The 114,446-nt window shown below is 71.7% G+C and carries 105 protein-coding genes and 2 tRNA genes (2 of these 107 cut by a window edge); 45 read left to right on the top strand and 62 right to left on the bottom strand.

Annotated features, from left to right (window positions below; translation table 11 throughout):
* The 7 genes from FR742_RS03695 to FR742_RS03665 all read left to right on the top strand — a co-directional run.
* On the top strand, positions 1–377 hold the end of the coding sequence (locus tag FR742_RS03695; RefSeq protein WP_148029604.1) for an SseB family protein. 511 nt of this gene lie to the left of the window's left edge; the window shows 377 of its 888 coding nt (coding positions 512–888); the start codon falls outside the window, past its left edge; the stop codon is at positions 375–377.
* On the top strand, positions 374–781 hold the full coding sequence (locus FR742_RS03690) for a hypothetical protein (protein WP_261808344.1): 408 nt from the start codon (positions 374–376) through the stop codon (positions 779–781). Before FR742_RS03695 ends, FR742_RS03690 begins: the two co-directional genes overlap by 4 nt.
* Before the next feature lie 90 nt (positions 782–871).
* Positions 872–1,270, top strand: coding sequence for a YbaB/EbfC family nucleoid-associated protein (locus tag FR742_RS03685; protein WP_261808343.1), 399 nt, complete (start codon positions 872–874; stop codon positions 1,268–1,270).
* A complete protein-coding gene (locus FR742_RS03680) occupies positions 1,267–1,608 on the top strand; it encodes a hypothetical protein (protein ID WP_148029601.1) in 342 nt (113 codons plus the stop codon). The genes FR742_RS03685 and FR742_RS03680 overlap by 4 nt, the downstream gene beginning before the upstream one ends.
* A gap of 10 nt (positions 1,609–1,618) precedes the next feature.
* Positions 1,619–11,065 carry a hypothetical protein gene (locus FR742_RS03675; protein WP_148029600.1) on the top strand — a complete coding sequence of 3,149 codons (9,447 nt, stop codon included), beginning with the start codon at positions 1,619–1,621 and terminating at the stop codon, positions 11,063–11,065.
* 52 nt (positions 11,066–11,117) lie between these two features.
* On the top strand, positions 11,118–11,642 hold the full coding sequence (locus FR742_RS03670; RefSeq protein ID WP_148029599.1) for a hypothetical protein: 525 nt from the start codon (positions 11,118–11,120) through the stop codon (positions 11,640–11,642).
* Positions 11,635–12,165: a hypothetical protein gene (locus tag FR742_RS03665; protein ID WP_148029598.1), complete on the top strand. Its 531-nt coding sequence runs from the start codon at positions 11,635–11,637 to the stop codon at positions 12,163–12,165. Before FR742_RS03670 ends, FR742_RS03665 begins: the two co-directional genes overlap by 8 nt.
* 58 nt (positions 12,166–12,223) lie before the next feature.
* Here the strand turns inward: FR742_RS03665 and FR742_RS03660 are convergent.
* Positions 12,224–12,297, bottom strand: a tRNA-Lys gene (locus FR742_RS03660).
* A 100-nt stretch (positions 12,298–12,397) separates the two neighbouring features.
* Here FR742_RS03660 and FR742_RS03655 point away from each other — a divergent pair.
* Positions 12,398–13,231, top strand: a complete 834-nt coding sequence (locus FR742_RS03655; protein ID WP_148029597.1) for a MoxR family ATPase — start codon at positions 12,398–12,400, stop codon at positions 13,229–13,231.
* Positions 13,231–14,583: a VWA domain-containing protein gene (locus FR742_RS03650; RefSeq protein WP_148029596.1), complete on the top strand. Its 1,353-nt coding sequence runs from the start codon at positions 13,231–13,233 to the stop codon at positions 14,581–14,583. Before FR742_RS03655 ends, FR742_RS03650 begins: the two co-directional genes overlap by 1 nt.
* A gap of 18 nt (positions 14,584–14,601) precedes the next feature.
* Here the strand turns inward: FR742_RS03650 and FR742_RS03645 are convergent, their stop codons facing one another.
* The gene (locus tag FR742_RS03645; RefSeq protein ID WP_148029595.1) at positions 14,602–15,366 is read right to left on the bottom strand and encodes a nuclease-related domain-containing protein; all 765 of its coding nucleotides are present in this window, start codon (positions 15,364–15,366) and stop codon (positions 14,602–14,604) included.
* A gap of 172 nt (positions 15,367–15,538) precedes the next feature.
* Between FR742_RS03645 and FR742_RS03640 the strand changes: the two genes are divergently transcribed.
* Positions 15,539–16,129, top strand: a complete 591-nt coding sequence (locus FR742_RS03640; protein ID WP_148029594.1) for a TetR/AcrR family transcriptional regulator — start codon at positions 15,539–15,541, stop codon at positions 16,127–16,129.
* Here the strand turns inward: FR742_RS03640 and FR742_RS03635 are convergent.
* The 3 genes from FR742_RS03635 to FR742_RS03625 are packed head-to-tail and all read right to left on the bottom strand — an operon-like array spanning position 16,100 to position 19,531.
* Entirely contained in the window at positions 16,100–17,146 is a 1,047-nt protein-coding gene (locus FR742_RS03635; protein ID WP_148029593.1) for an acyl-CoA dehydrogenase family protein, read from the bottom strand. The two genes, FR742_RS03640 and FR742_RS03635, sit on opposite strands and share 30 nt — an antisense overlap.
* Positions 17,143–18,306, bottom strand: coding sequence for an acyl-CoA dehydrogenase family protein (locus tag FR742_RS03630; protein WP_148029592.1), 1,164 nt, complete (start codon positions 18,304–18,306; stop codon positions 17,143–17,145). Before FR742_RS03630 ends, FR742_RS03635 begins: the two co-directional genes overlap by 4 nt.
* A gap of 22 nt (positions 18,307–18,328) precedes the next feature.
* Entirely contained in the window at positions 18,329–19,531 is a 1,203-nt protein-coding gene (locus tag FR742_RS03625; protein WP_148029591.1) for an acyl-CoA dehydrogenase family protein, read from the bottom strand.
* 106 nt (positions 19,532–19,637) lie between these two features.
* On the opposite strand from FR742_RS03625, the gene FR742_RS03620 reads away from it, so the two are divergent.
* Entirely contained in the window at positions 19,638–20,216 is a 579-nt protein-coding gene (locus FR742_RS03620) for a GNAT family N-acetyltransferase (protein ID WP_148029590.1), read from the top strand.
* 25 nt (positions 20,217–20,241) lie between these two features.
* Here FR742_RS03620 and FR742_RS03615 read toward each other — a convergent pair whose 3' ends face one another.
* A complete protein-coding gene (locus FR742_RS03615; protein WP_261808342.1) occupies positions 20,242–20,844 on the bottom strand; it encodes a TetR/AcrR family transcriptional regulator in 603 nt (200 codons plus the stop codon).
* Positions 20,845–20,921: 77 nt separating this feature from the next.
* Here FR742_RS03615 and FR742_RS03610 point away from each other — a divergent pair, with 77 nt between their 5' ends.
* Positions 20,922–22,082 (top strand): FAD-dependent monooxygenase, encoded by a 1,161-nt coding sequence (locus FR742_RS03610; protein WP_148029589.1) that lies wholly within the window; start codon positions 20,922–20,924, stop codon positions 22,080–22,082.
* Here FR742_RS03610 and FR742_RS03605 read toward each other — a convergent pair.
* From FR742_RS03605 to FR742_RS03585, 5 genes are all read right to left on the bottom strand, one after another.
* Positions 21,985–22,869: a DMT family transporter gene (locus FR742_RS03605; RefSeq protein ID WP_148029588.1), complete on the bottom strand. Its 885-nt coding sequence runs from the start codon at positions 22,867–22,869 to the stop codon at positions 21,985–21,987. The genes FR742_RS03610 and FR742_RS03605 overlap by 98 nt on opposite strands.
* Before the next feature lie 123 nt (positions 22,870–22,992).
* The gene (locus FR742_RS03600; RefSeq protein ID WP_148029587.1) at positions 22,993–23,367 is read right to left on the bottom strand and encodes a VOC family protein; all 375 of its coding nucleotides are present in this window, start codon (positions 23,365–23,367) and stop codon (positions 22,993–22,995) included.
* A 36-nt stretch (positions 23,368–23,403) separates the two neighbouring features.
* Positions 23,404–25,605 carry an accessory Sec system translocase SecA2 gene (gene secA2 / locus FR742_RS03595; protein WP_396989215.1) on the bottom strand — a complete coding sequence of 734 codons (2,202 nt, stop codon included), beginning with the start codon at positions 25,603–25,605 and terminating at the stop codon, positions 23,404–23,406.
* A 104-nt stretch (positions 25,606–25,709) separates the two neighbouring features.
* A complete protein-coding gene (locus FR742_RS03590) occupies positions 25,710–26,597 on the bottom strand; it encodes a DMT family transporter (protein ID WP_148029586.1) in 888 nt (295 codons plus the stop codon).
* Positions 26,598–26,849: 252 nt separating this feature from the next.
* Positions 26,850–27,446, bottom strand: coding sequence for a nucleotidyltransferase (locus FR742_RS03585; RefSeq protein ID WP_148029585.1), 597 nt, complete (start codon positions 27,444–27,446; stop codon positions 26,850–26,852).
* A 79-nt stretch (positions 27,447–27,525) separates the two neighbouring features.
* On the opposite strand from FR742_RS03585, the gene FR742_RS03580 reads away from it, so the two are divergent.
* Both FR742_RS03580 and FR742_RS44270 read left to right on the top strand, forming a co-directional pair.
* Positions 27,526–28,011 carry a DUF1360 domain-containing protein gene (locus tag FR742_RS03580; protein WP_148029584.1) on the top strand — a complete coding sequence of 162 codons (486 nt, stop codon included), beginning with the start codon at positions 27,526–27,528 and terminating at the stop codon, positions 28,009–28,011.
* A 64-nt stretch (positions 28,012–28,075) separates the two neighbouring features.
* Entirely contained in the window at positions 28,076–28,225 is a 150-nt protein-coding gene (locus FR742_RS44270; protein WP_020543887.1) for a GPGG-motif small membrane protein, read from the top strand.
* A 138-nt stretch (positions 28,226–28,363) separates the two neighbouring features.
* On the opposite strand, the gene FR742_RS03575 is transcribed toward FR742_RS44270, so the two are convergent.
* The 3 genes from FR742_RS03575 to FR742_RS03565 are packed head-to-tail and all read right to left on the bottom strand — an operon-like array spanning position 28,364 to position 30,374.
* Complete coding sequence (locus tag FR742_RS03575; RefSeq protein WP_219543759.1) at positions 28,364–29,086, bottom strand: metallophosphoesterase; 723 nt, start codon at positions 29,084–29,086, stop codon at positions 28,364–28,366.
* Complete coding sequence (locus FR742_RS03570; protein ID WP_148029583.1) at positions 29,079–29,327, bottom strand: BON domain-containing protein; 249 nt, start codon at positions 29,325–29,327, stop codon at positions 29,079–29,081. Before FR742_RS03570 ends, FR742_RS03575 begins: the two co-directional genes overlap by 8 nt.
* Positions 29,328–29,375: 48 nt before the next feature.
* Positions 29,376–30,374 carry a DNA topoisomerase IB gene (locus FR742_RS03565; RefSeq protein ID WP_261808341.1) on the bottom strand — a complete coding sequence of 333 codons (999 nt, stop codon included), beginning with the start codon at positions 30,372–30,374 and terminating at the stop codon, positions 29,376–29,378.
* 56 nt (positions 30,375–30,430) lie between these two features.
* On the opposite strand from FR742_RS03565, the gene FR742_RS03560 reads away from it, so the two are divergent.
* The 3 genes from FR742_RS03560 to FR742_RS03550 all read left to right on the top strand — a co-directional run bounded on the left by FR742_RS03560 (position 30,431) and on the right by FR742_RS03550 (position 33,662).
* The gene (locus FR742_RS03560) at positions 30,431–30,688 is read left to right on the top strand and encodes a hypothetical protein (RefSeq protein WP_148029582.1); all 258 of its coding nucleotides are present in this window, start codon (positions 30,431–30,433) and stop codon (positions 30,686–30,688) included.
* A gap of 7 nt (positions 30,689–30,695) precedes the next feature.
* Positions 30,696–31,721 carry an SDR family oxidoreductase gene (locus FR742_RS03555; protein WP_148029581.1) on the top strand — a complete coding sequence of 342 codons (1,026 nt, stop codon included), beginning with the start codon at positions 30,696–30,698 and terminating at the stop codon, positions 31,719–31,721.
* A gap of 114 nt (positions 31,722–31,835) precedes the next feature.
* Entirely contained in the window at positions 31,836–33,662 is a 1,827-nt protein-coding gene (locus tag FR742_RS03550; protein ID WP_148029580.1) for a transketolase, read from the top strand.
* Positions 33,663–33,768: 106 nt separating this feature from the next.
* Here FR742_RS03550 and FR742_RS03545 read toward each other — a convergent pair whose 3' ends face one another.
* Both FR742_RS03545 and FR742_RS03540 read right to left on the bottom strand, forming a co-directional pair.
* Complete coding sequence (locus FR742_RS03545; protein ID WP_148029579.1) at positions 33,769–34,155, bottom strand: ChaB family protein; 387 nt, start codon at positions 34,153–34,155, stop codon at positions 33,769–33,771.
* Between the two features lie 14 nt (positions 34,156–34,169).
* Positions 34,170–34,451: a DUF6458 family protein gene (locus FR742_RS03540; RefSeq protein ID WP_148029578.1), complete on the bottom strand. Its 282-nt coding sequence runs from the start codon at positions 34,449–34,451 to the stop codon at positions 34,170–34,172.
* 37 nt (positions 34,452–34,488) lie between these two features.
* Here FR742_RS03540 and FR742_RS03535 point away from each other — a divergent pair, with 37 nt between their 5' ends.
* The 4 genes from FR742_RS03535 to FR742_RS03520 all read left to right on the top strand — a co-directional run bounded on the left by FR742_RS03535 (position 34,489) and on the right by FR742_RS03520 (position 38,024).
* Positions 34,489–34,998 carry a shikimate kinase gene (locus FR742_RS03535; RefSeq protein WP_261808340.1) on the top strand — a complete coding sequence of 170 codons (510 nt, stop codon included), beginning with the start codon at positions 34,489–34,491 and terminating at the stop codon, positions 34,996–34,998.
* 12 nt (positions 34,999–35,010) lie between these two features.
* Positions 35,011–35,562 (top strand): GNAT family N-acetyltransferase, encoded by a 552-nt coding sequence (locus tag FR742_RS03530; RefSeq protein ID WP_148029576.1) that lies wholly within the window; start codon positions 35,011–35,013, stop codon positions 35,560–35,562.
* Positions 35,563–35,676: 114 nt separating this feature from the next.
* Positions 35,677–36,942, top strand: coding sequence for a serine/threonine-protein kinase (locus FR742_RS03525; protein ID WP_187280973.1), 1,266 nt, complete (start codon positions 35,677–35,679; stop codon positions 36,940–36,942).
* A gap of 74 nt (positions 36,943–37,016) precedes the next feature.
* The gene (locus FR742_RS03520) at positions 37,017–38,024 is read left to right on the top strand and encodes a sugar kinase (RefSeq protein WP_261808339.1); all 1,008 of its coding nucleotides are present in this window, start codon (positions 37,017–37,019) and stop codon (positions 38,022–38,024) included.
* Positions 38,025–38,048: 24 nt separating this feature from the next.
* Here the strand turns inward: FR742_RS03520 and FR742_RS03515 are convergent, their stop codons facing one another.
* Genes FR742_RS03515 through FR742_RS03470 form a run of 10 tightly spaced genes read right to left on the bottom strand, consistent with a single transcriptional unit; the run spans position 38,049 to position 49,757 of the window.
* Positions 38,049–39,515, bottom strand: coding sequence for a glycerol kinase GlpK (locus FR742_RS03515; RefSeq protein WP_148029574.1), 1,467 nt, complete (start codon positions 39,513–39,515; stop codon positions 38,049–38,051).
* Between the two features lie 52 nt (positions 39,516–39,567).
* Positions 39,568–41,265 (bottom strand): glycerol-3-phosphate dehydrogenase/oxidase, encoded by a 1,698-nt coding sequence (locus FR742_RS03510; protein ID WP_187280972.1) that lies wholly within the window; start codon positions 41,263–41,265, stop codon positions 39,568–39,570.
* Positions 41,266–41,285: 20 nt separating this feature from the next.
* Positions 41,286–42,299 (bottom strand): DUF2804 domain-containing protein, encoded by a 1,014-nt coding sequence (locus tag FR742_RS03505; RefSeq protein ID WP_148029572.1) that lies wholly within the window; start codon positions 42,297–42,299, stop codon positions 41,286–41,288.
* A gap of 11 nt (positions 42,300–42,310) precedes the next feature.
* A complete protein-coding gene (locus FR742_RS03500; protein WP_148029571.1) occupies positions 42,311–43,714 on the bottom strand; it encodes an NAD-dependent succinate-semialdehyde dehydrogenase in 1,404 nt (467 codons plus the stop codon).
* The gene (locus tag FR742_RS03495; RefSeq protein ID WP_148029570.1) at positions 43,707–44,372 is read right to left on the bottom strand and encodes a GntR family transcriptional regulator; all 666 of its coding nucleotides are present in this window, start codon (positions 44,370–44,372) and stop codon (positions 43,707–43,709) included. The genes FR742_RS03500 and FR742_RS03495 overlap by 8 nt, the downstream gene beginning before the upstream one ends.
* Before the next feature lie 15 nt (positions 44,373–44,387).
* Entirely contained in the window at positions 44,388–45,548 is a 1,161-nt protein-coding gene (locus FR742_RS03490; protein ID WP_148029569.1) for a mandelate racemase/muconate lactonizing enzyme family protein, read from the bottom strand.
* Between the two features lie 7 nt (positions 45,549–45,555).
* A complete protein-coding gene (locus FR742_RS03485; RefSeq protein ID WP_148029568.1) occupies positions 45,556–46,374 on the bottom strand; it encodes a carbohydrate ABC transporter permease in 819 nt (272 codons plus the stop codon).
* Positions 46,368–47,252 (bottom strand): carbohydrate ABC transporter permease, encoded by an 885-nt coding sequence (locus FR742_RS03480; protein ID WP_222708826.1) that lies wholly within the window; start codon positions 47,250–47,252, stop codon positions 46,368–46,370. The genes FR742_RS03485 and FR742_RS03480 overlap by 7 nt, the downstream gene beginning before the upstream one ends.
* Entirely contained in the window at positions 47,249–48,610 is a 1,362-nt protein-coding gene (locus FR742_RS03475) for an ABC transporter substrate-binding protein (RefSeq protein ID WP_148029567.1), read from the bottom strand. The genes FR742_RS03480 and FR742_RS03475 overlap by 4 nt, the downstream gene beginning before the upstream one ends.
* 22 nt (positions 48,611–48,632) lie before the next feature.
* Positions 48,633–49,757 (bottom strand): zinc-binding dehydrogenase, encoded by a 1,125-nt coding sequence (locus FR742_RS03470; protein ID WP_222708825.1) that lies wholly within the window; start codon positions 49,755–49,757, stop codon positions 48,633–48,635.
* Positions 49,758–49,868: 111 nt separating this feature from the next.
* Here FR742_RS03470 and FR742_RS03465 point away from each other — a divergent pair, with 111 nt between their 5' ends.
* On the top strand, positions 49,869–50,717 hold the full coding sequence (locus FR742_RS03465; RefSeq protein ID WP_148029565.1) for a DUF4429 domain-containing protein: 849 nt from the start codon (positions 49,869–49,871) through the stop codon (positions 50,715–50,717).
* A gap of 19 nt (positions 50,718–50,736) precedes the next feature.
* On the opposite strand, the gene FR742_RS03460 is transcribed toward FR742_RS03465, so the two are convergent.
* The 4 genes from FR742_RS03460 to FR742_RS03445 all read right to left on the bottom strand — a co-directional run bounded on the left by FR742_RS03460 (position 50,737) and on the right by FR742_RS03445 (position 54,332).
* A complete protein-coding gene (locus FR742_RS03460; RefSeq protein ID WP_148029564.1) occupies positions 50,737–52,398 on the bottom strand; it encodes a catalase in 1,662 nt (553 codons plus the stop codon).
* A 178-nt stretch (positions 52,399–52,576) separates the two neighbouring features.
* Positions 52,577–52,653, bottom strand: a tRNA-Lys gene (locus tag FR742_RS03455).
* A 54-nt stretch (positions 52,654–52,707) separates the two neighbouring features.
* Positions 52,708–53,631: a nucleoside hydrolase gene (locus FR742_RS03450; RefSeq protein WP_222708824.1), complete on the bottom strand. Its 924-nt coding sequence runs from the start codon at positions 53,629–53,631 to the stop codon at positions 52,708–52,710.
* Positions 53,632–53,942: 311 nt separating this feature from the next.
* A complete protein-coding gene (locus FR742_RS03445) occupies positions 53,943–54,332 on the bottom strand; it encodes an OsmC family protein (protein WP_148029562.1) in 390 nt (129 codons plus the stop codon).
* A 51-nt stretch (positions 54,333–54,383) separates the two neighbouring features.
* Between FR742_RS03445 and FR742_RS03440 the strand changes: the two genes are divergently transcribed.
* Positions 54,384–54,890, top strand: coding sequence for a hypothetical protein (locus FR742_RS03440; RefSeq protein WP_148029561.1), 507 nt, complete (start codon positions 54,384–54,386; stop codon positions 54,888–54,890).
* Between the two features lie 80 nt (positions 54,891–54,970).
* Positions 54,971–55,744, top strand: coding sequence for an FAD:protein FMN transferase (locus FR742_RS03435; protein ID WP_148029560.1), 774 nt, complete (start codon positions 54,971–54,973; stop codon positions 55,742–55,744).
* An 8-nt stretch (positions 55,745–55,752) separates the two neighbouring features.
* Here the strand turns inward: FR742_RS03435 and FR742_RS03430 are convergent, their stop codons facing one another.
* Positions 55,753–56,028, bottom strand: coding sequence for a hypothetical protein (locus FR742_RS03430; protein WP_148029559.1), 276 nt, complete (start codon positions 56,026–56,028; stop codon positions 55,753–55,755).
* 109 nt (positions 56,029–56,137) lie between these two features.
* Here FR742_RS03430 and FR742_RS03425 point away from each other — a divergent pair, with 109 nt between their 5' ends.
* Positions 56,138–56,515: a phage holin family protein gene (locus FR742_RS03425; RefSeq protein ID WP_148029558.1), complete on the top strand. Its 378-nt coding sequence runs from the start codon at positions 56,138–56,140 to the stop codon at positions 56,513–56,515.
* Here the strand turns inward: FR742_RS03425 and FR742_RS03420 are convergent.
* From FR742_RS03420 to FR742_RS03410, 3 genes are all read right to left on the bottom strand, one after another.
* On the bottom strand, positions 56,499–57,497 hold the full coding sequence (locus tag FR742_RS03420) for a LacI family DNA-binding transcriptional regulator (RefSeq protein WP_148029557.1): 999 nt from the start codon (positions 57,495–57,497) through the stop codon (positions 56,499–56,501). The two genes, FR742_RS03425 and FR742_RS03420, sit on opposite strands and share 17 nt — an antisense overlap.
* A 128-nt stretch (positions 57,498–57,625) precedes the next feature.
* Positions 57,626–58,282 (bottom strand): (2Fe-2S)-binding protein, encoded by a 657-nt coding sequence (locus FR742_RS03415; RefSeq protein WP_148029556.1) that lies wholly within the window; start codon positions 58,280–58,282, stop codon positions 57,626–57,628.
* Between the two features lie 15 nt (positions 58,283–58,297).
* Entirely contained in the window at positions 58,298–59,470 is a 1,173-nt protein-coding gene (locus FR742_RS03410; protein WP_148029555.1) for an MFS transporter, read from the bottom strand.
* Positions 59,471–59,540: 70 nt separating this feature from the next.
* Here FR742_RS03410 and FR742_RS03405 point away from each other — a divergent pair, with 70 nt between their 5' ends.
* Positions 59,541–60,518 carry a LacI family DNA-binding transcriptional regulator gene (locus tag FR742_RS03405; protein WP_396989214.1) on the top strand — a complete coding sequence of 326 codons (978 nt, stop codon included), beginning with the start codon at positions 59,541–59,543 and terminating at the stop codon, positions 60,516–60,518.
* A gap of 251 nt (positions 60,519–60,769) precedes the next feature.
* Here FR742_RS03405 and FR742_RS03400 read toward each other — a convergent pair whose 3' ends face one another.
* Positions 60,770–62,011: an MFS transporter gene (locus FR742_RS03400; protein WP_261808338.1), complete on the bottom strand. Its 1,242-nt coding sequence runs from the start codon at positions 62,009–62,011 to the stop codon at positions 60,770–60,772.
* Between the two features lie 124 nt (positions 62,012–62,135).
* On the opposite strand from FR742_RS03400, the gene FR742_RS03395 reads away from it, so the two are divergent.
* From FR742_RS03395 to FR742_RS03355, 9 genes are all read left to right on the top strand, one after another.
* Entirely contained in the window at positions 62,136–63,152 is a 1,017-nt protein-coding gene (locus FR742_RS03395; RefSeq protein ID WP_148029554.1) for a helix-turn-helix transcriptional regulator, read from the top strand.
* Between the two features lie 82 nt (positions 63,153–63,234).
* Positions 63,235–64,185 (top strand): sugar-binding transcriptional regulator, encoded by a 951-nt coding sequence (locus tag FR742_RS03390; RefSeq protein ID WP_148029553.1) that lies wholly within the window; start codon positions 63,235–63,237, stop codon positions 64,183–64,185.
* 193 nt (positions 64,186–64,378) lie between these two features.
* Positions 64,379–65,470: a sugar ABC transporter substrate-binding protein gene (locus FR742_RS03385; protein WP_222708823.1), complete on the top strand. Its 1,092-nt coding sequence runs from the start codon at positions 64,379–64,381 to the stop codon at positions 65,468–65,470.
* Between the two features lie 9 nt (positions 65,471–65,479).
* Positions 65,480–66,271, top strand: coding sequence for an ATP-binding cassette domain-containing protein (locus tag FR742_RS03380; RefSeq protein WP_148029552.1), 792 nt, complete (start codon positions 65,480–65,482; stop codon positions 66,269–66,271).
* A gap of 8 nt (positions 66,272–66,279) precedes the next feature.
* A complete protein-coding gene (locus FR742_RS03375) occupies positions 66,280–67,521 on the top strand; it encodes a sugar ABC transporter permease (RefSeq protein ID WP_222708822.1) in 1,242 nt (413 codons plus the stop codon).
* A complete protein-coding gene (locus FR742_RS03370) occupies positions 67,518–68,993 on the top strand; it encodes an FGGY-family carbohydrate kinase (RefSeq protein ID WP_261808337.1) in 1,476 nt (491 codons plus the stop codon). Before FR742_RS03375 ends, FR742_RS03370 begins: the two co-directional genes overlap by 4 nt.
* Entirely contained in the window at positions 68,990–70,672 is a 1,683-nt protein-coding gene (locus FR742_RS45560) for an FGGY-family carbohydrate kinase (protein WP_261808336.1), read from the top strand. The genes FR742_RS03370 and FR742_RS45560 overlap by 4 nt, the downstream gene beginning before the upstream one ends.
* Positions 70,673–70,934: 262 nt before the next feature.
* Positions 70,935–71,570 (top strand): histidine phosphatase family protein, encoded by a 636-nt coding sequence (locus tag FR742_RS03360; RefSeq protein ID WP_219543739.1) that lies wholly within the window; start codon positions 70,935–70,937, stop codon positions 71,568–71,570.
* Positions 71,571–71,572: 2 nt separating this feature from the next.
* On the top strand, positions 71,573–72,610 hold the full coding sequence (locus FR742_RS03355; protein WP_315970643.1) for a 2-hydroxyacid dehydrogenase: 1,038 nt from the start codon (positions 71,573–71,575) through the stop codon (positions 72,608–72,610).
* Here FR742_RS03355 and FR742_RS03350 read toward each other — a convergent pair.
* From FR742_RS03350 to FR742_RS03340, 3 genes are read right to left on the bottom strand one after another with little or no spacing between them, the layout of a single operon-like run.
* Positions 72,573–73,439 carry a carbohydrate ABC transporter permease gene (locus FR742_RS03350; RefSeq protein WP_148029548.1) on the bottom strand — a complete coding sequence of 289 codons (867 nt, stop codon included), beginning with the start codon at positions 73,437–73,439 and terminating at the stop codon, positions 72,573–72,575. The two genes, FR742_RS03355 and FR742_RS03350, sit on opposite strands and share 38 nt — an antisense overlap.
* Positions 73,436–74,317 carry a carbohydrate ABC transporter permease gene (locus FR742_RS03345; protein ID WP_148029547.1) on the bottom strand — a complete coding sequence of 294 codons (882 nt, stop codon included), beginning with the start codon at positions 74,315–74,317 and terminating at the stop codon, positions 73,436–73,438. The genes FR742_RS03350 and FR742_RS03345 overlap by 4 nt, the downstream gene beginning before the upstream one ends.
* A gap of 60 nt (positions 74,318–74,377) precedes the next feature.
* Positions 74,378–75,622: an ABC transporter substrate-binding protein gene (locus FR742_RS03340; protein ID WP_396989213.1), complete on the bottom strand. Its 1,245-nt coding sequence runs from the start codon at positions 75,620–75,622 to the stop codon at positions 74,378–74,380.
* A gap of 230 nt (positions 75,623–75,852) precedes the next feature.
* On the opposite strand from FR742_RS03340, the gene FR742_RS03335 reads away from it, so the two are divergent.
* Positions 75,853–77,715 (top strand): ABC transporter ATP-binding protein, encoded by a 1,863-nt coding sequence (locus FR742_RS03335; protein ID WP_148029545.1) that lies wholly within the window; start codon positions 75,853–75,855, stop codon positions 77,713–77,715.
* A gap of 4 nt (positions 77,716–77,719) precedes the next feature.
* Here FR742_RS03335 and FR742_RS03330 read toward each other — a convergent pair whose 3' ends face one another.
* A complete protein-coding gene (locus FR742_RS03330; RefSeq protein ID WP_261808335.1) occupies positions 77,720–78,583 on the bottom strand; it encodes a hypothetical protein in 864 nt (287 codons plus the stop codon).
* A 110-nt stretch (positions 78,584–78,693) separates the two neighbouring features.
* Complete coding sequence (locus FR742_RS03325; protein ID WP_261808334.1) at positions 78,694–79,053, bottom strand: MerR family transcriptional regulator; 360 nt, start codon at positions 79,051–79,053, stop codon at positions 78,694–78,696.
* A gap of 129 nt (positions 79,054–79,182) precedes the next feature.
* Here FR742_RS03325 and FR742_RS03320 point away from each other — a divergent pair, with 129 nt between their 5' ends.
* Entirely contained in the window at positions 79,183–80,103 is a 921-nt protein-coding gene (locus FR742_RS03320; protein WP_148029543.1) for an aldo/keto reductase, read from the top strand.
* Between the two features lie 37 nt (positions 80,104–80,140).
* Positions 80,141–80,902, top strand: a complete 762-nt coding sequence (locus FR742_RS03315) for an alpha/beta hydrolase (protein WP_261808333.1) — start codon at positions 80,141–80,143, stop codon at positions 80,900–80,902.
* A 222-nt stretch (positions 80,903–81,124) separates the two neighbouring features.
* Here FR742_RS03315 and FR742_RS03310 read toward each other — a convergent pair whose 3' ends face one another.
* Both FR742_RS03310 and FR742_RS03305 read right to left on the bottom strand, forming a co-directional pair.
* Positions 81,125–82,558, bottom strand: coding sequence for an aldehyde dehydrogenase (locus FR742_RS03310; RefSeq protein WP_148029542.1), 1,434 nt, complete (start codon positions 82,556–82,558; stop codon positions 81,125–81,127).
* Positions 82,559–82,671: 113 nt separating this feature from the next.
* Complete coding sequence (locus FR742_RS03305; RefSeq protein ID WP_261808332.1) at positions 82,672–85,656, bottom strand: M14 family metallopeptidase; 2,985 nt, start codon at positions 85,654–85,656, stop codon at positions 82,672–82,674.
* Between the two features lie 231 nt (positions 85,657–85,887).
* Between FR742_RS03305 and FR742_RS03300 the strand changes: the two genes are divergently transcribed.
* Positions 85,888–86,778 (top strand): hypothetical protein, encoded by an 891-nt coding sequence (locus tag FR742_RS03300; RefSeq protein WP_148029541.1) that lies wholly within the window; start codon positions 85,888–85,890, stop codon positions 86,776–86,778.
* Here the strand turns inward: FR742_RS03300 and FR742_RS03295 are convergent.
* Positions 86,767–88,074, bottom strand: a complete 1,308-nt coding sequence (locus FR742_RS03295) for a GH1 family beta-glucosidase (RefSeq protein ID WP_148029540.1) — start codon at positions 88,072–88,074, stop codon at positions 86,767–86,769. The genes FR742_RS03300 and FR742_RS03295 overlap by 12 nt on opposite strands.
* A gap of 79 nt (positions 88,075–88,153) precedes the next feature.
* On the opposite strand from FR742_RS03295, the gene FR742_RS03290 reads away from it, so the two are divergent.
* On the top strand, positions 88,154–88,804 hold the full coding sequence (locus tag FR742_RS03290; RefSeq protein ID WP_148029539.1) for a TetR/AcrR family transcriptional regulator: 651 nt from the start codon (positions 88,154–88,156) through the stop codon (positions 88,802–88,804).
* Between the two features lie 232 nt (positions 88,805–89,036).
* Here FR742_RS03290 and FR742_RS03285 read toward each other — a convergent pair whose 3' ends face one another.
* Complete coding sequence (locus FR742_RS03285; protein WP_148029538.1) at positions 89,037–90,242, bottom strand: hypothetical protein; 1,206 nt, start codon at positions 90,240–90,242, stop codon at positions 89,037–89,039.
* 178 nt (positions 90,243–90,420) lie between these two features.
* Here FR742_RS03285 and typA point away from each other — a divergent pair, with 178 nt between their 5' ends.
* Positions 90,421–92,271, top strand: a complete 1,851-nt coding sequence (typA, locus tag FR742_RS03280) for a translational GTPase TypA (RefSeq protein WP_148029537.1) — start codon at positions 90,421–90,423, stop codon at positions 92,269–92,271.
* Positions 92,272–92,591: 320 nt separating this feature from the next.
* A complete protein-coding gene (locus FR742_RS03275) occupies positions 92,592–95,117 on the top strand; it encodes a hypothetical protein (RefSeq protein ID WP_148029536.1) in 2,526 nt (841 codons plus the stop codon).
* On the opposite strand, the gene FR742_RS03270 is transcribed toward FR742_RS03275, so the two are convergent.
* The 4 genes from FR742_RS03270 to FR742_RS03255 form a co-directional block, all read right to left on the bottom strand.
* Positions 95,118–95,771 (bottom strand): DUF2461 domain-containing protein, encoded by a 654-nt coding sequence (locus tag FR742_RS03270; RefSeq protein ID WP_148029535.1) that lies wholly within the window; start codon positions 95,769–95,771, stop codon positions 95,118–95,120. It lies immediately after the preceding gene.
* 30 nt (positions 95,772–95,801) lie between these two features.
* A complete protein-coding gene (locus FR742_RS03265; RefSeq protein ID WP_148029534.1) occupies positions 95,802–96,593 on the bottom strand; it encodes a polysaccharide deacetylase family protein in 792 nt (263 codons plus the stop codon).
* A gap of 30 nt (positions 96,594–96,623) precedes the next feature.
* On the bottom strand, positions 96,624–96,911 hold the full coding sequence (locus FR742_RS03260) for a hypothetical protein (protein WP_261808331.1): 288 nt from the start codon (positions 96,909–96,911) through the stop codon (positions 96,624–96,626).
* Positions 96,912–97,022: 111 nt separating this feature from the next.
* A complete protein-coding gene (locus tag FR742_RS03255; RefSeq protein WP_148029532.1) occupies positions 97,023–97,598 on the bottom strand; it encodes a helix-turn-helix domain-containing protein in 576 nt (191 codons plus the stop codon).
* 93 nt (positions 97,599–97,691) lie between these two features.
* Here FR742_RS03255 and FR742_RS03250 point away from each other — a divergent pair, with 93 nt between their 5' ends.
* Positions 97,692–98,525, top strand: coding sequence for a DMT family transporter (locus FR742_RS03250; RefSeq protein ID WP_148029531.1), 834 nt, complete (start codon positions 97,692–97,694; stop codon positions 98,523–98,525).
* A 28-nt stretch (positions 98,526–98,553) separates the two neighbouring features.
* Here the strand turns inward: FR742_RS03250 and FR742_RS03245 are convergent, their stop codons facing one another.
* Positions 98,554–99,138: a sigma-70 family RNA polymerase sigma factor gene (locus tag FR742_RS03245; protein ID WP_187280970.1), complete on the bottom strand. Its 585-nt coding sequence runs from the start codon at positions 99,136–99,138 to the stop codon at positions 98,554–98,556.
* A gap of 245 nt (positions 99,139–99,383) precedes the next feature.
* Here FR742_RS03245 and FR742_RS03240 point away from each other — a divergent pair, with 245 nt between their 5' ends.
* Complete coding sequence (locus FR742_RS03240) at positions 99,384–100,457, top strand: PLP-dependent cysteine synthase family protein (RefSeq protein ID WP_148029529.1); 1,074 nt, start codon at positions 99,384–99,386, stop codon at positions 100,455–100,457.
* On the opposite strand, the gene FR742_RS03235 is transcribed toward FR742_RS03240, so the two are convergent.
* The 6 genes from FR742_RS03235 to FR742_RS03210 all read right to left on the bottom strand — a co-directional run bounded on the left by FR742_RS03235 (position 100,454) and on the right by FR742_RS03210 (position 109,263).
* Entirely contained in the window at positions 100,454–102,046 is a 1,593-nt protein-coding gene (locus FR742_RS03235; protein WP_148029528.1) for a tetratricopeptide repeat protein, read from the bottom strand. The two genes, FR742_RS03240 and FR742_RS03235, sit on opposite strands and share 4 nt — an antisense overlap.
* A gap of 368 nt (positions 102,047–102,414) precedes the next feature.
* Entirely contained in the window at positions 102,415–103,584 is a 1,170-nt protein-coding gene (ftsY, locus tag FR742_RS03230; protein ID WP_148029527.1) for a signal recognition particle-docking protein FtsY, read from the bottom strand.
* A gap of 53 nt (positions 103,585–103,637) precedes the next feature.
* Positions 103,638–107,429, bottom strand: coding sequence for an AAA family ATPase (locus tag FR742_RS03225; protein ID WP_148029526.1), 3,792 nt, complete (start codon positions 107,427–107,429; stop codon positions 103,638–103,640).
* A gap of 202 nt (positions 107,430–107,631) precedes the next feature.
* The gene (locus FR742_RS03220) at positions 107,632–107,826 is read right to left on the bottom strand and encodes a hypothetical protein (protein ID WP_055505123.1); all 195 of its coding nucleotides are present in this window, start codon (positions 107,824–107,826) and stop codon (positions 107,632–107,634) included.
* A gap of 192 nt (positions 107,827–108,018) precedes the next feature.
* Entirely contained in the window at positions 108,019–108,294 is a 276-nt protein-coding gene (locus tag FR742_RS03215; RefSeq protein ID WP_148029525.1) for an acylphosphatase, read from the bottom strand.
* A 66-nt stretch (positions 108,295–108,360) separates the two neighbouring features.
* A complete protein-coding gene (locus FR742_RS03210; protein WP_148029524.1) occupies positions 108,361–109,263 on the bottom strand; it encodes a LysR family transcriptional regulator in 903 nt (300 codons plus the stop codon).
* Between the two features lie 91 nt (positions 109,264–109,354).
* Here FR742_RS03210 and FR742_RS03205 point away from each other — a divergent pair, with 91 nt between their 5' ends.
* Positions 109,355–110,545 (top strand): MFS transporter, encoded by a 1,191-nt coding sequence (locus tag FR742_RS03205; protein ID WP_148029523.1) that lies wholly within the window; start codon positions 109,355–109,357, stop codon positions 110,543–110,545.
* Here FR742_RS03205 and mutM read toward each other — a convergent pair.
* The 7 genes from mutM to recG form a co-directional block, all read right to left on the bottom strand.
* The gene (gene mutM, locus FR742_RS03200; protein ID WP_148029522.1) at positions 110,493–111,338 is read right to left on the bottom strand and encodes a bifunctional DNA-formamidopyrimidine glycosylase/DNA-(apurinic or apyrimidinic site) lyase; all 846 of its coding nucleotides are present in this window, start codon (positions 111,336–111,338) and stop codon (positions 110,493–110,495) included. The genes FR742_RS03205 and mutM overlap by 53 nt on opposite strands.
* 1 nt (position 111,339) lies before the next feature.
* A complete protein-coding gene (rnc, locus tag FR742_RS03195) occupies positions 111,340–112,059 on the bottom strand; it encodes a ribonuclease III (protein WP_148034313.1) in 720 nt (239 codons plus the stop codon).
* A 213-nt stretch (positions 112,060–112,272) separates the two neighbouring features.
* Positions 112,273–112,452 carry a 50S ribosomal protein L32 gene (rpmF, locus tag FR742_RS03190; RefSeq protein WP_082535183.1) on the bottom strand — a complete coding sequence of 60 codons (180 nt, stop codon included), beginning with the start codon at positions 112,450–112,452 and terminating at the stop codon, positions 112,273–112,275.
* 1 nt (position 112,453) lies between these two features.
* A complete protein-coding gene (locus FR742_RS03185) occupies positions 112,454–113,005 on the bottom strand; it encodes a DUF177 domain-containing protein (RefSeq protein ID WP_187280968.1) in 552 nt (183 codons plus the stop codon).
* A 68-nt stretch (positions 113,006–113,073) separates the two neighbouring features.
* Positions 113,074–113,550, bottom strand: coding sequence for a pantetheine-phosphate adenylyltransferase (coaD, locus tag FR742_RS03180; RefSeq protein ID WP_148029520.1), 477 nt, complete (start codon positions 113,548–113,550; stop codon positions 113,074–113,076).
* A 28-nt stretch (positions 113,551–113,578) separates the two neighbouring features.
* Positions 113,579–114,142 carry a 16S rRNA (guanine(966)-N(2))-methyltransferase RsmD gene (gene rsmD / locus FR742_RS03175; RefSeq protein WP_148029519.1) on the bottom strand — a complete coding sequence of 188 codons (564 nt, stop codon included), beginning with the start codon at positions 114,140–114,142 and terminating at the stop codon, positions 113,579–113,581.
* A 297-nt stretch (positions 114,143–114,439) separates the two neighbouring features.
* Positions 114,440–114,446, bottom strand: partial view of an ATP-dependent DNA helicase RecG gene (recG, locus tag FR742_RS03170; protein ID WP_148029518.1) — the final stretch only. 2,180 nt of this gene lie beyond the right edge of the window; only the last 7 of its 2,187 coding nucleotides appear in the window; its start codon lies off the right edge, out of view; it ends in the stop codon at positions 114,440–114,442.

Genomic DNA, 114,446 nt, shown 5'->3' with positions numbered 1-114,446 from the left:
CGCTGGACGTCTCGCACATCGCGACGCCCGCGGTGCTCGCCGAGGCCCTGGGGCAGCCCGACATGCTGACCTCCGACGGCTCGCTCAACATCCTGCGCTGGCGCCCCGCCGGCCTCGGCCTCTACCGCACCCCGTACGGCGGGACCGACGAGGAGCGCAGGGCCGCGGTGGCCGGGTGGGTCGTCGAGGAGCCGCCGTTCACCGGGCTCGGCCTGGCGCCGAACGTGGACCAGGTCATCCGCGAGTACAAGGTGTACGGGGTGATCCTGCCGCACGGCGCGGAGATCTGGGAGCTCACCGAGGCCGGGACCGAGCACCGGCGCGCTCTTTACCACGGCGACCTGCGGCGATGGCTGCTGATCGGGGCGCGGACGTGACAAGCCCTGCTTATTACCGTGCCCGCTGGCGGGGCGCCGACTATGTGGCCAGCCCCGAGCCGCACCCCCTGGAACTGTGGGTGCGGCTGCGCAGCCCCGATCCGGCGGACGGCTTCGAGGAGGTCGAGCCCGGCTGTCACGTGCGCACGGTGCCCGTGGCGGAGTGCGAGGCCCTGGACTTCGTGACGACGGTGTGCCACTGGCGGGGCGAGCGGTTCGACGTGCGCGACGAGCGTGACGGGCTGCTGCTGCTCGAGTATCTGGGCGGCTCCGCGCTCACCGCGCGGGAGCTGGGGCTGGAACGGATCGAGCGCGGCGTGTACCGCCTCTGGGTGCCCCGTGAAGAGGTGAACGATCCGCAGGAGCACGCCGTACCACTCAATGGGGAAGATTCACCACTTTGATGCACCTCTTGCCTTCTGATGTTCATGTGACGGAAACTGATCAGTAATACGGGTGTGTGATCAGATTCGCCGGGGATGGGGGAGGTGTCCGTGGAGTCCCTCCCTGACGTGGCGGCGATGCGCGCGTACGCCGACGAACTGCGCGACATGTTCCGCCAGATCCAGGACGCGAGCCTGGAGTTGCACGCGAAGGCGCGAGAGGTCCAGGTCACCGAGAAGTCGCGCGACGGCCTGGTGTCGGTGACGGTCGGGGCGCGCGGGGAGCTGGTCAGGCTCGATCTCGACCCGCGCATCTACCGGCGTCCCGACGCGCGGCACCTGGCCGACACGATCACCGAGACGACGCGGCGGGCGGTGGCCAGGGCCAGGGAACGCGTCACCGAGATCTTCGAGCCGGTGATCCCCCGCGCGGAGTTCGAGGCGCACCTCGACGGTGACCTCGAAGCCGCCATGAACCGGCTCGCCGACCGGATGGAGGGCCGGACGTGAGACTCTGGGACGGTACGGAGATCATGAAGCCGACCGTGGACCGCGGGCTGACCCAGTGGGACACGATGGCCGGGGACCTCGACGAGAAACTGTCCGACCGGGTCGCCAAGGTCAAGGCGGCCCTCGCCGCCGCGCCGTGGGGCACCGGCGCCGAGGGCGTGGCGTTCTGGAACGCCCACTTCCAGGGCAACGGCCCGAACCTCCTGCTCGACCAGTGCGCGCAGCTGTGCCAGGAGATCTCCGGCGAGCCGGGCAGGGTGCGCGCCGCCGTCGGCAACACCCTGCAGGTGAGCACCGCCATGGAAGAGGATCTCTCCGCGATGATGCGGCAGGTCTGAGAGCTCCGGCGTGGCGGTCAACGGCGGCCCGACCAATCCCACCGCACCGGGCGGCGGTGGGCAGCCGAGCGTGTCGGCCCTGGTCACCATCAACAGCGACGTCCAGCCCGTGTGGGAGACCGAGGCACTGCCCGACTGGGTGGTCAACTGGCTGATCCCCATGCTGTCGGCCGGGCAGAAGTGGCCGGAGGCCAGCGAGAGCGGGCTGTCGAAGCTGGCTCACGCGTACGGTGACCTCGGCACGACCGCCGTCGGCAGCACGCAGGACGCGGGCACCGCCGCCCGCACGGTCGCCACCGGCTGGAACTCGCCCTCCACCGCGGAGTTCGTCTCCAGGGCCCAGGTCCTGTACGGAAACGAGGGCGGGCTCGCCGGGGTGTCGGCGAACGCGCACGCGTACGGGCAGCAGGCCAACAACTTCGCCGTCGAGACCCAGTACTCGAAGCTCTCCATCAACGTCGCCTTCTGGGTGACGGTCGTGGCCATCGCCATCGCCCTCGTCGCCGCGTTCTTCAGCGCCGGGTCCACCACCGCCATCATCGGACCGTACGCGGCGGCGGCCCGCGCGGCCATCAGCCGCATCCTCGTCAGGCTGGCCACCGTGGGCGGCAGGTCGCTGACCGCGTCCCGGCTGGCCAGGGTGACCACGCTCAGCGGCGCCACCGGCCGGGGCGTCATCGCCAGGCTGCTGGCCACCTCGCTCGGCCGGGAACTCGTCGAGGAGATCGGCGAGGAGTTCTTCATCGACGCCGTCGCCCAGTACCAGCAGATCCGGATGGGCACCCGGCAGGAGTGGGACTGGAAGAAGTCGCAGGCCGCGGTCATCGGCGCGGGTGCGGGCGCGGTCATCGGCACCCGGCTGTCCGGGCCGGTGTCCCGGGTGACCGGCTCGGTGCCGGGCTTCGCGGGGCGCGCGCTGACCACCGGCGCGACGAACATGATCGCCTCCCCGGTCGGCAGTTTCTTCGCCAACGGCGCCGTCTACGGGCAGTGGCAGAACCCGTTCACGGCCGAGTCCATGATGGGCGGGTTCCTCGGCGGCGCCGGGCGTGCGGGGTCGATCAGCCCGTTCAATCCCGACGTCTACTCCGCGCTGGCCAACCCGGTGTCCACGCTCGCCTCCGCGTACGACTCCGCCGCGCGCACCGACGCCGCCCGCATGGGCGGCGACCCGCCCGCCGGGCCCACGACCGGTGGCAATCCGTCGAACAACGGGCCCTCCTCCGACAACCAGCCCGCCGGGCAGGCGCCCGTGCGCGGGGGCGACCCCGGGTCCGCGCGGACGAGCACCGCGCCGGGCCAGGGCGGGACGACCCGGTCCACCACGTCCACGGCCACCCTGCCGGACACCGACACGACCACGAACCGGCGCGCCTCCGCCCCTTCGAACCCCGACGACCGGCCCGAGCAGCCCGACCGTCCCGCGCGCCCCGACCAGGACACCGACCAGCCGTCCCCGGACACGTCCGAACCTTCCGCGCGCACCACCCGCACGACGGACCAGCCGTCCCAGGACACCGACACGCCGTCCCCGACCGATTCGACCGGGCAACCGTCCCAGGACACGAGTACGGCGGAGCAGCCGTCCCAGAACGCCCGCACGACCGACCAGCCGTCCCAAGACACCGGCACGCCCTCCCCGACGACCGATTCGGACGGGCAACCGTCCCAGGACACCGGCACCGACGGGCGGACCGTTCAGGATCCTTCGGACGGCGCCACGACGACGGCTCAGGCGCCGGACGGCGGCACCACGCAGACCGGCGCCGCCGCCCCGACGTCCCCGGCCACCGGGACCGCTCCCGCCACCGGCCCCGAGCAGGGCACTACCTCCAACGGCGCGGGCGTGTACCAGAGCAAGCCGGGCACGGTCACGTCGCGGCCGGTCAAGGACACCCGGTACGTGCCCAGCGGCCGACAGGGCCCCGACATGACGCTCGACGACGTGCGGGCGGCGACCCAGGAGCTGGCCACCCAGTACTTCCGCGACGGCACCGTGACGGGCTTCACCTGGTCGCAGGACGGCAGCACACTGGCGGTGCACACCACCACGGACGGCACCCAGTACTTCCGCCCGGTCATCGGCCGCCTGTCGAGCGACGGCCTGATGGCCGAGACCGTGGTCAGGAAGCAGTCGAGCAAGAGCAACCCGCACGAGGTCCGCTTCAACCCGAACGTCACGAACGACCAGCTCTCCAGGGTCTGGCTGCACGAGATCACCGACACCCTGCAGAAGCTGCGGTCAGACGGCCGCAAGGGCTTCCTGCGGCGCCGCAAGGCCGAGGCCCGCCGCGACCACTGCGTGACCGCCCGCCTCAACGAGATGGCGCTGCTGTCCGACAAGTGGCACAACGCCCCGACGGCGCAGGAGCAGCGACTGCTCGCCATCGACATCGAGGGCGTGGCCCAGGAGCTGCGGAAACACGGCCAGACCCCGCTCGCCCGGCCGTGGGCGCCCACGCAGGCCACCCGGAAGCGGCACGCGCCGCCGTTACCGCAGGGACGCCTTTCCGACGACGACGTCCGAGAGCTCATCACCACGCTGGCCAAGGCCAAGCAGGAGCTCCAGCTCCAGATCACGGCGAAGGAGACCAGCGCCGCCGAGGCACGCGAGGCGGCGCTCAAGGCCACCGCGGACGCCCGGAAGGCGCTGCGGCAGCACGATTCGGGCCGGTTCGAGCGCGCCCGGCAGGCACGCAAGGAGAGCAGGAACCACCGGGCCACGCAGCGCCGGCACCTCCGGGTCGCCAAAGCGTACGAGCGGGCGCTGAGCCGGGCCGAGCAGGCCGAGCAGACGTACGCGCGGCTCCTGGCGGCGCGGCAGCAGCCGCTCCGGCCCAACCAGCACGGGGTGCCGAGCGTGTCCAGGCGCACCAGGCGGCTCGAGGGCGCGGTGCTGACACGGCACCAGCGCTACCTCGACGCCCTGGCCAGGGCGCTGCCGCAGCCGGCCTCCCTGTCCACCGCGATGCCGGCGGGCACCCTCGCCCACCTGAACGCCCTGACCGACACGGTCAACGACATGCTGGCCCGCAACGGGGCGCGGCACCGGTTCACCCCCGACGAGCTGGAACGCGCCGTACGGGCGGACTTCCACCGGATAGTCTCCCCCGACGGCCTGGTGCTGCGCGTGGGCCGGGGCGGCACGGCGGCGGAGCTCAGGATCAAGCTCACCCTCGCCGACCTGGTCGAGGTGCTCGACCCCGGCGTCAAGGCGTCGGAGATGATGGTGGGCCTGTTCTTCCAGGCTGCCCGGACGGTCTCCGCAACGCAGACGGCCAGCGTCGGCGGCTCCGCCGGGTTCAACACCAAGAGCCTGGCGAAGGCCCTGCCGGAAGGCGATCTGGCGTCGGCGCTCCAGCTGCTGGGCATCGCCCTCGGCAGCTCCGGCGGGCACAGCCAGTCCTCGACCGGCGGCGCCGGCATGTACGCGCAGTGGGGTTCCGTCGCGGACAACCGGAGCGAGTCCCTGCTCTTCGACGCCGAGGCCAAGTGGACCGTCGAGATCCGCACGGCGCGGGAGCGCGGCTGGCGGGAAGCCACCGAGGTGACGTCCGGCGCCCCCGGGGACCCCGCCGCCCAGCGCCTGTGGGTCTCGCACTCCTACACCGACCAGCCGCCGAGAAGGCTGACCCGGATCGACGAGAGCCTGCGCGACCCGAAGGCCCCCAACCTCGTGGTCAGCGACATGCCCGGCCTAGAGGACATGTTCGACAAGATCGCGGAGGAACTCGGCGGCGACTACGCCAAGATCGGTGAGGACACCCGCGCGAGCCTGCACGGCTTCGTCACCGCCGAGCTGCCCCACCGGTTGCGGGACGCGGTCAACGGGGGGATCGAGCGCGTCTTCACCGTCGACGGGCGGCCGCACGCGCGGGTGCGCGCGGAGAGCAAGATCATCCTGGTGGAGAGCGAGGTGCTCGGCGGCTCCACGGCCGAGGAGTGGGAGGAAGAGGTCCTCGTCGACTTCGTCGCCACGTCCGGCGGCGCGACCGCCAGCAGGTCGATCGGCGGAGAGGTCTCGGCCTCGATCGGCCACGAAGGGCTGGAGGACCTCGACGGGCCCGGTGACTACAGCCCGAACCTCGGCCCGAAGGCCAAGGGCTCCGTGGGCGGGTCGCGGTCGTCCTCGTCGACGGCCAACAGGCAGGCGATCCATCCGAGCGTGCACAGGAAGATCAGCCCGAAGCAGGGCTACCGGCTCATGGTGGAGACCACGTTCACCGTGGAGAAGTACGGTGAGGACCCGGTCACGCTGGACCCGATGCGCGGCAAGGTGACCGCGAGCATGCGGGAGTCGGCCGCCTACCGGTACGGCCTGCCGGTCGACCAGGCGGCGCTGGTGCTCCGGAACGGCCGGCCGGTCACCGACGCGAACGGGAACCCGGTGCTGCGGGGCGACCCGAACCAGGACCCGCCTCCCGGCCGGAAGCCCGAGCTGCCCCGCTTCATCGGCCACGGCCCCGGGAAGATGCGCGGCGCGGGGCCCGCCCTCGTCCAGGAGATCGACGGGCTGGACCGGTTCCGGCAGAAGGTCATGGACCAGCTCGCGGAGGAAGGACTCATCCCGAAGATCGTCGACGGCAAGCCGAAGTACGCCTCCGGCAAGCTCGCGCGCGACGCCCAGATCCTCAACCTGCAGGAGGTCACCAAGCAGCTGTCCGACAGCCGGATCAGGGGCGCGTACGACTCGCTCGCGCAGGACGGCATCGTCTTCGACCTGGTGAAGCAGGGCGTCAACAGAGCGCCCGAGCATTTCTCGCTGAAGATCTCCCTGGAGCAGGACTTCGACCGGGGAACCACGTACATCGGGCACACGGAGTCCGAGACGGTGGTCAATCTCGAGATCAGCTCCGACACCGTGGCCCGGGCCCTCTCCCTGGTGAGGAACTGGGGCGTCGGCGCCTCCTTCGGCCTGAGCGACGGCCCCCCGGAGGGGCAGAACGGCATGTTGAACGAGTTCGGCGCCGGATACGACTTCGCGAGGACGCTCGCGCACGGGCTCAGCGTCGGCGGCACGAACAACGAGGTGCTTCTCTACGAGAGCAAGGGCCCTCTCGGGATCTTCCAGCAGGCGGGCGACCTGAAGGCCGAGCTCCTGCACGGCGGCGAGACGACCACGCTGACGTCCGACCGCACCTCGGCCAAGCTGCTGTTCTCGGCCGATCTCATGCCGCCGGACACCGAGACGCCGCCCGCGACGCTCGGCAACGTGTCCCCGGAGGCGCGGGCCAAGATGAGGCTGCTCCACCTGGACGTGCCCGATGTGTGGCGCGCGGCGCGCGAGGTGCTGCCCCGGGGGACGCGCGAGGACTCCCCGGCGTTCCACAAGATCTTCTCGCTGCTGAACGTGCGCCATCTCGTCTCGCACGCCAAGTTCCTGAACGGGCCGATCGTCTCCGACCTCATCGTCCGCGGCCAGGGCATGCCGTCGCGGTCGTCGCTGTCGGTCTCGGGCGAAATGGGCCAGGCCACGGTCGTGGGCATGGTCGACCAGGTGTACGGCGACATCCTCTTCGGGCTCGGCAGCGCCGGCGTGTCCTGGGGCGGGACGTCCGGCCACACCACCGGCAGCTCGTCGAAGGTCGGCGACGTCGATGACGGCGGCAAGAGCAGCGACAGCGGGTCGACCGCGCCCGGCCGCTCCAGCGGCACCTCCGAGTCGACCGCTTTCACCAACATCTGGGGCACGGAGGAACTCCTCATCGAGTTCGGCCGCCAGTACGTCATCCAGGCGCCGGTGGATCTCACGCTCACCGGTTCGGAGACCGCGGCGCCCGGGCTGCCGGGCGCCGACGTCACGCTGCGCACGAACGCCGCCCCGGCCCAGGGCACCGGGCTGTTCACGATCTCCGAGTACGACGCGCTGGTCCTCTACATGGAAGGCAAGCTCGACCTGCCGCCCCGGCTGGTGAGCGACGCCATCGAGCGCCTACGCAACGGCAGCCTGCCGCTGGACGCCGACGTGGCCGTACCTCTGGTGCAGAAGTATCTGCTGGACGTCGCCCGCGCGCGGAGCGCCGGGGAGGACGTCGGCTACGCCGACCGGCACACGCCGACGGCGCTGCTCGACACGATCAACGAGCTGACCGGGCTCGGGGAGAACCCGAACTCCCCGAACGCCGACAAGGAGCAGCAGCTCCAGAATGTGCTGAGCGAGGCGATCGACCTCATCGAACGCTCCCGCGACGTCGTGCTGGCGCCGTCGTTCGACATGGCGACGGGCATGTCACTGGTGGAGTCGATCACTCTGACCGACGAGCAGGGCACGGTGATCTCGTCTCGCGAAGCGGTGGAGGCCGCCATCCTGGCTCAGGAGCCCGAGGCGGGGGACCGTATCCAGAACGAGCAGGATCTGGACACCGACTTCTCCGAGAACTCCATCAGGATCCACCTCGACGACGCGTGGTCCCGCCGCGGCTTCGAGCGGAGTTACGCCCTGCGGGCCGACGATCCGTCGAAGCCGCCGGAGGAGCTGACGGTCAAGTACCGGCTGATCCCCATGGATCCCGCGGATTCGCGGAGGGCCAAAGCTCTCACGCACTCGAAACTCTCGGGGATCATCAAGCAGCTCTACGCCTACATCGACCGCACCTTCTCGCGGTCCCGGACGGTCTCCTACGCCGCGGGCCTGAATTACAACGGCAGCGACGACGGCCAGGGCGACGGCGCCGGCCTCGCGACGGACCGGGGCCATACTTACACGCACTCCGTCAACACGCAGAACACCCGCCTGAACCGGATCGGCCTGTTCTTCGGGAACAACCGGGTCCGCCAGGACGACATGATCGCCGTCGTCCAGGTCTCCCGGCACCGGGTGGGTGACGAGCCGGACTTCGGCCCTGCGGTCGTGCTCGACGCGTCGCTGGTGCGGCGGGTCCCGACCGGCATGATCATGTCCGCTGACCGGGACCCGGGGCCGATCTCCACCGCGCCCGACCCCCGGCAGGCGGAGCTGCGGGCCGGGATGGTCCCGGCGGCGATCTGGGAGGATCCGGCCAAGCCCGACCTGTTCGAAGTGATCACCAAGCAGCTGTCGAAGATGGTGGGCGCCAAGACCGTCCGGGCACAACGGTCGTATCTGGTCAACCGCCTGGCGCGATCGGCCCTGCTGCCCGCCTTCGAGCGGATGTCCGGGCAGGTCGGTGACGTGATAGAGATTCCCGGCAGCCACGCCCGGAACAAGGCCGCACAGGTCACCGTCCACGCCCGCACCTCGGACCTCACCATCGTCGCCGGACCGTTCGACGGGGAGAAGGGCCAGGTCAACAGGCAGGCCGAGTCCCACAACGTCTCCATGTCCCGCAGCCGGGTCATGCCCGTCGGCGCCAACGTCAACGGGAGCAACGAGGATTCCGGCCTGAACGGCGGCATGCGCGGCGGCGAGCAGGTGTCCGAGACCGTGAGCGACCATCACGGCGCCCGGCGCGAGCGCAGCAGCTTCGAGAAGGGCGCCCTGTACATCGTCCGGTTCAGGGTGGACTTCGACCTCACGTTCGAACGGGCCAAGCGGGCTCCGGGCCAGGAGCAGGACACCACCGGCAAGCCCGTCCACATGCCGAGCGCCGCGAACGGCCTGGTGGACGTGGTCCTCACCGGGGAGGAACTGGAGGAGCTCATCCACCGGATGGAGTCGAACGTACGGCTCGCTCCCGCATTCGATCCGGACACCAAGTCGCAGCGATTCGTTCCGGATGACTCCCGCCGTGGGCTGATCCAGGTACTGCAGGCCGCGCGTCTCGCCGCCCGCGACCGGGGCGTTCCGGTTCGCGTGAGGATCCGCGAGCAGGGCACCATGCACGATCACGTGGCCGCCCCCGACGGTTCGGTGCACAGCATGACCCCGGACAAGGCCGAGTTCGCCGCCGCGTTCGCCACCCTGCCTCCCGCCCTGCTGGACGCCGCCGACCAGGCCGGCCTCCAGCTGCACCAGGCGTTCCTGACCTCGCGGCTGCGCGCCCCGTTCGTCCAGCAGGTCAGGGCCGCGTTGAACGAGCGGGGCTTCTTCATGGCGGAGGCCTCGAAGCCGATCTGGCCCGCCGACGTCCGCAAGCCGCAGTCCCCCGTGGGCGGCAGCGTCGCCCAGGGCTGGGCCGGCGGCGCCTCGCCCTCCCCCGCGATCGAGGGCACGGTCTTCGACCGGGCGGCCCGGCCCGACGGGACGCCCGACCTCACCCTGGAGGAGGCGCGCGGGCAGGACCTCACCGTGCACGACCTGGGCGGCGCCGCCGCGTACCTGTCCTGGACGGCCGGCGACCGGCTGACCGTCCAGTTCCCCGCCGCGCCCGACCAGCACGTCCGGGTGGTGATCGAGGACCCGGGCGCGGGGCTCAACGGCTCCACCGAGGTACGCGCGGGCACGCCGGAGGACCCGCACGTGATGCGCCTATGGCAGCGGACGCACCCGGACGTGGTGTCGTCGATCATGGTGCACGAGCTCTCACACGTCGCGCAGGCCGTCACCGCGGCCGCGGCCGGCACGCCGCAGGGCGTGGTCAGGCCGTCGTCGCCGGACCGCGAGGGCGACGACCTGTGCCTGCTCCCCCGCCTGGACGAGCACGTCCACCTGGCGCGCCGGTGGCACGCGGCCACCGACCCGGCCGTCCGCGGGCGGCTGGCCGACGCGATCGACGCCATCGCGGACGACCTCGAACGCCGGGGCCACACGCCGCCCCCGCCGCCCTGGGGCACGGGCCCGCGCGACGCCGCGCCCGAGCAGAACCGGATCGCCAGGCTGCTCAGCGGCGGCCCGGCGGCGGACCCCGCCCTCGCGGCGGCGCATCGGCTGTCGCTCCCGGAGACGGCCGCGGTCGCCGCCGTCCAGCGCGCCGCGGCCGCCATGGACGCCCGGGTCCACGTCCGCGCGCCCGGCCGCCTGGACATCGTCCTCCCCGGCCGCCCGCCCATCCCCGTCGAGATCCATCCTCCGGGGTCCGCCGTGCCCGAGCAGCGCCGCGCGCCCGAGCAGGGGGCGCTCACGTTCCAGGTGGACGCGCGGCTCACGATCGGGGCGAACGAGCGCGCCGCCGCCGCGGCGACCGCGCAGGCGATCGCGCGGGCCAGAGGGCAGGCGGCAGCGGACCAGGCGGCCCTGGCGGAGCTCTACGAGGCCGTACGGCAGGTGCGGGCGGCCACCACGGCGCAGCGGCCCGGCCGGTTGGGCGTGCTGTTCGACCTGGTCAACGCCCACCCGGAGGTGCTGCGGCTGGTACCGGAACCGGTGGCGGCCGAGCTGGCGACGCTCGCGGCGGGCGACCGGCCCCGCGACTGGCCCGCCCACCTGCAGCGCTTGCGCACGCTCGCCAACACCACCGGCTGGCTCCCGCCGGACCAGGCGTGCCAGTGCCCGGACGGCGAGCCGTGCACGTGCGGCCGCGGCGGAGGAACCCAGCCGGACGTGCCCGGCGATACCGTCATCGCTCCGGAGCAGGTGACGGCCGGCACGGTCCGGGCATGAGCCGGACGCCGGAGTTCCGGCATCATGGGGAATCCCGAGCGAGAGGACGGTCATGACGTTCGCGGTGGCGAGGACGAGGGACGAGGCCCACCTCTATCTCGATCTGCACCCGTGCGCCTGCGGGTCGGTGGAAACCTCCTGGCAGAGCGGGCTGGTCAGCGTGGACGGCGGGCTGGTCAACCGCTACCACGGCACGTGCGAGGCGTGCGGGACACCCCGGGAGTACGTGTTCGGCCTGCCGGAGCGGCCCCTGATGCCCGCCGGTTATCCGACGTTCGGCGGGGAGGAGCCGTCGGAGCTGCTCGACGCGGGCGAGTGGATGTGGGTGGCCGACCTGTCGGCGGGCAACGTGCCGACGGACGACCCGGCCGAGGCGGAGCGCACGCTGCGGGTCGCGGCGGCGGCCGTGGCGGAGGTGGTCAAGTTCGTGCCGCCGGGCGCGGACGAGGTGCCCGACGACGGGTTCTGGTCGGAGCGGGGGCAGCGGATGCGGGCGCAGGAGCCGGGCCGGTTCCAGCTCGACCGGCTGCTGGTCGTGCGGGACACCTACCAGGGGCTGGTGGAGCGGTATGCCTGAGCGGAAGCGCGCCCGCACGCTCGTGGAGGCGTACGTGTACCTCGACCTGGCCGGCGGCTCGCGCGACGCGACCACCCAGGAGACGGCGGACGGCTGGGTGGTGCGCCTCGGCGGGGCGGAGGTGCTCGTGCCCCGCGAGTCCGAGGCGCGGGCGAGGGAGCGGGACCTGGTGTTCGGCGCCGGGGTGTCGGAGCTGATCGACCCCGGCCAGTGGGTGCTCATCGCGACCACGTACGCGCGCCGGGCGATGGAGGGCGCGCTGTACTCCGCCGCCGACCCCTCGGACGCCCGCAAGCACGACGAGGTGGCGTCGGGCTGGCGGTTCGCCGCCGAGGCCCTGGAGGAGGCACTGAAGTTCTTCCCCGACGGCGCCGCCGAGCTCGAATCGGAGGAGTTCTGGACGGAGACGGGCAGGTCGCTGCGCGCGTCGGAGCCCGACCGGGTCACCAGGGCCAAGCTGGAGAAGGACCTCGCCTTCTACCACCGGAGCCTGGACGACTTCCTCCGCCTGCACGGCCGCTGAGACGACGACAAGCGGAAAGCCCCGGCCCACCATGGTGAGCCGGGGCTTTCCCGTCGAGTACGCCGCCAGGGACTCGAACCCCGGACCCGCTGATTAAGAGTCAGCTGCTCTGACCAACTGAGCTAGCGGCGCTTGCGGGGATGAATATACCGGCGATTCGCATGCTGGTCGAATCGGTTGGACGCGGACATCTCCGGCTAGAATAAAGTTCGGCCACCAGACAGGAGCATCGATGTTCGCATCCCCCGCCGACGTGACCGAGCGGCTCACCGCCGTCGACTATCTCTCCGACGACGCCATCTCCACCTCGGTGTTCCTGGCCGCCGCACTCGGCAAGCCGCTGCTCGTGGAGGGCCCCGCGGGCGTCGGCAAGACCCAGCTGGCCAAGGCCGTCGCCCAGGCCACCGGGTCCGCCCTGGTCAGGCTCCAGTGCTACGAGGGCCTGGACGAGGCGCGGGCGCTGTACGAGTGGAACTACAAGAAGCAGCTGCTGCGGATCCAGGCCACCAGCGCCGACGACGACATCTTCACCGAGGAGTTCCTGCTGGAGCGGCCGCTGCTCAAGGCCATCAGGGCCGAGGAGCCGACCGTGCTGCTCATCGACGAGATGGACAAGGCCGACGTCGAGGTCGAGGGCCTGCTGCTGGAGCTGCTGTCCGACTTCCAGGTGACGATCCCGGAGCTGGGCACGATCGTCGCCAGGCGCAGGCCGTACGTGGTGCTGACCTCGAACGCCACCCGCGAGCTGTCGGAGGCGCTCAAGCGGCGCTGCCTCTACCTGCACATCGAGTACCCGACACCCGAACGCGAGCGCGACATCGTGCTCGCGCAGGTGCCGTCGCTCCCCGCCGGCGTGGCCGAGCAGCTCGCCCGCACGGTGGCGACGCTGCGCGCGCTGGAGCTGAAGAAGGCGCCGTCGGTGGCCGAGACCGTCGACTGGGCCCACACGCTGCTGGCGCTCGGGCGGGGCGACCTGGACGAGGAGACGGTGGCGGAGACCTTGGGCGTGGTGCTCAAGCACAACTCCGACCACGAGCGTGCCGTCAAGGAACTCGGGCTGGCCTGATGTCGCTCGTCGACAGGCACATCGGATTCGTGCACGCGCTGCGGGACGCCGGGCTGCCCGTGTCGCTGGCCGAAGGGCTGGACGCGGCGCGGGCGCTACAGGTGATCGACCTGGTCGAGAGGGAGTCGCTGCGCGAGGCGTACGCGGCCACGCTGGTGAAGAAGCCGGCCAACCGGCCCGGCTTCGACGTGCTGTTCGACCTGTGGTTCCCGCCGACGACGAGCGGCCTGCGGCAGCGTGAGGACGTCGACCTGGACCAGGCCCCGGTCCCCGAGCTGCGCGAGCACCTGGCCGGGCTGCTGATGGACGGCACGGAGAGCGAACTGCGCGCGTTCGCGCGGGCCATGGTGGGCCGTTTCGGCAGGCAGGAGGCGCGGCCGGGGCGGCAGAACTGGTTCTCCTACAGCGTGCTGCGCGCCCTGTCGCCCGAGACGCTCATGGCCGGCATCCTGCGCGAGGTGCTGGCCGGGCAGGAGCGCGGCGGGCTGGCCGAGAAGACCGCCCGGCAGCGGGTGAACTCGGGCATCAGGCGGTTCGAGGAGGCGGTCTCCGCCGACGTGCGCCGCCGCATCGCCGAGGACTCCGGGATCGAGAAGATCGCCCGCTCGGCCGTGCGGCCGCCGCTCGACCAGCTCGACTTCCTCCGCGTCACCAAGGCCGACCTGGCCCGGCTGCGCCGCGAAATCCATCCGCTGGCCCGCAGGCTGGCCGCGCGGCTGACGATCAAGCACAGGAAGGGCAGGCGCGGGCGGCTGGACTTCCGCCGCACCGTGCGGGCCTCGCTGCAGAGCGGCGGCGTGCCGATGGACACCCATTTCAAGCCGCCCCGGCCGCACAAGCCCGAGCTGGTCATCCTCTGCGACACCAGCGACTCGGTGTCGTCGTTCGCGCACTTCACGCTGCTGCTCACGTACGCGCTGCGGGAGCAGTTCACGAAGGTGCGGGCGTTCGGGTTCGTGGACACCGTGGACGAGATCACCCGGTTCTTCCAGCCCGGCGCCGACGTGCTGGACGCGATGAGCCGGCTGGCGACCGAGGCCGACATGGTGCGCTTCGGCCGCACCAACTACGGTCACGCGCTGGAGACGTTCGCCGAGCGTTACGGCGACGCGATCGGCCCGAAGAGCTCCCTGCTCATCCTGGGCGACGCCCGCTCCAACTACCAGCCGCCCGCCCTGGAGGTGCTGAAGTCGCTGGCCGGCCAGGCCCGCCACGCGTACTGGCTGAACCCGGAGCCGCGCCGCCAGTGGGACACCGGCGACTCGATCGCCACCGACTACGGCACGGTGGTGCCGATGCACGAGTGCAGGAACGTGGCCCAGCTGACCGCGTTCATCGAGGACATCGCCTGACCCGTCGCCGGCGGCGGGTCAGACGCGCTGCAGCTCGCGGGCGGCGGTGCGGGCCAGCAGCTCGATCTGCGCGGCGTCCAGCAGGGCCTTCTGGTTGGCCTTGATGTGCCTGGCCACCAGGCGCGGCTTGAGGAAGGTGACGCCCTCGGCCGTGAGCGAGCCGCCGCGCGGCAGCATGCCGCAGTGGACGGCCATCAGCGGGCTGATGGAGATCTGGATGCCGGTCTCGCGGCCGAGCAGCTCGGCGAACGCCTGCGCGGCGTCGCACAGCGGCTTGGCCGTCTTCGTGCCGTACTTCTCGCCGAAGAACAGCCGCCCGTTGTAGGAGGCGATCTCGGTGTCGGGGCTCCACGACTCGTTGTCGACGATCCACACCCCGCCCGGCCCGATCACCAGGTGGTCGATGGACGCCTGGTCCCTGATGGCGCGGCCGTCGAGCACGCGATAGCCCTGCCTGCCGAGTGAGCGCCGCAGCAGCCGGCCCGTGATGGCCTCGCCGCGCCGCCTGCCCCGCCAGACCGCGGTGGCCCGGAACGCGCGCCAGTCGAGCCACCAGTCGATGCCCGCGACGACGCCGCCGAGCGCGACGGCGTAGAGGACGGGCGCCGGAAGGGCGAACCGGAGCGCGATCGCGAACCCGGCGACGGCTCCCACCGCCGCCTTGACCATGCGGGAGCGGCGCCTGCTCTGGGCTCCCTCCCGCCAGAACTTCTCGTACCACCACTGCGGAGACGATCCTGTGAATTTCTCGTCCTGCTGCACGTAGATAGAGCCACCGGGCACGGCAAACTCCCCGAATGAAGATGTCGTGAAACCACAGGATCTGCTACGCCGAAGATCCCTCGCCGAACTAAGAGATACCCCATGCCGAAGCAAGGCGAGCCTAAGGTGACGTAATTGGTACCTCCAGGGCCACAATCAAGACGCTCAACCGACCAGTCGGTATGCTTGCCCCGTGAAAGATGAACCGGTACGCCAGCGGCTCCTCGGCGAGGCCACCAGGCTCTTCGCCGAGCAGGGCTTCGAGAGCACCTCGGTGCAGGAGATCGTCGTCGCGGCGGGCGTCACCAAGGGCGCCATGTACCACTACTTCGACTCCAAGGACGACCTGCTGCACGAGATCTACGCCAGGGTCCTGCGCATGCAGATGCAGCGCCTGACGCAGATCGCCGACAGCGGCGGCACGGTCGTGGAGCGGCTGCACCGGGCGGCGGCCGACGTGGTGGAGACCACGACGGACAACCTCGACGACTCCAAGATCTTCTTCCGCTCGATGCACCTGCTCGCCCCCGAGACCCGCAAGACCGTGCGGGCCGAGCGCCGCCGCTACCACGAGCGCTTCCGCGACCTGGTGCTGGAGGGCCAGCGCGAGGGCGTGTTCAGCGACCGGGTGCCGGCCGAGCTGGTCGTCGACTACTTCTTCGGCTCGGTGCACCACCTGGGCACCTGGTTCCACGCGGACGGGCCGCTGACCGGTGCCCAGGTGGGCGAGCACTTCGCCGACCTGCTGCTGACCTCACTCGGGGCCGGGCACCCCGGCGAGTGAGGCCAGCGCCTCCCGGTGGTCGCCCGGCGTGCCGAGCGCGACCTCCGCGGACTTGGCGCGCTTGAGATACAGGTGCAGCGGGTGCTCCCAGGTCATGCCGATCCCGCCGTGCAACTGCAGCGCCTCCTCCGCGGCGCGTACGGCCACGCCCGCGTTCCACGCCTGGGCCACGGCGGCCGCGACCGGCGTGTCCTCGGTGACGGCGTTGCGGGCGGCGGCGCGGGCGCGCACCACGTCCAGCCACAGGTCGGCCAGCCGGTGCTTGATCGACTGGAAGGAGCCGACCGGCCGGGCGAACTGGTGACGCTCCTTGACGTAGGCCAGCGTGGTGTCCAGGCACCACTGCGCGACCCCGTACTGCTCGGAGGCCAGCAGCCCGGCGCCGAACCGCAGGACGGCCACCAGGTCCACGTCGCCCACGCGGGTGGCGCCCGCGCCGTCGAACGTGACGGTGGAGACGGGCCGGGTGAGGTCGAACGAGGTCTCCGCCCGCACCTCGGCGCCCTCCACGTGATACAGGTCGCCCTCGACCGGGACGAGCAGCACGTCGGCCACGTCGGCCCCGGCGACGCCGGTGACCGTGCCGGACAGCGTCCCGCCCGAGTGCCGCACCGACGCGCCGCGGTCGGGCCGGTACGGGGACGCGGCGAACGACACCGCCAGCGCGGCCGTCGAGCGCCCGTCGGCCAGCCGTTCGAGCAGCTCGCCCGCCCCCGCCTGGACGAGCGCGCGGGTGGCCAGCACCGAGCTGGTGAAGAACGGCACCGGCGCGATGCCGCGGCCCAGCTCCTCCAGCACGACGGCGGCCTCGCTGGCGGACGCGCCCGCGCCGCCGTACTCCTCGGGGACGATCAGCCCGGCCACGCCGATCTCCCCGGCCAGCGTCTTCCACAGGTCCGGGTCGTACGGCCGCGACTCGGCGCGCTTGAGCACCGCCGACGGCGGGCAGCGGTCGGCGAGCAGGTCGCGCACGGCGGCCCGGAGCTCCTCCTCGACCTCGGAATACAGCAGGCTCATCGCGGCAGGTCCTTCCAGGGCACGTCCTTGTCGATGCGGGGTTCCGAGGGCAGGCCGAGCACCCGTTCGGAGATGATGTTGCGCAGGATCTCCGAGGTGCCGCCCTCGATCGAGTTGCCCTTGGCGCGCAGGTAGCGGTAGCCGGGGCCGCGGCCGTAGAAGTCGACGGTCTCGGAGCGGCGGAAGGCGTAGTCGTCGTAGCCGAGGTCGCGCAGGAACTCCATCTCCAGGCCGGTCAGCGCCTGGTTGAGCTTGGCGAACGACAGCTTCATGCCGGACCCCTCGGGCCCCGGCTGGCCGGCGGCGAGCTGCTCGCGCAGCCTGGCGCCCGACAGGCGGGTCACCTCGGCCTCCACCCAGAGCGACAGCAGCCGCTGGTGCAGGTCGTGGGTGCGCAGCTCGGGGTGCTCCCGCCAGGAGCGCAGCACGCCGCCCACCATGCCGCCGCCGCGGGCGCCACCGCCGCCGCCGATGGCCACCCGCTCGTTCATCAGCGTCGTCTGCGCGACCCGCCAGCCGTCGCCGACCGCGCCCAGCCGCAGGTCGTCGGCGAGCCGGACGCCGGTCAGGAAGACCTCGTTGAACTCGGCCTCGCCGGTGATCTGCCGCAGCGGCCGGACGTCGACGCCGGGCGCCTGCATGTCGCAGACGAAGTACGTCAGGCCGCGGTGCTTGGGCACGCCGGGGTCGGTGCGGGTGACCAGGATGGCCCAGCGGGCGTGGTGGGCGCCCGACGTCCACACCTTCTGCCCGTCGACCACCCACTCGTCGCCGTCCCGGACCGCCCGGGTGGCGAGCGTGGCCAGGTCGGAGCCGGCGCCGGGCTCGCTGAAGAGCTGGCACCAGATCTCCTCGCCGGTCCACAGCGGCCGCAGGAAGCGCCGCTTCTGCTCCTCGGTGCCGAAGGCGAGGATGGTGGGCGCGGCCATGCCCAGGCCGATGCCCTGCACGCCGCCGTCGATCTGCGGGGTGCCGGCCAGCTCCCGCTCCACGACCGCCTGCATGTCACGGGAGAGCCCGAGACCGCCGAGCCCTTCGGGGAACCAGACCCAGGCCAGGCCGGCGTCGAACCTGGCGCGCAGGAACTCCAGCCGGTCGCCTGCCGGGTCGTTCTCACTCAGGAACGCGGCGACGCGTTCCTTGAGCCGTGCTTCGTCCACTCCAGCTCCTGTCGTCGGGGGATCACATGTGCTTCTTGAGCTCGCGGTAGGCCAGCGACCGCTTGTGCACCTCGTCCGGCCCGTCGGCCAGGCGCAGCGACCGGGCCCCGGCCCAGAGCCCGGCCAGCGGGAAGTCCTGGGAGACACCGCCCGCGCCGTGCACCTGGATGGCCTTGTCGAGGATCCACTCCACGGTGATCGGGGTGGAGATCTTGATGGCCTGGATCTCGGTGTGGGCGCCCTGGTTGCCGACGGTGTCCATGAGCCAGGCGGTCTTCAGCACGAGCAGGCGCAGTTGCTCGATCTTGATGCGGGACTCGGCGATCCAGTCCTGCACCACGCCCTGCCGGGCGATCGGCTTGCCGAACGTGGTCCTGGCCAGCGCCCTGCCGCACATCAGCTCGACGGCCCGCTCGGCCATGCCGATCAGGCGCATGCAGTGGTGGATCCGGCCGGGGCCGAGCCTGGCCTGGGCGATGGCGAAGCCGCCGCCCTCCTCCCCGACGAGGTTCTCCGCCGGGACGCGGACGTCCTCGAAGAGGATCTCGGCGTGCCCGCCGTGGTCGGCGTCGTCGTAGCCGAAGACGCTCATGCCGCGCCGGATGTCCATGCCGGGGGTGTCGCGGGGCACCAGGATCATGCTCTGCTGGCGGTGCTTGGGCGCCTCTGGGTCGGTCTTGCCCATCACGATGAAGATCTTGCAGTTGGGGTTCATCGCGCCGGAGGTGAACCACTTGCGGCCGTTGATGACGTACTCGCCGCCGTCACGGACGATCGAGGTGGCGATGTTGGTGGCGTCGGAGGAGGCCACGTCGGGCTCGGTCATCGCGAACGCCGAGCGGATCTCGCCGTCGAGCAGCGGGCGCAGCCACTCCTTGCGCTGCCACTCGCTGCCGAACATGGAGAGCACCTCCATGTTGCCGGTGTCGGGCGCGGCGCAGTTGGTCGCCACAGGCGCCAGCCGCGGGCTGCGGCCCATGATCTCCGCGAGCGGCGCGTACTGGAGGTTGGTCAGCCCGGCGCCGTGGTCACCGGGCAGGAACAGGTTCCACAGGCCACGCTTCCTCGCCTCGTCCTTCAGGTCCTCGACGAGCGGCGGGACGCCCCAGCCGCTGGCCTTGGCCTGCTCCTCGAAGGCGGGCTCGGCCGGGTAGACGCACTCGTCCATGAACTGCAGCAGGCGCCGGCGAAGGTCTTCGGTGACGCTGTCGAAAGCGAAGTCCATGCCGGGAGCCTACCGACCGGCCGGTATGGCTGTCGACAGTGGTCTCCGCCAAAACCCGCCAGGTGGCTCTCTCCCGTACGGACCGGTCCCCCGTAAGGTCACCGCCATGACCGCACACCTTCCCGCACCCGTGACGCTGGAGAACGACGTCGTCCGGCTGGAACCCCTCTCCCCCGGCCACGTGCCGGACCTGTTCGCCGCGGGCGGCGGTGACGACGAGGTGTGGCGGTGGATGCCGATCGCCACCCCGCGCGCCGAGGAGGAGCTGGCGGCGGCCGCCCGGTCGCTGATCGAGGACGACAGGCACGTGCCGCTGGCCGTGCTGCTCAAGGAGACCGGGCGGGCGGTCGGCTGGACCGCCTACTGCGACGTGCCGGGGTTCGACGAGAGCGTCGAGATCGGCTGGACCTGGTACGGCCGCGCCCACTGGCGCTCGGCCGTGAACACCTCCTGCAAGCTCCTGCTCCTCGACCACGCCTTCGACAAGCTCGGCCACAACCGGGTGCTGCTCAAGACCGACGCGCTCAACCTGCGCTCCCAGGCCGCCATCAAGCGGATCGGCGGGCTGCACGAGGGCACGCTCCGCCGCCACCGCCGCAGGCCGGACGGCACCTGGCGCGACACGGCCTGCTTCGGCATCCTCGACGACGAATGGCCGTCCCACCGCGCCCGCCTCACCGGCTGACACCCGCCCCGCCGCCGTCCCGGTGTCAACCCCGCCGCCGGCTCCGGCCGGCGTCGCTCCGGCCGTCGCCCTGGTCGGCGAGCATGCCTCTCAGCAGATCCCGCACGCCGGCCCGCAGGTCGTCCGGCGACGGCTCGGCGCCCGCGCCGGCGATGACGTCGAACATGACGCCCTCGGCGAACGCCACGAGCTGGCGGCCGTGCCGTACCGGATCACGCGAGCCCGCGGCGGCGAGCAGGGCGACGGCGGGATCGCGGAACCGGCGGCCCGCCCGGTCGTAGATCTCCCGCAGCTCCGGCCGCCTGGTCGCCTCCAGCGCCAGCTCGTAGCGGGCCAGCGTGCGCCGCCGGTCGCGCAGCTGGGCCGTCAGCACTCCGGCGAGCAACTCGGTCAGGTCGGCGCCCGGCGGCGGCCCGTCGCCCATCGCCCCGGAGAACAGCCGCTCCTCCAGGTCGGTGAGCCGCGACAGGGTGAGCTCCAGGAGCGCGGCGCGGGTGCGGGCCACGTTGGACGTGGACCCGGGCGGCAGCCCGGCGGCCTCGTCGACCGCCCGATGGGTCAGCCCGCGCATGCCCCGCTCGGCCAGCAGGGTGATCGCCGCCTCCGCCACGGCCTCGGATCGCTTCACGGACCCCGATACTACGCTTGTAGTCCAAACTACGGGCGTAGTATGTTGCCACTACAGAAGTAGTGAGGGGGATGGACATGAAAGCGATCGTCATCGGTGGCGGCATCGGAGGGCTGACCGCGGGTGTCGCCCTGGACCGCAAGGGATGGGACGTCACCGTCCTGGAGCGGACGCCGAAGCTCGAACCGGTCGGCTCCGGGCTGGCCATAGCGGTCAACGCGCTGCGCGCCCTCGACACCGTAGGACTCGGCGACCCGGTGCGGGCGCGCGCCAGGATGCAGGGGCAGATCGGGATCCGCAGGCCCGACGGCCGCTGGCTCACCCACACCAGCGGCAGCGCGGCCGAGGAGCGCTACGGCGACCGGACGGCCGTGGTGCTGCTCCGCGCCCAGCTGGTGGACCTGCTGGCCGAGTCGCTCGGGCCCGACCGGCTACGCCTCGGCACCACGGTCACCGGCGTGGACGCCGCCACGGGCACCGTGCGGACGGACGCCGGCGAGTTCACCGGCGACCTGGTCGTGGCCGCCGACGGCATCCACTCCCCGACCCGCCGGGCGCTCTTCCCCGGCCATCCCGGGCCGGTCTACTCGGGGGTGACGGCCTGGCGCGGCCTGGCGCCCATGCCGGCCGCGACGCCGCGCAACAGCGAGACCTGGGGCCGGGGGCTGGTGTTCGGCGCGCACCCGCTGGACGAGATGACGGTGTACTTCTACGCCACCGACGTCGCGCCCGCAGGCGGCGCCGCCGGTGACGAGAGGGCGGAGCTGGTGCGCAGGTTCGGCGGCTGGCACGAGCCGATCCCCGAGCTGCTGCGCACCGCCGACCCGGCCCACGTCCTGCGCAACGACCTCTACTACCTGCGCGAGCCGCTGCCCGCGATGCACGCGGGGCGGGTGGCGCTGCTGGGCGACGCGGCCCATGCGATGACGCCCCACCTGGGCCAGGGCGCCTGCCAGTCGATCGAGGACGCGGTCGTGCTCGCCCACCTCGCCGGGGGCGACCTGGCCGCCTACACCGAGGCCAGACTGAGCCGCACCGCCGGGATCGTGCGCAAGGCCATGAGCATCTGCCGGACGACCAAGCTGCGCAACCCGCTCGCCGTGGCCCTGCGCGACCTGGGCATGTCGCTGGCCACGCGGGTCACGCCAGATCTGATGCTGCGGCAAATGGACGGGGTTCTGCGGTGGCGGCCACCGGCGCCGGCCGGGAGTGATCGGGTGCGAGACGGCCGAGCGTGATCGTGCCGGCGATGGTCAGCGCCGCCGCGCACACGGCGGGGATCGCGGTGGACGGGCTGGTCGGCAACGACTCGCCGAGCAGCAGCGCGCCGGCCATCACCGACGTGATCGGGTCGACCACCTGCACGCCCGCGTAGGCGATGCCGAAGTAGCCGACCGCGTAGGAGCGCTGCAGCAGCACCACCGCGAAGATCAGCAGCACCGGGATGGCGAGCGTGAACCAGTGGACCAGCCGCCCGAGGTCGCCCTCCAGGCCGCCCCCCACCACCCGGACGAACGTCGAGACGCTGGCCGTGACCGCGCCCGCGCCGATCGCCAGCAGCATCGCCCTGACCGGCCCGCGCACCCGGGCGGCGGCGACCTGCGTGGCCAGCGCGATCAGCGTGATCACGCCGATGAACCCGAGCGCGGCCCCGTCGCTCAGCCGGGGCGTGACGTCCTGGTGGGGCACCAGCATCATCAGCCAGAGCAGGCCCACCGCCACCGCGATAGAGCCGAAGATCTCCGCCTTGTACGGTTTGCGACCGTACATGAAGGCGGCCAGCGGCACCGCGAACACCAGCGTCGCCACGCTGATCGGCTGGACCGCCACCAGCGGCGCGAAGCTCAGCGCGACCGCGTGGAGGCACGCGCCGGTGAACCCGATGACGCCGCCGATCCACCATCGGGGGCGCCGCATCAGCCTGAGCGACGCGCCCTCGGCCACGGCTTCGTACTGCTGCAGCGCCGCCCCCAGCGCGTATCCGAGAGCGCCCGCCAGCGCGATGAGCACGCCGATCCAGGTCATGGGCGTGCTCGGTGGGGAGGAGATCCTTGGAGCATTGCCCCAGCTTAGAGGGTACGCGCCAGCCCCGAATCATCCTTTAGGCCATTCTTCCCCTTAAGGGGGCCGCGATCTGGCCCTCCGGGTTCAGGACTTCTCTGGGCAGACGCAGAACGCGTGGCCCTCCGGGTCCTGCATCACGATCCAGCCCACGCCCTCGTCGGTGACGCCCGGCTGGAACTCCGGCCTGGTGGCGCCCAGCGCGACGTACTCCTCGACGGCCTTCTCCACGTCGGGCACCCGGAAGTCGAAGTGGAACTGCTTGGCGGGGCTGGGCCACGGGACGGGCTCGCGGTCGGGGACCCTGCCGAAGTAGATGTTGGTCGTGCCGTCGCCCACGGCGGCGTACTCGTCCTCCGAGTACTGGATGGGCAGGCCGGTCAGCTGGTGGTAGAACTCCGCCAGCTTCTTCGGCTCCGCGCAGTCGATGGTCGTGGCGAGGAGCTTCGCTTTCGTCGTCATGCTCCGCAGCCTTCCAGGCATACCTGCCATCTGCTGTCAGGTACGGGCGGGGCCGCCCTTGATCCGCTTGAGGATGCGGTCCCACTCGGTGCCGAACGGGTTGTCCTGCACCAGGTAGGTCCAGGTGGCCTCGGGGCGCTTCAGGTCGGGCTCGGGGGCCTGGAACGCCTCCAGCGAGCGCCGCTCGATCTCCGCCTGCAGCGTCTTGTATTCGGCCACCGCCTCCCGCTGGAACTCGTCGATCGGGCTCATCCGGCCCAGCGCCCGCAGGTGGATGCCCTCGCGCAGGTCGTGCAGGAACGCGAGGTGCTCGGTCCAGCAGGTGTCGATGGCGTGCAGCACGATCTGGCGGGCCGTCTCCTCGCGGGTGTCCTCCGGCGCCGCCGCCCACTCCTCGGGGTGGGCCGCGGCCAGCGCGCGGGCCGCCGAGTCGGTGTGGAGCACCTTGTCGCGCCACTCCAGGATGAGCTCGCGCTGCTGTTCGAGCAGCCGGGTGTAACGCCAGGTGTTGCGGTGGATCTGCAGGTTGACGCCCTCGGCGATGCGCTGGGCGTGACCGACGATGTAGTCGGCGCGGCGGTGGCGCACCAGGCCGTCGGGGTCGGCGGCGGGCGGCCGCTCGTCGGGCGCGAACTGGGTGACCAGCTCGTCCTCCAGGCCGACGAAGAACACGGAGCCGCCCGGGTCGCCCTGCCGGCCCGCCCGGCCGCGGAGCTGGTCGTCCAGGCGGCTGCTGGCGTGGCGGCCGGAGCCGATCACGTACAGGCCGCCCAGCTCAGCGACGCCCTCGCCGAGACGGATGTCGGTGCCGCGGCCGGCCATCTGGGTGGACACGGTGATCGCGTCGCGCTCGCCCGCCCTGGCGATGATGGCGGCCTCTTCCGCGTCGTTCTTGGCGTTGAGCACCACCGGTTCGAGGCCGCGGCGGCGCAGCAGGTCGGCGAGGTTCTCCGACTCGGCCACGTCGAGCGTGCCGATGAGGATGGGCCTGCCGGTTTCGTGCACCCGCTGGATCTCCTCGACCAGCGCCGACTCCTTCTCCGGCACCGTCGGGTAGATCCGGTCGGGCTCGTCCTCCCTGACGCACGGCCGGTTCGGCGGGATCACCGCGACCTTCAGCCCGTAGAACTCGCCGAGCTGCTCGTGCACCGCGACGGCGGTGCCGGTCATGCCGCACACCCGCGGGTAGCGCCTGATCAGGCCCTGGATGGTGATCGAGTCGAGGATCTCGCCCTTGTCGCTGGCGGGCAGCGCCTCCTTGGCCTCGACCGCCGCCTGCAGACCGTTCGGCCAGCGCTGCAGCACCGCCACCCGGCCGCGCGACGGGTTGATGAGCTGCACCTTGCCGTCGCGCACGATGTAGTCGACGTCACGGGTGAGCAGGGCGTGGGCGTGCAGGGCGAGGTTGAGCTCGATCAGCGTGCCGGGCTCGTCCTGGTCGTAGAGCTCGACGTCCAGCCGCTTCTCGACGGTCTCGGCGCCTTTGGGCGTCAGGTAGACGTTGCGGGCCTGCTCGTCGATCTCGTAGTGGTAGCCGCGGACGAGTGTGCGGACCAGCACCGCCATCTCGGGCACGGTGTTGCCGGCGTCGGACGAGCCGGCCATCACCAGCGGCACCCTGGCCTCGTCGACCAGGACCGAGTCGGCCTCGTCGACCAGCGCCACCTCCGGCTCCGGCACGATCAGCTCGCTCGCGTCGGTGCGCAGCCGGTCGCGCAGCACGTCGAAGCCGATCTCGCTGACCGGCCCGTAGGTGATGTCCTTCGCGTACGCCTCGCGCCGCTCGGCGGGCGTGGAGTTCTGGTCGAGCCAGCCGACGGTGACCCCCATGGCCTCGTAGAAGGGGGCCATCCACTCGGCGTCGCGCCTGGCGAGGTAGTCGTTGACGGACATGACGTGCACCCGCCTGCCCTTCAGGGCGTAGCCCGCGGCCGCCATGGCGCCGGAGAGCGTCTTGCCCTCGCCGGTGGCCATCTCCGCGACCTTGCCGTCGAGCAGCGCGAGCGTGCCGAGCAACTGCACGTCGTACGGGCGGAGCCCGAGGGTGCGGTCGGCCGCCTCCCTGGCGACGGCGCAGAACGCGGCCAGGTCGCTCATGTCGGGCCGGGGCAGCTCGTCGAGCGTCTTGAGGCGGTCGGCGTGCCCGGCGGCGGCCTTGACGACCTTCCGGTAGGGGCTCAGGTTCGCCCCTCCGGGGCGGTCCAGAAGGTTCCTGACGATTCCTGTTATCGAGGCCACAGTTCCTCCAACGCGCGCTTCGCCGGCGCCGTTCCCTCGCGCCGGGGCGCAGCGGTCCGCCGTACGGACCTTAACCCATACGACGGACCGCACTCGCCCGTCCGCTAGCCCCGTGCCCGCCGGGCCGGGAACACCCCGGCCAGCAGCAGCAACGCGCATCCGGCCCAGCCCGCGGGGCCGGGCCGTTCACCTAGCAACGCCACCCCGATCAGGGCCGCGAAGGCGGCCTCGCCCAGGGAGACGATGGCGACGGTGGTGGCGCTCAGCGCGGTGAGCGCGCGGAAGAACAGCCCGTAGGCCAGCGCGGTGGGCACCGCGCCGAGGAACGCGAGCAGCGCCGCGCTCTCCCAGCTCAGCCGGGGCAGCACCCCGCCGGCCAGCGCGAACGGCAGCACGCACGCGGCCCCCACGAGGAACCCGGCCGCGGCGGTGGCCAGCGGGTCCCCCGGCTCCTCCGCCGTGCCGAGCCGCCGTGACAACAACGTCACCCCGGCGTAACCGAACGCCGACAGCAGCGCGAACCCGGCCCCGCCGAGCGCGCCCCCCGCCCCGGAGCCGCCCGGCGCCTCCGGGGAGCCCGCCATCAGGAGGGCGAGTCCCGTCAGGGCGGCCAGGAGTGCGGCGAGGCCGGACCGGCCGAGCCGCTCGCCGAGGAGAAGACGCCCGCCGAGGGCGGTGAACACGGGCGTCGCGCCCATGGTGATCACGGTGGCCACCGCGACCCCCGAACGCGCGATGGCCGCGAAGTAGGCCGCCTGGTAGACGGCCATGCCCGCGCCGACGACCAGCACGTGGCGGTCCAGCCGCCAGGACGCCCCGCCGAGCAGGGGCAGGAGGAACGCGGCGCCGAGGAGGAAGCGCCAGAAGGTGACGTCGAGGGCGTCGAAGCCGCCCGCGGCGAACAGCAGGGATCCCGCCGCGCCGCCGGTGCCCCACGCAGCCGCGGCCGTGACGACGTACCCGGTGGCACGCCGGATGGACAGTTGGGTCATGACAGATCGCTCCGGATGGGAGTGGTGGAGAAGGGCCCGGATGCGGGCAGCAGCCACCCCCGGATCGGTCAGACCCGGAAAATCAGGAAATGCCGCCCGCTAGCGGGCGGGAGGAGGGGAGCAGATCAATCGCGGCACGGGCTCACCTTAGCCGGGACGGAAAGCAGCGTTCATCCCGAAATCGGCGAGCCCGCCCGGGGACATCGAAAAGGCCGCGCCCGGCGACGCGGCCCACGGCGGTCTCCCCGTGGCTCACGGCCAGGAGGTGTCACCCGCGGGCTCGACCGGCTTCTCCAGCACGGCCAGCCGTTCGAGCAGGGTCAGGAACGTGGCCGCGTACGGGGAGGACCCGGTCACCGCCGCGACCCTGGACCAGTCCACCTGCTCCCGCAGCGCCCTGACCTGGGGCAGCAGCGCGCCGTAGTCGCAGGCGTGCTCCGACAGCGGCATCAGCCAGGAGATCACCAGGTCCGTGGCCTCCAGGACGGGCACGATCACCGCCGACGCCTTCATCGGCTCGGCCCGGTTCAGCAACTCGTCAGTGACCGGGCGGTCGGACACCTTGAAGATCAGATCCACCAGCTTGCCGTCGTCGTACGCCTTGACCAGCCAGTCCTCGGGCGGCTTGGCCGTCCGGAAACCGATGCCCCGCAGCGCTTCCAGAGCCGCGGGCACGTCGTGCTCGGTGACCACGAAGTCCACGTCGTGCAGGGACGGCGCCGCGCCGCGCGCGTACGCGGCGCACCCTCCCGCCAAGGCGAATTTCACGCCCGCGTCCTTCAAACCGGAGCTCGCCCGTTTGAGCGTGTCAAGGATGGCGTCAGTGACCTCATGACTATGACTGCTCATGAGAGCGGGCTACCCTCAGGCCCTTCGAATAGGCCTGTCCCGGCGCGTGAACCGACGGCCGAAGGGTAGCCGCGACCCCATGACGGAGTACCTGGAAAAGACCGGGCAGGAGTACGAAGGCGAGCATGATCGTCCCCTGGGCACCTACGCCCGCATCATCGGCGTGTACGGGACGGTCGTGGCGGCGGCGGCCGTCGCGGCGAAGCTCACCGGCAGGCGGCCGCCGGAGCGGATCGGGCCGATGGACGTGGCCCTGATGGCGGCCTGCACGCACAAGCTCGCCCGCCTCCTGGCCAAGGATCCGGTCACCAGCCCGATCAGGGCGCCGTTCACCCGGTTCGAGGGCGTGAGCGGGCCGTCGGAGCTGAAGGAGGAGCCGCGCAACACGGTCGGCGAGCTGGTGAGCTGCCCGTTCTGCATCGCCCAGTGGGCGGCCACGGGTTACGCCATCGGCCTGGTGTTCGCGCCGCGCGCGACCAGGCTGGTGGGAGCGGCGATGACGGCGGTGGCCGCCTCCGACTGGCTGCAGTTCGCGTACGCCAAGCTCGCCAGGTCCGCCTCATGAAAGAGGAAAATATCGGCGGCACATCGAATGTTAAAGGTCCCGCCACGAGGGCAGTGGCTGTGTCATGGCTACTTTGCTCTGGATCATCGCGGTAATTCTCGTCATCGCCGGCATCTATGTGATTCTGGCCCGTCGCGATCTCCTCTGGGGGATCGTCCTGATCGTTCTCGGGTTCCTGGTCGGCCCCGGTGGGGTCAGCATCTTCAATGTGTAGGGCGTGTTCTGACGCCCCACACGCTCGTTCGTCGGGCCGGTGTTTATCACCGGCCCGATGAATTGCCATAAATGAAGAAGGAGTTGTACGCCGAAGAAGCCCTTCCCGGATGACCGGGAAGGGCTTCACCATGAACGGCTACTCGTCGGCCAGGCAGTAGACCGCGTACGCGGCGCCGAGCACCGGCAGGGCGACGTTGCGCACGCGGATGCCGCCGGAGGTCATGCCCTTCTCGGTGCCCCTGTGCGCGTGGCCGTGCAGGATCAGGTCGGCACCCGCCGTGTCGACCGCCTCGGCGAGCAGGTAACTGCCCAGGAACGGGTAGATCTCCAGCGGCTCGCCCTCCAGCGTCTCCTTGATCGGAGAGTAGTGCGACAGCACCACCCGGCGGTCGGCGTCGATCTCCTTCAGCGCGTGCTGCCAGGACTCCGCGATCAGCCGGGTGTGGCGGACGAAGTTCTTGGTCTCGCGCTCGCCGAACTCGCTCGCGCACTTGCCCGCGAACCCGCCGCCGAAGCCCTTGCCGCCGACCACGCCGAGCCGCGTGCCGTCGCACTCGATGACCGCGCTGTCGTCGTTCAGCACGATGACGCCGGCGTCGCGCAGCTCACTGGCGATCTCGTGCTGCATGTCGGAGTGGTAGTCGTGGTTGCCGAGCACGGCCACGACCGGGATCGGCAGGTCGCGCAGCTCGTCGGCCACCACCCTGCCCTCCTCCAGCGTGCCGTGCCGGGTCAGGTCGCCGGCCACCATGAGGATGTCGGCGCGGTCCCCGATGCCGTCCAGGCTCTTGCGGTACTGGCCGCGCACGTCCTCACCCAGGTGGATGTCTCCCACGGCCGCGATGCGCAGTTCAGTCAAGATGCTCTACCTCCCCTGGCCTGCCGACCTCGACGACGTTGATCTCGTTGTGCACGTGAAGGTCGGGAGCGGCCTCCCTGGCCACCTCGCCGAGCCGTTCACGTTGCTCGGCCCCGCTCACCTGGCCGCGCAGGAAAAGCTGATCGCCTCTCACGTCGACACGGATGCCGAGCTCATGCGTGCGGCGGTCCTCAGCCAGCGCCGCCTGGACGCGGGCCGCGACGTACTGCGGAGCTTCCATCGCTTCCCTCCCTATACTCCCTGCCGCGCATGCCCGGCAAAGAACCGCTCAAACGGTGCGAAGGAGGTTGATGACGGCTCGTTCCACCTTGCCGTGCGTGGCCAGCTTCCCCGGGTCCACGCCGGCTCCCAGCTCGGTCAGCGCCTGACCGATCGTCTTGTCCTCCTCGTACGCGCTGATCACCCGCGGATCCACGTACGATGCCCGCGCCACGGCGGGGGTGTTGCCGAGATACTCGGCGACCTCCCGCATGACCCGGGTGACGGCCCGCTTCCTGGCCGTGTCGCTCTCGGCCATGCGGGAGACGGCCAGCCCGACGGCGGCCAGCACCGTGGCGTGCCAGGTGCGGAAGTCCTTGGCGGTGAACTCGCCGATGGTCTCGCGCAGGTAGTCGTTGATGTCATCGCTGCGCACGTCCACCCAGCCGTTCTCGCCCCGGTAGCGGAGCAGCTCCCCCTCGGCGCTCAGGGACTTCAGCGACCTGACCACCCGGCAGGCGCCGGGGTCGGCCACCTGGATCTCACGCGGCACGTCGCCCTTGGCCGGGTACGAGCAGGTGATCGTGTTGCGCGAGCAGACGACGTGCTCCATCCGGAGCGTGGCCAGGCCGTAGGAGTCGTAGCTCTCGCCGCCGACGCGGAAGAAGCCGATGTCGAGCAGCCGCGCGGCGGCGGCCAGCACCCGTTCCTTGGTCAGCCCGCGGCCCCTGAGCTGCTCGTCGACGCTCTTCCTGAAGGCGGGCAGCCGGTCGGCCAGCTCCAGCACCCGGTCGAACTTGGCCTCGTCCTGCTGCTGCCGCCACAGGTCGTGGTAGCGGTACTGGCGGCGCCCGGCCGCGTCGGTGCCGACCGCCTGCAGGTGCCCGTGGGGCGAGGCGCAGATCCACACGTCGGTCCAGGCCGGCGGGATCGTCAGCGCCCTGATCCTGGCCAGCGTCGCATGGTCGCGGACGGTCTCGCCGCCGGGTCCGTGATAGCTGAACCCGCGGCCTCGACGGCGCCGGGTGATCCCCGGTTCGTTCTGGTCGCTGGGATGCAGCTCGGGCACGTCTGCCGCGCTACCCGGCGTGTTAGGCGGCAAACGGCTCGGGCAGGTGCAGCTACATGAGCGACAACAAGGATTGGGTCGAGACAAGGGACAAGAAGGGCCATGCGATGGTCCCCGCCACGCCGCGGGACGTGGTCCACATCAGGGTGGGCTCGTTCATCCTGGTGTTCCTGTTCGCGATGTGCGTGCTCAGCCTCATCGCGAAGGCCTGGATCATGACCGGGATCACCGTCGTCCTGGCGATTCTCACGGTGATCAACATCTGGCGGGCCGTACGCAAGCAGAAGGACAGTGACGTCGGAGAGATCGGCTGACTCGCCCATGGCTCCCCACATCCTCCAGGACAGGGTGGTCGTCGTCACGGGCGCGAGCGGCGGGGTAGGCAGGGCGGTGGTGCGCGAGCTCGGCGCGAAGGGCGCCAAGGTGGCGCTCATCGCCCGGGGCACCACGGGCCTCGGCGCGGCGGCGGTCGACGTCGGCGCGGCCGGCGGCGTCGGCCAGGTCTACGAGGCGGACGTCGCCGACTACGAGCAGGTCAGGAAGGCCGCCGAGCGGATCGAGGCCGAGCTGGGCCCCATCGACGTATGGATCAACTCGGCGTTCTCCTCGGTGTTCGCCCGGTTCGCCGACATCTCCCCCGAGGAGTACGAGCGCGCGACCGCGGTCACCTACCTGGGCTACGTCTGGGGCACCAAGGTCGCCCTGGACCTGATGCGCCCACGCAACCGGGGCACGATCGTGCAGACGGGCTCGGCCCTGGCGCACCGGGCCGTCCCCCTGCAGTCGGCGTACTGCGGCGCCAAGCACGCCATCAGGGGCTTCACCGAGTCCCTGCGCACCGAGCTGCTCGCGGAAGGGAGCGATGTCCGGGTCACGATGGTCCAGCTCCCGGCGGTGAACACGCCGCAGTTCGACTGGGTGCTGTCCAAGCTGCGCCGCCATCCCCAGCCGGTGCCCCCGATCTACCAGCCCGAGGTGGCCGCCCGGGGCGTCGTGTACGCGGCCGCGCACCCGGAACGCAAGGAGTACTGGGTCGGCGGCACCACCGCGGCCGCCCTCCTGGCCCAGCGCGCCGCCCCCGCGCTGGTGGACCGCTACCTGGCCAGGACCGGCGTCCAGGCGCAGCAGACCGACGGGCAGCCCCCGAGCGGCGCCGCGAACCTGTGGGAGCCGGCCGACGAGCATCAGGACCACGGCCCGCACGGCGGCTTCGACGACCGCAGCCACCACCGCGGCCACCACCGCAGCCCGCAGCTCTGGCTCTCCCAGCACCGCCGGTCGGTCATGCTCACCCTGGCGGCCGCGGCGGCGGCGGGCGCGGCGGCCCTGATGCGGAAATCCCGCTGAGCGGTCCCTTCTCGGCCGTTCCGGATGGGCCGGAACAAGCGGCCCGGCCGGGAATCGCAGCGCGATTCGCCCGATCCCCCACGGGTAGGCGCCCGGAAACGATCGGAGGGAATCATGGCTGAACGAGATCTGCGGTTTCTCGGCGAGCTGGCCGCGCAGCTCCGCGTCGACTCGGTGAGAGCCTCCGCCGAGGCGGGGTCCGGCCACCCCACGTCGTCGATGTCCGCCGCCGATCTGATGGCGGTGCTCTTCGCCCACCATCTGCGTTACGACTTCGAGGACCCGGGCAACCCGGCGAACGACCACCTCATCTTCTCCAAGGGCCACGCGTCGCCCCTGCTGTACTCACTGTTCAAGGCGGCCGGCGCGGTCACCGACAGGGAACTGCTGAGGTTCAGGAAGCGCGGCAGCCGGATGGAGGGCCATCCGACGCCCAGGCTGCCCTGGGTCGACGTCGCCACCGGCTCGCTCGGCCAGGGGCTGCCTGTCGGGGTCGGCGTGGCGATGGCCGGCCGGCTGGAGCGCATGCCGTACCGCGTGTGGGTGTTGTGCGGCGACAGCGAGCTGGCCGAAGGCTCCATCTGGGAGGCGGCCGAGCAGGCCGGCGACACGGGGCTGGACAACCTGACCCTGGTCGTGGACGTCAACCGCCTGGGCCAGCGCGGCCCCACCCGCCACGGCTGGGACACCGGGGCGTACGCGCGCAGGTTCGGCGCGTTCGGCTGGCACACGATCGAGGTCGACGGGCACGACCCCGGCGCGATCGACGACGCGTTCCAGGAGGCGCACGGCGTCCGCGGGCGGCCCACCGCCATCCTGGCCAGGACCCGCAAGGGCGAGGGCGTGCGGGCGGTGGCCGACCGCGAGGGCGCGCACGGCAAGCCGCTGAAGGAGCCGGAGCCCGCCGTCGCGGAGCTCGGCGGCGAACGCGACCTGCGGGTGGAGGTCCGGTCTCCGGACCGCGCGGGCGAGCCGTACCGGTTCGAGGGCGGCGAGCTGGTGCTGCCCGAGTACAAGGTCGGCGACCAGGTGGCGACCAGGAGCGCGTTCGGGGAGGCCCTGGCCGCGCTGGGCGCCGCCCGCGGCGACGTGGTGGCGCTCGACGGCGAGGTGGCCGACTCGACCAAGACCGAGGAGTTCGGCCGGGCGTTCCCCGAGCGGTTCTTCGAGATGTACATCGCCGAGCAGCAGCTCGTCGCCGCCGCCATGGGCCTGGCGGTGCGCGGCTGGGTCCCGTACGCGGCCACCTTCGCCGCCTTCCTCACCAGGGCGTACGACTTCATCCGGATGGCGGGCGTGAGCCGGTCGCCGATCCGGCTGGTCGGCTCGCACGCCGGGGTGTCGATCGGCGAGGACGGCCCGTCCCAGATGGGGCTGGAGGACCTGGCCATGATGCGGGCCGTGTACGACAGCACCGTGCTCTACCCGTGCGACGCCAACCAGGCCGCGGCCCTGACCGTGGAGATGGCGGACCTGACCGGGGTGTCCTACCTGCGCACCACGCGCGGCGCGACGCCGGTCATCCACCAGCGGGGCGAGCGTTTCCCCATCGGCGGCTCGTGCGTGCTGCGCCGTTCGCCGTCGGACCGGGCCACGATCGTGGCCGCCGGGATCACCGTGCACGAGGCGCTGGCCGCCGCCGAGACGCTGGCCGCCGAGGGCGTCCAGGTCGGCGTGGTGGACATGTACTCGATCAAGCCGATCGACACGGCGGTGCTGGTCGAGGCGGCGACCACGACCGGCAACCTCATCACGGTGGAGGACCATCGGCCGGAGGGCGGCCTGGGCGACGCCGTGCTGGACGCGGTGTCCGAGCTGGGGCCGCGGGTGGTGAAGCTGGCCGTGCACGGCATGCCCGGCTCGGCCACGCCCGGGGAGCAGCTCGCCGACGCGCGTATCGACCGCCACGCCATCGTCGCGGCGGTCAACAGACTGGTGTGAGCACCGAGAAGGGCCGGCCGCCGTCTCCCGGGTGACCGGCCTCACGACACGTACGGGCCGGCCGCCGTCTCCGGTGGCCGGCCCGTACCGCCGCGGCGAGCGCGGATCAGCCGCGGGCCTTCGCGGTCGCTTTCCTGTTCGCCTTCTTGATGGCGTCCACGAGCTCCTGCTTGCTCATCTTCGAACGGCCGCTGATGTCCAGGTCGGCGGCCACGCCGCGCAGGTGCTCCTTGCTGGCGTTGGCGTCGACGCCCTCGGCCGTGCGTCCAGAACGGTCCGTCGCGCCCTTGTCCGACGGCCCCTTCTTCGACTTCGGCTCCCAGTGGTCTCCCACCTTCTCGAAGGAGTGCTTCAGCGCGGCGAAGGCCGTCATGTGGGCGCGCCTGCCCTCGCCGTACGTCTCGACGGCCGAGTCGTGCGCCTTCATCCACGTGTCCTGCGCCTTCTTCGGGGAGCGGCGGATGGTGGACGGGAGTTCCTCTCTGGCCGGCATGTCCGGCTCACCTCCTAGAGCGGCGGCTCGTCGTAGTGTCGACGCTCCTCGTACACGGTCGTCCTGCGTGCCTCGGGCTCCTCGTAGATCTCGTGCCGGTGGACCGGCTCCTCGATCGGGCCGACCGCCCTGCGCGTGACGTTGATCCGGTAGAGGGCGAACAGCAATCCGACCAGTCCGCCGAGCATGATGATCACGCCGACGACGTTGATGTCCACACCGGCGAGATCGAATTCGACGGCCCACGTGAGGATCGCACCGAGCATGATGAGGATGATGCTTCCGGCGATGGTCATTTGATTTACCTCCTTGACACGAGGAACCTCTATCCACATGAAGAAAAACAAACCAATCGTGTTAATCGGGCTGATGGGCAGCGGTAAGAGCACGACAGGTCGCCTCGTCGCCGAGGCTCTCGGCCTTCCGTTCAGCGACAGCGACTCCTTTCTGCGGTCGAGATACGGAGGCCCGTCCGCGGAGATCGCCGCCCGCGAGGGAGCCGACGTGCTGCACGAGCGAGAGGCCGAGCACCTGATCGAGGAGCTCGCCGGCGAGCCCAAGGTGATCGCCGCGGCGGCCAGCACGCTCGACGACGAGCGGGCCCGCGAGGCGATGCGCGCCGCCACGGTGATCTGGCTGGACGCCGACGACGAGGTGCTCACCCAGCGGATGCGCACCAGCGACCACCGGCCCGAATTCGCCCCGGCCGCCCTGCGCGCCCGGCGCGAGCCGTACTTCCGTGAAGTTGCGGACCTGAAGTACGACGTGGGCGTGCTCAAACCGGAGGAGGTGCTGGCGGCCGTGCTGCGCGATTCGGGTTTGCCCGCGCCCGGCCGGGACTGATAACCAGGGGCGATGTTCTCCGACAAACCCGTGCTGACCGGCGAGCGGGTGACGCTGCGGCCGGTGGGGGCCGAGCACGCCGACGGCCTGTTCGCGCTGGTCTCCGATCCCGAGGTGCGGCGGCTGACCGGCTCCCACGCCGCCTTCGAGCTGGAGGCGTGCCGGCGCTGGTGCGCCACGCGGGCCGGCCAGGCGGACCGCCTCGACCTGGCCATCGAGGCCGGCGGCGACTACGTGGGCGAGGTCGTGCTCAACGAGCTCGACGAGCCCAACCTGTCGTGCAACCTGCGCATCGCGCTCATCGGCGCCCGGGCCTTCGGCAGGGGCTACGGCACCGAGGCCATCACGCTCGCCCTCGACCACGCCTTCCGCACCACGCCGCTGCACCGGGTGGGCCTGGAGGTGTTCGCGTTCAACGACCGGGCCCGCCACGTCTACGAGAAGCTCGGCTTCGTGGAGGAGGGCCGGCTCCGCGACGCGCTGCGCTGGGACGGCGAGTGGTACGACTCCCTCGTCATGTCCGTGCTGCGGCCCGATTGGCAAGCAAGATCCGGATTGCTGTAATAATGATCTTTACCCACGGGCTCCCCGAGGCGCGCGGGGGGCCTGTGGCGTTCTGGGAGCCGTGCGCAACAAATTCTCGTCGTGGTGCGTCTAAGCCTTTCGATGATGCGCTCGGTGCCTGGTGATCCCGAGAGGCTCGGCGGCTACTGGCTGGCGGGGCGGCTCGGCGCGGGCCGCCACGGCGTGGTCTACGACGCCTACGACGACGAGGGGCGCAGGTTCGCGGTCAGGGTGCCGCGCGGTCCCCTCCCCCGCGTCCGGCCCGTGACCCACCCGCACCTCGCGAGCGTCCTCGAAGTCCGGTCCGGCGGCACGCCCGCCTACGTGGTGAGCGAGTTCGCGAGCGGGCCGTCCCTGCGGGAGGCGATCTCCCTGCACGGCCCGTACGCGGGTGAGGAGCTGGTCGCGCTGGCCACGGCGGTGGCGTCCGCGCTCGCCTGTCTCCACGCCGCCGGGCTCGCCCACGGCGACCTGCGGCCGGGCAAGGTGCTGCTCACCGGCGACGGCCCGAAGGTGATCTGCCCCGGCGTGCCCGGCTCGATCGGCGGCACCCGCACCTACCTCGCCCCCGAGGTCGTCACGGGGCAGCCGGGCGGCGCGGCGGGCGACGTGTTCGCCTGGGGCGCGCTGGTGCTGTTCGCGGCCACGGGCGACGACCCGTTCCGCGGCGGCTCCATGGGCGAGGTCATGCACCGGCTGCTGTCCTGCGACCCCGACCTGACGGCTCTCCCGCCGCGGCTGCGCGACCGGGTGGCGCGCGCCCTGTCCAAGGACCCGTCGTCCCGGCCCCCGGCCTCCGCCCTGCCGCTCCCGACGTCGGCCCGGGTGCCGTCCCTGCCGGGGCCGCCCGCGCTGGGCGAGGTGGCCGAGGAGCTGTACGCGTCCTTGACCGCCGTCGAGCGGGACCGGCTGAGGGACCTCCTGGTCGAGCTGGCCCCCGGCGCGCCACCGGCCGCCGCCCCCTCCCTCGACGAGCCCGTCCTGTCCCGGCTGCTGGAGTCGGGGCTGCTGGTCCGGCCCAGCGTCGCCGTCCCGCCCGCCCGCACCGACGCCGGCACCCTGGTGGCCGTCACCGGCGACCGCCTCGTGCCCGCCACCGCCGCGCTCTTCCACGCCTGGCCGCGCCTGCGCGGCTGGCTCGACCGGCCGCGCGAGGAGACCCGCTCGTGGGCGCTGGCCTGCCTGCCGGCGTCCCGGCCCAGACGGCTCGGGCTCCTGTCTCCCGCGCTGGCGCTGGTCGCCGCCGTCGCCCTGGCCGTCAGCGTGGCCACCGTCGTCAAGGACGCCCGCCGCACCCTCGAATGGCTCGGCGACGCCACCTCCGGAGTCGCCCCCCTCCTATCCGTCCCCGCACCTGAACCACCACCGAGCCGCCGCTGACGGGTCGCCCCCGGCCGGAGCCCTCAGATCCTGACGATTGGCATACGGGCGCGCGCCGAAATAGGTTTTCATGCGTGCCCGAACTCAATCCGATGACAGACCTGGTGACCTTCGGCGAGACGATGGCCCTGTTCGCGGCCCGCCGCACCGGCCCGCTGCGCTTCGCCCGCGACTTCGACCTGGGGCTCGGCGGCGCCGAGTCCAACGTGGCGATCGGCGTCGCCCGGCTGGGCCGCACGGCCTGCTGGGCGGGCCGGGTGGGCGCCGACGACTTCGGCGACCTGATCCGCTCGGCCCTCGCGGGCGAGGGCGTGGACGTGCGTGCCGTCCCCGACCTGGAGGCGCCGACGGGCCTGATGATCAAGGGCCGCCGCACGGCCGACCACATCGACGTCCGCTACTACCGCGCGGGCAGCGCCGGCTCGCGCATCCGTCCGGAGGACCTGGACCCGGACCTGATCAGGGGTGCCCGCGTGCTGCACGTCACCGCGATCACCCCGGCCCTGTCGGATTCCGCCCGCGCGACCGTACGGCACGCCGTCGAGGTGGCGCGGAGCGCGGGAGTCCCGGTGTCCCTGGACGTCAACTACCGCAAGGCCCTGTGGTCCCCGGCGGAGGCGGGCGCCTGGCTGCGCGAGGTGATCGGCCAGGTGGACATGCTGTTCGCCACGGAGGAGGAGGCCCGCCTGCTCCTGCCGGACACCTTCCCGACCCCGCCGCACGAGGACGCGGAAGGAGCCGTCCCGGAGGGGCCGGTCGCGGTGGCGGAGGCGCTGGCCGCGCTGGGCCCGCGCCACGTGCTGGTCAAGCTGGGCTCGCGGGGGGCTGTCGAACTGTCCGACGGCGTCGCGTACCGGGCGTCCGCCTACCAGGTCACCGAGGTGGACCCGGTGGGCGCGGGGGACGCGTTCGCCGCCGGATGGCTGGCCGACTGGCTGGAGGGCGCCGAGCCCGAGCACCGGCTGCGCACCGCCTGCGCCGCGGGGGCGTTCGCGGTCACCTCCCAGGGCGACTGGGAGAGCCTCCCCCGCCGCGCCGACCTGGCGCTCCTCGACCGCACCACCGACGGAGTCAGCCGCTAGGCGAGCGCGGGCGCCCGCACCGCGTCAGGCGGCTGAGCCGAAGTCGCGTACGAGGGCGACCGCCCTGCGCCAGCGCCGGAGCTCGGACTCCGGCGACGGCCGGGGGGTGAACTCGCGGGCCGCCCGCCAGGCCCGGGCGAGCTCGTCCGGGCCGGCCCACACCCCGGTGGCCAGACCGGCGAGGAAGGCGGCGCCGAGCCCGGTCGTCTCGGTCCCGGCCGGCCGGACGACGGGCCGGCCGAGCCGGTCGGCCTGGATCTGGCAGAGCAGGTCGTTGGCCGCGGCGCCGCCGTCGACGGCCAGCCGGGTGATGTCCACCCCGGAGGCGTCCACCACGTCGCGGATCTGGAACGCGATCCCGTCCAGCACCGCGCGGGCGACGTGCGCGGCGGTGGTGCCGCGGCTGACACCGAGGAGCGCTCCCCTGGCGTACGGGTCCCAGTGCGGGGTGCCGAGACCGGTGAGCGCCGGTACGAAGACGGCGCCGCCGGAGTCGGGCACCGAGGCGGCCAGCCGCTCGCTGTCGGCCGTGGCGCCGAGCAGCCCCAGCCCGTCGCGCAGCCACTGCACGGCGGCCCCGGTGACGAACACCGACCCTTCCAGCGCGTACTGGACGGGCCCGTCGCCGAGCCGCCAGGCGACGGTGGAGAGCAGCCCGGAGTCCGGGGACGCGGGCTGGTCGCCGGTGTTGACCAGGAGGAAGCTGCCCGTCCCGTACGTGCATTTGGAGGCGCCCGCGGTGAAGCCGGCCTGCCCGAAGAGCGCGGCCTGCTGGTCGCCCGCGACGCCCGCGATGGGCAGGCGCAGCCCGAGGAAGGCCTCCGGCGACGTCTCGCCGAGCACCGCGCTGGAGGGCACCAGCTCGGGCAGCGCGGCGGCCGGAACCCCGAACAGGTCGGCCATCTCCGCGGACCAGGTGGCGGCGGCCAGGTCGAGCAGCAGCGTGCGGGAGGCGTTGGACACGTCGGTGACGTGCAGCCGTCCGCCGGTGAGCCGGGCCAACAGGTACGAGTCGACGGTGCCGATCGCGAGCCTGCCGGACCGGACGCCCTCCCAGGTGGCGGGGTCGTGGCGGCGCAGCCAGGTGAGCTTCGTGGCGGAGAAGTACGGGTCCAGGCGGAGCCCGGTGACCTTCCGGACCCGGTCCTCGGCACCGGACTCGCGCAGCTCCTCGCAGACGGCGGCGGAGCGGCGGTCCTGCCAGACGATCGCGCGCCGGGCCGGGCGGAGCGTGTCGCGGTCCCAGATGACGACGGTCTCCCGCTGGTTGGTCAGCCCCAGGCACGACACCGGGACCGCCGCCGCGTCCACCGCCTGGCGGCAGGCGTCCAGCACGGCGGCCCAGATGTCGTCCGGATCGTGCTCCACCTCCCCCGGCCTCGGAAAGTGCTGCGGGAACTCACGGCTCCCCCTGGCCAGCACCCGCCCCTCGTCGTCGACGACGAGCGCGGTGACGCCGGTGGTCCCGGCGTCCACGGCGAGGACGGTCACGAGGCCTCCAGGGGCAGGTCGAGGACGAGAAGGCCGGCGCGGCCACGCGAGGTCACGCGGCCTCCCGCAGGCGGGCCAGCAGGGGGACGAGGTCGGCGTCGCGGTCGACGGCGAGGGCCTCCTCGGTCATGCGCGCGGCGGCGACGTACCGTCCGACCTGGTCGGCTTCCCAGGCGGCGTCGCGGCCGAGCGCGGTGGCGAGCAGCGCGGCGACGTGCGGGGCCGCGGCGGCGCCGCCGTCACGCGCCTCCAGCCCGGCCCGGCTGCGCCGGCGCAGCACGTCGTCCACGCCGAGCGCACCCTCGTGCGCCGCCATGAACAGCACCTCGGCGCCCAGCAGCGACGGCGCCCCGGGGATCGGTTCCAGCGGCCCGCCAGGGAGGGAGCCCGGCGTCCCGCCGCCGAGCGGGCCGGAGCCCAGGGTGAGCACCTCGCGGTAGTCGGATCCGTACCGCAGAGCCAGCCGCTCCACCACCGAGACGGGCACCCCGGCGGCGACGGCGGCGGCGTCGCGGCGGGCCCAGGCCTGGGCGAAGCCGCTGGCGCCGGCCAGCGGGAGGGTGGCCGTCGAGGAGCGGCGCGCGCCGAGCCCGCGGACGGCGGCCGAGACCGCGTCGCGCGCCATCACCCGGTAGGTGGTCAGCTTCCCGCCCGCCACGACGAAGCAGCCGGGCGCCACCTCCCGCACCACGTGCTCGCGCGACACCGCCTGGGTGTCGCCGGAGCCGGAGCCGGCGTCGACCAGCGGCCGCAGCCCGGCGTACACGCCGACCACGTCGTCCCCGGTGAGCGGCTCGCGCAGCCACCGGTTGGCCTGGTCGAGCAGGTAGCGCACGTCGGAGCCGGTCGGCAGCACCGGCCCAGGCCCGATCTCCCACGGCGTGTCTGTGGTCCCGACGAGCACCACGTCCCCCGCGGGGATCACGAACAGCACCGAACTCGCCGTCCGCGCGATGAGCGCCGACGACATGGGCAGCCGCGACTTGGGCACCACCAGGTGCACGCCCTTGGAGGCCCGCGTCCGTACGGGGGAGACGCCCAGCATCCGCTGGGTGAGCTCCGACCACGGCCCGGTGGCGAGCACCACGCGCCGCGCCCGGATCGCGAACCGCTCGCCGCTGAGCACGTCCTCGCAGGTGGCGACCGTGTGGCCGGGCCGGGTGGCGAGGCCGGTGACCCGCACGCGGGTGAGCACGGTGGCGCCCTCGCGCACGGCGGTGCGGGCCAGCGTGACCACCAGCCGGGCGTCGTCCACCTGCCCGTCGTCGTAGGCGAGGGCGCCGACCGCGGCGTCGGGCCGCAGCGGCGGGGCGGCGCGCAGGAGCGCCCGCCGGCTGAGGTGGCGGTGCCGCCGGAAGCCGTGCCGGTCGCCGATCCCGGCGAGCCCGTCGTAGAGGGCGAGCCCGGCGCCCACGTAGCCGCGCTCCCACATCCGGTGGGTGAGCGGATACAGGAAGGACAGCCGCCGCACGAGGTGCGGGGCCAGGTCGTGCAGGAGGCCGCGCTCGTGCAGCGCCTCGCGCACCAGCCCGAACCTGAGCTGCTCCAGATAGCGCACGCCGCCGTGCAGCAGCCTGCTGGACTTGCCCGACGTGCCCGACGCCAGGTCGCCGGCCTCGACGAGGGCCACGGTGAGCCCCCGGGAGGCCGCGTCCAGCGCGGCTCCGGCGCCGGTCGCGCCGCCGCCGACGACCAGCACGTCGAGCAGGTTCTCCGACACCTCGTGCAGCAGGGCGTCGCGCTGTCCCATGACCGTTGCCATCCTCATCCTCACCAGCGCCTGTAGACCTCTTCGGCCCAGCCGTACAGATCGGAGATCTCCACGATCTCCCCGTCGTCCGCGACGACCGTGCCCCGGTAGTGACCGAACGCCTGGGCCTCGCGGGTGCGCATGTAGAGCGCCCGCCGCACGTCGGCCTCGCGTACGTGCTCGGGGACGAACTCCAGGTCCACCCGGTCGCCGGTGATCCGCCAGGGCGCGTTCCAGTCGCTCGTGTCGTAGTACCAGACCAGCTCCTCGCTGATCTTGTGGACGCGGCCGTCGAGGATCAGCGCGTTCTCCACGCTGCCGGTGCCGTCGGTCCACTTGCCGCCGATCTGGATAGCCACGTCGCGGCCGCCGGGGCGGCCGGCGGCCGCGCCCCAGTTCCACAGGACCTCCCCCGGCCAGCGGCCGCGGCCGAGGTCGAGCGTGGCCAGCGCGTCCTCGGTGGCGAACTCGTACGTCCTGCCGTTGACGCGGACGGTGCCCTCGGCGGGCCGGCCGACGTCCTTGACCGTGTACTGGAAGCGGCGGGCGCTCCACGGCACCACCAGCGACAGGCTCTCCCTGCCCGGAACCCGGTGCACCAGGATCTCCGCGTCCAGCTCGGCCGACCTCAGCCGGAGCCGGGTGCCGGCCGCGGTCTCGTCGACGCTGATCCGGACGGGACCGGCGCCGATGCGCACGCTGCCCTCGCCGCTGCGCGCGGAGAACGAGACGCCTCTGGCGGGCACGAGCAGGCCCCTGCTCGTCACCTGCTCGCCGGTGCGCCGGTCCAGGAAGAACGCCGCCTCGCCGGCCAGGTAGTCGAGGCTGCTCGCGCTGAAGGCGAACACCTGCTCCGGGCTGGTCACGCACCAGTAGTCCCAGCGCATGGTGCGGCCCCAGCCGCGGATGTTGGCGCGGTGCAGCGGGGTGCGGCTCCACCCGACGGCGGCCGGGTTGAGCCGTCCGCTCGGCAGGCACAGGTCGACCCTGCTGGTGATCTCGCGCTCGGCGACCGCGCGCGGGCTCGTCTTCATCGTGCTCTCCGTCATCGCCCCAGCCCCACGCTGAGGTACTTGTACTCCAGGTAGTCGGCCACCCCGTGGTGGCCGCCCTCGCGGCCGTAGCCGCTGCTCTTCACCCCGCCGAACGGCGCCTGCGGCGGCGCCAGCGGGCCGCCGTTCACGGTGACCATCCCGAACTGCAACTCCTCCGCGATCCGGATGGTCCTGTTCAGGTCGTTCGTCCACACATAAGCGGTCAGTCCGTACGGGGTCGCGTTCGCGCGGGCGACGACCGTGTCGCAGTCGTCGAACTCCAGCACCGGGGCGACCGGCCCGAAGGTCTCCTCGCGGCAGATCAGCATGTCGTCGGTGACCCCGGACAGCACCGTGGCCGGGTAGGACGTGCCCCGTCCGCCGGAGGCCCGGCCGCCGGTCAGCGCCGTGGCGCCGCGGGCCAGCGCGTCCTCGACGTGCCTGGTCACCTTGGCCACGGCCCGCTCGTCGATGAGCGGCCCCAGCTCGGCCGCCTCGGCCCGGCGGACCAGCTCGGCGGTGAAGGCGGCGGCCAGCGAGGAGTGCACGTAGATCCGGTTGGGCGCGGTGCAGGCCTGGCCGGCGTTGAGGAACTTGCTGCGGGCCACGGCCCGGGCGGCGGCGACCGGGTCGGCGTCGGGGAAGACCAGCACCGGCGCGTGCCCGCCCAGCTCGACGCTGAGCCGTTTCACGTCCTGGGCGCTCTGCCTGATCAGCTCCCTGCCGACCTCCGTGGAGCCGGTGAACGACACCTTGCGCACCCGCGGGTCGGCCATGACGACCGCGCCGAACTCCGCCGGGCGGGACGTGGTGACCAGGTTGAACACGCCGGCCGGCAGCCCGGCGGCGACGAACGCCTCGGCGACCGCGATGGCCGACAGCGGGGTCAGCTCGGCCGGCTTGAGCACCACCGTGCAGCCGGCGGCCAGCGCCGGGCCCAGTTTGCGGGTGATCATGGAGACCGGGAAGTTCCACGGCGTGATGCCCGCCACCACGCCCACCGGTTCGGGCAGCAGCCAGATGCGGTTGTCGGCGTGCGCGCCCGGCACGGTCTCACCGTAGAGGCGGCGGGTCTCCTCTGCCGCCCACAGCAGGTGGTCGGCCCCCGACAGCACCTCGCCGGTCGCCTCGGCGAGCGGCTTGCCCTGCTCGGCCGTCATGATCGCGCCGATCGTCTCCGCTCTGGCCGCCAGCTCCCGTGCGGCGGCCCGCATGAGGTCGGCCCGCTCGTGCGCGGGCATGGCACGCCAGGCCGGGAACGCCTCGGCGGCGGCGTCGACCGCCCGCGCCGTCAGCTCGGGGCCGCAGTCGGCGACCTCGCCCAGCGGCTGCCCGGTGGCGGGCGCGTAGACGGTGAACGTGCCGTCCGCCTCCCGCCACTCGGCCCCGATGAGTGCCCTTCCCGTGTCAGCCATCTGTCTCCCGCAATCCGTCGATCAGCGCTTTCATGGCGGCCATCTCGTGTGCGTGCTGCAACTCGCTGGCCAGGGTGATGTCGCCGGCCACCAGGGCGTTCCTGATGGCGACGTGTTCGGTGTGCGATTCGGGCAGCCGCCAGGGCACCAGGCGGAAGCCGCGCTGGGCGGTCTCCGTCCGGGCCCACAGGCTCTGCAGCATGCGGTGGGTGAGCCTGCTGCTCTCGGTGTCGCACAGCAGGGAGTGGAAGCGCCGGTTGAGCCGGGCGAACGCGGCCACGTCCAGCTTCGCGACGGCGACCTCGCACTCGGCGAGGACCGCGTCCACCTCGGCCAGCCGGTCGCCGGCCAGCGGCCGGCCGTCCAGCTTCAGGGCCAGCGAGGTCAGGGCGGCCCGGACGCTGTAGAGCTCGCGGACGTTCTCGACGGTGTACGCGGCCACCACGGCCCCGACGTGCGGGCGCTCGACCAGCCACTCCTCCGAGCAGAGCTGCTTGATGGCCTCGCGCACCGGCGTCTCGCTGATGCCCACGGCCTCGGCGACCATCCGGGTGGTGATCTTCATCCCGGGTGGCGCCTCTCCTGACATGATCAGATTCTTGATGTGGTCCGCTGCCAGATCCGCCTTGGTGCGGAAGGGGGAACGCGATTCGGCCATGGTTGGGGGAGCCCTTCAGACCCGCTGGACAGTGAGCGGCTCGATCGCCGCGTGGTCCAGCTCTACACCGAGTCCCGGTCCTTCCGGAACGCCTACGAGCCCGGAGGAGTCCGGCAGCAGCGGTTTCGTCAGCATCGCGTGGAACACCTCCGGGACGATCACCGGCGGGTCGTACGGGTACTCCAGCCAGTCGCAGTTCGGCAGCGACGCGCAGAGCTGCAGGTTTCCCGCGACGCCGAGGCCGGTGGCCCAGGCGTGCGGGATCACCTTGCGCTGCCGGGCCGCGGCCATGGCGCCGAAGTCGCGCAGCGCGCCGATCTCCTCGCTCTCGTTGGCGTCCGGCTGGAAGATGTCGAAGCACCCGTCCTCCAGCATCCGCACGAGCTGGCCGATGCCGCGGTTGTGCTCGCAGCCGGCGATCGGGATCGGCGCGGCCGCGGTCAGCTCGCACAGCGCGCGGTAGTCGTGCCGGGGCATCGGCTCCTCCAGCCAGGCCACGCCGAGATCGGCCAGCTCCCTGGCGGTGGTCAGGGCGCGGTCGTAGTCCCAGATCAACCGGCTGCCGTCGGGCGCGTACCGCCAGCGGGCGGCGGCCTGGTTGGCGTCCACCATGATCGCGACGTCCGGTCCGACGGCCTCGCGCACGGCGGCCACCTGGGCGACGTCCTCGGCGATCGTCGCGGCGTGGACCCGCAGCTTGATGCCCAGGAACCCCTCCTCGACGACCTTCAGACTGTCCTCCACCCGCTGCTCCGGGCTGCGGACCTCGCCGAAGCTCGCATAGGCGCGAACCGCTCCCGAGTGCCCGCCCCACAGCTTGTACAGCGGCTGACCGCAGGCCTTGCCCACCGCGTCCCACACCGCGACGCCGACGACCCAGGGCCGCGGGAAGACGTACTCGGCCACGTACCGCAGCCGGTTGGCGACGTGCGTGGTGTCGAACACGTCCAGGCCCACGAGCTGCGGGCGGATCCAGCCGCGGATCGCCTCCAGCAGCATCGGGCCGGTGCCGTGCCCCATGTCGCCGCCCGACACGCCGACGATGCCCTCGTCGGTCTCGACCTCGACGATGACCGCCGACATCGCCCGGTGCGCGCCCTCCGGAGCCCACGACGGCACGAAAGGCCGCGGATAGGGCAGCTCGATGACCCTGGCCCGCACGTCTGTGATCTTCATCGGCCCATCACCCCTTGGTAGCGCCGTCCGCGAGGCCCTTGATCAGGTACTTCTGCACGAGCAGCGCGAAGACCACCACGGGCAGCACCGTCAGCACCCCGACCGCGGCCAGCGGCCCCCACATGCCGCCCTTCTCGGTGTCGGCCGCCATGCCGGCGATCGCCACCGGGATGGTGACCGCCTTGTCGTTGGTGAGGATGAGCGCGAACAGCAGCTCCTCCCAGGCCAGGATGATGCAGAAGATCAGCGTCGAGACCAGCCCGGTCAGGCTCGTCGGCACGATGATCCGGAAGAACGCGCCGAAGCGGGTGCACCCGTCGATCATCGCGGCCTCCTCCAGCTCCTTGGGCAGGCCCCGGAAGAACGCCCGCATCAGCCAGACCACGTACGGCACGAGGAAGGTCACGTACGCGAGGATCACCGTGATGTACTGGTCGGTCAGCCCTAGCTTCCTGGCCACCAGGAACAGCGGGACGACCAGCGCGATCGGCGGCACCGCGCGGGAGGCCAGGATGAGCCCGCCCACGACGCCCGCGCCGCGCATGCGCATCCGCGACAGCGCGTAGCCCGCCATGGATCCGGCGACCATGGAGATGACCGACGCGCCCACCGCCACGATGACCGTGTTGACCATCCGGGGCATGATGCGCGCCTGGTGGAAGTAGCTGACGTAGTTGTCGAGGGTGAACTCGCTCAGCCACCTCGGCGGCACCGTGAAGATGTCCTTGGGCAGCTTGAAGGAGATGCTGACCATGTAGAGGACGGGAAACAGGAAGAGCAGCGTGACCAGGATCGCCCCGGTGATGGCCGCGTACCTCCTCACCATCGGTTCTCCAGACGCCGGGTCACGTTGAACAGGACATAGGTGATGATCATCGTCAGGACCAGCACGATCGTGGCCATCGAGGAGGCCGTGCCGAACTCCAGGCTCCGGAACCCCTTCTCGTAGATGTAGAGGTTGACCACGTTGGTCGCGTTGCCGGGCCCGCCCTTGGTGGCGGCCAGCGCGATGTCGAACATCTTGACCGCGCCCAGCCAGCGCACCACGAACGCGGCGGCCATCACCGGCACCAGCAGCGGCAGCGTGATGTGCCGCAGCGTGGCCCACCGGCCCGCGCCGTCGGACTTGGCCGCCTCGTACACGTCACCCGGCAGCGCCATGATCCCGGCCGCGGCGATGAGCACCACGAACGGCGTCCAGCGCCACGTGTCGATGATGATCAGGCTCGCCATGGCCAGCGTCGGGTCGCCGATCCACTCGACCGGGCCGATCCCGACCAGGCCGAGCGCGTAGTTGACGACGCCCCAGAGAGGGTCGAGCAGCATCCGCCAGACGCCGCCCGCGACCACCGGCGCCACCACCATCGGGATGAGGAACAGCGCGCGCAGCACGCCCCGCCCCCGCCAGGCGACGTTGAGCAGGAACGCGATGGCGAACCCGAGCACCATCTGCAGCGGCAACGCGATCACCAGGTAGACCGCGGTGACCCGGAGCGACTCCAGGAAACCGGGGTCGTTCAGCACGGCCTCGTAGTTGCGCCAGCCGACCCACCCGGCGGGCTGGAAGGTGGCGAGGTCGAAGTCGGACACGCTCACCCAGAGGGTGTAGAAGATCGGGTAGAGCAGCATGCCCGCGAGCAGGATCAGAGCGGGTGCCAGGAAGAGCCAGGCGGTGCCCGGCTCTCCCAGGCGAACGCGTCTCACTGTCCGTAGCCCTTGGACTTCAGCAGTGCCGTGATCTCACTGGCGGCCGCCTCGATCGCCTGCTGTGCGGTCGACTGGCCGGACACGGCCTGGCTGGTGTGCAGTGCCAGGATCTGCTGGACGGCGTCGGACTCGGGCAGCCTCGGACGCCACATCTCGCCCTTGGTGACGACCTCGTAGCCCTCCTTGAGCGCCTTGTAGACCGGCTCGGCCCAGTCGGCCGGCGGCTCTCCGTCGAGCGTGGAGACCCGCGCGGGGAACGTGCCGAACTCCTTGGCGGTGAACTGCTCGCCCTGCTTGGAGGTGACCCACTGCAGCCACGTCCAGGCGGCGGCCGGGTGCTGGGACTTCTTGGAGATGCCCGCCGTCCAGATGCCGCGGTGCGCGCCCGGCGCGGCGGTCCCGGCGGGCAGCGTGGTGATGCCGACCTCCTCGGGGGTCAGGGTGGTGGTCTCCTTGTCCACGGCCGTGCCCTTGAAGACGCTGCCCCACATGAACATGGTGGCCGCCTTGCCCTGGCGGAACGCCTCCAGCGGCTCGTTGAACTGGTAGGTGCTCGCCCCGGGAGGCGCGTACTTGAGCAGGTCCACCTGCGTCTGCAGGGCCTTGACCCCCGCCTCGTTGTCGAACGCGACCCGCATGTTCTCGTCGAGCAGCTGACCGCCGTCGGAGTCGAGCACGGTCTGCCAGACCGTGGGGGTCAGCGGGTCCTTGGTGAAGTACGTGGCCGCCGCCCACGAGTCGGTCTCGCCGTCGCCGTCGGTGTCCTGGACGAGCTTCTCGGCGTCCTTGAAGTACTGCTCCCAGGTGGTCTCGGCGGTCGGCTCGGCGACCCCGGCCTTCTTGTAGAGCGTCTTGTTGTAGAACATCAGCAGCAGGTTGGAGCGGACCGGCACCGCGTACTGCTTGCCCTCCCACTCCCCCGCCGCCAGCGGCGCCGGGTGGATGTCGTCCCAGTCGTACTCGGGATCGTTCCACTGCGCCAGCTCGGTGCCCTTGAGGTCGTGCAGGGCGCCGGTCTTGGCGAGCTGCGGCAGCCAGTTGTCATCGGCGAGCACCGCGTCGTAGGTGGCGTTCGCGCCGGTCAGCTCCAGCATCGTCTTGGCGAGCTGGTCGTTGTACGGGACGCCGTCGATCGTGACCTTGATGTTCGGGTACTTCTTGTTGAACTCGGGCACGAGGCCGTCCTGCCACTGCTTGGCGAACGCGTCGTTGGCGATGACGCGGATCGACACCGGGTTCTCCGCGGTGCCGAGACCGCCGCCGTCGGCCGGGACTTCCTCCGCCGACGAACCGCAGGCCGCGACGGCCAGACCGAGCACGGCCGTGGCCGCGACGAGCCGAATGCTTCTCAACACTTCTCCTTGGGGGAAAGGGGGTTCAGGCGACCGGATCGATCGCGAGCTTCACGACGTCCCTGCCGTCGAGGGCGTAGCCGCCGCCGAGTGCTTCCAGTGCCTCGCGGACTCTGGCCAGCGGCACGCGGTGGCTCACCACGCGCTCGTACGGCCTGCCGCCGCGCTCCAGGAGCGTCAGCGCCTGGTGGTAGCGGCGCTGCATGTCGGGACCGGCGCCGTACACGCCGGCGATCGTGATGTCCCGCCTCAGCAGGTCGCTGTAGGGGTTGAAGGGGATGGCGCCGCGGTCGGTGAAGTTGCCGAGCTCGGCCAGCACACCGCCGTCGGCGACGAGGCCGAGCGCCTCGGCGAACGACTCGGGCGAGCCGGCCGTGCCGATGACGGCGTCGGCTCCCTGGCGTCCGAGCGCGTCGAAGACCGCCCGCCTGCGCTCCTCCGGGCTCTGGCCGAGGCCGACCACCGCGTCGGCGCCCAGTCCGGCGGCCAGGTCCAGCCGGGCGCGGGGCCCGCCGACGGCGACCACGCGGGCGGCGCCGGCGGCGCGGGCGGCGGCCACGGCCATCAGACCGATCGCGCCGACGCCCTGGACCACGACGGTGGAGCCGATCCGGATCGCGGAGCGCTCCACGCCGTGCAGGGCCACGGACATGGGCTCCTGCAGCACGGCGACCTCGGCGGGCAGGTCGGTCCGGTAGAACACCGTGCCCGCGTTCGAGGCGTACAGATGGGTGGCGAAGCCGCCGGTCAGGTGCGGGGGACGGTCGGCGGGCGAGGCGAACCCGTACGAAGGACGGCGGTCCGGGCAGTTGGCCGGCCTGTGCCGCACCTGGCATTCGAAGCACCGGCCGCAGCTCAGCGACGGGAAGACGCCGACCTGGTCGCCGACGGCCACCGGCCTGCCCGCGTGGTCCGCCTCGACGCCTTCGCCGAGGGCGGCCAGCCGGCCGACGATCTCGTGCCCGAGCAGCGCGGGGAAGCGCACGCTGGCCAGCCTGCCGCGGTAGATGTGCGCGTCGGTGCCGCACATCCCGCAGAGCTCGACCTGGAGCACGAACTCTCCCGGGCCGGGCCGCGGCAGGGCGTACTCGCGCACCTCCACTGGTCCAGTGACGTCGGTGACGATCGCCGCACGTGCCAGCCCGTCCATCCACGTCCTCCACATTCTACTTTCTATAGAATATGGAGGAGGTTAGTTTGTCCGGTTTTGGCAGGTCAAATGCCGTTACCGGATTGTTTCCTGGCCACTAGGCTGGAACGCATGGCTGAGATCGCGCTTGCCGACGGCGTGTGGACCTTCGACGGCGAGACGCTGCGGATCGTGCCGGGCAGCGGGCGCGACGTGCACGAGATCCGCAAGGCGCTCGGAGAGCTGGTCATCCCGCTGGAGGCGATCGCGAGCGCCACGTTCGAGCCCGCGCGCAAGGGCGGCCATCTCAGGCTGCGGCTGCGCAAGGGGGCCGACCCGCTGACCGACGCGGTGGCGGGCTCGCTCACCGCGCCCGCCGACCCTTACCGGTTGCAGATCCCGAAGGACCGCACCGGCGCGGCCGAGTACTTCGCCGACGAGATCCGCGACAGCCTCGCGGTGTGGCAGACGGCTGCGGGGCCGTGCGAGGACTTCGTGCTGCCCGGCCCGGAGGTGCCGATCACGGCGACCGCGGGCGACGGCACGGTGAGCTTCGACGGCGAGCGCGTGCGCGTCGAGTGGACCGGTTTCGCCTCGACGGCCAAGGACGAGGCGGGCCCGCAGGAGTTCGCGGTGGCCGACCTGACCGGCGTGGAGTGGAAGCCGCAGAGCGGCATGGGCTACGGCGTCCTGCGTTTCCATCCCAAGGACGAGGGCCCGCTCAGGCCGCCGCAGAAGGACCCGCGCTGCCTGTCGTGGGGGGTGCAGCGGTTCGGCGGGACGACCTGCCTGGTCGCGGCGGCCGTCCTGGCCCGCATCCCGCGCGGGCCCGCCGAGCTGCCCCCGCCGCCGAGCACGACGGCGGAGACGCAGACGATCCTGGGCCAGTTGTCCGAGCTCGGCGAGCTGCACCGCCAGGGCGTGCTGACGGACGAGGAGTTCAGTGCGGCGAAGCAGGCCCTGCTCCGCCGCCTGGGGTGACTTCCGGGACTGTCCGGGACTACTGCTCGGCGCGCGCGGCGCGCTCGTTCGGCACGCAGTGCGTCATCTTCAGGCCCTGCACGTCGCGCGGCCCGTTCCTGCCGAGGTTCGCCAGGCGCTCCCGCTCCTCCTTGGTGAGGTCCTGGGTCGCGAGCGGCTCCAGGTGCGCCACGTCGTCGGGCGTGATGCCGAGCCCCTCGCCGACGCGCAGGCCCAGCTCGTCCTCGGCCATGAGGAAGTGCCAGACCATGCGCTCGGCGATGCGCCGGTCGCACTGCCTGAGGTTCGCCGTGAAGTTGGCCACCAGGTCGTCGCGTTCCCATTCCTCCATGAGCAGGTAACGCTGCCCTGCCTGGGCGTAGTCGTTGGTCCTCGGGATGCGCTTGCGGGTCAGCCGCCCGGAGATGACCGGCCCCTCCTCGTCGACGGTCGGGTACTCGGCCTCGCGCAGCCCGTCGATCAGCGACGGCTCGTAGTTGATGTGCGGCGACTCGCCGGCGGTGTCGACGAAGTACGTCATCTGACCGTCGCGCTGGTTCGTCCGGATCTCCGCGTTCTTCGCCTGGTTGACCGGGAGCTGCAGGTAGTTGGGGCCGACCCGGTAACGCTGGGTGTCGCTGTACGAGAACGTCCGGCCGACGAGCATCTTGTCGTCGGAGAAGTCCAGGCCGTCGACCAGCACGCCGGTGCCGAAGGAGATCTGCTCGTTCTCGGCGAAGTTGTTCGACACGTTGCGGTTGAGCACCAGCCGCCCGACCGGCCTGGCCGGGAACTCGTTCTCCGGCCACACCTTGGTGTCGTCGAGCGGATCGAAGTCGAGCTCGGGGTGCTCGTCGTCGCTCATCATCTGCACGAGCAGCTCCCACTCGGGGTAGTCGCCCCGGTCGATCGCCTCGTGCAGGTCACGGGTGGCGTGCCCCAGGTCCTGGGCCTGGACGACGGCGGCGTCCAGCTCGGTCATGCTGCGCACGCCCTGCTTGGGCATCCAGTGGTACTTGACCAGCACGGTCTCGCCCTGCTGGTTGACCCACTTGTACGTGTTGACGCCGAACCCCTGCATGTGGCGGTAGTCGGACGGGATGCCGCGCGGGCTGAACAGGTTGACCAGCATGTGCAGGCACTCGGGCGTCTGCGACATGAAGTCGAAGATCCGGTTGGGCTCCTGCCGGAACGTCACCGGGTCGGGCTTGAGCGAGTGGATCACGTCGGGGAACTTGATCGCGTCCCGGATGAAGAACACGGCCAGGTTGTTGCCGACCAGGTCCCAGTTGCCGTCCTCGGTGTAGAACTTGACCGCGAACCCCCGAGGGTCGCGGGCCGTCTCCGCCGAGTCCCGGCCGCCGATGACCGTGGAGAACCGCAGCGCCACGTCGGTCCGCTTGCCCGCCTCCTGGAACAGCTTCGCGCGGGTGTAGCGGCTGATCGGCTCGTCGCCGATCTTCCCGTACGCTTCGAAGAAGCCGAACGCGGTCGCGCCGCGGGCGTGCACCACCCGCTCCGGGATGCGCTCCCGGTCGAAGTGGCTGATCTTCTCCAGGAACTGGTAGTTCTCCAGCGTCGCGGGGCCTCTGGCGCCGACCGTGCGCTGGTTCTGGTTGTCGTATACGGGGTGGCCTTGCCGGTTCGTCAGAATCTGCCGCTGGTCACCGGTGCCGGACCCCTGTCCGGAAACATCTGTCATGTCACCGTTCCTCTCCTCCGTTGGCCTCTTCCCCCATGCCCTCAACCCTCGACAGCTCACAGGCAAAGACTCACTCCTGCCCTGTCGCGGGCTCAGGTGGCGGAGGAGGACTCGTCGCGGAAACCGGTCCGGACATGAAACAACCCCGATCCGGCTGAACCGAATCGGGGTTTCTTGATGGTGCGCCGCCAGGGACTCGAACCCCGGACCCGCTGATTAAGAGTCAGCTGCTCTGACCAACTGAGCTAGCGGCGCCCGCAACACGTGTAACTGTATCAGCCGCCGAACACTCCCCGCACCACGCACGCGTCAGCCCAGACGCTCCGCCAGCCTGCCGTACGCGTCCAGCATCGTGTCCCAGAAGCGGTCCACGTCCAGGTGGGTGCCGACGAGCGCGTTGGGGACACGGTCCATCGGCCGGAAGTCCACGACGGTCATGCCCCGGGTGTGCTCGCCCCTGGTCTCCACGTCGACCACGGCCGGCGTCATCGTGACCAGGGCCGGGTCCAGCACGTACGCCACCGCGCACGCGTCGTGGATGGTGGGGCCGCCGTCGGCGGTGACCACGCCGTAGGAGGTGGCGGCGGGGATCAGGAACTCGGCCAGACGGCCGAGCGGCCGCATGCGGTCGAGCACCGTGGAGGTGACGACGGCGGTGAGCGTCACGTCCAGGCCCAGCATCTTCACCGTCCAGCCGGACCTGAAGACGATGGCGGCGGCCTCCGGGTCGGCGAGCATGTTGAACTCGGCGGCCGGGTTGTGGTTGCCGCGCGTGTAGGAGCCGCCCATGATGACCAGGTCGCGGGCCCACTCCACGACGCGCGGCTCCCTGCGGACGGCGAGCGCGATGTTCGTGAGCGGGCCGATCGCGACGAGGGTGACCTCGCCGGGGGCTGCGCGCAGGGTGTCGATGATGACGTCGACCGCGTGCCCGTCCGCCGCGGCGCGCACCGGTTCGGGGAGCACGGCGGCGCCGAGGCCGGTGGGTCCGTGCACGTGATCGGCGCGGACGACGGGGTGCAGGAGGGCGCCGGGGCTTCCCGGGGCGACCGGGATGTCGCCCAGGTCCAGGAACTCCCGCAGCGCCAGCGCGTTCCTGGTGGTCACGGCCAGGTCGGCGTTGCCGCCCACGGTGGTGACGGCGACGACCTCCAGACCGGGCGCGCCGGCCGCGAGGGCCAGGGCCATGGCGTCGTCGATGCCGGGATCGCAGTCAATGAGGATCTTCGTCACGGAACCGTACGATACGCAAAGATCAAAAAGTCGGAGCCGGGCGGTCTGCCGCCCGGCTCCGGTGGGTATGAGACCGGGGCCGGGCAGTTCCCCCAAATCTGCCCGACCCCGGTCCGGTGGCGGTCCAGGCCGGTCGGCTTTCCCCCAAAAGCCCCGGCGGTCCCGCGCTGCAGACGAGCGGTCCCCCTCCGCTGCCTGCTTTTCGGTGTAGGTCTCTCGGCCGGTCACCATGCTTCCGACCTGTCTACGACGCTACCGGGGCCTATGCAACGACCGCGTCATAACGCAGTCGAATATCCGTTTAATCAGGGCTACGGGATCTCCAAACGGACCTCGGTGCCCTCTTCGAGCGAGCGGCCGACGGTGCAGTACTTCTCGTGCACCCGGTGCGCCACCGCCCTGAACACCTCGTCGGCCTCCTCCGAGGGCAGCTCGACGTCGTAGCGGACGGTGACGGGACCCAGGCGGTTCGGCTCGACCTTGTCGGCCGAGACCTCCATGGCCAGGCGCACCAGCCGCTGGCCGCGCTTGGCGGTCAGCGGCTCGACGGTGACGATGTGACATCCGCCCAGCGCCGCGAGCAACAACTCGACAGGCGTGAACACGCCGTCCTCCGCACCACCCATCCGCACCTGGGCGCCTCTGGCATTGGTCGCCAGGAATCCGCCGTCCTCGGTCCGCTCTACCCGCACGTTAGCCATGTTTTAGACCTTACTCAGACGCTTCTCATCTTCGAGACGCATCGTTCAATCATGGCTAGTGAGCGGAAATTCCTCGGTTCCCTCCTCTTCTGTCTGGGAGCGGGTGCGGCGCCGGCCGCGTACCTGCTCGGTCACGCGTCCCCGGTCACGGGCGCGGCTCTGGCCGTGTACGCGGTGGCGGCCGTCATGGCGGTACGCGTCCACGGCCGGCACACGAAGGGCACCGTGCTCATCGCCACCGGGCTGGAGCCCGGCGCGCTGCGGGGGCTGCTGGCCGGCAAGGGCGCGGACACCGTCGCCGTCTACCGCACCGAGCGGGTCGACGCCGAACTGCTCGACCTTCACCAGCGGTACGGCCTGGTGCTGGTGGTCGGCGCGGAGCACGACCCGCGGACGAAGGAGCGGCTGAGCGCCTCCGGCCTGAGCAGGCAGGTTCCGGACATCGTCGAGCGCGAGGTGATCCTCGCCGGCCCCCGGCACTTCCAGCGGTACGTGCGCGGCGCGCTCTCCCGGCTGGCCGTTCCCGGCGCCCAGGTGCGGACGGCCAGGACACGGTAAAAGGCCGGTAAAGCTGCGGCATACCCTTAACCCGACATTACGGACGTTATGAGAGTGTTACTGGGGACAAGGAGGCGAAGGTGACGACTTTCCCCGGAACGGCCCGTGTCGGGAACTTCATGGGCACACACGTCAGTGTCGACATCCGTACCGCCCTGCCGACGCGGGAGCTCACTCCCGTGCTCGACCACGCGTTCAGGTGGCTGCGGTGGGTGGAAGAGACGTTCGACCCGGACGACGAGGACAGCCAGATCTTCCGCCTCAACCGCGGGCAGACCCTGCGTCAGGTGCCGGAGCTCGTCGAGGTGCTCCACCGGTGCGACGAACTGAGCAAAGCGACCGACGGCTGGTTCGAGGCCCGGATCAACGGCAGGGTCGACCCGTCCGGCTACATCAAAGGCTGGGCGCTGGAGCGGCTGTCACGGGCGCTGACGCAGTCGGGAGCGGTCGACCACCTCATCGACGCCGGCGGCGACATCCGGGTGCGCGGCTCGGCCTCGCCGGGCAAGCGCTGGCGGATCGGCGTCCGCGACCCGAAGACCGGGGTGGTGCGCAGGGTCCTGTTCGCCCACGACCTGGCCGTCGCGACCTCCGGCCGCGCCAAGATCGTGAACCCCCGTACGGGCGAGCCGCAGGACGCCCTGTCGTCCGTCACCGTGCTCGGCCCCGACCTGGGAGTGGCGGACGCCTACGCCACCGCCATGTACGCGATGGGACCGGTGCTCGCCAGGCGCTTCGGGATCGAGCTGGGCGAGGGCCCGTACCAGAGCCTGATCGTGACCCGTGACGGCCAGGAGTTCGGCACCCCCGGCCTGGCCGCCTACAGCGGGGCGGGCACCCTGCTGGCCGGCTAGCTGGCCGGCTAGGCGTCGGGATGCTCGCGTAGATACTCAAGGTAGACGGGGCGCAGCGCCGCCCCCAGGTTGCCCTCGCCCGCGGTCATCGCGTCGCTCAGCAGCGCCGAGACGCGGGTGAGGTCGGCCGTCGTCTCGCTCGCGTGGCCGGTGGCCGCCTCGGCCGCGGGGATCACCTTGAGCAGGTTCCACAGGAACCCGAGGTCCCCATGGCGGACGGCGTAGCGCACGGCGCGTTCGTGCAGCTCGCTGTCCGACAGCGTTTCGAGTCCGGTGGCGTCCATCTCGCTCCTCCCTGGTAACCTCCCCCTTTCCCGGGCGAGCGGGGCGGTAACGCATCGGGATCCGCTCCGGCCTATCCGTATGGCGACGGCAGTGGGAGGATCAAGCAGCGTGAGATTCATCATCAGAACCCTCGCGGCCGCGGTCGCGCTCTGGGTGGCGGTCCAGTTCCTCGACGGCATCGACGTGACGGCGCCGGAGTATTCGGCGAGCTACTGGGGCACGCTCCTCGTCGTCGCGCTGATCTTCGGCCTCATCAACGCCATCGTCAAACCCATCGTGAAAGGCCTCGGGTGCGCGCTGATCGTGCTCACCCTCGGGTTGTTCCTGCTGGTCATCAACGCCGCCATGCTGCTGCTGACCAGCTGGGTGGCCGGCCAGCTGAGCATCCCCTTCCATGTCGACTCCTTCTGGCCCGACGCGTTCTTCGGCGCGATCATCATCAGCGTGGTGACCTGGCTGCTCAGCTGGCTCATCCCCGACGACTGAGGTCGGCCACCGACTCGCGCTCGCGCAGGGTGGGCAGCTGGACGACGCGCCGGCGCTCGCCCTGGCCGTCGGCCGCGTCGGTCATGAGGCGGACGGCCGCGCCGACGATGCCGTCGATGTTCCAGTCGACGGTGGACAGCTCGGGAGTGAGCAGGCCGGACATCGGGTGGTCGTCGTAGCCCATCACCGAGACGTCGCCGGGGATCGACAGCCCCAGCTCGCGGGCGGCGGCGTAGACGCCGTAGGCGATGGAGTCGGCGAAGCAGAAGACGGCGCTCGGCCGGGCGCCGCCGAGCAGGTCGCGGGCGGCTCGCGTGGCGGCGATCGGGCCGTGCGCGGCGCTCGCCACCTCGATGTCGAGGCCCAGCCGCTCGGCCTCGGCCAGGACGTGCACGTCAGCGGGACGGTCGGGGGTGCTGGGCCGGGTGGGGGTGAGCACGCCGACGCGGCGGTGGCCGAGCGCCCGCAGGTGCTCCAGCGCGAGCGTGACGCCGCGCCGGTTGTCGAAGACGACCTCGGCGGCGGTGCCGCGCAGCGAGTCGCCGACCGCGACCACCGGCAGCGACGCGCACAGCTCGGGCCAGAACGGCGCGGCGGGGTCGAGCGGCTGCACGATGAGGCCGTCGACGCGCTGGTCACGCAGCTGGCCGGCGAGCGCCCGCTCGCGCGCCGGGTCGCCGGCGGCGTCGAGGATGAGCGCGTAGCGGTCGCGTTCGCGCAGGCCCCTGCTGATGCCCACGGCCAGCGACTGCTGCCAGAGGTCCTCCAGCGAGGCGCAGAGCACCCCGATCATGCCGGTGCGGCCGCTGGCCAGGGCGCGGGCGATCGGGTCGGCCTCGTAGCCGAGCTCGGCCGCGGCGGCGCGGACCCGCTCGACGGTCTCGGGCGCGACCTGCACGCCGCGCAGCGCGTAGGAGACGGCGGCCTGGGACAGGCCCGTGGCGCGCGCCACCTCCCGGATCGTCGCTCGCTTGCGGGGCATCCCGCCACGATAAACGCCGCCACCGACATTCCGGTGACCGCGTGGTAACGCCCCGGTCACGCCGCGCGTTCAGGCACTCCACGCCCTGCGATCAGACGCCGTCCAAGCCGCCGTCCCCGGGTCCGTGTTCAGGCGGCGGGCTTCCTCAGCACGCAGCAGCTCCCGCACGGCTCGGCGTCCGGCAGCGTCACCCACAGGCAGCAGGTACGGCGGAAGTATCCGTCGCCGGACGGCTCGATCAGTCCGTCGACCGGCTCGCCGACGCGCCTGAGCAGGTCCATGTAGTCGCCGGGCACCATCGAGATCAGAGGGTGCGCGAACGCCTCGGCCGTCGAGCCCCACAAGGTCCGCTCGCCCACCCTGGCCATCGAGCCGATCGCCTTGACCAGGGGCCGCTGCGACTCCGCCAGCGCCTCCCGGATCGCGCCGGCACCTTCCGTCCAGCTCACCCGGCTCGCCGCGATCGTCACCCCGGCGTCGGAGCGCCTGACGTACGTGTCGGCCAGCTTCATGATCGGCACGTGCCCGTCCAGCGCCCAGCCGAGCGCCATCGGCAGCGTGTGCCAGTAGCCGTAGGTCTTCCAGAACAGCGCCGCGCCGACGTGGCGTGGCGCGTTCCAGCGCGCCGCCGTCTCGTCGACCAGCTCGCCCAGCACCGTGTACGGCTCCCGCACCAGGCCGGCGACGGCCGTCCAGCTCTCGTCGGGCTCGATGACCAGGCCCGGCTCCACGCCCAGCACGCCGCCGCGCTCGGCGGCGACGCGTTCCAGCACCTCGGTCAGCACCCCGGAACCCCTTCGCTAAAGGTTAACCTTGCCTAAGGTAGCAGGGCGTCCCGCGAACCATCCGGTGACCAGCTGCGCCCCCACCACGCCCAGCCCGGCCGCCAGCGGCACGGACCAGCCACCGGACACCTGCCCCAGATACCCGAACAGCAGCGGGCCGAGCGCCGCGATCACGTACCCGAGCGACTGCGCCACCGCGGACAGCGCCGTCACCGCCGCCGGGTCGGCCGGGCGCAGCGCGATGATCAGCAGCGCCAGCGCGAACGACGCGCCCTGCCCGATGCCCAGCACGATCATCCACAGCCACGGCACCGTCGTCGGCGCCACCAGCACCCCCAGGTAGCCGAGGCCGGTCAGCACACCCGCCGCCATCACGTACGGCACCTGCGACGCCCGCCGCCCGGCCAGGACCGGCACCCCCAGCGTGGCGGCCACCTGGACCAGGGTCGTCAGCCCGAGCAGGTAACCGGCCTGGTCGGCGGGCAGCCCGGCGTCCAGGAAGATCTTCGGCAGCCACGTCAGCATGATGTAGAACGTCGCCGACTGCAGCCCCATCCAGGCCGTCACCTGCCAGGTCACCCGGCTGCGCAGGACCGCCCGGATGGGCCGCGGCCCCCGAGGGGGGAGCACCTGCCTGCCGAACACCTGCGGCAGCCAGAGCAGGGCGGCGGCCAGGGCCGGCACGGCCATCAGCGCCGACACGCCGCGCCAGTCGTGACCGGTGGCGTTCTCCAGCGGGATGACCAGGGCCGAGGCGCCCGCCGCGCCGCCCACGATGGCCGAGGAGTAGACGCCGGTCAGCAGGTTCAGCCGGTGGGGGAAGTGCTGCTTGACGATGGCGGGCATGATCACGTTCATCACGGCGATGGCCGTCGCCGCGACGGCCGAGCCTGCGTACAGGACCGGGGCGCCGTCGAGGACCCGCAGCACCACCCCGAGCGCGAGCAGCAGCAGGCCGGCCAGGAGCGTGCGGTCCAGCCCGATGCGGCGGGCGAGCAGCGGCGCCAACGGCCCGAACACGCCCAGGCAGATCACCATGACCGTGGAGATGCCGCCGGCTCCCGCGGGGCTGAGCCCGACGTCGGTCATGATCTCGTCGAGGAGCGGCGAGACCCCGGCGATGGCGGGCCGGAGGTTCAGCCCGGCCAGCACGATGCCGGCGACGAGCAGTGCGGATCTGAACGACATCGGGTTCCTCCTGTCGCACAGTGCTTTGACAACGTTGTCCGGCACTGCGAGGTGAGAAAGGATCCTAGACGTGAGACCGACGATGAAGGACGTCGCCTCGGCCGCGGGCGTCGCGCTCAAGACCGTGTCCCGCGTGGTCAACGGCGAGCCCGGCGTGCATCCGGCGACCGCCGACCGGGTGCGCGCCGCCATCGACCGGCTCGGCTACAGCCGCAACGAGAGCGCCCGCGTGCTGCGCCGGGGCCGCACCGCCACCATCGGCCTGGTCATCGAGGACGTCGCCGACCCCTTCTACGCCGGGCTGAGCCGGGCCGTGGAGTCCGTGGCCGCCGCCCACGGGTGCCTGCTGCTCAGCGGGTCGTCCAGCGAGGACCCGGAGCGAGAGCGGGAGCTGGTGCTCACGTTCTGCGCGCGGCGGGTCGACGGGCTGATCGTGGTGCCCGCCGGCGAGGACCACTCCTACCTGCGGCCCGAGCTCGACGCGGGCACCCCGGCCGTGTTCGTGGACCGGCCGCCGGGACCGGGGATCGACGTCGACACGGTGCTCGCCGACAACGCGGGCGGCGCGGCCCTGGCCACCCGGCACCTCGTCGCGCACGGGCACAGCAGGATCGCGTTCCTCGGCGACGAGCCGTCGATCTTCACGGCCGCGCGGCGGCTGCACGGCTACCGGACCGCACTCGGTCACCTCTACGACGAGCGGCTGGTGTGCATGCGGGCCCCCGCGCTCGACACCGTACGGGCGGCGCTCGACCGGATGCTGGCCCTGGACCGGCCGCCGACGGCGGTGTTCACCGGCAACGGGCGGCTCACCGTGACGGCCCTGCGCGCGCTGGCGGGGCGGCGGGGGCCGGCGGTGGTCGGGTTCGACGACTTCGAGCTGTCGGACCTGCTCGGCGTGACGGTGGTGGCGCAGGATCCGGCGCGCATGGGGCGGGTGGCGGCCGAGCTGCTGTTCCGCAGGCTCTCGGGCGACACCGGACCCGCCGAGCACCCGGTGCTGCCGGTCGGCCTCGTCCCCCGCGGCTCGGGCGAGCTGCCCCCGTGAGACTCACGGACATCGACGCGCCGCACCCGAGAGCTTCGGCCGAACGATTCCCCCTCCCTGACGCGGGCGGCCCCGTCAGCGGACGCGGTCCCGAACCCGGACCTACGGCGGGCTGAGCGGGCCGTCAGGCACGCATGACGGCGCCGAGCCCGAGGGGTTTCCCAAAAGGTCGTGATTTTTCTGAACTTACGGCAAGCCCGGCGGGCCTCAGGCACGCGTTGCGGCGCCCTGCCCGAGAGGGGATCAACGGATCAAGAGGTTCGGGTGGGGGCCTGGTCGGCGGTGATTCTCTCCGGGGCGGGCTCGGGGCGGAGGGGCCGCCACAGGGCCAGGGCGGCGAGGACGCCGGCGGCGCCCGCGACCACGATCCCCAGCCGGGGCGAGAACACCTCGCCCACGACGCCGATGAGCGCCGCGCCCACCGCCTGCCCGGTCATCAGCCCCGTCGACAGCAGCCCGAACGCCTGCCCGCGCACGTCCTCGGGCACCGCGTCGACGAACCGGCGCTGCAGCCCGAGCTGGTAGGCGAGGCCCGCGGCCGCGACGGCGGCGAGGGCGGCGGCCCACCCGACGCCGGGCGCGGCCAGGAACCCCAGCCACGGCACCCCGAGCAGCACCGCCAGCGGCAGCGAGAGCCGCTCCCGCAGCGCCGGCGCGGCGAACCGGCCGACGGCGAACTCCCCCACCGCCATCCCGGCGGCGGCCGCGGCCAGCACCACGCCGGCCTTGCCCTGCCCGCCCAGGTACGGCACGATCATCGCCTCGCCCCCGGCCAGGAACAGCGGCGGCACCCACGACGCCAACAGCAGCCCGCGCACCCGCCGGTCGGCGAGCAGCAGCCTGTTGACCCGCAGCGTGGTCCGCACCGCTCCGGAAGCGGAGCCCCGCCGGTCAGTCTGGCGCGGCGGACTGGACGGAAGGCCGAAGCGGAGGATCAGGGCGCCGAAGGCGGAGAGCGCGGCGGTGGCCGCGAGGGCGCCCTGGGGGCCGGTGGCGGCCAGGAAGGCGCCGCCCACGGCCAGGCCGCCGATCTGGGCTCCGGCCGAGGTGACGCCCAGGAGCGACCGTCCCAGGACGAACGCGTCACCGGGCAGCACGTCCGGCAGCATGGCGCTGCGCGCGGCGCCGAAGACGGGCGAGAACAGCCCCGTGACCAGCACCAGCGCCAGCATCGCCCAGACCGGCAGCCCCGCGTACGCCAGCAGCAGGCACACCACCACCCTGACCAGTTCGCCCACCACCATGAGCCCTCGCGCGGGCAGCCGGTCGGCCAGCGACAGCAGGAACATGCCACCGACGATGTACGGCAGCCAGCCCACCATGTAGGCGGCCGCGGCCAGCCCGGGCGAGCCGCTCTCCGCGTACACCAGCACCGACAGCGCCAGCATCTTGATCGAGTCGCCGGACACCAGCAGCGCGAAGCTGCCGAACAGCACCCGGAACTCGCGGACGGCGAACACCTCGCCGTAGGTCGCCGCGCGTTCGGTGGACAAGGCGGATCTCCTCAGGAGAGATGGGAGGGGCGGCCCCGGAGGGAGGGCCGGGGCCGCCTCTTCTGTTCATCCGATGGTGGCCGGGGTCCAAGCTCGCGGCGAAGCTTTCGGATATAACCGAAAGATGGTGTACAGGATCGAGGTCACCCCACAGGACGTGGCCGCCAGCCGGTTCGCCATCTCGCCGCTGATCGAGACCATGCACGCGCAGTGGCTGCTCGACGGCCGCGGACCGGCGGGCGTGCACCGGCAATGGGTGGACCGGTGGCGGCCGGCGTACCGGGAGCTGGCGCGCCGCCACCCGGCGCTGCGCGCCACGGCCGTGATCTCCGGCAACCGGGGCGACGCGAACGTGGACTTCATCGCGCCCCCGCCCACCGGCGTGGGCGTGCCGTTCGAGGCGGAGCTGTCCGCCGTCAGGGAGACCCCGATCGAGCAGGCGCACGCCGAGATCGCCGCGGTGCTGGCCCGCCGCCCGCCGCCCGCCGAGGAGGCCAGGACCCTGCTGCTCGGCGCCGACGTGGTGCGGCTCATCGCCGACGCGTACGAGGCGCTCTGGACGGAGATCGTGTCCAGGGAGTGGCCGCACTTCCAGGCGATCCTGGAGCGGGACGTGGTGCACCGGGCAGGGCGGCTGGCGGCCTACGGGTGGGCGGCGGCGCTCGACGGCCTGAGCGAGCAGGTGCGCTGGAACGGCGACGGCCACATCGAGATCGCGATGGGCACGCAGGACGAGTGGTACCGGCTGGGCGGCAAGGGGCTGCTGTTCCTGCCGTCGGCGTTCATCGGCAACCTGGGCGCGTACCTGGAGGAGGCGTGGCCGTCCGCGCTGGTGTACCCCGCCCGCGGGATCGCGGCCGGACGGCGCCGGGCGGGGGCCGGCCTGGCGCGGCTGATCGGGCGCACCCGCGCCCGAGTCCTGGAGGAGCTGGCCGCGCCGGCCACGACCACCCACCTGGCCGCGCTGCTCGGGCAGAGCCTCGGCACCACGGGCGGCCACCTGGCGGCGCTGCGCGAGGCGGGGCTGATCAGCGGCACCCGGACCGGCCGCAGCGTCCTGTACGCGCGCACCCCGCTCGGCGACGCCCTCGTCGCGGGCGCGATCCGGCCGGGCATCCCGGATTCGCGCCAGGATCGCTAGCCTTTCTTCCGGGCGGCGCGAAGGTATAGTCGAGCGCATACGTTCAGCACAATTGTTCAGAGAATCCCCAGGGAGCGCGCGCATGAATGTCGACGCCGCACAGGAAGCCCGCTTCCCCCAGGAGCTGATGTACGCCGCGGCGTCGCAGTACTACCTTCACGACGCCACCCAGGCCGACATCGCCGAACGGCTGGGCGTCAGCAGGGCGACCGTGAGCCGGCTGCTGACCGAGGCGCGCAGGCAGGGCATCGTCGAGATCAGGGTGCACCGCCCCGAACGGCTGGCCGGAGGCCACCTGGCGAGCGAGGTCGCCGGCGCGCTGAACCTCCACGACGTCCACCTGGTCCCCAAGGTCAGCGGCCCCGCGCTGGGCCCGTGGCTGGCCCCCGGCCTGGCCAAGGCGCTGGCGGCGGTGGGGCTGGAGTCGGGCGACGTGGTGCTGGTGTCGTCGGGCAGCACCGTGTACGAGTGCGCGCGCGAGGGGCTCGGCCGCTTCCCCGGCGTGCGGATCGCCCCGGCGGTCGGCGGGCAGCAGGACCCGCAGCCCTGGTTCCAGACCAACGAGACCACCCGCCTGCTGGCCGACCAGGTCGGCGGCGTGCCCCACTACCTGTACGCGCCCGCGCTGCCTGGCCCCGAGCTGTTCTACTCGCTGCAGCACGAGCCGTCGGTGCGCCGGGTGATGGACCTGTGGGCGCAGGCCAGGTGCGCGGTCGTGGGCGTCGGCTCGCCGCCGCTGACGCGCCAGGTCGTGCCCGCGTTCGTGCCGCGCGACGAGCCCAGCCTGCGCAGGGCCGTGGGCGACGTCTGCTCGCGCTTCTACGACCGCGACGGCGAGCCTGTCGGCTACCCGGGCAGCGAACGCCTGGTCGCGGCCGGCCTGGAGGAGCTGCGGCGCATCCCGCACTCGATCGCCGTCGCCGTGGGCGGGGAGAAGGTGGCCTCGATCATCGCGGGTGCCAGGGGCGGCTACTTCAACCGGCTCGTCACCGACGCGCTGACCGCCGAGAGCATCCTCGCCGCCACGCGTTGAGCGCCACGCCGGGGTGAACCCGGCGTCGTCCGCATGCCTAGAGTGTGAACACTCGTGCTGGACAAATGTTCTGGCCCCGGCTAGCGTGATGCCCACCACAGGACGTGGCCCGACAGGCGCGTCATTGGTCGCATTCGGGGGACGCGACGCATACGAGATCGTCCGCTGGACGTAGCGAGTGAGGAAAGAACCCGTGAAGAGAATCAAGATGCGGACGTCCGCCTTCGCCGCCGTGGCGGTCCTCGCGACTTCGGCGCTGGCCGCGTGCGGCTCGACCGGCGGCGGCGACGGTGCGGCGACCAGCGGCGCCGAGGGCGGCGCGGAGAACGCCAAGGTGGCGTTCCTCATGCCCGACCTCGCCTCGACCCGGTACGAGCAGCAGGACAAGCCGCTGTTCGAGGCCAAGATGAAGGAGCTCTGCCCCAGCTGCTCCGTCATCTACCAGAACGCCGACTCCGACGCCGCCAAGCAGCAGCAGCAGGCGAACTCCGCGCTGGCCCAGGGCGTCAAGGCCATCGTGATCGACCCCGTCGACTCCACCGCGGCGGCCACCATCGTGCGCGCCGCGCAGGCGCAGCAGGTGCCGATCATCGCCTACGACCGGCCGATCCCGTCCACTCCGGCCGACTACTACATCTCGTTCGACAACGAGAAGATCGGCTCGCTGATCGCCCAGTCGCTGGTCGACCACCTCAAGGCGGAGAACGCCGAGGGCGGCATCCTCCAGGTGAACGGCTCCCCGACGGACGCCGCGGCCGGCCTGATCAAGAAGGGCATCCACAGCGCCGTCGACCCCAGCGGCTTCAAGCTGCTGGCCGAGTACGACACGCCCGAGTGGAGCCCGGAGAAGGCGCAGACCTGGGTCAGCGGCCAGATCACCCAGTTCGGCGACGACATCGTCGGCGTGGTCGCGGCCAACGACGGCACCGCCAGCGGCACCATCGCCGCCTTCAAGGCCGCGGGCAAGGACGTGCCGCCGGTCACCGGCAACGACGCGGAGATCGCCGCCGCCCAGCGCATCATCAAGGGCGACCAGTACAACACGATCTCCAAGCCGATCAAGATCGTCGCCGAGGCCGCCGCCGACGTCGCCTACCAGTTCATGCAGGGCCAGAAGCCCGAGGGCAAGGACTCCCTGTACGACACGCCCTCCGAGCTCTTCGTCCCGACGGTCGTGACGAAGGAGAACGTCAAGGAGGTGCTGTTCGACAGCGGCATCATGAAGGCCTCCGAGGTGTGCACCGGCGAGTACGCCGAGGGCTGCGCCGCGCTCGACATCAAGTAAGGGGTCCCCGTGTCGCCCACACAGAAGCCGGACGCAGTCCTGTCCCTGCGCGGCATCAGCAAGACCTTCGGGGCCGTCGCCGCGCTCACCGACATCGAGCTCGACGTGGCCCCGCACCAGGTCGTCGCGGTGGTCGGCGACAACGGCGCCGGCAAGTCCACGCTGGTCAAGATCCTCTCAGGGGTGCATCCGCCGGACTCGGGGACGATCACGTTCGCCGGCCGTGAGGTCGACATCCCCAACCCGGCGGCGGCGCACAAGCTCGGCATCGCCACCGTCTTCCAGGACCTGGCGCTCTGCGAGAACCTCAACGTGATCCAGAACCTGTTCCTGGGCCAGGAGATCCGCCCGCTGCGCCTGAACGACGTGGCGATGGAGACGCGTTCGTGGGAGCTGCTCCGGCAGCTCTCCGCGAAGATCCCGAGCGTGCGGGTCCCGGTGGCGGCGCTGTCCGGGGGCCAGCGCCAGACGGTGGCGATCGCCAGGTCGCTGCTCGGCGACCCGAAGATCATCATCCTGGACGAGCCGACGGCCGCGCTGGGCGTCGCCCAGACGGCCGAGGTGCTCAACCTGGTCGAGCGGCTGCGCGAGAACGGCCTGGGCGTGATCATGATCAGCCACAACATGGCCGACGTGAAGGCCGTGGCCGACAAGGTCGCCGTGCTCAGGCTCGGCCGCAACAACGGCGTCTTCGACGTCGGCGACGTCTCCGCCGAAGACATCATCGCCGCGATCACCGGGGCCACCGACAACGCGGTGGCCCGGCGGGCGTCCCGGCGTCAGGAAGGGCTCCCGTCATGAAGGACACGGTGAACAGCACGACGGACGGCACGGTTGACCACCAGGACGAGCGGCTGCAGCGGCGCGAGGGCCTGCGCGGCGCGTTCACCGACGTGGTCGAGCGGGCGCGCGGCGGCGACCTCGGCGTGATCCCGGTCGTGGTCGGGCTGATCGTCATCTGGAGCGTGCTGCAGATCCTCAACCCGATCTTCCTGTCCAGCCAGAACCTGGTGAACCTGACGATGGAGTCGGCCGCGGTCGGCGTCATCGCGCTGGGCATCGTCTGCGTCCTGCTGGTCGGCCAGATCGACCTGTCCGTCGGCTCGGTCAGCGGCCTGTCGGGCGCGGTGCTGGCGGTGCTCTTCGTGGACCAGGGGCTGCCGGCCTGGGTGGCGATCTCGGCCGCGGTCATCATCGGCGCCGCCGTCGGCTGGGTGTACGCGCAGCTGTTCAACAGGTTCGGCGTGCCCAGCTTCGTCATCACGCTCGCGGGCCTGCTCGGCTTCCTCGGCCTGCAGCTGTACGTGCTCGGCACCAAGGGCGCGATCAACCTGCCGTTCGACTCGGGGCTGGTGAACTTCGCCCAGCTCGCCTTCGTGCCCGCCTGGCTGTCGTACACGCTGGCGGTGGTCGCGGCCGGGTGGCTGTTCGCGAGCGGCTACCTGCACGCCAGGGAGCGCCGCAAGGCCGGGCTGTCGTCGAAGAGCACCTCGGCGCTGGTCGTGCGGAGCGCCGCGCTGCTGGTGGCGCTGCTGTTCATGGTCTGGTACCTGGGACAGACGCGCGGCGTCGGCTGGATGTTCGTGTTCTTCGTCGCGCTGGTGCTGGTCATGCACTACCTGCTCTCGCGTACGCGGTGGGGCAGGTCGGTGTACGCGGTCGGCGGCAACGTCGAGGCCGCCAGGCGCGCCGGCATCAACGTCAGGACCATCTACACCTCGGTGTTCGTGCTCTGCTCCTCCTTCGCGGCGGTCGGCGGCATCCTCGCCGCGGCCCGGCTCGCGGCGGCCAACCAGAGCAGCGGCGGCGGCGACGTCAACCTCAACGCCATCGCCGCGGCGGTCATCGGCGGCACGAGCCTGTTCGGCGGGCGCGGCACCGCGTTCGGCGCGCTGCTCGGCATCATCGTCATCCAGTCGATCTCCAGCGGCCTGACGCTGCTGAACCTCGACTCCTCCATCCGCTTCATGGTCACCGGGGCCGTCCTGCTCCTGGCGGTGGTCGTCGACTCCGTCTCGCGCCGGTCGAGGACCTCGCACGGCAGGGCATGATGGCGGCCATCTGCGTCGACGCGGGCACCACGGTGATCAAAGCCGTCGGCTACGACGCCCGGGGCGCCGAGTCCGCGGTGTCCAGGCGGCCCACGGCCGTCTCCAGGCCCGTCCCCGGACACGCCGAGCAGGACATGGCCGCGGTCTGGGACGCCGTCGAGGCGACCGTACGCGAGGTGGCCGCCGCGCTCGGCGAGCCGGTCGACTTCGTGGCCGTGACCGCGCAGGGCGACGGCTGCTGGCTGGTCGACTCCGCCGGCGAGCCCACCGGCCCGGCCATCCTGTGGAACGACGGCCGCGCGGCCGGGATCGTCGACGGCTGGACCCGGTCCGGGCTGGCCGCCCGGGCCTTCCGGGTCAACGGCTCGTCGGCGGCCTCCGGGCTGCCGCACGCGATCCTCGCCTGGCTGAAGGAGCACGACCCCGGACGACTGGCCCGCTCCGCCGCCGCACTCACCTGCGGCGGCTGGATCTTCGCGCGGCTGACCGGCGAGCTCGCCGCCGACGAGTCCGACGCCTCCGCCCCGTTCATGGACCTGCGCGCCCGCCGCTACGCGCCCGAGCTGCTTGAGCTGTTCGGGCTGGAATGGGCGCAGCGGCTGCTGCCCGGCATCCGCGACGACGACCGGCGCACGGCCGGGCTGTCGAAGCGGGCGGCGGAGCGGCTCGGGCTGGCCGAGGGCACGCCCGTGGTGCTGGCCCCGTACGACATCGTCACGACCGCGCTCGGCGCGGGCGCGGTCAGCCCGGGGCAGGCGTGCGGCATCCTCGGCACCACGCTCTGCGTGGAGACCCTGGTCGAACGGCCGGACCTGGACGGCGACCCGGTCGGCATCACGATCGCGGCGCCGGGCGGCTACCTGCGCGCCTTCCCCACGTTCGCCGGCACCGAGGTGATCCAGTGGGCCTGCCGGATGCTCGGCCTGGACCGGCCCGCCGAGCTGAGCGAGCTGGCCGCGCGGAGCGAACCGGGGGCGCGCGGGCTGGCGTTCCTGCCCTACTTCTCCCCCGCCGGTGAGCGGGCGCCGTTCTCCGACCCGTACGCCAGGGGCGCGTTCCTCGGCATGTCCGTCGAGCACGGCCGCGAGCACCTCGCCCGCGCCGTGCTGGAAGGGCTCACGCTCGTCGTCCAGGACTGCCTGGCCGCCACCGGCGCCGCCCCGCGCGAGCTGCGGGTCTGCGGCGGCGGCTCGGCGAGCGGGCTGTGGCTGCGGCTCATCGCCGCCGTCACCGGGCTGCCGGTGCTGCGCCCGGCCGACGCCGAGGTCGGCGCGAGGGGCGCCTTCCTCGTCGGGCTCGCCGCCACCGGCGCCGCGACGATCCAGGACGCCGCCGCCCGGCACGTGCGGCTCGGTGACGTCGTGGAGCCCGAGCCCGGCCCGTACGCGAGCGCGTACCGGGACTTCCTGACCCTGCGCGAGCACGCGGCCCGGTCCTGGCCGCTGCTCGCCGAGATGCGGAGCAGGTCATGAGCGCGTGGATCGGGATCGACCTCGGCACCCAGAGCGTGCGCGCGATGGTCGTGGACGCCGGCGGGCGGGTGCTCGGCGCGGCCGTCCGCCCGCTGACCAGCCGCCGCGACGGCGTCCGGCACGAGCAGGACCCCGAGGAGTGGTGGCAGGCGCTGGCCGCGGCCACCCGCGAGGCGCTGCGCGACGTGCCCGCCGGGCGGATCGAGGGGGTCGCGGTCGACGCCACGTCCGGCACGATCCTGCTCACCGCGCCGGACGGGACGCCGCTGACGCCCGCGCTCATGTACGACGACAGGCGCGCCGCCGGGTTCGTGGACCGGGTGAACGAGGTGGGCGCGCCGGTCTGGGAGCGGCTGGGTTACCGGCGCATGCAGGCCAACTGGGCGCTGCCCAAGCTGCTGTGGCTGCTCGGCGACGCCCCGGCGGGGGCCCGCCTGGCCCACCAGAGCGACTTCGTCAACCGCCGGCTAGCCGGGCGCGAGGTGGCGACCGATCTGGGCAACGCGCTCAAGACCGGGGTGGACCTGATCGACGAACGCTGGCCGTCCGACGTCCTGTCCGCGCTCGGGGTGCCCGCCGGCGTGCTGCCCGCCGTGGTACGTCCCGGCACCCGCGTCGGCGAGGTCTGCGCGGAGGCGGCCAGGGCCACCGGCATCCCCCGGGGCACCCCGGTGATCGCGGGGACCACCGACGGGTGCGCCGCCCAGCTCGGCGCGGGCGCGCTGACCCCCGGGAGCTGGAACTCCGTCCTGGGCACCACCCTCGTGCTCAAGGGCGTCACCCGCGAGCCGGTGCGCGACCCGCTCGGCGTCGTCTACTCACACCGCGCCCCGGACGGGTCCTGGCTCCCGGGCGGAGCGTCGAGCACCGGCGCCGGCGTCCTCTCCCGCGACCTCCCTGGCCGCGACCTCGACGCCCTGTCCCTGGAAGCCGCCACCCGCTACGCCCCCGCAACCTCCACGGGTCTCACGCACGGCCGCTCGGGCTCCTCAGGTGCCACGTACGGTCGCGTGGACTCCCCGGGTGGCACGTACGGTCGCCGTGACTCCGCAGCCGTGGACGGCGCGTACGGCCGCAGGGGCTCCTCGGACGTGGACAGTCCGTACGGTCGCGGGACCACCGTCGGCGCGTACCCTGCCGGCCGGGGCGGAGGCGGCGTTCCGCTGGATCCGGCAGGGCTGCCGATCACGTATCCGCTGGTCTCGCGGGGTGAGCGGTTCCCGTTCGCGGCGCCGGACGCCGAGGGTTTCACGCTCGGTGAGCCCGCCGACGACGTGGAGCGGTACGTCGCGATCCTGCTCGGCGCGGCGTTCGTCGAGCGGCTCTGCTTCGACTACCTCGACCTGCTCGGCGCCCCCGTGGACGGCGAGATCATCCTCACCGGCGGCGCCACCCGCAGCGCGTACTGGACCCAGCTCCGCGCCGACGTCCTCGGCCGTCCGGTGACCCTCCGGGAGAACGCCGAACCGGCACTCGGCATGGCCGTCCTGGCAGCCGGAGCCACCGACACGTCCGGCGCCGCAGACGCCGCCGCCCGCATGATCCGCACCCGCGAGGTCGTCCAACCCTCCGGCGCCGACCTGCGCGACCCGTACCTGCGCTTCGTCACCGCCCTGGAAGAGCGCGGCTGGCTCCCCACCCCCGCCGCCGCCCACGCCCGCCAAAGGAGCGAGCGATGACCCCGCCCGCACACACAGCGCGGCCCACCCAGGGCGCGCGGCCAACGCATACCGCACAACCCACATATGCCGCGCCACCTACACGTGGCGCCCGGCCAACGCATGCGGCGCAGCCCGCAAGGGTGCGGCCCGTGGCCGAGCCTCAGCCCTCACAGGCGGCACGACCCTCGCGAGCGGAACCGCCGCGAGTGGAGCCGGACGAGGGCGGGGCGCGGTTTGCGGGGCTGGTGGGGATCGTTGGAAACGGGATGAGGGGGACGTGGTGACCGACGCAAGGGCCGCGACGCTGGTGCTGGTGCGGCATGGTGAGACCGTCTGGCACGCCGAGAACCGCTACGCGGGGATCAGCGACGTGGAGCTGACCCCGCGCGGTCACGAGCAGGCGCGGCAGCTGGCCGGATGGGCCGCCGGGGCGGGACTGAGCGCGGTGTGGGCGTCCACGCTGAGCCGGGCCCAGATCACCGCCGGTGCCAGCGCCGAGGCGGCCGGGGTGCGGCTGCGGGTGGACGAGCGGCTGCGGGAGCTGGACTTCGGCCAGGCCGAAGGGCTGACCGCGCGGGAGATGCGCGAGCGTTTCCCCGAGGCCCGCGCCGCCTTCGAGGCCGACCCCGGCGCGAACCCGCTGCCCGGCGGCGAGGACCCGGCCGCCGCCGCGGACCGGTTCACGGCCGCGCTGCGCGACATCGCCGCCGCCGACCCGGACGGGCGGGTGCTCGTCGTCGCGCACACCACCGCCATCAGGATCGCCCTGTGCCGCCTCGTCGGCGTGCCGCTCGGCGAGTACCGGCGGCTGTTCCCGCGCCTGGACAACTGCGCCCTCACCGAGCTGCGCCTGCGCGACGACGCGCCCCGGGCCGCGATCCTGCAGTACAACACCCCGATTGGAGCCGTTCGTTGACCATCCGAGTGCTTGCCGCCGGCGACCACTTCGTCCGGAACGACCTGCTGGCCGGCGCGCTGCGCCGCGAGGTCGCCGGTGGCCTGGCGATCAGCGAGCTCACCCTGCCGTGGCCGGTCGTCCCGTTCGGCCCCGTGGGCGAGGTCGACGAGGCGTCGGACGTGGAGGACGAGCTGATCGCCGCGCTGCGGGGCGTGGAGGTGTGCGTGACCCAGATGGCCCCGCTCACCAGGCGCGTCCTCGACGCCTGCCCCGACCTGCGGCTGTTCTGCGTCAGCCGGGGCGGCCCGGTGAACGCCAACCTGGAGGCCGCCACCGAGGCCGGCGTGGCGGTCACCTTCGCCCCCGGGCGCAACGCGGTGGCCACCGCGGAGCACACGATGGCGCTGCTGCTCGCCGCCACCCGCCGGATCCCGCAGACGCACGGCGACCTGGCCGGGGGCGTCTGGCGCGGCGACTACTACACCTACGACAGGGTCGGCCCGGAGCTGGAGGGCAGCACGGTCGGCCTGGTCGGCTACGGCGCGATCGGCCGCCGGGTGGCCCGCATGGTGGAGGGCTTCGGGGCCGAGGTGCTCGTGTACGACCCGTACGTGGACGTGCCCGGACAGGTGGAGCTGGACGAGCTGCTGCGCCGCTCCCGGTTCGTGTCGCTGCACGCGCGGGCCACGCCCGAGACCACCGGCATGATCGGCGCCGAGCAGCTCGCGCTGATGCCGCGCGGCTCGGTGCTGGTCAACTGCGCGCGCGGCGCGCTGCTCGACTACGACGCGCTCTGCGACGCGCTGGAGTCGGGCCACCTGTTCGGCGCCGGCGTGGACGTCTTCCCCGAGGAGCCGATCCCGGCCGGCTCGCGGCTGCTCGCCGCGCCGAACCTGGTGATGACCCCGCACCTGGCCGGCGCCAGCAAGGAGACGGCCATGAAGGCCGCCTCCATCGTGGCCGCCGACGTGGCCAGGTACGCCCGCGGTGAGCCGCCGGCGCACTGCGCCAACCCCGCCGTCACCCTTTCAGCGCGCCGGCCATCAGGCCGCGCATGAAGAACCGGCCGAGCAGCACATAGATGAGCATGGTCGGGATCGACGCCAGGATGGCCGCGGCCATCTGCTGGCTGTAGGGGGTGGCCTGGGCGCCGGCGATGTTGTTCAGCATCACCGTGGCCGGCCAGCTCTGCGGGCCGGTGAGGAAGACGGCGAACAGGAAGTCGTTCCACAGCGAGGTGAACTGCCAGATGATCACCACCGCGATGGCCGGCCCCGACACCGGCAGGACGACCGACCAGTACGTGCGCAGCATCCCCGCCCCGTCCACCCGCGACGCCTCGATCAGCTCGTCCGGGATCGTCACGTAGTAGTTGCGGAAGATCAGCGTGGAGATCGGGATCCCGTACACCACGTGGGCCAGCACCAGCCCGGGGATGCCGCCGTACCAGACGCCCTGCATCCCGGTCAGCTCGTTCAGCCCGACGAGCAGCTGCACCAGCGGGATCATCACGCCCTGGTACGGGATGAACATGCCGAACAGGAACAGCGTGAACAGCACGTCCGCGCCGGGGAAGCGCCACTTGGAGAGCACGTACCCGTTCATCGAGCCGAGCGCGCACGACAGGATCGAGCCGGGCACGGCCACCAGCACGCTGTTCCACAGGCCGGGCGCGAGCTTCTCCCACGCCACCCGCCACGCCTCGAACGTCCACGTCTGCGGCAGGTTCCACGCCTGGCCGGGGTCCGCTTCGGTGAGCGGCTTGAAGCTGGTGACCAGCAGCACGTAGATGGGGATCAGGAAGATCACCACGAACGCGATCAGGACCGCCAGCTTCGCGAGCGAGAAGGCCCGGCGCCTGCGCCCCGCCACCGCGACCGCCGTCATGGCCGCCTCTCCTTACGTACGGACCAGATCAGGTACGGGATCACGAAGACGGCCACGCTGAGCACGATGTAGGAGGCGATGGTCGCCCCCTTGGCCGGATCGTGGGAGTCGAAGACCGCCACCCACATGAACACCGCCGGCACGTCGGTGATGACCTGCTTGCCGGAGACCGCCACGATCAGGTCGAACACCTTGAGCGAGATGTGCCCGAGGATGATCAGCGCCGACAGGGTGACCGGGCGCAGCAGGGGCAGCACCACGTGCCGGTAGACGCCCCACTCGGTGCAGCCGTCCACCCGCGCCGCCTCCCGCAGCTCCTCGGGGACGCCGCGGAACCCCGCCAGGAATAACGCCATGACATATCCGGACATCTGCCAGATCGCAGGGATGGCCATGGCCGCCATCCCCCAGTCCGGGTCCCGGAACCACTGCCACTGCGGCAGCCCGAGCCAGTCGAACATCCGGTTCAGCCCGACCGCCCGCTCGTCCTGGCCCGAGTTCATCAGCCACCGCCACACGATGCCGGTGGCGACGAACGACACGGCCATCGGGAACAGGTAGATCGCCCGGAACGTGCCCTCGCCGCGGACGCCCTTCTCCATCAGGAACGCCAGGAACCACCCGAGCACCAGCGCCCCGGCCACGAACACGACCGTGAACATGATCGCGTGGTTGACCGACAGATGCCATCGGGCCTCGTCCCAGATGCCGATGAAGTTCGTCAGCCCGACGAACTCCCCCTCGGACACCTCGTCGTGCTTGTCCGTCATGGCCAGCTGGAAGTTCCACCCCAGCATGCCGTACACGAACACGCCGATCGCCACGATCGACGGCGCGACGAGGAGCAGCCCCGGGAGCCAGGCGCGCACTCGTCTCACCGACCACTCCCTCCGTGAAAAGGCACGGCAGGCGCGTGCCGCGCCTGCCGTGCCGTCGTCCTACTGGGCGTTCGCCGCCGCGGCGTCCGCCAGGCCCTTCTGCAGCGCGGCCACGTCCTGCGTGCCGAGGAACAGGCCGACCTGCGTGTTGATCTCGGCCAGCCACGGCTGGTTGACCGCGACGCCGTGCTGGATGGAGCCGGCGAGCTTGTCGGCCGACCAGTCCTTCAGCGCGTCCGCCAGATAGTCGGTGTAGAGCGCCTGGTCGGCGTCCTTGCGGGCGGGGATGGAACCCTTCTTCGGGTTGAACGCGTCCTGGCCCTCCTTGCTGGCGGCGACCTTCAGCCACGCGACGGCGCCGTCACGGTTCTTGGCGCCCTTGGGGAGCGTGAAGCTGTCCGACAGCCACAGGTACGTGCCCTCGGTGCCGGGAGAGGGCGCCCAGTCGAAGTCGGTCTTCGACGTCTTGCCGAGGCCGCCCTCCGGCGGGTTGTGGAAGTAGCCGTACGCCCAGTCGCCCATGACGTTGAACGCGGCCTCGCCGTCGGCCACCTGCTTGGCGGCGGGCTGCCAGTCGTCCTGCGGGTCTCCCGCGTACGACATGATCTTCTTGAAGTCCTCCAGCGCCTTGGTCACCCCGGCGCTGTTCCAGTCGGCGCCCGGCAGGAACAGGGCGTTGTAGGCGTCGGTGCCGAGCGAGCCGAGCAGCACGCTCTCCAGCAGGTGGACCGCGGTCCACTCGGAGCCGATCGACAGCGGGATCTTGCCGGTGGCCTTGACCTTCTCCAGGGCCGTGAGGAACTCCTCGATGCTCTTCGGCGCGCCGGCCACGCCGGCCTCCTTGAGCACGGCCGGGTTGAACCACAGGACGTTCGACCTGTGGATGTTGACCGGCACCGAGTAGATCTTGCCGTCAACGCTGATCTGCTCGATGAGCTGGGAGGGGAAGACGTCCTGCAGCTTCAGCTCGTCGTAGAGGAAGTTCAGCTCCTCCAGGTCGCCCGCCTTGATGTAGCCCTGCAGCTCGGCGCCCGCGTGTCCCTGGAACGTGTCCGGCGGGGTGTCGGCCTGCAGCTTGGAGGCGAGCAGCGCCTTGGCCTTGTCGCCCGAGCCGCCCGCCACGGCGGCGTCGAAGAACGTCTGGCCGGGATTCTGCTGCTCGAAGATCTGCCGCATGGCCTGCAGGCCGTCGGCCTCGCCGGGGCCGGTCCACCACGAGAAGACCTCGACCTGCTGCTTCCCGCCGCTCGGCTGGCCGCCGGCCGTGTCACCACCGCCGCCGCCGCAGGCGGAAAGGCCCAGCACGCTCGCAAACGTGATCGCGGCGGCTGCCATCCACCGTCGTCTCATCGCACACCATCCCTTCGAGAAGCCCCCGAACTTCGGTGAGTTGACAACGTTGTCAGTAGGGCCATCAACCCATCTCGCCCGCTGATGCGTCAAGGACGTGCGGATAACAGGTCGGCATACTCCCCCGGCAACGCGAAGGAACATCGCATGCGGATTCGCCGGTGCGGGCGGGAACAACACCAGGTATGGCCGACGAGCCCCTCGAACTGGGCGAGATATCCCTCTCCGACTGGCACGCGCACACCGACAAGATGGCCGAGGTCGGGTTCCTGACCATCGCCCGGCGCCTCCCCTCCCTCATCCGCCAGGCGATGGGCATGGCCTGGCGGGCCAGCCCCCGCGACACCCTGGCCACCGTCTCGCTCAACCTGCTGGGCGGCGTCTTCACCGCGTTCGGGCTGCTGGCGACCACGGGCGTGCTCAACGCCCTGTTCAGCGAGGGACCCACGCCCGACCGGGTGCGGGCGGCGCTGCCCAGCCTGATCCTGGTCGCCACCGCCGCCGCGCTGCGCACCGCCGTCACGGCGGGCGCCGGCTGGGCGCAGGCCCGGCTCACCCCCCAGGTCGCCCGGCTGACGGAGGAGCGCCTCTACGGCCTGACCAGCCGCGTGGAGCTGGTCTCCTACGACGACCCGGCGTTCCACGACTCGCTCCAGCGGGCCAGGCTGCGCGGCGTGTCGGTGGCCGACACGGTGGTGACCTCGGCCATCGACGTGGTGACCGCCGCCGTGGGCATCGCCGCCGTGGCCGGCGTGCTCGGCGTCCTCCACCCGGTGCTGCTGCCGCTGCTGCTGCTCGCGGTGCTGCCCGACGCGTGGGCCGCGGTGCGCAGCGCCAGGATGCGCTACACGACCATGTTCGCGCTGATCCCGGTCATCCGCCGCAAGTGGATCACCGCCGACCTGCTGGCCGAGCGCGACCCGGCCGCCGAGGTCCGCTCGTTCACCATGCGCGGTTTCCTGCTGCGCATGTACGACGCGGTCGCCAGGGCGGAGCAGGAGGTGATGCTCCGGCTGGCCAGGCGGCAGACCGTCGCCAAGCTGGTCGGCGAGGCGCTCGGCGGGCTCGGCAGCGGCCTGGTCTACGTCGCGCTCGGCATCCTGCTGGCCCTCGGCGCCATCCCGCTCGCCGTCGCCGGCACCGCCGTGCTCGCCATCCGCTCCGGCTCCCAGTCGCTGGCCAACCTCATGTACGCCACCAACCGGCTCTACGAAGAGGGCCTCTACTTCACCGACTTCGTGGAGTTCTGCGCCGACGCCGAGCGGCGCCAGCCCGACCCGAGCCGCTCCCCCGCCCCCGAGCGCTTCGAACGGATCAGCGCCCGCGACCTGACCTTCACCTACCCCGGCTCCGACGAGCCCGCGCTGCGCGGCGTCAGCGTGGAGATCAAGCGGGGCGAGGTCATCGCCTTCGTCGGCGAGAACGGCTCCGGCAAGACCACCCTCGCCAAGATCCTCTCAGGGCTGTACGAGCCCGACACCGGCAGCGTCCTGTGGGACGACGTCGACCTGCGCCTCGTCAGCCCGGAGGACCTGCGCCTGCGCACCGCCGTCATCGCCCAGGACCACACCCGCTGGCCCCTCAACGCCCGCTACAACATCACCATGGGCACCGGCAAGGGCGAGCCGGCCCTGCACGCGGCGGCCGCGGTGGCCGGGGCCGACGAGGTGATCGCCGAGCTGCCCCACGGCTACCGCACCCTCCTGGACCGCCGCTTCAAGGACGGCCACGAGCTGTCGGGCGGCCAGTGGCAGCGCATCGCGGTCGCCCGCGGCTTCCACCGCGACGCCCAGCTGCTCATCTGCGACGAGCCGACCGCCGCCCTGGACGCCCGCGCCGAACACGCGCTCTTCGAGCGCATCCGCCACCACTCCGACGGCCGCACGGTCCTGCTCATCACCCACCGCCTGGCCAGCGTCCGCTACGCCGACCGCATCTACGTCCTCCGCCACGGCCAGGTCACCGAACAGGGCGACCACGAGACCCTCATGACCCTCGACGGCCTCTACGCCGAGCTCTACACCCTCCAGGCCTCGGCCTACCGCTGACGGTTCAGTCGCCGAACATGCCCTGGAGCGTCTGGGCGGTGGCCGCGAGGACGAGCCAGGAATGAAGCTGAGCCAGGTCCGTACAGGAGGTGATCCGCGCACGAGTGTCGTCGGGAACCTCGAACCCCCGCGCGTCCAGCACGAGCAGCACCGACTTGGCAGCCTCTTCGGCCTTCCCTTCGGCCTTCCCTTCAGCCTTCCCTTCAGCCACACCCTCCTGGAGACCGCGGCCGTAGTGTTCGCGGGCCCACGGCGTGTAGACCGGCCAGTCGGTGGACGTCATGATCTCCTCCATGAGGCGGCGAATCGCGGGGGCGGCCATGCTGTAGGCGTATTCAGTGTACTTCAGAGCGTGACGATCGGGGATGTTGGACACCCCTTGGGTGAAGGCCTCGACCACCTTGCGGTTGCGGCCATGAATCATGACCGACAAGGCCGCCAGCCCCGGAGCGGCGGCGACCTCCTGGGGGTCGGTGATGATCGGAACGCCGTCCGGCCCCAGCACGCAGGCCCGGAAGAGGTAACCGTTCAGCCCGGAGTCGACCGGCTTCGCGTAGAAGTCAGCGGCCGCACGATCAGGGCAGACGACCAGCACCGTGACGTCGCATTTCAACTGCAACCACAGGGCCGCCGCGTAGCGGGCCAGTTGCTTCGGCTCCTTGGACTGGTCCTGCTGAATCTCCACGATGACGGCGTGCGCCGTGTTCTGCGGAGGCCCCAAGGTGAAGATCAGGTCCGATGCGATGTCCTCGGAGTTGCGGGTGTTGAAGCTGGCGCTCTCCCGCCGGATCAGCGGAGTGTCGGGCAGGTCGACCCCCAGAAGGTCACGCAGGATCTTCATCACCAGCTGGGGGCCGTCGGCGAACATCTTGACGAGAGTGTCATGTCGGGGGGACGGCATGGCACTCATTGTTACACCACGAGCACGGAAGGTGATGGCAGTTCGCGTGCTCTACCCCGACAGCTGAAGCCGCTCGGTCAGAGGACGCTGCGGTAGTAGGAGATCTTGTTTCTGATGTAGCGCTTGCGTTCCTGGAGGTTGTCGATCTGGCCCTCGACGCGGCGGTCGTGCTCTTCGAGGAGTTTGATGCGGTCGGGGATGGTGTGGTCGCCGGCGCGGGTCAGCTCGGCGAAGCGGAGCATCTGGGCGATCGGCATGCCGGTGTCGCGCAGGCAGCGGAGCATGCCCAGCCAGCCGATGTCCTGTTCGGTGAAGCGGCGCTGGCCGGCGGCGTTGCGTTCGACGCGTTCGAGCAGGCCGATCTTCTCGTAGTAGCGCAGCGTGTCGAGGGTGAAGCCGGTCTCCTCGACGACCTCGGCGGGGGTGTAGACGCTCACGCGAAAGAGCATGCCACCTGGAGCGGACTCCAGGTCAAGCTCCAGGTCGAAATGCCCGAAATAAGCCGATAAATCCGATAAAAGTGGGCGGTTGACATGGAGTGCGCTCCAGCTTCCATCGTCATAGCCATGAGAATCGCACTCGGCACCATCCCCTTCGGCACGACCGTCAGCGAGAAGGACACCTTCGCCATCCTCGACCGCTTCGTCGAAGCCGGCGGCCGGATGCTCGACACGGCCGACAACTATCCGTTCTGGGTGCCCGGCCGCACCGGCGACGAGAGCGAGCTGGCCATCGGCGCCTGGCTCGCCGCCCGGGGCAACCGGGACCAGGTGTACCTGAGCACCAAGGTGGGCGCGCGCCCCACGGTGCCCGGCGACGTCACCCTCGACTCCGCCGAGGGCCTGTCCGCCGCGGCGATCCGTACCGCGATGGAGGGCAGCCTGCGCAGGCTGGGCACCGACCGCGTGGACCTGTACTGGGCGCACATCGAGGACAGGTCGGTGCCGCTGGAGGAGACGCTGGGCACGTTCGAGGAGCTGGTCCAGGCGGGGCGGGCGCTGGCCATCGGGGCCAGCAACCTGCCGGCCTGGCGGCTGGAGCGGGCCAGGAACGTCTCGGCGGCCCACGGCTGGACCCCGTACACGCACCTGCAGCTCCGGCACACCTATCTGCGCCCGCGCCCGTACACGAAGCTCGTCGAGAGCGGCCACACGCTCACCACGGACGAACACCTGGGCTACCTGGAGGACACCGGGGTGACGCTGTGGGCGTACAACACGCTGATGTTCGGCGCCTACACCCGCGAGGACCGGCCGATCCCCGACATCTACCACCACCCCGGTACGACCCGCCGCCTGGAGGTCCTGCACCAGGTGGCGCGGGAGCTCGGCGCGACCCCCAACCAGGTGGTGCTGGCCTGGCTCCTGGCGGACGGCCACGTGCCCATCGTCGGCGTCAGCTCGATGGCCCAGCTGGAGGAGGCCATCGCCGCGACGGAGCTCAAGCTGGACGACGACCTGAAGTCCCGCCTCGACACCCCCAGCTGAACGCGGGCGGCCCGGGGAGGGAAATTAAGCTCGGAGGATGCAGTTCGCGCCCAGCTTCCCCGTCATGCTCAGGACCGACGACGGCGTGCGCATCGACGCCGCGCACACCCCTCCCACCGGGAGCGCGGCGCGGGACGTCGGCATCGTGGTGGCGCACGGGTTCACCGGCTCGTGGCGGGAGCGGCCCGCCCGGCGGATCGTGCACGTGCTCAGCGCGTACGGCGGGGTGATCGCCTTCGACTTCCGCGGCCACGGCAGGTCCGGCGGCGAGAGCACGGTGGGCGACAAGGAGATCCTCGACGTGGCCGCGGCCGTCCGCCACGCGCGGGCGACCGGCTACCGCAGGATCGCCGTGGTCGGCTTCTCCATGGGGGCCGCCGTGGCGGTGCGGCACGCGGGGCTGTGCGAGGGCGCGGACGCGGTGGTCGCGGTCAGCGGCCCGGCCCGGTGGTACTACCGCGGCACCAAGCCGATGCGCCAGGTCCACTGGATCATCGAGCAGCCCCTGGGCCGCTGGGCGGCCAGGATGGCGAAGCGGACCAGGATCGCCGTCGGCCGCTGGGACCCGATCCCGATGCCGCCGCACGAGGCCGCCGCGCTGATCTCGCCGACGCCGCTGCTGATCGTGCACGGTGACGCGGACGCGTTCTTCCCGCTCGATCACGCCCGGCAGCTGTACGAGGGCGCGCGGGAGCCGAAGGAGCTGTGGATCGAGCCCGGGTACGGCCACGCGGAGTCCGCGGCGACCCCCGAACTGGTCCGCAGGATCGGAAAGTGGATCTCCTCGAACTTTTCCTGAATAAAACACGTCTACCTAGGGCGGACAGCAGCAAACCGCCGGGAGAAGTCTCAGGGGTAAGCGATCCGCCCAGGCGATGGGCGTGGTTCATACTTCTCGTAGTCGGCTGATTGCCCAAAGTGGTCCACCGCAGGGTGGGCACCTAGCGTCGCGGGGGCGCGCTGGGTGCCATCCGCGGCACGACGAGGGCCCCGGCGCTTCGCCGGGGCCCTCGTCGTGACGTCAGCCCAGCCGGGCGATCGTCTTGTACTCCAGATAGCCGGCCAGCCCTTCGGGGCCCAGCTCGCGGCCGAGCCCGCTGGCCTTGTAGCCGCCGAACGGCGCGCCCGTCTCGATCATGTAGCAGTTGACGCCGTACGTGCCGGCGCGCACCTGGCGGGCCACGTCCATGCCGTGCTCGGTGTCGGCCGTCCAGACGGTGCCGGCCAGGCCGTAGTCGCTGTCGTTGGCGATCCGCACCGCGTCCGCCTCGTCCTCGTACGGGATCACCGCGAGGACCGGGCCGAAGATCTCCTCGCGGGCGATGCGCATGTCGTTGGTCACGTTCGCGAACACCGTCGGGGCGACGTACCAGCCGCGGTCGTGCGGGCGCTCCAGCCCGCCGACGACGACCTTGGCGCCCTCGTCCATGCCGATCTTGATGTAGCCCTCGACCCGCTCCTGCTGCCGCCGGGCCACCAGGGGCCCGATGCCGGTGGCGGGGTCGGCGGGGTCGCCGACGGGCTGGGAGTTGACCATGTTCACGACCGCCTCGACGACCTCGTCGTAGCGGTTGCGCGAGGCGAGGATGCGGGTCTGCGCCACGCACGCCTGGCCGTTGTTCATCAGCGAGGCGATGGCCAGCATGCCCATCGAGGAGGCCAGGTCGGCGTCGTCGAGCACGATCGCGGCCGACTTGCCGCCCAGCTCCAGGCTGACCCGCTTGAGCTGCTCGCCGCAGATGGAGGCGATGCGCCGGCCGGCCGCGGTCGAGCCGGTGAACGCCACCTTGTCGACGCCCGGGTGCGACACCAGGTGCTCGCTCACCTCGCGGCCCGCGGGCACGATGTTGAGCACGCCCGCCGGCACCCCGGCCTCGCGCGCCATATCGGCCAGCACGTACGCGTCGAGCGGCGTCTCGGGGGCCGGCTTGAGCACGATCGCGCAGCCGGCCAGCAGCGCGGGCGCGACCTTGGTCATCGTGACGAACTGCGGGACGTTCCACGGCACCACGGCCGCCACCACGCCCACCGGCTCGCGCCGGACGGTCACCGGGCCGAACACGCCGGGCCGCTGCTCCTCCTGCTCGAAGGTGGCGCCGTACTGGGCGTAGTACTGCAGCATGCCCAGCGGCTGCGGCGCCTGGGCGAGGTTGGAGAAGGTGATCGGCGAGCCCATCTCCTCGGTGATGAGCGCGGCCATCTCGCCCTGCCGCTCGGCGTAGATCTCGGCCAGCCTCCCGATGACGGCCGCCCGCTCGGCGAACGTCATGCGCGGCCACGGCCCGTGGTCGAACGCCTCGCGGGCGGCGGCCACCGCCCGGTCCACGTCCTCGGCGGTGCCGTCGGGGACCCGGCCGACGACCTCCTCGGTGTGCGGGCTGATCACGTCGATCGTGCCGGTGCCCGCCGGGGTCACCCACTCGCCCCCGATGAACAGCTTGTCGTGCTGGCGCATGTCGTGAGCCTCCTGCCGGAACCGAATGCTTTCTTCGCAAGAGGACCGAATCATGTTCTGTCCGGGCACGCAAGAGGGGCACGGCACCCGGTGCCGTGCCCCTCTTCAGACCGTCAGCGCCGGCCGTTGAGCAGGTGCGCCATCGACCGCTTCACCAGGTCGGTCCTGGTGGCCTGGTCGAGCAGGCTCTCAGCGCCGAAGCCCAGGTAGACGGTGTCGCGCGTGGTGATGCCCGCGCCCTCCTCGAACACCTGGTCCGTGCGGGCCCAGTTGTTCACCGAGGCGGACGTGCCCTCGGGCGGGCCCGCCGCCGTCCAGCCGCCCAGGTCGGACTCGAACGAGGTCTCCTCCGCCGTCGCGCCGTCCAGCGTGACGACCGCGTCGTCGACGAAGACGCCGGCGCCCTGGGTGGCCCAGTCGCTGACGTACGAGATCGAGACCTCGACCTGCTTGCCCGCGTACGGGGTCAGGTCGATCCGCCACTGCTGCCAGCCGCCGGAGTTGCCCGAGGCCGCGTTCCAGGAGCCGGAGGTGCCGGTCGGCTCGCAGTCCGGGCCCTGGTACCGCTGGGTGAACGGGTGGATGCTGCTCCACCCGGACTGGCAGCTGCTGCCGGTCGCCTGGGAGGTGTGGCCGTTGGCGTCGGGCAGCGTCGTCCAGTCGTCGCCGCCCGCCGTGCGCGCCTCCACCATGAAGAAGTCCCAGTCGGCCTCGGTGTCGAGCGACGCCCAGAACGTCAGCTCGCCGCTCGACCGGCCGGTCAGGTCGATCGTCTTGCTCAGCCGCTTCCATGAGACGTCGGCGATGCCGCTGTAGACGTCCCAGGACCCGGTGTGCGGGTCGAACGGGGCGCCGGGCCGCTCCCACTTGATCGGCGCCGAGCTGGCGAACAGCGGGAACTTGTCCGCGGGCAGGATCGCCGAGGTGGCCACGAAGGCGTTGGTGTGCACGTCCGGCTCCAGCGTGCCCGCGAAGCCGTCGAACCCGCCGTTCACGCCCTTCACCGGGTACGGCTGGCCAGTGGCCGGGTCGCTGCCCGAGTTGTCGAAGTAGACGTACGCCCCCAGCCAGTACTGCTGGAAGTCGTTGAACACCGGGATGCAGGGCGGGTCGCTCGGCTCCGAGCACTCCGGCTGACCCGGCTGGTCGGGCTCGTAGTAGTAGGCGCCGTTGGCGTTGGCCGCGTACGACGGGTACTTGCCCGCGTGCATGACCTTGCCGCCCTCGTTCAGGTAGTCGCGGACGGCCAGCTCGGTGTCCACGCCCGCCAGGGAGGTGGTGCCGGGCACCTGGCCCGCGCTGCGCGGGATGATGTCGTCACCGGTCTCCCAGATGACGGCCTTGTAGTGGCTGAGCACGCCCAGCGGGTGCGGCGCCTTGCGCCCCATCTTGTCCATGTCGTACACGTCGGAGCTGTAACCGGCCGCCTGGAGCGCCTGGGCGTAGGCGCCGGCGTACTTCGCCTCGGTGACGCCCTGCGCCGGGCTCAGGCCGGTGACGTCCTCGGCGGCCAGCACGAGCACCTTGCCGCCGATGTCGTCGTGCACCTTGTACGTGAACGACTGGCTCTTCTTGCCCAGGGAGCTGAACCACACCTTGACCGTGTCGCCCGGCTTGGTGCCGGTGACCTCGCCGCGCAACCGGTGGTAGTAGCGGTCGTAGCCCTTGCCGTACCGCTCGCCGCCCTTCCACTCCTTGGTCAGCTTCACCCGCGTGCGGCCGTTGTCGACCTGGTAGTTCAGGAACACCGGGCCGAGCTTGCGCTTGGCGTTGACCTGGACCGTCTGGTTCTTGCCGTAGCTGACGTCGAACGGGTCCAGGACGAAGTCCGGCGTGGTGTTGCCCAGGTGGCTCACCGGCTCGACCGGGTTGACCGCCGACTTGGCCACGTCGAGCGCGAACGGCAGGTTCCTCTCGAACTCGGCCTGCACCAGCGCCTCGTCGTCGGGGAAGACGAAGCCGCAGCCGTCGCAGCCCTCGTTCAGCTCGGGCGTCCACGCCAGCGTGCCGTAGGTGGAGTGGGCGTGGTCGGTGGTCTCGCCGTTCGTGGTGTAGAGCTCGGCGCCCAGGTCCGGGTCGAAGCCGGGCACCGCCGGGTTCTCGTCGTCACCGGTCAGCGCCTGGTAGATCGGGTGGTCGGCGGTCTCCGTGGCGATCTGGAAACCCGACGGGTAGAGCAGCAGCGGGCCGTACGAGTGGTAGTTGAGCTGCATCTTGAACTTCACCCGCTTGAGCAGGCCGTCCATGGCCTTCGTCTCCGGCTCGCTGGCCGGGCCGGCGCCGCGGTAGGTCTCGCTGCTCGGGATCGAGGAGGAGCCCTCCTCGTCGTAGTGGAAGTTCGTGGGGAAGTTCCGGTTCAGGTCGACGCCGTCGCCGGTGGTGATCTGGCCGTCCCCGTTCACGTCACGCAGGTTCTTGCGCCACAGGCGGTTGCCCTCGGTGAAGGTGAAGTCGTAGCCGTCGGGGTTGGCGACCGGCACGAACCACAGCTCGGTCCGGTCCAGCAGGCTCCTGAGCTGCCTCTTGTTGGCCACCACGTGCTTGAGCAGCCGCATGTCCACCTCGGTGGCGATCCACTCGCGGGCGTGCTGGGTGGCGGAGTACAGGGTGGCGGGCTTGATGCCGTCGGGCAGCACCCTGGCCAGCGAGGTCACCTTGGCGGCGAGGATGTCCTGGCCGCGGAGCGTCTTGCCGATGGACTGGAGCTTGACGACGTCCTTGTTCTCGTCGGCGATCTTCCTGAGCTGGTCGGCGATGCCGCCGCTCTCGGAGTAGGACTTGTAGACGGTGTATCCGCTCGCCGCCTGGGCCTTGGCCGCCTGGAGCTGGGTCTGGCCCTGCGGGTTGCGTACGGGCGCGGGTTCGTGGCCGAGCTTCTCCAGCCCTTCGAGATCCTTCTGGGCGGCGGTGAGCTCGATGTGCTCCTTGCCGTTCCGGATCTCCTGCTGGACGACGTCGAAGCCCTTCTCCCTGAGGGCCTGGGCGGTGCCGAGCGGGCTGTCGAGCTGGTAGAGCTCGATCCGGTCGCCGGGCGGTAGCGGGTCCACGGCCGCCTGGGCTTGCAGCGCGACCATGGACGTGCCTAAGCCGAGGATCACGGCCGTGACAAGGGTGAGTGAACGAGACACAGGTTCCTGCCCCTTCGCAGAGACGCGTACGATCGCCATCTCAATGGGACTTGACGATCCCGGCAAGACCCAATCTTTATTCCTGTCTTATTCCGGACAGCCAGGACAATCCTCACTAAACGGTCGCGAGTTGAGCCGTTAAGATGACAGCTTTCAAGATCATCTTCTATAGTTTCGGTCGTCTACGAGGGGAGGACGGGCGTGAAAGCCGGGCGCGTGGCCGTGTTCGCCATCGTCCTCGCCGGGCTGCTCGCGCTCCCCTCCGAGCGGCCGGCCGCCGCCGACCCCAGCCCTGCGGAGCTGCGCAAGCTCACCAAGCAGGCCTCCCAGCTCAACGAGCGCTACCGCGGCTCGATCCAGAGCCTGGAGGAGATCCGCATCCAGGCCAAGAAGGCCGTCGACACCTCCGGCTCACTGCAGAGGCGCCTGGCGGAGGCCCAGTCCGACCTGGCCGCGCTGGCCGAGACCTCCTACATCCTCGGCCCGCTCGACACCACCCGCCTCTTCGGCACGGAGATCGACCCCTACAAGGCGCTCGGCCAGGCGGCCAACATGACCCACATGATCGAGGAGCGGGCCAACCGGGTCGCGGGCGTCGAGAGGCTCATCAAGGACGCCCAGAAGGCCAAGCTGCGGGCCAACACCACGATCAAGAAGCTCCAGAAGGAGATCAAGACCCTCCAGAGCAAGCGCCGCGACCTCGACAAACTGCTCGCCAAGTACGGCTTCCAGCAGCCCGGCAGCGCCGGCGGCCTGACCCAGCGCATGGTCAACGTGCGCGCCGAGGTCATGCAGAACTTCCCGATGCCGTACGGGGTCGGCTGCCTGCGCCCCGGCGACCCCGGCGAACACGGCAAGGGCCGGGCCTGCGACTTCATGATCTCCCGCGGCATGGCCAGCGGCGGCGAGGCCGACCGCGGCGACGCCCTGGCGGAGTGGCTCATCCGCAACGGCGACCGGCTGGGCGTGATGTACATCATCTGGAAGCAGCGCTACTACGACATCAGGTCGGGCGGCGGCTGGGATCCCATGTCCGACCGCGGCGGGGCCACCGCCAACCACTACGACCACGTGCACGTCTCAGTGTTCTGACGACAGGAAGTCCCTCAGCCAGGCGTAGGACGCCTTCGGGGTGCGCCTCTGGGTGGGGAAGTCGACGTGCACCAGGCCGAACCGCTGGTGGTAGCCCTCCGCCCACTCGAAGTTGTCCAGCAGCGACCAGACGAAGTATCCCCGCACGTCCACCCCCTCCCGCCCGGCCCGGCGCATCGCCTCGATGTGCTGCTCCAGGAACGCGATCCGGCCCCGGTCGTCGACCACGCCGTCCGGCCCCGGCACGTCCTCCTGGGAGCAGCCGTTCTCGGTGACGTACACGGGCGGCAACCGATCGCCGTACCGGTCCTTCAGCCGTACGAGCAGTTCCCGCAGCCCGTCCGGCACCACCGGCCAGCCGAACGCGGTGGTCGGGTAGCCGGAGATCCCGGCGTCCTCCCACGGCAGCCCTTCGGAGGAGGGTGCGGCGATCCGGGTGGGGTTGTAGTAGTTGATCCCGATGCCGTCCAGCGGGGTCGCGATGACGTCGAGGTCCCCGTCGTGCACGAAGTCCAGGTTTGTCACCTCGTACGCCGACAAATCTGGGTATTTGCTGAGAAGCACCGGGTCGTTGAAGAGGCGGTTGTGCAGGACGTCGTACGCCTCCGCCGCCGCCAGGTCCGCCTCCGACTCCGACGCGGGCCAGACCGGCGTGCAGTTGTTGGTGATCAGCACCTGCTCGGCCCCCGCCGCCCGCAGCGCGCCCGCCGCCAGCCCGTGGCCCAGCAGCTGGTGGTGCGCGACGGGCAGCGCGTCCAGCATCAGGGCGTGGCCAGGCGCGTGGATCCCCATCGCGTACCCGTACGCCATGTGCACGAACGGCTCGTTGACCGTGATCCACATCCGCACCCGGTCGGCCAGCCGCCCGGCGGCCAGCGCGGCGTACTCGGCGAAGCGGTGCGCCGTGTCGCGGGCGAGCCAGCCGCCGCCGTCCTCCAGCGCCTGCGGCAGGTCCCAGTGGAACAGCGTCGGCACCGGGGTGATGCCCTCCGCCAGCAGCGCGTCCACCAGCCGGTCGTAGAAGTCCAGGCCCTCGGCGTTGACCGGCCCGCTCCCGGACGGCTGGATCCGGGACCAGGAGAGCGAGAAGCGGTAGGCGTTCACCCCGAGCCCCGCCATCAGCGCGACGTCCTCCGGCCAGCGGTGATAGTGGTCGCAGGCGACGTCACCGGTGTGGCCGCTCCTGGTGCGGCCGGGCTCGCGGGAGAACGTGTCCCAGACGGACGGCCCCCGGCCGCCCTCGTCCGCGGCGCCTTCGATCTGGTAAGCGGCCGTCGCCGTACCCCACAGGAACATGCCCGGCTCCCTCTGCTTGAGTCCGGCTCATGTTAACCGAGACGCCCGCTACCTGCGGGTAATGCGCCAGGATGGGGACATGACGAGTACCTTGCGTCGCAGGCCGGCCCAGCGCCGCAGCCTGGAACGGGTGGAGCGGATGCTCGACGAGTGCGCGTTCCTGCTCGACGAGATCGGCTACGAGTCGCTGACCACCAAGGAGGTCGCCCGCCGCGCCGAGGTGCCGATCGGCACCTTCTACCAGTTCTTCCCCGACAAGCAGGGGCTGGTGCGGGCGCTGGCCCTGCGCAACCTCGAAGCGTTCCTCGGCCGCGTCACCGAGCGCATCAAGGAGCGCATCACCGCCGCCGACCTCGGCCACTGGACCGACCTGGTCGACCTGGCGATCGACGAGTTCGTGGCCATGAAGCGGACCACCCCGGGGTTCGCGGTGGTCGACTTCGGCGAGATCCTGCGCGCCCCCGGCGGCCCCGCCATCGAGGGCACCAACCGGATGCTCGACACCGCCCTGGAGAACAACGCGATCGTGGCCGACCGCCTGCGCGCCATCACCGTCGACCTGCTCGACGCCCCGGCCGGGCCGGCGTTCGACCGCGCGGTCCTGGTCACGGTCGAGGCCGCCGACGCCGTACTCAAGCTGGCCTTCCGGGTCGACCCCGACGGCGACCCCGACCTGATCGCCGAGTGCAAGCGACTGGCCCACGGATATCTCGCCGCCCACCTCCCCTGAGGCGTTTCTCCTGTATCTGACGGATCTTCCCGTCAAAGACAAGATCAAAGGCTTTTCGGGAAACCCCTCGGGCCGGCCGCCGTCATGCGTGCCTCCGGCCCGCTGCGCTCGCCGACCAGGGCGAGAACCGGACCGTCGGCACCGGCGCGTGCCAACGCGCGACTTCCCGATCAGGCCCACGTGAGGCTGTCGCCGCGGCCCTTCAGGCCGCGCGAGAAGCTGTCGCGCCCGCTCAAGCCTGGGACAGGATGTTGTGCGGCGATTCCTCCCCTATGGCGTGCAGGATCGGCAGGGTGCCCGCGCGGTGGCGGGCCGCCTCGTCGTGGTCGCCCACCGTGTCGGCGACGGCCGCGAGGCGGCGGAGCGCGGCGACGATCGCGCGCGGGTCACCGGCCTCCCGGGCCAGCGTCAGCGCGGCACCCGCGTGGCGGCGCGCCTCAGGCACCTCACCGGCCAGCAGCGCCAGGTCGCCCCGCGCCATCCGCGCCCCCGCCAGCGCCACCAGGTCGTCGTCGGCCGCCGCCGCGGCCTCCAGCTCGCCCAGGTAGCGCCGGCCGAGCCCGCACCGTCCGTTCGCGAAGCAGACCCGCACCGCCGCGTTGTAACCCACCCCCAGCCAGTACGAGTAGCCCCGCGCCCGCAGCCCGTTCACCCCCGCCACGACAGGCTCCACCGCGCCGCGCGCGCACCCCAGCAGCACCTTCGCGGAGTCGGCCAGCTCCCCCGGCGCCCCGAGCGCCGGCAGCCGCTCCAGCGCGTCGTCCGGGCAGGACACCCCCATCGCCATCGCGGCCCTGACCAGCCGCAGCCCGCACGCCGCCTCCCCGCGCTCCAGCGCCCGCCCCAGGGCGGCACGGCACTCCGCCCCGAGTGCCCGCGCCCTGCGCAGGTGGCGCACCCGCTCCGGCCACGGCTGCCGCCGCGCCAGTGACGCCCCTTCATGACACTCCTCGTACGCCTCGCGGACCGCCCTCAGGTGCCGGTCGCGCAGCAGGTCGTGCTCGCCCGCCTCCCGCAGGCGCTCGGCCGCGTACTCCTTGACCACCCCGCGCAGCGCGTACGCCCCCGTCACCAATCGCGCGGCCACGAGCCGGTCGAGCAGCCGGGGCACCTCGGCCCGCCGCAGGATCCCGCCGTCGCCGCACACGGCTCCCGCCAGCGGCGCGTCGAACGCCCCGGCGAACACCGCCAGCCTGCGCAGCAGCACCCGCTCACGGGGCGCCAGCAGCTCGTGCCCGAGCCGCACCACGGCCAACACCTTGCCGGCCCCGTCGGCGGAGGCGGGCAGGAGACCGTGGCGCCCGCCGAGCCGGTCGGCGATCCGCCCGGGGGGCAGCGCGCACCCGGCGGCCAGCTCCAGCGCGAGCGGGATCCCGTCGAGCAGCCGGCACAGCCGCTCGACGTCGTCCGTCGGCGCGCCGGCGAAGAACTGCGGCATATGGTCACCATCTGTGGCGGGAGGATCACTCTGACGTCACAGTGTGGCACCTTCCCTAGGTCAGCACCTCAGGGAAGCGGCCTCTCCAGTCCGCGCGTGTCACCAGAGGGGATCAACTAGACTTATAAGGTCGCGAGATCGCGCGGCCGGCCCCATCAATACAGAGCGAGAACTCATCATGCCTTTGAACAGCCGCGACGACCTGAGGAACATCGCGATCATCGCGCACGTCGACCATGGCAAGACCACGCTCGTCGACGCCATGCTCTGGCAGTCCGGGGCGTTCCGCGCCAACCAGGACGTCGATGACCGGGTCATGGACTCCAACGACCTCGAGCGCGAGAAGGGCATCACCATTCTCGCCAAGAACACCGCGGTGCGCCACGGCGGCATGACCATCAACATCATCGACACCCCCGGACACGCCGACTTCGGCGGCGAGGTCGAGCGCGGCCTGTCCATGGTCGACGGCGTGGTGCTCCTGGTCGACGCCTCCGAGGGCCCGCTGCCGCAGACCCGCTTCGTGCTGCGCAAGGCGCTGTCGGCCAAGATGCCCGTCATCCTGTGCATCAACAAGGTCGACCGGCCCGACTCGCGTATCGCCGAGGTGGTCGACGAGGTCTACGAGCTGTTCATGGACCTCGACGCGACCGACGACCAGATCGACTTCCCGATCGTCTACGCCTCGGCGAAGGCGGGCCGCGCCTCGCTGGAGCGTCCCGGCGACGGCACCATGCCCGCGTCGGCCGACCTGGAGCCGCTGTTCGACATCATCAAGTCGACGATCCCGGCCCCGACCTACGACCCCAGCGCGCCGCTGCAGGCGCACGTCACCAACCTCGACGCCTCGTCCTACCTCGGCCGCATCGCGCTGTGCCGGATCCACCAGGGCCGGCTGACCAAAGGCCAGCAGGTCGCCTGGTGCCGCACCGACGGCAGCATCCAGCGGGTGAAGATCACCGAGCTGCTGATGACCGACGCGCTGGAGCGCAAGCCCGCCGAGGAGGCCGGCCCGGGCGACATCATCGCCATCTCCGGCATCCCCGACATCATGATCGGCGAGACGCTGGCCGACCCCGACGACCCGCGCCCGCTGCCGCTCATCACCGTCGACGAGCCCGCCATCTCGATGACGATCGGCACCAACACCTCGCCGCTGGTCGGCAAGGTCAAGGGCGCCAAGGTCACCGCCCGCATGGTGAAGGACCGCCTCGACCGGGAGCTGGTCGGCAACGTGTCGCTGCGCGTGCTGCCCACCGAGCGGCCCGACTCGTGGGAGGTGCAGGGCCGCGGCGAGCTGGCGCTGGCCATCCTGGTGGAGCAGATGCGCCGCGAAGGCTTCGAGCTGACGGTCGGCAAGCCCCAGGTGGTCACCAAGGAGATCGACGGCAAGGTGCACGAGCCGGTGGAGCGGCTCACGGTCGACTGCCCTGAGGACTACCTCGGCGCCGTCACCCAGCTCCTGGCCGTGCGCAAGGGCCGCATGGAACACATGACCAACCACGGCACCGGCTGGATCCGGATGGAGTTCGTGGTGCCGGCGCGCGGGCTGATCGGCTTCCGCACCGAGTTCCTCACCGAGACCCGCGGCACCGGCCTGGTGCACCACGTGTTCGAGGCGTACGAGCCCTGGTTCGGTGAGCTGCGCACGCGCGCCAGCGGCTCGCTGGTGGCCGACCGCTCCGGGCCCGTCACCGCGTTCGCGATGCTCAACCTCCAGGAGCGCGGCGCCCTGTTCGTCTCGCCCGGCACCGAGGTCTACGAGGGCATGGTCGTCGGCGAGAACTCCCGTTCCGACGACATGGACGTCAACATCACCAAGGAGAAGAAGCTCACCAACATGCGCTCCTCCACCTCCGAGGAGACGGAGAAGGTGATCCCGCCGCGCGTGCTCTCGCTGGAGCAGGCGCTGGAATTCATCCGCGAGGACGAGTGTGTGGAGATCACTCCCGACGCGGTGCGCATCCGCAAGGTGATTCTCGACGCCGCCACGCGGGGCCGCGCCGCGGCCCGCGCCAAGCGCGCCTGAGCGTCCTTACTCCGGGTCACCCCGCCGTGTGGAGATTGTTTCTCCGGTACGGCGGAGTGGCCCGTAGTCATTTCTCCGGGCGGCGATTCGGGAATCCGGGAGCGGAGCACAGGTTCCCTGGTCGGAGGCTACGATGCGGAATCACGCATTTCCGCTTACCTCTCTAGTGAGGTGTGCCGTACCTGGAGAAGGGGAATTCAAGGGATTGGCGGGCTTTTACGCTTCGGAAATAGACAGAAGATGTCAAGACCAGAGCAATGTAATCACACCGTTACCCCATCAGCGAGAACAATCGGCCGGGCGAGTGAATCATCCAGACTGTGGAGAGGCTCCGAGCTGTTGCCGGGTTCGGGCTGGCCGTCATATCGATGGGCGCCATCATCTGGTGCACCATGGCGGCGGAGCCCGTGCCTCCGGCTGCGGTCCCGCCCTCGATGCTGGAGGCCGACTCGTGGAACCTCCCCGCCACCCGCGCCGAGCCCGGCGTCGAGCGTGACCGCGAGGCGTTCACCGAGGTGACCATCGCCCCGGCGAGCGCCGCCGACCTGGCCGGCGTGCCCGAGGGGCGGCTGGACGAGCGCCGGCGTCAGGTGAAGGTGACGATCGTGCACCGGATGCTGATGGACTCCACCGACAGCCTGGCCGGCACGCTCCGGCAGGGGGCCGAGTTCCCGCGCGGCATGCGGCGCTTCACCGACGACGGGTTCGGCGCCGTCAAGGTCAACGGCACCGTGCTGGCCCCGGCCGCCCGGCTGCCGCCCCTGCTCACCACCGAGGACGGCCGCACCACCGTGCGCTTCACCGTGACGCTGCTGCGGCAGGTGCGTCCTGAAGAACTCATGCGCGTCGACTTCAACGCCCCCACCGCCCGGCCGCTGCTGGTCGTCCACCGGAAGGTGACCCTGCGGCCCGGCGAGTGGACCGTGCTGCGGGCGGCCTCGATCGAGCCCGACCGGGAGGAGCGGCAGCGGCTGGAGTTCACCGTCGGCGTCTACCCCGTGAGCGTCACGCTCGCGCAGGGCTCCTACGGCTTCCCCGACGTGCGGGAGGAGGACGACTTCTCCTGGGCGACCGCGCTCGGCGTGCTCACCGCGGTCGTGCTGGCGGCGCTGCTGCTGCGCGCGCTCGGCGGCGAGTGGTGGCAGCGGACGGCCAACCGGGAGCTGGCCGCCGGGCTGGCCCTGGCCGTGCCGGTGGTGCTGCTGCCGGCCGTGGCGGAGGAGTTCACGCTGCCCGCGTACGTGATGCTGTTCGGCGGGCTGCCGCTGCTCGCGCTGCGCCACGCGGTCCAGGTGCTGCCGACCGGGCCGCAGTGGACGCCCCGTGACGCGCTCGGCGCGACCGGGGTGGGCGTCCTGCTGGCGGTCGGCATGCTGTCGTGGTCCTACCGCTACGGGCAACTCCCCGGCGACACGCTGCTCACCGGGGCGGGTGTCGCCGCGGTCGCGGCCGCCGGGTCCGCGGTGGTGCTCAGCGCCGACCTCGGGGTGCGGATCGTGGTCGTGCGGCTGGCCGCCTTCGCGGCCGGCTCCGCGGTCGCGCTGCTGGCCCTGGCCCTGTGGGGCAAGGCGCTGGCCACCCAGGTCTACCCGCCCGACAGCGTCCGGCTGCTGCTGGCGTTCTGCTGGGCGCTGATCCCGGTGGCCGCCGTCGCCGTGGCGATCAAGCAGTGGACGCGCGGCGCGGCCGTGGTCGCCGTCGTGGTGAGCCTGATGGTGCAGGGCTGGCCGAGCGAGTGGCTCGACGCCGGCTCGTGGAGCCGTGAGGTGCCTGGCCAGGTCGTGCCCCACATCGGCGAGCTGGAGCTGACCCCGGCGGTGCGCGGGGTGATGGGACTGCTGCTGCTCGGGTTCCTGCTGCTGGTGCTCCGGCTCAGGCGGCTCGGTTCGGCCCTGGACGCGACGCGGAGCTCCGCCGCCGAGGCCACGATGATCATCTGCCTGATGGTGGCCTACCTGGCCCCGCAGGGCAGCGCCACGCTGGGCGACATCAACGTGCCGCTGCCGATGCTCTCGATCACCGCGCTCATCGCCTGGGTGACGGCGCGCTGGCTGCTGACCCATCCGCACCCGTCGGTCGTCGAGCCGGGCGACCAGGAGGAGCACCGCGAGCTGATCAGGTCCGCGCTGCACCGGCGGCTGCTGCTGGCCTCCGAACAGGAGCTCTACCGCGCCGGCCGGGGCCGCATCGGCACCGGCGAGCTGTCCATGGAGGAGTTCGGCAGGCAGCGCGACGGACTCGACGCGGCGCTGCGCCGGCACGGCGGCCACCCCGAGACCGCCTTCGCCACCGCCGCGGGCTGCTCCCCCTGGCACAACGGCGTCTGCGGGTTCGTCGTCAGCCTGCTGCTGAGCCTGCCGTTCCTCATCGTGTTCGGGGTGCCCGCCGGTGCCGACCTGAGCAGCTTCGTGTTCGAGGCCCGCTCGGTGATCGCGCTGCCCGCGTTCGGTTTCCTGTTCGGCTACTTCTACCCGCGCGTCCGCGGCACCCAGCCGATGACGAAGGCGCTCCACCTGATGGCCGCCGCGCTGGCCACCGAGCTGTCCGGCTACCTGTCGGCCCTCGCCGAGCCCGACCTGGGCGCGATGGACAAGGTGCAGGTGGTGGCCATCATCGTGGGCAAGGTGGCGCTGGTCTCGATCGGGCTCGGCCTCTACTGGGAGTGGCGGATCATGCACCTGGCCGGCGAGCCGTGGGCCAGGGTGCGCAACGTCCGCAGCCTGCGCAGCCTCGCGACGCCGCTGCTGGCCATCGTGATCGCGGCGGTCACCACCGCCGCCACCTCGGCCGCGGGCCAGACCGTCGACCGCATCCTCAGGGGAGACGAGACCTCCCAGCAGCCCTGATCAGGGCCTGCGCGGCAGCTCGCTCCCCCGTACGTGCGCGCAGAGCCACTCGATCAGCGGCCGGAAGTCGCGCCAGCAGGCGCGCACCCGGTCGGCGGCCCGCGCGGTGTGCACCCACGGCTCCGGCTCGAACCGGCGGCTCGCGTAGAGCGACCTGTGGCGCAGCAGGTCGAGACGCGGATGGTCCTCCGGCACGCCGCGCGGCCGGGTCTTGAGCCGCTCGCCGCCGCGCTCGTAGCCGGCGGCGTCGAGCGCGGCCACCACGGTCTCCAGCGGCTTGCCGGTCTCGTCGTGGTCGACGGCCGCGCGGAAGCGGGCCACCTGGTCGGGCGCCTGCGAGAACAGGCCGCCCGCGGCCTGGACGCCGGCCGCGCTGACCTCGGCGTAGAACCCGATGCCGGGCATCAGGTCGACGAAGACGCCCTGATGGGTCTTGTACGGCGACTTGTCCTTGGCGTAGCGGACGTCACGGTACGGGCGGAAGAGCTTGGCGTCGCCGAACTCCTCGGCCAGTTCGTCGGCCAGGGCCAGCATCGGAGCCCGCACCGCTTCCTCGTACAGGTGCTTGTGGCGGGAGAAATAGGTCTTGGAGTTGTCCGCCTCAAGTCCTTCGTAGAACAGGAACGCCTCGTCCGGGATGCCGGTGAAACCCATGGCGCCCAGCCTGCCATGCCGGGCCCGCGGTCACGGCTTCGGCTCCGCCGCCAGGTAGCGCCGGCCCGGCTCCGGCGGCGTCTCGTACAGCTCGCTCACCGTCACCAGCCGGTAGCCCTTGCGGGTGAGCGTCTCGATGATCCGCGGGACCGCGTCGACGGTGGTGCGGTGGATGTCGTGCAGCAGCACCACCGAGCCGGGCCCGGCCCGGACCGCGCGCTTGGCCACGACGGCGGGCACCCGGTCGCGCCAGTCGTGGGTGTCGACGTTCCACAGGATCTGCGCCAGCCCGCGCCGCCGGGACTCCTCGGCGACCGTGCGGTCGGTGGACCCGTACGGCGGCCGCATCAGGTGCATGCGCACCCCGGTCACCGAGCGCACCAGGTCGCCGGTGCGCTGGAGCTCCTGGGCGATCAGCCGGCGCGGCAGGGTGGTGAGCTCGGTGTGGGTCCAGGAGTGGTTGCCGAGCTCGTGCCCCTCGCCGGTGATGCGGCGCAGGAGGGCGGCCCCGCCGGGAGCGGCCACCATCTGGCCGACCACGAAGAACGTGGCCCGCGCGTCGTGCTCGCGCAGCACCCGGAGCAGCCTGCCGGTGTCGGCGCCCGGCCCGTCGTCGAAGGTGAGTGCCACGCACCGGCCGCACTCGGTGGGGCGGGCGGGCCAGTCGCGCTGCATCGAGGTCAGCCGCCTGGCCAGCGCCTCCGGGTCGGCGGAGGCAGCAGGGCGCTCCGGCGCGGCGAGGGGCACCCGTGCGGGCGGCTGGGCCGCGCATCCCGTCACCGTCGCCAGCAGCAAGACCGGCGCCACCCCCCACGCGCGCATGTTCCCCCCGGTGGCACGCCAACGGGGGCATCACGGATAGTCGCCGGCAGGCCGCCCCCGCGAGTCCCTGACCAGCTCTTCCCACCATGATGGGATATCAGCCTGCAACTCCTTGTAGCGACGCGCCACTCTTAGGGCACATCCGGCCGGATCGGTACCGAGATGGCGGCGTTTCACCGGGCCTTCCCGCCAACGGTAGAACCCGTCCCGGTAGCGCACGACGAGCCCGATCCAGACGGAGAGGGTCACACCGTCGCCGATCTCGTACGAGGTGGTCACGCCCAGGCCGTGCAGCTCCGCTCGGAGCTTCTCCGTCACCGCGCGGGACTCACTCACCCATTACCCCCTGCCGACGGTCCGTCGCACACGAAGAGGTGTACCCACCCACAGCTCACAGTCGTCAAGAAGTTTCACAGCCGGGAGTCGGCGTCAGTGGTCCGCCACCTCGCGCGGCTCCGCCACGACCATGATGAACCGCAGCTCGCCGTCGCCTTCGTTGGCGTAGCGATGCGCCCTGTCGGCGGTGAAGAGCACCGCGTCGTCGGTGCCGATCACGTGGCTCTTGCCGTAGACGGTCAGGGTCAGCTCGCCCCGCAGCACGGTCAGCATCTCCCTGGTGCCCGCCGGGTGCGGGTCGCCGTCGTGGTGTTCGCCGGGCGCCAGCCGCCAGTCCCACAGCTCCAGGATCACCGGCGAGTCGGCGCCGACCAGCAGCCTGGCCCGCACGTCGCCCTGGTCGAAGGTGACCGCGTCGGCCTTGCCGACGATGCGGACCACCGGGACGTCGCCGACCTCGACCAGCCGGGCGACGGTCACGCCCAGGGCGGAGGCGATCCGGGTGAGGGTCGACACGCTCGGGTTGGTCCTCCCCTGCTCGACCTGGACGAGCATGCCCCGGCTGACGCCTGACCGGGCGGCCAGCGCGTCCAGGGTGAGCCCGCGATGGGCCCGCTGGGCGCGCACGTTGCTGGCGATGGCCTGGGTGATCAGCTCGGGGTTCTCCACCCTTGTGCAGTGTAGTGGAAAGAGTTTGCACCACAGTGCACTCTGTGTAGTGTACGAGGAGTGCAATATATTGAACCAAGAGGATGGTGAAACGTGATCGCGGTGATCCTCGCGACCGCCAGCGCGGTGGTCTACGGCACGGCCGACTTCTTCGGCGGCCTGGCCACCCGACGATCGCGGGTGCTCGCCGTGGTCGCGCTCTCCCAGCTGGCCGGGCTCGCGCTGATCCTGGCCCTGCTGCCCGCGCTGCCCGGCGCCTTCGACGGCCGGGCCGTGCTCTGGGGGCTCGGCGCCGGGCTGTCGGGCGCCGCCGGCCTGGTGCTGTTCTACCGGTCGCTGGCCACCGGCGTGATGTCCGTGGTGGCGCCGACCACCGCCGTGACCTCCGCGGCGCTGCCCGTCGGGTTCGGGCTCCTCCAGGGGGAGCGTCCCGAGGTCACGGCGCTGCTCGGGGTGGCGCTCGGGCTGGGCGCGGTGCTCCTCATCAGCCAGGACCGGTCCGGGAGCGCGAGCGGGTCGGCGAGTTCGGTGCTCACGGCGCTGGCCGCCGGAGCGGGGTTCGGCGGCTTCTTCATCCTGCTCGCCATGGCCTCGGCGGAGTCCGGGCTCTGGCCGCTGGCCGGCGCCCGAATCTCGTCCATCAGTCTGGTGCTCCTGCTCGCGCTGACCACCCGGCGGGCGCTGAAGCCGGCGTCCGGCTCACTGGGCGTCATCGTCGCCGCGGGGGTCCTCGACATGGCCGCCAACGTGCTCTACCTGCTGGCCCAGCGGCAGGGCATGCTGAGCTTGGTGGCGGTGCTGGTCTCTCTCTACCCGGCCAGCACGCTGCTGCTGGCCAGGCGGGTGCTCGGCGAGCGGCTCCACGCGATCCAGCTCGCCGGCGTGGCATGCGCGCTGGGCGCGGTGGCGCTCATAGCCGTCGCGTAGCACGCGAGCGGCGGGCGGCTCCGCGACCTCAGGCCGCGCTCGGCGCGGCCTCGCGGACCGCGCCCTCCTCCCGGGCGTACTCCTCCAGCATGCCGCGCAGCTGCCTGCGCCCCCGGTGCAGGCGGGACATCACGGTGCCGATGGGCGTGCCCATCCGCTCGGCGATCTCCTTGTAGGCGAACCCCTCGACGTCGGCGAGGTAGACCGCCACCCGGAAGTCCTCGGGCAGTGAGCGCAGCGCGTTCATCACCACGCTGTCGGGCAGCCGGTCGAGCGCCTCGGTCTCGGCCGAGCGCAGACCGGTCGAGGTGTGGGACTCGGCGGCGTGCAGCTGCCAGTCCTCGATGTCCTCGGCGGCCGACAGCTTGGGCGAACGCTGCTTCTTGCGGTAGTCGTTGATGAAGTTGTTGGTGAGGATCCGGTGCAGCCAGGCCTTGAGGTTGGTGCCCTCGCGGAACTGGTGGTAGGACGTGAAGGCCTTGGCCACGGTCTCCTGCACCAGGTCCTCGGCATCGGCGGTGTTACGGGTCAGACGCATGGCGGACGCGAACAGCTGCGACGTCACGGGCACGACATCGCGCTCGAACCAGTCTTGACGCTGCTCTTCGGTCATCGTGATCAAATCATTCCCCCTTGCGCTATCCCCCGTTCGGCACCAGCCGACTGACAGCGGTTCCATCGTCGCAGGCCCCGCGTAAGGGCCGCGTTAGGGGTTCCGCGCTGGTCAGAGAGGTGAACAGTCCCTGTGCTCGCGGCGTGCGACATCACGTCCACGGCTGGACAAGTTTCATAATCATAACATCATCCGCTCAATTTCGTGGAAAATGTGGCGGGAATCACATGGGATAGCGTAAGGGCATGGATTTCGTGGACCGCCACGCTCCGGCGACACGCCAATGGGTGGCCGAGGCCGTCCGCAAGGTGGAGGCCGACGCCAACCGGAGTTGTGATACGCACCTGCACGTGTTCCCGCTTCCCTCGGAGTGGGAGGTAAACCTCTACCTGAAAGACGAGTCGGTGCACCCCACCGGTTCACTCAAACACCGGCTCGCCCGGTCTCTTTTCCTGTACGGCCTGGCCAACGGGTGGATCGGCCCCACGACCACGATCGTGGAGGCGTCCAGCGGTTCGACCGCGGTCAGCGAGGCCTACTTCGCCCGGTTGCTCGGGCTGCCGTTCATCGCGGTCATGCCGGCCGCCACCTCGCCCGAGAAGATCCACCTGATCGAGTTCTACGGCGGCAAGTGCCACCTGGTCGGCGATCCGGGCGCGATCTACGAGGAGTCCCGCCGGCTCGCGGCCGAGACCGGCGGCCACTTCATGGACCAGTTCACCTACGCCGAACGGGCGACCGACTGGCGGGGCAACAACAACATCGCCGAGTCGATCTTCGACCAGATGCTCATGGAGCCGCACCCCGAACCCACCTGGATCGTGGTCGGCGCCGGCACCGGCGGCACCAGCGCGACGATCGGCCGCTTCATCCGCTACCGCCGCTACCCGACCCGCCTGGCCGTCGCCGACGTGGAGGGCTCGGCCTTCTACCCCGGCTGGGTCTCCGGCGACCCCGAGGTCACCGCCCCGGGTTCGCGGATCGAGGGCATCGGCCGGCCGCGGGTCGAGCCGTCGTTCCTGCCGACGGTGATCGACCGCATGATCGCGGTGCCCGACGCCCGCTCGATCGCCGCCATGCACTGGGTGCGCGAGGTCACCGGCCGCGACGTGGGCGGCTCGACCGGCACCAACGTCGCCGCCTGCGTGGAGCTGATCAAGGAGATGCGCGGCGCCGGGGAGCGCGGCAGCATCGTCACGCTGATCTGCGACAGCGGCGACCGCTACCGCGGCACCTACGGCAACCCCGCCTGGCTGGCCGGCCAGGGCCTCGACATCGAGCCCCACCTCGCCGACCTGCGCGCCTTCCTGCCCTCCTAGGCGAGCTCGGCCAGGGCCTCGCCGATCTGGTCGTCCTCCGGAGCCAGGGCGGCGGCGTGCCGGAGGTCGGCGCGCGCCGCCTCCAGGTCGCCGAGCGAGCGCAGCGCGTAGGCCCGGTTGAACCGCACCTCGGCCCCGTCCTCCAGCTCGACCGCCCTGGTCAGGTCGGCCACCGCCGCGTGCGCGTCGCCCTCCTCGAACGCCAGCGCCCCGCGCCCGGCCCAGGCCGCGGCCAACTCCGGCGCCCGTTCCAGCGCCGAGTCGAACGCCTTGCGCGCACCCACCAGGTTGCCCTGCGCCGTCTCGATCTGCCCCAGCACGCTGAGCAGGAACGGGTTGCCCGGATCCCGCTCGACGTCCGCCTTGGCCCGGTCGAACTCGTCCATGGCCACCAGCAGCCCGGCCCGGTTGACGTACGCGTCGGTGAAGCCGGGATCCAGCTCGACCGCGTGGTCCAGGTCGGCCAGCGCGCCCGCCAGGTCGCCGCGCGCGTACCGCACCTCCGAGCGGTTGTAGTACGGCTCGGGGAAGGGCGGCCCGGCCCGCATGGCGCTCTCGTAGTCGGCCTCCGCCTCGTCCAGCCGCCCCAGCCTGTATCGCAGGTTGCCCCGGTCCACGTAGTAGTCGGGATAGCCGGGATCGGCCGCGACGGCGGCGTCCAGGTCGGCCAGCGCCGCCTCCGGGTCGCCGAGCACGGCCAGCAGCTGCGCCCGGTTGGCCCGCAGCACCAGCCGGTGGATCGGATGGCCCGGCGCCAGGTCGCGCTCGCCCAGGTCGATGGCCTCCTGGACGAGCCGCATCGCCTCGCCGGCGCGGCCCAGGCGGACCTGCACGAGCGCCTTGCCGTTCAGGTCGAATCCCAGGTGGAACGCCCGCTCGCGCCGGTCAGGCAGCAGCGAGGTGAGCGCGACGGCCTGGTTGATCCAGGCCAGCGCCTCCTCAGGGTCCCGCCTGCCGGGGTCGTGGTGCCTGACCAGCAGCATCGCGGTCGCGTACGCGGCGGTCGCGAGGTTCTTGGGGTCGGTGCTCGCCCGCCGGCCGCGGTCGAGCAGCTCGCGCGCCTCGTCCTCGCGGTCGAGCGCGGCCAGCGCGGTGGCGGCCCGGTGCGCGAGCGTCCACCACTCCGCGCCGCCTTCCGGCAGCGTGGGCAGCAGCGCCGCCCCGGCCTCGGCCATCGCGTGGTGGAAGCCCTCGTTGCGGTATCGGTCCAGCTCGGGCCCGAGCGCGTACGAGGGAGCCGGGTGCGAAGGCCCGGACGGCTCGCGGACGATCGCCAGGCCGGGCACCCGCCGTTCGAGCACGTCCAGCAGCTGGAGGTCGGTGGGGTCGGCGTGCGCGGTGTTGGCGACCCGCAGCTCCATCGGCCCCGCGGCCGTCAGATGACCGCGGACGAACTCCGCCAGCCCGTTCGCCAGCCGCAGCGTGCGCAGCGGCGCGGGCACCAGGATGCGCTCACCCTGGGGCAGCCGGTCGGCCAGCGTCACCCGCCGGGCGGGCACCCGGTCGCGCAGCGCGGGCGCCACCGTCCTGATCTCGATGTCGTAGGCGGCGATCAGCTCGTCCCCCGCCTCGGGGACGAGCGCGTGCATGAGCGCGGCTCCGAAGGTGTAAGGGCCCCGGAGACCACGATGGGCGTCGAAAATGATCCTTTTCAGAATCGTCGCTCCCCTGGCGAGCAGAAAACACCGCAATCACGGTCCGAAAAACCGGATCGCGAGAAAAAGCGGGAGCGGCGCCCCCGTCCGCTGGCGCCGCGCCCTCTGCCATGGAGGAGGTCAGGCGGCGTGCTTCGGCGTCGCCGCCCCGGCCAATTTGACGGTCCCCGGCTTATGGACCACGACCTTCTTCATGTTCGGCCTTTCCCGATCAATGACAGACAGATCGTCCAATATCAACACGGCTTCCGTCGGACGACAAGGGCTAACGTGAAAAGGATTATTTCCTAATCAGTGACCTTTTAGTCGCCAAGGATGGCCTCCACGAACACCTCGGGGTCGAACGGCGCCAGATCGTCCGGCCCCTCGCCCAGACCCACCAGCTTGACCGGGACGCCCAGCTCCCGCTGGACGGAGATCACGATGCCGCCCTTGGCCGTGCCGTCGAGCTTGGTCAGCGCGATGCCGGTGATGTTGACCACCTCGGCGAACACCTGGGCCTGGCGCATGCCGTTCTGGCCCGTGGTCGCGTCGAGGACGAGCAGCACCTCGTCGACGGTCGCCTTCTTCTCGATGACCCGCTTGACCTTGCCCAGCTCGTCCATCAGGCCGGTCTTGGTGTGGAGGCGGCCGGCCGTGTCGACGATCACCACGTCGGCCTTCTCCTCCATGCCCCTGGCGGTCGCGTCGAACGCCACCGAGGCCGGGTCGCCGCCCTCGGGGCCGCGCACCACGTCGGCCCCCACCCGGTCGCCCCAGGTCTGCAGCTGGTCGGCGGCCGCGGCGCGGAAGGTGTCGGCCGCGCCGAGCACGACCTTCTTGCCGTCGCCGACCAGCGAGCGGGCCAGCTTGCCGGTGGTCGTGGTCTTGCCGGTGCCGTTGACGCCCACGACCAGCACCACCGCGGGCCGCTCGCCGTGCTTGGCGATGTGGAGGCCGCGGTCGAGGTCGGGGTTGATCTGGATGAGCAGCTGCTCGCGCAGCAGCTCGCGGACCTCCTGAGGGCTGCGGCTGCCGAGCACCTTGACCTTGGTGCGCAGCTCCTCGACCATGGCCTGGGTCGGCGCGACGCCGACGTCGGCCGTGATCAGCCGCTCCTCGATCTCGTCCCACACCTCGTCGTCGAGGCGGTCGCGGGACAGCAGCTCCAGCAGGCCGCGGCCGAGCGCGCTCTGCGACTTGGCCAGCCGGGAGCGCAGCCGCACCATCCGGCCGGCCGACGGCGGCGGCACCTCCAGCTCGGGCGCCTTGACCATCGGCTCGGCGGGCTTGGCCGGCGGCGGAATGGTCGTGGTCGCGCCTTCGGCCTCCTCCGCCGGGGGCCGCTTCTCCTCCTCCTCGGGAAGAGGCGGTGCCTCCGGAGGCGGCGGCGGGGCCGCCTTGCCTCCCGGCCGGAAGAGCAGGAACAGGCCACCTGCCGCGATGAGGGCGACAAGGACCACGATCACGATCACGCCGAGGTAACCATCCACAAGATGTCAGTTTTCCAGATGGACCGGCATGGTCAGGACCAAGGGCGCGCCGATCAGGCGGGCTCTCGCTCCCGCAGGCGCTGGCTGACCACCTGCGTCACACCGTCACCGCGCATCGACACGCCGTAGAGCGCGTCGGCTATCTCCATCGTGCGCTTGTTGTGGGTGATGACGATCAGCTGCGAGCTCTGCCGCAGCTCCTCGAAGAGCTTCAGCAGCCGCTGGGTGTTGGTGTCGTCGAGCGCGGCCTCGACCTCGTCCATCACGTAGAACGGCGACGGCCGCGCCTTGAAGATCGAGATCAGGAACGCCACCGCCGTCAGCGACCGCTCGCCGCCCGACAGCAGCGACAGCCGCTTGACCTTCTTGCCCGGCGGCCTGGCCTCGACCTCGATGCCGGTGGTGAGCATGTCGCCGGGCTCGGTGAGCACCAGCCGGCCCTCGCCGCCGGGGAACACCCGGGTGAAGATCTGCTCGAACTCGCGTGCGACGTCCTCGTAGGCGGAGGCGAACATCAGCTCCACCCGCTCGTCGACCTCCTTGACCACGGTCAGCAGGTCGCGCCGGGTCTTCTTCAGGTCCTCCAGCTGGGAGTTGAGGAAGGCGTGGCGCTCCTCCAGCGCCGCGAACTCCTCCAGGGCCAGCGGGTTGACCTTGCCGAGCTGGTTCATCTGCCGCTCGGCGGTGCGGGCCCGCTTCTCCTGCTCCTCGCGCACGTACGGGACGGGCGGATCCCCCGGCACCGGAGCGGCGGGGCCGTACTCGGCGACCAGGGCCTCCGACTCCACCCCGAACTCGTCCATCGCCCGCCGCTCCAGCTGCTCCAGGCGCATGCGCTGCTCGGTGCGGGCCACCTCGTTGCCGTGGACGCGGTTGACCAGCTTGTCGAGCTCCTGGCCCAGCTCGCGGACGCGCAGGCGGACCTGCTTCAGCTCGGCGTCGACGGCCACCCTGGCCAGCTCGGCCTCGTCGCGCTCGCGGGCGGCCAGCCCGACGGAGCCGGCCAGGGCTGTCAGGACCCTCTTGGCTCCCGCGCTGACGGCCTGGGCGACCGCCGCCTGCTCACGCCTCCTGGCGCGCTGAGCGGCCGCCTGGGCGCGTTCCTGGCGTTCGCGCTGCGCCGCCCGCAGCAGGCCGTCGGCGCGGCCCTCCATGCCCTTGACGCGTTCCTCGGCGGTGCGGACCTGCAGGCGGCTCTCCATCTCGCGCCGGCGGGCGGTCTCGGACACCGTGGCGAGCTCGTCGCGCCGGTCGGTGGTCGGCTCGCTCTCCAGCTCCTGCGCGTATTCGGCCTCCGCGAGCCGGATCTCCAGCTCGGACAGCTCCTCCAGGCCCTCGGCGCGGGCCTCCTGCGCGGCGGCGACGCTCCGGCCGAGGCGCTCGGCCTCGTCGCGGGCGGCCTGGGCGGCGGCCTCCAGCTGGGCCAGCCGCCTGGCGACCGCCGCGGTGGCCTGGTCGGCCTCCCGCTGACGGGCCCTGACCTGGTCGAGCATGCCCTGGGCCGCGTTCGCCTGCCCCTGGGCGGCGCCGGCGGCGGACTGCGCCTCGCTCACCGCGCCCTGCGCGGCCTCCAGAGCCGCCTGGGCGGCGTGCTCGGCCGCGACCGCCTCCTCCAGCCCCGCGGCCGTCTCGCCCGCGCGTGTCCCGGCGTCCTCCAGATCGGCGACGGCGTCGTCGAGTGCCGCCCTGACCTGCAGCACGGACGTGCCGCCCTCGGACCCGCCGGCGGCGACGTGCGCCCCCACCAGGTCGCCGCCCGTCGTGACGGCCCGCAGCCCCGGATGCTCCTCGGCCACCCGGCGCGCGGTCTCGAGGTCGGCCACCACCACGACCCCCGCCAGCACCCGGTCCAGCGCCGCCCGCAGATGCGCGGGCACGGTGACGAGCTGAGCCGCCCACCGCCCCCCACCCGGCGCCTCCCCCGCTCCACCGTCACTCACGCCTTCGCCGCTCTCCGGATACGCGGAAAGCACCTCGGAACCGCCTGGCCCGGCACCGTCGTTCTCCCCGGTCGCGGAGAGCGCCACGGCGCTCCCACGGACGGAGGGCGTGTCGTCGGGGGCCGCCACCAGGAGGGTGGCCTGGCCGGCGTCCTTGACGCGCAGCAGCTCCAGGGCGTTCACCGCGGTGGCGACCGACTTGACGGCGATGGACTCGGCGACCGGCCCGAGCGCCGCCGCGACGGCCGGCTCCGCACCGGGGGTGACCTGCATGACCGCCGCCAGCGGGCCGAGCACGCCCGCCAGGTCGGTCTCCAGCAGGGCCGCGCCCCCGTCGCCCTTGGCCAGGCCCAGCTCCAGGGCGTCGCGCCGGGCGCGCAGCGCCGCCACGGCCTGCTGGGCCTCCTGGTCGGCGGACCTCGCCGTGCCTACGGCCGCTCGCGCGGCCCTGAGCGCCGCTCGCGGGCCCTCCAGCGCGGCCTCGGCGCCCATGACGGCGGCCCGCGCTTCTTCTGCGGCCGCCCTGGCCTGCTCGACCCGCTCCTGGGCGGTGGCAAGCTCCTCGGCCAGCGCCGGATCGATCTCGGGCTGCTCCAGGCGCTGCGCCTCCAGCTCCTCGCGGGCCAGCCGCTCGCGCTCGACGGCCCCGGCCACCGACCGCTCCAGCCGCCCGATCTCCTCCTCGGCGGCCCGTGTCCGGCTCCGTACGGAGTCGACCTGGCCGCGCAGCTTGGCCAGGCCCTCGCGGCGGTCGGCGGCGGCCCTGGCGGCCATCGCCAGCCGGCGCTCCTCGGCGGCCAGCTCCGCCTCGGCGTCGGACCGCTGCTGCACCGCCTCCTCCAGCAGCTCCTGGGCCTGCTCCAGCTCGGCGCGCAGGATCAGCTCGCGCTCGCGGACCTCGGCCGCCTCGCGTTCGAGGTCTTCGGGGTCGCGGCCGCGGCGCTCGATGGCGGCGGCGTCGAGCGCGTGGCGGTGGCGTTCGGCGGCGAGCTGTTCCAGTCCGGAGATGCGCTCGCGCAGGGAGGACAGCCGGAAAAAGGTCTCCTGGGCGGCGGCCAGGCGCGGCTGGGTCTCGGCCTCGGCCGCGTCGAGCGCGGTCTCGCGCTCCTGGGCCTCGGCCAGCGCGGTCTCCACCTGGGAGCGCCTGGTCAGCACCGCGGCCTCGTCGGCGGCCTCGCGCTCCAGCCTGGCCCGCAGCGTGCAGACGTCGTCGGCGAGCAGCCGCAGCCGGGCGTCGCGCAGGTCGGCCTGGATGACGGCGGCCTTGCGGGCGATCTCGGCCTGGCGGCCCAGGGGCTTGAGCTGGCGGCGCAGCTCGGTGGCGAGGTCCTGGACGCGGGTCAGGTTGGCCTGCATCGCGTCGAGCTTGCGCAGCGCCTTCTCCTTGCGCTTGCGGTGCTTCAGCACGCCCGCGGCCTCTTCGATGAACGCCCGCCGGTCTTCGGGCCCGGCGTGCAGCACGGCGTCGAGCTGGCCCTGGCCGACGATGACGTGCATCTCGCGGCCGATGCCGGAGTCGGACAGCAACTCCTGGATGTCGAGCAGCCGGCAGGTGTCGCCGTTGATCGCGTACTCGCTCTGCCCGGACCGGAACATCAGCCGGCTGATCGTCACTTCGGTGTAGTCGATGGGCAGCGCGCCGTCGGTGTTGTCGATGGTGAGCGTGACCTCGGCGCGGCCGAGCGGCGGCCTGGACGAGGTGCCGGCGAAGATGACGTCCTCCATCTTGCCGCCGCGCAGCGACTTGGCGCTGTGCTCGCCCATCACCCAGGCGAGGGCGTCGACGACGTTGGACTTGCCGGAGCCGTTGGGACCGACCACACAGGTGATGCCGGGCTCGAAACGCAGGGCGGTCGCGGAGGCGAAGGACTTGAATCCGCGCAGCGTGAGGGTCTTCAAATACAAGCGCGGACCCCCTTCTCCCTGGACGGACTCCGGGAAAGACTACTGGTCCCGACTGCCCGTCGCTCGCGGGTGCAGTCGAGACCAGCCGGATCCCTGTCGAGAAGGTACGAAACTGTCTCGAATCAGAACATTATGTCGAATTGAACCAAATAACGAGGGACGCCTCTCCGAGACGTCCCTGGATCTTGCGCTCCGATCACTCTCAGGTGAGTGCCGGCTCGCGCTCCTGCATGCGACTGAGCGCCTCATCGCGGGTTTGCGCCGCAAGAGCGTCATTCTGGGCCTGGAGTCGGATGAGTTCTGCCTCCAGGTCACGGATGCGCTGCTGCAGGCGACGCATCTCCGAGACCATACGAGGGTCAGGACCGCCGACGTGGCCGAGTAGAGCCTTCGCCATGGTAAAGGGTCCTCCACGCTGAGTGACCAGACTGGTTCGCGCACTTCTTTATTCCGCGGGAGGGGTGCGCGTGGTACCTAACAAGAGTCGCACCGGCAGTGTGGGCGGTCAAGTCGAAGCGACTGTTGGAACCCACCCGCAGGCACTCCCGACATATAACTATACCCTATTTGCACGGTTTAACGAAACCGCCTACCTCTCCACAAAACCGCCCAAACTACCTCGGGGTTCGCTCCAACGTTCCACTACTCCATCGACTCTTCCCGGCGTGTCGCAACCTCGGAGCAGCTCCAGGAGCTTGACGCAGGCGTCGCGCGGCCCTTCGGCCACGACCTCCACCCGGCCGTCGTCGGTGTTCCTGGCCCATCCTGCCAGGCCGAGCTCCAGCGCCCTGGCTCTGGTCCACCAGCGGAACCCGACTCCCTGCACCCGTCCGCGCACCCAGGCCGTCAGCCGTACGTCGTCCATATCACCCGCTGTGTCTCGACCAGTGTCCTCAGCCGCGTCTCCTGCGGCTCCTCCCGCGCCGGGCCGTCAAGCCACCATCGGCCCGGCCACCGCCGCTTGCCCGGCCGCCGCGGCGCCGAACGCCCGGATCACCGCTGTTTCCGCCTCCTTGACCCAGGCCAGCCCGAGTATCGACGGAGGCAGCCCGGTGACGGGCACGAAGCTCACGTCGGGGCGCCGGTGGTGAGCGGCCGTCGGCGCGCAGAACAGCATGCCACCCCGGCCGAGCGCCACCTGGGTCAGCCCCTCCTGACCGGTGGACACCGTACCCGCCCTGGGGATCACCCGCCCGCGCGGGGTCAGGGAGGGCGTGATCCGCTCCAGCCAGGCGCGGGGCGCGGGGCCGTCGAGCCCGATCAGGCGGATGCCGGCCAGTTCCTCCGCGTCGATCCCGGCCCGCCCCGCCCACGGATGACGGACGGATACGCCGAGCTCGTAGGAGACCCGGTTCAGGGCCTCACCCGTGGCCAGGTCAGGCTCGTCCACCGGCAGCAGCGTGAACGCGAGATCGATCCGCCCCTCCCGTAGCCTCCCGAACGGGTCGGAGAGCGGGATCTCCACCAACTCGACCTCGCACCCGGGATGGCGGCTCTCGAAAGCCCGCACGCTGCCCGTGACGACGTCTGTGGGACTGGCCAGGAACCCCACCCTGAGCACGCCGGTGACCTCCCGGGCGGCCGCCTTCGCCCGGCCCACCGCGCTCGCCAGACCGTCGTAGGCGGGCCGCAGATCGGACAGGAAACGCTCGCCGAGAGGCGTGAGGCGCACCCGCCTGCTGGTCCGGTGGAACAGCCTGGCGCCGATCCGGCTCTCAAGCGAGCGCATGAGCTGGCTCACCCGGCCCGGCGACAGGTAGAGACGCTCCGCCGTACGGGCGAAATGCAGCTCCTCGCTGAGCACGACGAAGCACTCCAGCTCTTTGAACTCCATCCCATCCTCCGCTGATCGCTTAACCTGACTCAACCAAGCCTTCGGCCTTCGTCATTGTTCCCGGGACGGGCCGGCGGCGAGTCTGAGCGGCATGACGACGACCGTTGAGCCCGCCTCCGAATCCGCCGCCGACCGGGCGCGGTGGCTCGCCGTGACCTCCTTGGCGGCGGGCACCTTCATCCTCGTGACCAGCGAGATGCTGCCCGTCGGCCTGTTGACGTCGATCGGGTCCAGCCTGGGCGTGTCCGACGGCACCGCCGGCCTGATGATGACCGCGCCCGGCCTGGTCGCCGCCGTCGCGGCGCCCGTGCTGGCGATCACCACCCGGCGGCTGGACCGGCGCGTCACGCTGCTGGGGCTGATGGCCCTGCTGGGGGTCGCCAACCTGGCGGGCGCGCTGGCCCAGGACTATCCGTTCATGCTGGCCGCCCGGGTGCTGACGGGAGTGAGCATCGGCGGGTTCTGGGCCTTCGCGGCCGCGCTCGGGCCGCGGCTGGTGCCGGACCGGTTCGTCGGCCGGGCCACGTCGATCATCCTGTCGGGCGTGTCCGTGGCGTCCGTGCTGGGCGTGCCGGCGGCGGCGTTCCTCTCCTCGTTCGCGGACTGGAGAGCGGCGTTCGCCGCCCTGGGGGTGGCCGCGCTTGCCCTGGTCGCCCTGCTGGCCGCGACGCTCCCGCCGCTGCCCGGCGAACCGCCCACCAAGCCCGGCCCGTCCGGGGCCGCGGCGGGTGGCACAGGGAAGCTCTCACGGCCGCTCAAGGTGGTTCTCGTCCTGACCGTGCTGATCGTGTCCGGCCACTTCGCCGCCTACACCTACGTACGGCCGTTCCTGGAGCAGGTCGCGGGCGCGGGCCCCGCCTTCGTCGGCGCGGCGCTCCTCCTGTACGGCGCCGCGGGCGTGGCGGGAAACTTCGCAGCGGGCGCGCGGGCGGCGGCAAGGCCCAGGGCCGTGCTCGTCACCCTGGCCGCGCTCATGGCCGTCGCCACCGCGGCGCTGCCGCTGATCGACCTGCCCCTGGCCCCGCTGGTGGTGTGGGGCGTGGGTTACGGCGGCGTGGGCGTGACCCTGCAGCTGTGGATCATGCGGTCGGGCGGCGGCGAGCTCGGCACCGCGCTCTTCGTCTGCGCCTTCAACGTCTCCATCGCGCTCGGCGCGTTCGCCGGCGGCCGGGTGGCGGACGGGGTCTCCGTCGCCGCGGTGATGTGGCTGGGAGCGGCGCTCGCCGCCGTCAGCGTGGCCGTCGCTGGCATCGGGGGCAGAAGTAGGAGGAGCGGTTCATGAACGGCTCGCGCCTGATCGGGGTGCCGCAGCGCGAGCAGGGCTGGTCCTGCCTCCCGTAGACCTCCAGCGAGCGGTCGAAGTAGCCGCTCTCGCCGTTGACGTTGACGTAGAGGCTGTCGAAGGACGTGCCGCCCTGCAGCAGCGCGGCACCCATGACCTGGCGGACCGCCGCCAGCAGCTCGGTGATCTTGGGGCGCGTCAGTGTGTTGGTGGGCCGCGCCCAGTGGAGGCGGGCCAGCCAGAGCGCCTCGTCGGCGTAGATGTTGCCGACGCCGCTGATCAGCGACTGGTCGAGCAGCGCCCGCTTGATCTCGGTCCGCTTCCCGCGCAGGCCGGCGGCGAAGCGGGCGTCGTCGAAGGCCTCCTCGAACGGATCGGGCGCGATGTGCGTGATCGGTTCAGGCACGCCGGCGACCAGCGGGCTGACCATGATGTGGCCGAACGTCCGCTGGTCGACGAAGCGCAGGTCGGGGCCGCCGTCACGGAAGCGGATCCGCACCCGCAGATGCTTCTCCGGCGGCGCGTCCCGCTCCACCACGAGCAACTGGCCACTCATCCCGAGATGGGCCATCAGCGCGTCCTCGTCGCCCGACAGCGGCAGCCAGAGATACTTGCCGCGCCGCTCGGCCGAGACCAGCGTGCGGCCCCGCAGCCGCGCGGCCAGCTCCAGGGCCCCGGGCAGGTGGCGCCTGATCGCCCGGGGATGGAGCACCTCGGTCGAGTCGATCTCCCGCCCGATCACCCACTGTCGCAGGCCGCGGCGGACGACCTCGACCTCGGGCAGCTCCGGCAACCTAGCCCGCCGGCTGGCTCTCGCGCTGCTCGCGGCCGGCCCTGATGCGGGTCCAGGCGGCCTCGGCGGCCTGCTGCTCGGCCTCCTTCTTGCTGCGGCCGGTGCCGGAACCGTAGGACTCGCCGCCCACCCGCACCTCGGCGGTGAACGACTTGGCGTGGTCGGGGCCGCTCTCCTCGACGTGGTATTCGGGCACGCCGAGCGCCTCCGAGGCGGTCAGCTCCTGCAGCGAGGTCTTCCAGTCGAGCCCCGCGCCGAGCGAGGCCGAGCGCACGATCAGCGGGTCGAAGAGGTGGTGGACGACCCGGAACGCCTCGTCGAGCCCCTTGTCGACGTAGACGGCGCCGATGAGCGCCTCCAGGGTGTCGGCCAGTATGGAGGACTTGTCGCGCCCGCCGGTGCCCTCCTCGCCCCGGCCCAGCCGCAGGAACCGGCCGACGCCGAGCCCTCTGGCCACGTCGGCCAGGGCACGCATGTTGACCACCGCGGCCCGCAGCTTGGCCAGCTGGCCCTCGGGCAGGTCGGGGTGGTTGTGGTAGAGGGTGTCGGTGACCACGAGGCCGAGCACGGAGTCGCCCAGGAACTCCAGGCGCTCGTTGGTCGGCAGGCCGCCGTTCTCGTACGCGTAGGAGCGGTGCGTGAGCGCCCGCTCCAGGATGTCGGGGCCGAGAGCCACCGACAGGACTCGCTCGAGCTCGTCTTTGGCGACCTCCACGGCCACCGGCTTAGGACCTGCGCCCACGTGCTTTCCTCCTCGGACATCTCCACATGGCGCGACGGCCGCGGATGATGCCCGAAAACGTGGTGGGCGTCGGGGGATCGGATCCCCGGCGTCCACCACGGCCGCGGGCGAGACCGCCACCGCACACGTCTGAGACGGTAACGCCGACCGGGGCACAATGGCACCCGGCCGGAATCACGTCAACTCGGTGGATCAGGCAGACGGCTCGACGACCTGACGACGGTTGTAGGTGCCGCAGGTGGGGCACGCGATGTGCGGCTGCTTCGGAGACCGGCACTGCGGGCAGCTCACCAGGGCGACAGCAGTCGTCTTCCACTGGGAGCGACGGGCGCGGGTGTTGCTCCGCGACATCTTTCGCTTCGGGACGGCCACGTCACTTCTCCTGATCGTTATCGTTCTCGGTCATCAGACCCTGCAACGACGCCCAGCGGGCGTCGATCTTCTCGTGACGGTGATCGTCACCGGCCTCGGCCAGCTTGATCCCGCACTCCGTGCACAGCCCCTGGCAGTCGTCCTGACAGACGGGGCTCAGCGGGAGCGAGAGCACCACCGCGTCGCGGAACGTCGGCTCCAGGTAGAACAACTCGCCGTCGAGCAGCGAATCGTCCTCGGAGGCGTCCTCGTCGGAGTAGAAGAACAACTCCTGCAGCTCGACCTCGATGTCGGAGGACACCGGATCCAGGCACCGCGCGCACTCCCCGGACAACGGGGCGTGCGCCGTGCCCGAGACGAGCACGCCTTCCATCACTGCTTCGAGCCGGAGAGCCAGCTCGACCTCGGCGTCCTTGGGGACGCCGATCATGTCGACGCCGAGATCCGCCGGCGCAGGGAGGACCAGGGAGAGCTCGCGCATCGTGCCCGGCCGCTTTCCCAGGTCATGGGTGGAGATCACCCAAGGGGAGCGGGGGTCGAGGTGCTGAGTCATCCTGCTCTCGCTAGGCATGGCGAAATCGCTGTCGTACAGGGCCGAAAAGAAAGGATACCAGGTCGCCGTCAGCCCTTGAGCCGCTCGACGAGCAGCTTGTGGACCAGGTCGGGGACCAGGCCAGACACGTCTCCACCGTACCGGGCGATCTCCTTCACCCGGCTCGACGACAGGAACGAGTATTCGGGATTGGTCGGCATGAACAGCGTCTCCACGCCCGACAACCGGTAGTTGAGCTGCGCCATCTGGAGCTCGTAGTCGAAGTCGCTGACCACCCGGATGCCCTTGACGATGGCCGGGATGTCGTTCTGCTTGCAGAAGTCGACCAGCAGGCCGTGGAACTTGAGCACCTTGACGTTGGAGTACTCCTTGGTCACCGTCTGCAGGATCTCGATCCGCTCGTCGACGGTGAACAGGCTGCTCTTCTCGATATTGATGAGCACGGCGACGACGACCTCGTCGTACAACCGGGCGGCTCTGGCGATGATGTCGAGGTGGCCGTTGGTGATGGGGTCGAACGACCCCGGGCAGACTACGCGGCGCAAGACGCCTCCTCTGGTCTACGGACGGTCATCATTCCCCGGCGGCGCGACCGTACCAAACGGACGCTTCGCCGTAACGACGGACCCTCTCCTCAATGAAACCATCCGGCCACACCAGGGCTTTTCCTCTGCTTTCCCGCTCAAAAGCCACCAAAGCGCTAGGCAGCAACCACCCGTTGTCCCGCAGCGACTCCAGCACCCGGGTCGCCTCCTCGCCGCCGACCGCGTACGGAGGATCGGCGAACACGATGTCGTACGGCTCCGCGCACGGCTTGGCCAGCACCCGCTCCACCCGGTCGGCCACGACCCCGGCGCCGTCGAGCCGGAGCGCCGCCATGTTGGCCCGGATCGTGCGCACCGCCTTCGGGTCGGACTCCACCATCAGCGCATGGGCCGCGCCCCGCGACAGCGCCTCCAGCCCGACCGCCCCCGAACCCGCGTACAGGTCCAGCACCCGGGCGCCCGCGAGCCCGTACAGCGAGTCGAGCGTCAAGAAGATGCCTTCGCGCGCCCTGTCACTGGTCGGCCTCGTGCCGCGGCCCGGCGGCACCTCCAGCCGCCGTCCACCTGCGGCGCCCGCGATGATACGAGTCATGTGGGCCATTGTTCCGCATGTTCACGCAGGTCAAGAGTGGACAAGTGTCGGCCTCGACTGCGCAAGGGTGATTCACACCGGTGCGCTCAGTGAGCAAGATGAGTTCTGCGGCCTTCGAGGTGACCCAGAGGAGGCCGACCGGCGTGATCGTGAGCCCTTCCGCACGTCGGTACCCTCGGCACCTGACCCGAGGGATGGGCCCAGCCGGGGACGGCATTCGGGGGGAGGCCGTCCCCGCGGCTGGGTCCGTTTCTTACTTCGTCCTTCTCCGGCGCGCGGCGCCTTGACGCCGCCCGGTCAGGTT

The sequence above is a fragment of the Nonomuraea sp. C10 genome (assembly GCF_008017515.1).
Taxonomy (GTDB): domain Bacteria; phylum Actinomycetota; class Actinomycetes; order Streptosporangiales; family Streptosporangiaceae; genus Nonomuraea; species Nonomuraea ferruginea.
The sequence above is the reverse complement of the archived record's forward strand: the minus strand, read 5'-3'. Positions and strand labels throughout refer to the sequence as shown.

Excerpts from the sequence above, each read along its gene's own strand:
- FR742_RS03315 (WP_261808333.1), top strand. The coding sequence starts at position 80,141 with ATGCAGTTCGCGCCCAGCTTCCCCGTCATGCTCAGGACCGACGACGGC.
- FR742_RS03580 (WP_148029584.1), top strand. The coding sequence starts at position 27,526 with ATGACGGAGTACCTGGAAAAGACCGGGCAGGAGTACGAAGGCGAGCAT.
- FR742_RS03220 (WP_055505123.1), bottom strand. The coding sequence starts at position 107,826 with ATGGCGAAGGCTCTACTCGGCCACGTCGGCGGTCCTGACCCTCGTATG.
- FR742_RS03585 (WP_148029585.1), bottom strand. The coding sequence starts at position 27,446 with ATGAGCAGTCATAGTCATGAGGTCACTGACGCCATCCTTGACACGCTC.
- FR742_RS03620 (WP_148029590.1), top strand. The coding sequence starts at position 19,638 with ATGACCGCACACCTTCCCGCACCCGTGACGCTGGAGAACGACGTCGTC.
- FR742_RS45560 (WP_261808336.1), top strand. The coding sequence starts at position 68,990 with ATGAGCGCGTGGATCGGGATCGACCTCGGCACCCAGAGCGTGCGCGCG.
- FR742_RS03235 (WP_148029528.1), bottom strand. The coding sequence starts at position 102,046 with ATGCACGCGCTCGTCCCCGAGGCGGGGGACGAGCTGATCGCCGCCTAC.
- FR742_RS03185 (WP_187280968.1), bottom strand. The coding sequence starts at position 113,005 with ATGACTCAGCACCTCGACCCCCGCTCCCCTTGGGTGATCTCCACCCAT.
- FR742_RS03625 (WP_148029591.1), bottom strand. The coding sequence starts at position 19,531 with ATGGACTTCGCTTTCGACAGCGTCACCGAAGACCTTCGCCGGCGCCTG.
- FR742_RS03370 (WP_261808337.1), top strand. The coding sequence starts at position 67,518 with ATGATGGCGGCCATCTGCGTCGACGCGGGCACCACGGTGATCAAAGCC.
- FR742_RS03505 (WP_148029572.1), bottom strand. The coding sequence starts at position 42,299 with ATGAAGACGAGCCCGCGCGCGGTCGCCGAGCGCGAGATCACCAGCAGG.
- FR742_RS03670 (WP_148029599.1), top strand. The coding sequence starts at position 11,118 with ATGACGTTCGCGGTGGCGAGGACGAGGGACGAGGCCCACCTCTATCTC.
- FR742_RS03600 (WP_148029587.1), bottom strand. The coding sequence starts at position 23,367 with ATGACGACGAAAGCGAAGCTCCTCGCCACGACCATCGACTGCGCGGAG.
- FR742_RS03485 (WP_148029568.1), bottom strand. The coding sequence starts at position 46,374 with ATGGTGAGGAGGTACGCGGCCATCACCGGGGCGATCCTGGTCACGCTG.
- FR742_RS03540 (WP_148029578.1), bottom strand. The coding sequence starts at position 34,451 with ATGACCATCGCCGGAAGCATCATCCTCATCATGCTCGGTGCGATCCTC.
- FR742_RS03285 (WP_148029538.1), bottom strand. The coding sequence starts at position 90,242 with ATGCCGCAGTTCTTCGCCGGCGCGCCGACGGACGACGTCGAGCGGCTG.
- FR742_RS03310 (WP_148029542.1), bottom strand. The coding sequence starts at position 82,558 with ATGCGCCAGCACGACAAGCTGTTCATCGGGGGCGAGTGGGTGACCCCG.
- FR742_RS03445 (WP_148029562.1), bottom strand. The coding sequence starts at position 54,332 with ATGGCTAACGTGCGGGTAGAGCGGACCGAGGACGGCGGATTCCTGGCG.
- FR742_RS03215 (WP_148029525.1), bottom strand. The coding sequence starts at position 108,294 with ATGGACGACGTACGGCTGACGGCCTGGGTGCGCGGACGGGTGCAGGGA.
- FR742_RS03430 (WP_148029559.1), bottom strand. The coding sequence starts at position 56,028 with ATGGACGCCACCGGACTCGAAACGCTGTCGGACAGCGAGCTGCACGAA.
- FR742_RS03290 (WP_148029539.1), top strand. The coding sequence starts at position 88,154 with ATGACGAGTACCTTGCGTCGCAGGCCGGCCCAGCGCCGCAGCCTGGAA.
- FR742_RS44270 (WP_020543887.1), top strand. The coding sequence starts at position 28,076 with ATGGCTACTTTGCTCTGGATCATCGCGGTAATTCTCGTCATCGCCGGC.
- FR742_RS03500 (WP_148029571.1), bottom strand. The coding sequence starts at position 43,714 with ATGGCTGACACGGGAAGGGCACTCATCGGGGCCGAGTGGCGGGAGGCG.
- FR742_RS03295 (WP_148029540.1), bottom strand. The coding sequence starts at position 88,074 with ATGTTCCTGTGGGGTACGGCGACGGCCGCTTACCAGATCGAAGGCGCC.
- FR742_RS03655 (WP_148029597.1), top strand. The coding sequence starts at position 12,398 with ATGTTCGCATCCCCCGCCGACGTGACCGAGCGGCTCACCGCCGTCGAC.
- FR742_RS03650 (WP_148029596.1), top strand. The coding sequence starts at position 13,231 with ATGTCGCTCGTCGACAGGCACATCGGATTCGTGCACGCGCTGCGGGAC.
- FR742_RS03395 (WP_148029554.1), top strand. The coding sequence starts at position 62,136 with ATGGTGTACAGGATCGAGGTCACCCCACAGGACGTGGCCGCCAGCCGG.
- rsmD (WP_148029519.1), bottom strand. The coding sequence starts at position 114,142 with ATGACTCGTATCATCGCGGGCGCCGCAGGTGGACGGCGGCTGGAGGTG.
- FR742_RS03550 (WP_148029580.1), top strand. The coding sequence starts at position 31,836 with ATGGCTGAACGAGATCTGCGGTTTCTCGGCGAGCTGGCCGCGCAGCTC.
- FR742_RS03470 (WP_222708825.1), bottom strand. The coding sequence starts at position 49,757 with ATGGACGGGCTGGCACGTGCGGCGATCGTCACCGACGTCACTGGACCA.
- FR742_RS03245 (WP_187280970.1), bottom strand. The coding sequence starts at position 99,138 with ATGACCGAAGAGCAGCGTCAAGACTGGTTCGAGCGCGATGTCGTGCCC.
- FR742_RS03270 (WP_148029535.1), bottom strand. The coding sequence starts at position 95,771 with ATGGGTTTCACCGGCATCCCGGACGAGGCGTTCCTGTTCTACGAAGGA.
- FR742_RS03265 (WP_148029534.1), bottom strand. The coding sequence starts at position 96,593 with ATGCGCGCGTGGGGGGTGGCGCCGGTCTTGCTGCTGGCGACGGTGACG.
- FR742_RS03605 (WP_148029588.1), bottom strand. The coding sequence starts at position 22,869 with ATGACCTGGATCGGCGTGCTCATCGCGCTGGCGGGCGCTCTCGGATAC.
- FR742_RS03350 (WP_148029548.1), bottom strand. The coding sequence starts at position 73,439 with ATGACGGCGGTCGCGGTGGCGGGGCGCAGGCGCCGGGCCTTCTCGCTC.
- FR742_RS03610 (WP_148029589.1), top strand. The coding sequence starts at position 20,922 with ATGAAAGCGATCGTCATCGGTGGCGGCATCGGAGGGCTGACCGCGGGT.
- FR742_RS03240 (WP_148029529.1), top strand. The coding sequence starts at position 99,384 with ATGGATTTCGTGGACCGCCACGCTCCGGCGACACGCCAATGGGTGGCC.
- FR742_RS03530 (WP_148029576.1), top strand. The coding sequence starts at position 35,011 with ATGTTCTCCGACAAACCCGTGCTGACCGGCGAGCGGGTGACGCTGCGG.
- FR742_RS03210 (WP_148029524.1), bottom strand. The coding sequence starts at position 109,263 with ATGGAGTTCAAAGAGCTGGAGTGCTTCGTCGTGCTCAGCGAGGAGCTG.
- FR742_RS03560 (WP_148029582.1), top strand. The coding sequence starts at position 30,431 with ATGAGCGACAACAAGGATTGGGTCGAGACAAGGGACAAGAAGGGCCAT.
- FR742_RS03495 (WP_148029570.1), bottom strand. The coding sequence starts at position 44,372 with ATGGCCGAATCGCGTTCCCCCTTCCGCACCAAGGCGGATCTGGCAGCG.
- FR742_RS03665 (WP_148029598.1), top strand. The coding sequence starts at position 11,635 with ATGCCTGAGCGGAAGCGCGCCCGCACGCTCGTGGAGGCGTACGTGTAC.
- FR742_RS03570 (WP_148029583.1), bottom strand. The coding sequence starts at position 29,327 with ATGGAAGCTCCGCAGTACGTCGCGGCCCGCGTCCAGGCGGCGCTGGCT.
- FR742_RS03205 (WP_148029523.1), top strand. The coding sequence starts at position 109,355 with ATGACGACGACCGTTGAGCCCGCCTCCGAATCCGCCGCCGACCGGGCG.
- FR742_RS03490 (WP_148029569.1), bottom strand. The coding sequence starts at position 45,548 with ATGAAGATCACAGACGTGCGGGCCAGGGTCATCGAGCTGCCCTATCCG.
- FR742_RS03330 (WP_261808335.1), bottom strand. The coding sequence starts at position 78,583 with ATGTTCGCCGACGGCCCCCAGCTGGTGATGAAGATCCTGCGTGACCTT.
- FR742_RS03420 (WP_148029557.1), bottom strand. The coding sequence starts at position 57,497 with ATGCCCCGCAAGCGAGCGACGATCCGGGAGGTGGCGCGCGCCACGGGC.
- FR742_RS03535 (WP_261808340.1), top strand. The coding sequence starts at position 34,489 with ATGAAGAAAAACAAACCAATCGTGTTAATCGGGCTGATGGGCAGCGGT.
- FR742_RS03635 (WP_148029593.1), bottom strand. The coding sequence starts at position 17,146 with ATGAGCCTGCTGTATTCCGAGGTCGAGGAGGAGCTCCGGGCCGCCGTG.
- FR742_RS03410 (WP_148029555.1), bottom strand. The coding sequence starts at position 59,470 with ATGTCGTTCAGATCCGCACTGCTCGTCGCCGGCATCGTGCTGGCCGGG.
- FR742_RS03545 (WP_148029579.1), bottom strand. The coding sequence starts at position 34,155 with ATGCCGGCCAGAGAGGAACTCCCGTCCACCATCCGCCGCTCCCCGAAG.
- FR742_RS03555 (WP_148029581.1), top strand. The coding sequence starts at position 30,696 with ATGGCTCCCCACATCCTCCAGGACAGGGTGGTCGTCGTCACGGGCGCG.
- FR742_RS03390 (WP_148029553.1), top strand. The coding sequence starts at position 63,235 with ATGAATGTCGACGCCGCACAGGAAGCCCGCTTCCCCCAGGAGCTGATG.
- FR742_RS03440 (WP_148029561.1), top strand. The coding sequence starts at position 54,384 with ATGGCTAGTGAGCGGAAATTCCTCGGTTCCCTCCTCTTCTGTCTGGGA.
- FR742_RS03590 (WP_148029586.1), bottom strand. The coding sequence starts at position 26,597 with ATGACCCAACTGTCCATCCGGCGTGCCACCGGGTACGTCGTCACGGCC.
- FR742_RS03460 (WP_148029564.1), bottom strand. The coding sequence starts at position 52,398 with ATGACAGATGTTTCCGGACAGGGGTCCGGCACCGGTGACCAGCGGCAG.
- typA (WP_148029537.1), top strand. The coding sequence starts at position 90,421 with ATGCCTTTGAACAGCCGCGACGACCTGAGGAACATCGCGATCATCGCG.
- FR742_RS03335 (WP_148029545.1), top strand. The coding sequence starts at position 75,853 with ATGGCCGACGAGCCCCTCGAACTGGGCGAGATATCCCTCTCCGACTGG.
- FR742_RS03510 (WP_187280972.1), bottom strand. The coding sequence starts at position 41,265 with ATGGGACAGCGCGACGCCCTGCTGCACGAGGTGTCGGAGAACCTGCTC.
- FR742_RS03465 (WP_148029565.1), top strand. The coding sequence starts at position 49,869 with ATGGCTGAGATCGCGCTTGCCGACGGCGTGTGGACCTTCGACGGCGAG.
- FR742_RS03320 (WP_148029543.1), top strand. The coding sequence starts at position 79,183 with ATGAGAATCGCACTCGGCACCATCCCCTTCGGCACGACCGTCAGCGAG.